The following is a 115,343-nucleotide window of genomic DNA, read 5'->3' on the forward strand; positions in this document are numbered from 1 at the left end:
CAGTAAAAATCCACACAAGTTGTTCTTCAATTCTCTTAATGATCTTCTTCCTGGTTCGTCACCAGCAAGCTAGGTCGGCTATATTACTCTTAATCTCTTAAAAGTCAACAGGTAATTTCGATATTTTTTAAAACTTATTTTCTAAACTACCTTATCATCAAATTCATCACTTAAAGCAACCAATCTAATCACAAGTAACTGTTTTTCAACAAGTTTCTATCTGCATCACCGCCGATGGATGTGCATTATAGAGGATTATTAACCCTTTGCAAGCGAAAATTAAAAACTTATGACTTAAGCGTTCACTTTTAAATCAAGCATTTGGTTAAGTTATTGGTTTATATTAATAATTATTTTAAATATTTATTTTTGACCCAAATAAGCCAGTATCATCATGGATAATTCTTGCTTAAGTTGTTGTTCTGATATGAGAAAATTATTCTGACTCACGTAACGCATCATCGTAAAAAGCGTACTATTAATAATTACAAAGGATTTATGTTTCACTTGTTCGAAGTCCCACTGATGAGGATTTCTACTAAATGTATATAGCCCCACTTCAAAAAAATGCTTCTCTAAAATCTGAGCAGCTTGCGAATGACTATAGTCATGCCAATGTTTCAGTACTTCTATAAAAAATCCGTGATCGGCTTTTAATGCATTAAATCCTAGCTCTATCGCCAAGGGAATAAGCAGATCTAAAGGAATATTTCCTTGATGCATAACTAATTCTTTGAGTTGTTCTCCTAATAGTTCGCTTTTACGGCGTAATAGTTCTTCTATGATTTGATCTTTATTCTCAAAGTATTGGTAAATCGAGCCTACACTCACTCCAGATTTCTCTGCAATTTTAGGAGTCGTTGTATGAAGCAATCCATATTGGGCAATACAGTGCTGTGTTGCCTCTAAGATATGGTCAACAATAACTTTTGAACGCTGTTGCTGTGGGACTTTTCTCATCGTTTTTTATTCGTTAAATGCGAATTGAATGCGAATAATTATTCATATTAGCCTATTTATCATTCAGATCAATAAGTAAGTAACGATATGCAAATGATTAGCCCGGCTCGACTTGCTTCTTTTAATGATATGCAAGACAGTAATTTCTTTACTCAGTTTTTAAATATCTGTTGTGAAAAACCTGTACAACCCAACTATACGGAATATGTATCTTTACAACGTGCTCTTTGTGAAGGGGACGTTGAAATGGATAAGGTGATTGATTGGGTTATGCAAAATCCCAAAGATCATCGCATGATTTTTGAAAAGATATTATTTCAAGGCCGTAATGACCTATTCGAGCCTATACCTAATGAGTTAGAAAATTTCTTTAATTACATTGAACAAAAGCCTGAGTGGTTAGATCAGCGCCAAATTGATGCAGCTATTAAATTTACTCACCGTTTAGGAATAAATAATGGTTTTATTCTTAGAGATTTATCTTTAATGGCGGGATATTTATATCCTGGATTTAATCAACCATTAATTTTAACAGGCGTACTAAAGAAACAGGCTGGTACTCGTTTAGCAGAAACTACAAAATGGTGGGTTGATATTACTGAACCTCAAGGACTTGATCGTTTAAGCTCAGGTTTTACTTCAACGATTTATGTTCGTTTTATTCATGCTCTTGTTCGCCGACAATTAAAAAAGTCTGATCGTTGGAATAGTGATGTTTGGGGAATTCCTCTTAATCAGTTTGATTTAGCCATGACTAATTTGGCTTTTAGCAGTGTAGTTTTACTTGGTATGAGAGCTTTAGGTATCTGGCCAACCAAACAAGAAGCCAAGAGTTTTTTACATTTTTGGCGTTATGTCGGATGGTTAATGGGTATTGATGAAAAATGGCTTATTCAATCTGAAACTGAAGGCTGGCGATTACTTTACTGGATGCAGTTTGCTCATCCTCACTCCGATCACAGCAGTGTTGAGTTAGGATCAAGCTTGTCAAAAGAACCTTTTGAGAGAAAATATCTGCATCTGCGCTCTTTGCAGCAGAAGCTTGCTTATCGACAACATTTAGAACTTACCCAATTTTTTATTGGTAAGAAACGGATGAAATTACTTGGATTGCCTCAACAGTCTGCTCCATGGTTTGCTTATTATCTGATTTTGCGTAATTCAGTACTTTTTAACGGCGCAAAAATTTCACCAAAAGTTGAAATTTTTTTAACCCAATCAGGTCGTAATCTACAGAAATTTGGCCTACGTCTTTATGAAAATCAAGGTAAGGTAAAAACCTTAGCGAGTATGCATCAATAGTTTTTAAAACCTAAAAATAAAAAATGGAAGCCCGTTAACCAGACTTCCATTTTCAAATATTAAGGAGCCTATTGAGCTGATGAACTGTGCATTTCAGCGTGATTCATTTGCTCATGTGACTCCATCATCTGCTTGTTCTTTTGACTTGGCATATAGTCTGGTTCATTGTTAATTGCCCAGTAGAAAATAAGCATAAATAGTAAGGCTAAGATAGAGGCTACAATAAGTAACTTCCATCCCCACCAAGATTGTTCTGGCGATAGTTTATTTGTCATTTCATTTCTCTCTTTAAATTAATTCTTTCAATTTATTTAATTCATTAAGCTGATTAAAACTTCATGCTCATACGAACCCAATAATTTCTTCCGATATTATTGAACTGCTCTTCGCTCGCAAATCCAAAGCCTGCACTACCCGCTTTATTTAAGTGTTCTGTGTAGGTCTTATCTAATACGTTATCGATGCCAACAGAGACATCAATATCTTTACGAAGGTTGTAACTTCCGTTTAGAGAAAGAGTTGAAAAACCTTTACTTGGTTTTAGATCATATCCCACAATATTACCTTGATGTAGACTCACACGGTTTTGCTCAGCAACCGCTCGCCACAGTAACCCTAAATTATATTTATCAGCCACATAGCGAATATTTAAACGACCTTCCAAAGGGGAAATTTGAGGTAGCGGTTTGTCATCTGTGGTGTTTTTACCCCATGCATACATAGCACTCAAATCTGCTTGAATATGGTCAGTAAATTGGTATCCAATACCCGCCTCTGCACCAGCAATAGTCGCGTCAACATTTTTGGCACCCGCAGTAATACCATGACTCATATCATGCCCACCCATTCCCATACTTGGGTGATGGTGGTAACTCATTAAGATGTAGTCACCTACTAAACCTGCATAAGCTGAAGCCCATGTATTTAAAGCTCCATGTTGTTGCTGGAAGCCTAGATCCAACTGCAATGTTTTCTCAGGGTTGACACCGTTAAAGGTATTGGTTGAGCCAGCATTACCGTGTTTAGGCGAGAAAAGCTCCCAATAATCAGGCATACGCTCTACATAACCTAAACCGATATAGCTTTTTAGGTCATGTTCAGGATATTGATTTTCCCAGCGAACGAATGCACTCGGTAAAGTCTTTTCAAGTTTAGTATTAAAGCCTTTTGCCTGAGAATCAGCGCGTTCATCTTCAACTGTGACTCGATCTAAACGTGCGCCTGTAACCAGCTTATTTTGATCGTTCCATTGATAACCGAGTTCACCAAAAGCACCATATGATTGAAAACGCATATCTTGACTAAACGGCATATTCATTTTTGGTGAAGACATGCTTCCACCATGTTTATTAAATTGAGAATCTACACCTGTAATCAAACTCCATTTATTCCATTCAGTGGTCATGACTAAACGTGAATTTAGTGTTCTACGCGTTACTTGCATAGCTGATTTATCTAGATACATTTCATGAGTTTCATGATCATGCTTTAGTTCTGGCTGCCGCAAGCTAAAGTTATCCATAATATGGTCGTTATAGCTATAGTTCACCTGCCCTTCAATTTTCTTGATCACATCAGTGATATTCTTCTTTTCAAAACGAAGTCCTAAACTTTCACGCGCAAACTGAGAACCATCCATTGAACGTCCAGCATAAAGCGATTCACCATCAGATTTCCCACCCGTGATTTCAACCCACGTGTTTTCATCTGGAGTAAAGCCAAGCGCTACATCAGCATTCCACTTTTTCCATGCTGACGGCACGGTATTGCCATCACCGTCTTGATAACTATTGGACTCGGAGCGGTTGGCATTTAAACGGATATATTTTTTCTCATCGCCAACTGCTGCTTCAACATTATGGTCAATACGTCCATATGAACCTAGTAAAACACTTGCTTGCCCACGATAAGGTTTTTCGGAGATAAGTTTCTCAGGCTGACGTTCAAACAGGACTGTTGCTGCCGAACCTGTATTGGCATATTGAACAGTTTGCGGACCTTTAATGACAGAAATACGGTCATAACTTTCTGGAGAGATATAAGAAGTTGGAGCATCCATACGGTTTGGACATGCACCTAGGTTTTCCGTTCCATCTGTCAAAATTTTGATGCGTGAACCAAACATGCCTCGGAATGTCACGTCACCATTTGTTCCACCACTTTGTATTGAGTTGAAACCCATAATACTTTGTAGATAGTCTGCCCCATCTGTAGCAGGTACTGGCTGAATTGGTTGTTTCGGATCTGCATGTACAATCAGACCGTTTGCATCATTGCCTTGCTGTGCTGTAACAACAATAGGTGCTAATGAATGAAGCGATTTTGAATCGGCATCATTTTTTTCTGAATCGGCAAAAGCGAAACCCGAATGAGAGACAGCAAGCATCGCAACCCATAAAGGCTGTAATAAGAATTTAGAATGTGGCATTTTTTATACGCTCTAAAACATAAATAAAGTGATATTGAAGTCAATGAAGACCCCAACAAAAAATTGCTTTTATTTATGCAAATAGAGGCGGTGCACGCCCTTGCGGGAGTAAGAAGAGTCGCTGTAGTGCAAAATAAACATGTCGAAATGCTTGCTGATAGGCGACTAAGCGAACTTGTATACGAACGAGTACCTCTTTTACGCCAAATTCGGGAGGTAAAACCAGATTGGCATAGACGGTACAATATTGGCACTGGTGGTTTGCATCATGGTGGTCATGATGTTCAGGTAATTGTGCCTGCTCGATATGACGCTCATGATGCATATGCATGGTATGTGACATGGTTTCCATCTGCGCCTTGGGTTTAAGCAAAGCGCGGGTAATAGTTTCACAGACCGGAGCAATTTGATATTGCTTCGGCAATAGCGGCTGTAGAAATACCGCAATCTGTAAAAACACTGCTGCACATGCGAGCAACAGACCACTACGAAAAACCAAAAATCACATCCACACTATAATGTTTGAAAAAACTTTTAACGTTTCACCGCAACTTTTTCACGCTCGCGTTGACGAACAATCTTTTCGACTTTTTCGCGTGCGCGCTGACGTTTAAGTGGCGACAAATAATCCACAAACAATTTGCCTTTTAAGTGATCCATTTCATGTTGGATACAAACAGCGAGAAGTCCGTCAGCTTCTATCTCAAATGCTTGACCTTCAAGGTTAATTGCCTCGATTTTCACACGTGACGGGCGATCAACTTTGTCGTATATTTGTGGCACTGATAGACAGCCTTCTTCGTACGGCTGCGTCTCTTCAGTCAGTGGAGTTATTTTGGGGTTAATGAAAACCAAAGGTTCATCTTTAGATTCAGACAAATCTATGACGATAAGCTGAATATGACGATCGACCTGAGAAGCTGCTAAACCAATACCTGGTGCCGCATACATGGTTTCAAGCATATCTGCTGCAAGTTGACGAATTTCATCAGTAACTTCTTCAACAGGCTTAGCAATGGTACGAAGACGGGGATCAGGAAAACTTAAAATAGGTAATAAGGCCATACTGACGTCCTCACTTATGCCATTGATTAAAAAACCAAATGAAGGAAATACTTCATCGAAAAATTGTGTGTTAGCCGCCTATTATAACGCATCTGCACGCATAATTTTTAGGAATTATCATAATGAAAAAGGTTTTTGACGGCATGGTTCAATTTCATGCTTTGGGGATAAAAAAGCATTTACTTGCTTTAGCACTCTGTACAGGAGTTGCATTTGGTACGGTAGCAGAGGTTCATGCTGCCAGTCCGAATCATAATCCGCCTTCTCTTAAAAGCAATGCACCCAATGTGTATGTTGTAAAACGTGGAGATACCTTATGGGATATTTCCGGTCATTTTCTAAATAAACCATGGCGTTGGCCTGAAATCTGGGCAAGCAATCAACATGTGAAAAATCCACACTGGATCTATCCTGGTGACAGATTACTACTATGCAGCTTAGATGGACGACCATTGGTAGGTAAAGATGAAGGAGATGGCTGTGTAGGTATTATTCGTCGTTACACAGGCCAAACCACAAACTTGCAACCACAAGTTCGTGTCGAAGCATTAAATAACAGTGTACCGGTTATTCCACTTGAACATATTAAACAGTGGTTAGAGCACAGTACTATTTTACCAGCCGATTCAATTGCCAACACACCTTACATTGTTGGGACAGCAGATCAACGTGTACTTGCAGGAAAAGGCCAAACTATTTATGCAAGAGGAAAAGGTCTAGTTGAAGGTCAGCGCTATGCTGTTTATCGCGAAGGCGAACCTTACTATTTCACAGACAGTAAAGGTAAAAAGCATAGCTTAGGCATAGAGCTGTCACAGGTTGCTTCTGGTGTTGCGATGTCTACTGAAAAAGACATTACCACATTAGAACTTACCGATAGCTATGATGGTGAAGTACGTCGTGGCGATCGTGTTATGCCTGAAGAACAAGCTAATTTACCAACATTATTTTACCCCGTAGATGCTAAGCAAGTGACTGATGGCGGCAAAATTATTCGCGTCATGGGATCAATTGGTAGAGCTGCAAAAAATAGTGTCGTGACTTTAGACCGCGGTACAGCACAAGGTGTTCAGGTTGGTCAAGTTTTTGATATTGATCAACAAGGCGAGACCATTCGCGATCCAAAAACAAAAGAACCAATTCAGCTCCCTGGTCAACAAATTGGTAGTTTAATGGTCTTTAGAACTTTTGATCAGCTGAGCTATGCTTATGTTCTAGAAAGCAACTTACCAATTAAAGTCGGTTCAAGCATTCAGCCACCTCGTTTTACTGATTAGTGCTGGATGTACCATTTACAATGCTTACCCAACTTTCTTCACACCATTACCACACACTTAAAGTGTGGTATTTGGTGCAACACTCATTAGTTAGCTTCAAAAAAATTATTGATTATTTTGGAGACTGTGAAAAAGCCACTCAACCTGATGGTTTAGCAAAGTGGCAATCTCTTGGCTTACATGCTAATCACTTAAAGCGTCTAAACGAGTTTCAAACGGCGCAAGGTCAAACTGAGTTTGAACGACTTATACAACAAGTTCAGCAGCATACTGATTTTATTTTAACGCCAGATGATGCTGGCTATCCAACTCAATTACTCCCTTATACAGATCATCCACCTGTTATTTTTGGAAAAGGTCAGGCACAAGCATTATTACAACCGCAAATTGCGATTGTCGGTAGCCGAAAACCTAGCCCACATGGTCGTCAGGTGGCTTATGATTTTGCCTATTATTTAAGTGAAAAAGGTTTTTATGTAAGTAGCGGCTTGGCATATGGCATTGATGAAGCAGCTCATCAAGGTGCATCTGTTCATCAACGTACGATAGCAGTGACAGGTACAGGTTTAGACAGTACCTATCCAGCTCAAAATAAAAAATTGGCAGAACATATTCTGGCTCAGAACGGCGCCATCATTAGTGAGTTTTTACCGGGAACACCACCACTACAGCAGCATTTTCCACGTAGAAACCGAATTGTTAGCGGTCTGAGTTTAGGCGTATTAGTTGTAGAAGCGACTTTAAAAAGTGGCTCCCTCATTACTGCCAATAAAGCAGCTGAGCAAGGCAAAATCGTATTTGCCATTCCCGGTCATATTTACAGTGAATTTCATCAAGGTTGCCATCAACTTATTCGTGAAGGTGCAATTTTAGTCGATCACCCTGAACAAATTATTGAAGACCTCGCCCTACCCACCCAATGGCAGAGCCAACAAAACTCAACAGAGGAGGCAATCGTTTCTTGCACCCCAGAAATTCCAGAGCATTTGATTAATCTTTATCAGTCTTTAGACTGGGTAGGCCAAAATATTGACCAGCTTGTTTTGCATCATTCACAACCTGTTTCTGAACTCACCTCATCATTGATGGAACTAGAACTACTCGGTTTATGTATGCAACAATCAGGATTGTATTTACGTTGTCGTTCTTAATATTAGAGCGCACAATAACGACTCTGTTTGATTGAAAGGAAAGTATTACCATGATTACGACCTCAGTGACCGAAGCAGCCGAATGTTTACAACAAGGTCAAGTTTTGGCATATCCAACTGAGGCAGTCTGGGGACTAGGCTGTGACCCGTTTAATGAGCAAGCTTTTCAAAAAATTCTTGAATTGAAGCAGCGTCCTATCGAAAAAGGCGTCATTTTATTAGCTGGCCACATTAGTCAAGTCGAGCATTTGCTGACTTCTTTACCGCAAACGACTCAACAAGAGATTATTGACTGCTGGTCTAATCATCAACCATCAGAAAGAGCTACGACTTGGTTATTGCCAGCTGATCAACATATACCTTCATGGATTAAGGGCGAACATCCCCTTGTAGCTGTACGAGTAACAACACATCCTTTATGTGTGGCATTGTGCAACGCTTTTCATGGTTTTATTGTGTCGACGAGTGCTAATCCTAGTGGACAAGAACCTGCTCATTCACTACAAGATGCCTGCCAATACTTTGGTTCACAATTAAACTATCTCAATGGCGACTTAGGGCAAAGTCAGCAACCAAGCCGAATCATTAATGCCTTAACTGGTGAAGTCATTCGTCCTTAATTGTAGACAAAAAAAAGCTCAGTTATATAGGGATAACTGAGCATAAAAAAGGATGGGTATATACCGCATCCAGAGGGTTTGGATATCTCTGGAACGAAAGAAAAATTGCTTAAAATAGCGTCTTTCGTAGTGGACGCTATTATGTGGTAAGAGACTATAGTAGAGAAATATATAATTTCTCTAAAAAAAGCATGAAAAGTGTAGGGAATTTAGATTTTTTCGCTTATAAGTTAAAATTATATTAATATTTTTACTCGTCTTTTTTAATATTTATATTTCAACTTGTTTTTATAATCTATTTATAAATCATATAGAAAAACTTTAACTAAGAAAAAAATGGCATATTTTCATCAGTTTTTTCTAAAATATGCCATAGTTTTTTTAATGACTTTAGTTTTGCTCTTGGATTAAGTCTGGTTTTTTAACACTGACCTTTTTTTGAGCCATAATGATACCAATTAAGATCACGATGCCACCTAAGGTATAGTAAATGGTCCACTGTTCAGATAACCAAACGCTTGCAATGACTGCCGTAAAGACAGGAACCAAGTTCATGAAGATGCTGGTTCTATTTGGGCCAAGTTGTTGTACGGCCAGCATCCAAACTAACGGCGCAATTAAAGAGGCAAATACTCCAGCATAAATTGCACTTGGCGCATTTGCCGCATTCAAGCCATCAAGACCAAACCAGAAAATTAAAGGCAAATGAAATATCACAGAAAACCCAATCTGCACATATAAGCTTGTCATGATTGGCAGTGGCAGCTGCCATTTTTTAAGGAAGACCCCATAAAATGCGTAGAAGAACACGGCAATAATCATTAATGCATCACCAAGATGTCCACCACCACTTAACAGCTTATGAATATCTCCTTGGGACATGACATATAGCAAACCGGCGAAAGATAAAATACTGCCAAAAACTGCAAATCGATTAGGCACATCTTTTAAAATCGCAAGAGAAACAAAAATAGTAAAGATCGGAATGAATGCGTTCACAATCCCCATATTAGTTGCAGTGGTATAGTGAGCTGCTGTGTAAGCAAGACCTTGATAGAGCACCATTCCAAATGCACTTAGCACAGCAAGCTTAAGCAAATATGGTTTTACTAATTGTCTCTGTCTCCAAACTGACACAATCATAAATGGAGTCAAAATGATAAAAGCAATTAGCCATCGATAAAAACTAATGCTCACCGGAGAGATATAATCCGAGACGTATCGAGTGACTACAATATTTAAAGACCAAATCAATACTGCCAAAATGGGGAAAATAAATGCCCATTTGTGATATTTCATGACCTGACTCATAGTAATACACCCTCTACAAAAGAGATTTTATTTTGGAGAATGTCTTAATAAATTGAAATATCGCATTTCCGACATTGATATTGAACTTAGGACATTACTAATTTTTTAAAATAATGCCCAAGCTTTCATGGCATGCTCTACCACTTTGTGTAGTTGCTCGGTACTCGCGCCATCTCTCGCTTGAATCGTCAGCCCTTGAATAACTGTGGCATAGAAATCTGTCATTTCTTGAAGAGGTGCATCGGCAGCTAAGTCACCCTGCTCTACCCCCTGTTCTAGACGTTTTAATAACTTTTCTTTGGTCTTTATTCTCTTATCTAATAAATTTTGCTGTACGTCTTGCGTTGCATCAGAACAATTCATAGCTGCAACTACCAACATACAACCTGCTGGCTTATTAGGTTGAACCAATCTTTTTACATTGTCATAAAGATATAATTCAAAAGCAATTTTTGCTGTTTTGGCTTCTAAAAAAATTGTTTCTATAGGGCATGCTTCATGAGCTAAGTAGTAATCAATACTCTTATAAAACAAGCCTGCCTTATCACCAAAAGTACTGTATAAGCTTGGTGCTGTAATTTCTAAAGCCTGCGTTAAGTCACTAATCGACGTTGCTTCGTAGCCATGTTCCCAAAAAAGTAACATTGACTTCTCTAACACTTGCTGCTCATCAAAGCATTTAGGACGTCCACGCTTCTTTTTCAGCGTTTCTTCATTAACAACAAGATCTGTTTCATGCCTATTTGTCATAAATATCACATCTATTTTTATAACAATCGTTATTAAATTAATTGACGTTCGATTTTTTATCAACTATTTTATTTTCATAATGATCGTTAGTTAATTAAAAATTTGTCTTTCTTCACTTTGAATTTAGCCAAGTCAGGATTTCTTATGGAACAATCTACTACTTCTAAAGCGCGACCCACGACCTCCACTCAAGGGAGCTGGTTTGCCATTTTGACCGTTGCCATTGCAGCATTTGCATTAGTAACAAGTGAATTTTTACCAGTCGGTGTTTTAAATAGCGTTGCGGCTGATTTGCATATTTCTGTAGGTACAGCTGGTCTTATTATTACTGTCCCTGGCATTATGGCAGCGATTGCAGCTCCGCTATTACCTGTTTCAGTCAAACAACTTGACCGTCGTTATGTGCTTATTTTACTCACTGCAATTATGGTCATTGCCAATACCATTACTGCTTTTGCTGAAAACTTCCATGTTTTATTACTGAGCCGCTTAATTTTAGGTATCTCAATCGGTGGTTTTTGGGCCACAGCTATTGCATTAAGCGGCAAGCTCGCACCTGCACATTTGCCTATTGCTAAAGCCACTGCCGTAGTTATGGCTGGTGTAACCTTTGCGACTGTATTAGGGGTACCAATTGGAACTTGGTTAAGTGAGTTTTATGGCTGGCGTAGTGCATTTGGTATTACCGCTGCGATCGGTCTTGTTGTACTCGTACTTCAACTGATTTTCCTACCTAAACTTATACCAGACTCAGCAATTCATATTCGTGATTTACCTGCGTTATTGCGCACACCTAAAGCACGTAGCGGAATGCTAATTGTCCTATTAATTGGTCTTGCTCACTTCTGCGCTTATAGTTATTTGGCGCCTTTCTTTAAGAATATTGCAGGATTTAACGGTACCACCATTAGTTCATTATTATTGCTTTACGGAATTGCTGGTATATTTGGAAACGCGTTTGCAGGATATAGCGGTAACTTAAATGTCCGTTACACTCTAGCCTTCGTTGGAACATGCTTTGCAATCGTGTTTTTCGGCTTCCCTATCTTTGCTATTCATGAATTTGGTGCCATCGTCCTTACTGCATTATGGGGCTTCGCATTTGGTGCTTTCCCTACCTCTGCCAATATTTGGATGTTTGTACATGCACCTCATGCCGTAGAAAAAGGCATGCCGCTTTTTGTTGGTATGTTCCAAGTCATGATTGCGACAGGCTCATTATTAGGTGGCTATGTAGTTGATCATTTCAATGAAAATACTTTAATTTATGGTGTATTAAGCTTCGTTGCTTTAGCATTAATTAGTACATTTACCTTTGCCAAAGGCTTAAATAATCCTAAAGTAACTTGTGAAAATTAAATATTACTTAGAGTAAATAGATGAAAAATGAGGACCAACAATTTTCTTTATTGAACCATATAGAAGTTCATGAGTTTCTATATGAAAAAGAAGATATTGTTCGTCCTCATGCTTCACTTTGGGGAGATTTTAATTTCAGTTTGAATGGTATTTTGGAAATGCAAGTAGAAGAACAAATCTACTTATCTCCTCCAAGCTATGGACTTTGGATTCCACCTCAAACGGTTCATCAATCTACTCATATCGATCATGAAATTCACTATATCTGTATTCGATTACACCCTAGCCTCTGTTCTATTTTAGGTAATGTCTGTAAATGCTTTAGTATTCAGCCTTTCTTTCGAATCCTCGTTTTACAAATTGTGGAACAGCAAAAACAAAATGGAAAACCTGAATATTTAGAACATCTTTTGCAAGTTCTATTTGATCAGTTACAACAAGCCACAGCATACTCTCATTACTTACCCCAAACACGTCATCCAGTTTTACTACCAATTTTGGAAAAGCTTTCAGACCCATTATTTTTTAATCACTCTTTACAGCAGTTACTTCAGAATTTTTCAGTCAGTGATCGTCATTTATTGCGTTTAAGCCAACAAGAGTTACAACTTTCATTATCAGAATGGCGTAATCGAGCCAAAATTGTTTACGCCATTCATCAAATTCGACAAGGCATGCCAATTAAACGTTTAGCATACGATTTAGGTTATCAACACAGTTCCAGTTTTATTGAATTTTTTAAGAGATATACAGGCCAGACTCCTGTTCAAATCAGAAACAATTAGATCGCAGACAGTTTTTTCTTCTCTTTTTATTTTTTGAACACGAATATTATTGCACTCCTCAAGAATAGCAGTTAAAACAAATGCGTTACTTGATATCAATTACAATCTTTAGGAAAGACTCATGACTCAATCTGTATATCACATTCCAGTAAAATCCATTTCAGGCAAAGCGGTTGACCTTGACCAATATAAAGGTAAGGTTTTATTAATCGTAAACACAGCATCTAAATGTGGTTTAACTCCACAATACGAAGGCTTAGAAAAGCTTTATCAAGCAAAGAAAGATCAAGGTCTTGAAATCTTAGGTTTTCCTGCAAACAACTTTAAAGAACAAGAACCTGGTTCAGATGAAGAAATTCAACAATTCTGTTCATTAAACTACGATGTTCATTTCCCACTTTTCTCTAAAATTTCTGTAGCAGGTGAAGATAAACACCCGCTTTATCAAGCTCTAACAACAGCTCAACCAGAACGCGTTGGTGAAGGTCCTTTCCGCGAGCGTTTGGAAGGCCTAGGTATTCCAACTAACCCAGCGCCAGAAGTTTTATGGAACTTTGAAAAATTCTTAGTGAATAAAAATGGTGAAGTTGTTGCTCGTTTTGCACCAAACTTAACAGCAGACGACGAACAAATTGTAAAAGCAGTTGAAGCAGAACTCGCTAAATAATTTTTATAGCGATTTCATAAAAAAGAGTGCTACAGCACTCTTTTTTATTGTCTGGTCAAAATGTTGTTCATTTGCAACAATACCTTATTTCTACATATTTTATGCATATAGTACGCACTTGCTTTAGTTGGTATTGTTTGTAGTTATGAAAAAAGTTTTACAAGGTGCATTTCTTCCTTTTGTGATTTTTGCTTCAGGTATGCTATTACTTGGATGTGATCAGGCACAAGATCGTGCAAAAGATCAAGACTCTGCTCAAGCTACTGAACAAACACTAGATCAAACTGATAATTCTCAAGAAGAAACTCTGCCTAAAAATAATAAAAATGAATTAAAAAATGGGAATGTTTTTTATATTGTTCGAGATGCTGCGAACTTACAACTCAAAGCCGGTGACTATATTGAAAAGCTTAAGGACACTCAACTTGATGTTGAGCAAGCCATTCAAGATAAAGATCAGCAAGAGCTAAAAACAACTGTAACGACACTAAAACAGCAGTTAAAAGGCTTAAATCAAGCACTACTTAGTTTAGATATTAAAAGTCAGGAAGTTGAAAATATTCGTCAAAACTTATTACAGGCAAATCAACAAGTTTTAAGTATGCCTTTATTAAATGGAAAATTACAACAAATCGATTTTGATCAAATTGAGAAACAGCTCAATACAATCCAAATGGATATGGTCAAACTTGCTGCACTAATTGTGGCAGGAGATGACAAATCAGATTCAAAAACTGATTCTTAATTTTCTTTTTAGCAATAAAAAAAAGCCACCGTAAGGTGGCTTTTTCAATCTCAAACCGCGTCTTATTGAGCGCGGTTTTTGATTTTACGGATTGTTTCAAGCTGACCTGCAATCTCTGAAAGAGATGCTAAAGCAGCAGCTGAGTCCAAATCACTCTTTTGGTTTGCAAGCAATTGTTCAGCATTTTTACGTGCTTCTAAAATTGCTGCTTCATCCAAATTGTCAGCACGGATAGCAGTATCTGCAAGAACCGTTACAACATGAGGTTGAACTTCTAAAACACCGCCAGATACATAGACGATTTCTTCTGTACCATTTTCCAACTGAACACGAATCGGGCCCGGTTGAAGCAAAGTAACAAGTGGAGCGTGTCCTGGCAAAATACCAAGCTCACCACCTGCACCTTTCGCGATTAACATCGATACTGCGCCAGAGTAAATAGACTCTTTAACACTTACGATATCACATTGCATAGTCGCCATGAGATGATCTCCTTAAATTAGAGTTTCTCAGCTTTAGCAATCACTTCGTCAATACCACCAACCATATAGAACGCTTGTTCTGGGATGTGATCGTATTCACCAGCTAATAGACCTTTAAAGCCACGAATCGTTTCTTTAAGTGGTACTAATTTACCAGGAGCACCAGTAAATACTTCAGCTACGTGGAATGGTTGAGAGAAGAAACGTTGGATTTTACGCGCACGGTAAACAACCAATTTATCTTCTTCTGCCAATTCATCCATACCCAAGATTGCGATGATGTCTTTAAGCTCTTTATAGCGTTGCAATACGTTTTGTACTGCGCGCGCAATTTCATAGTGCTCTTGACCAACAACTAATGGGTCTAACTGACGTGAAGTTGAGTCAAGTGGATCGATCGCTGGGTAAATACCAGAAGATGCGATATCACGGCTCAATACTACTGTTGCATCTAAGTGAGCAAATGTAGTTGCAGGCGATGGGTCTGTTAAGTCATCGGCAGGTACATATACTGCTTGGATCGATGTGATCGAACCAGACTTAGTAGATGTAATACGCTCTTGAAGAACACCCATTTCTTCTGCAAGTGTAGGTTGGTAACCTACCGCAGATGGCATACGACCTAACAATGCTGATACTTCAGTACCCGCAAGTGTATAACGGTAGATGTTGTCGACGAATAATAATACGTCACGACCTTTACCATTTTCGTCTTTTTGATCACGGAAGTATTCAGCCATAGTCAAACCAGTTAACGCTACGCGTAAACGGTTACCTGGTGGCTCGTTCATCTGACCGTAGACCATTGCTACTTTGTCAAGAACGTTAGAATCTTTCATTTCGTGATAGAAGTCGTTACCTTCACGAGTACGCTCACCAACACCAGCAAACACAGATAAACCTGAGTGTGCTTTTGCGATGTTGTTGATCAATTCCATCATGTTAACGGTTTTACCAACACCCGCACCACCGAATAAACCAACTTTACCACCTTTTGCAAACGGGCAAAGTAAGTCAATTACTTTAATACCAGTTTCTAAAAGGTCAGTAGAAGCTGCTTGTTCAGCATAAGAAGGCGCTTGACGGTGAATCGGCAAACGTTCTTCAGTCGCAACAGGACCTGCTTCATCGATAGGACGACCTAAAACGTCCATGATACGGCCAAGCGTAGCTGGACCCACTGGAACAGAGATCGGTGCGTTTGTGCTAGTTACATTAAGGCCACGTTTAAGACCTTCTGTAGAACCCATTGCGATGGTACGAACAACACCATCACCAAGTTGTTGCTGAACTTCTAAAGTAGTTTCAGTACCGTCAACTTGGAGAGCGTCATAGATCTTAGGAACGCTTGTGCGCTCAAACTCGACGTCGATAACCGCGCCGATGATCTGAATGATACGACCGCTACTCATTGCTGTCTCCTCAATTCAAACTTAATAATGTTAAACGGCAGCGGCACCGCCAACGATCTCGGAAATTTCCTGAGTAATCGCGGCTTGACGCAGCTTGTTGTAAATGAGTTGTAGGTCTTTAATCAATTGTCCTGCGTTGTCTGTCGCTGCTTTCATCGCGACCATACGAGCTGACTGCTCACATGCAACGTTCTCAATCACACCTTGATAAACCATAGACTCGATATAGCGAACCAACAAACCATTTAACAATTCTTCTGCTTCTGGTTCGTAGATATAGTCCCAACCATAAGTACGGTTGAGATCATCGCCTTCTTCTGCTGGTGCTAAAGGAACAAGTTGTTCTACTTTAGGCTGCTGAGTCATTGCATTAACGAAGCCATTTGATACGAGATAGATACGATCTAATTCGCCTTTATCAAATGCATCAAGCATAACTTGCACTGAGCCAGTTAACTGTTCCAAACTCGGCGCATCGCCAAGTTGGGTAGTTGCACCAAGCACTTTACCGCCGTAATTCTTAAAAAACGAAACCGCTTTTTGACCAATTAAAGCAAATTCAACTTCAATTGACTGCTGTTGTTGTGCTTTGACATGCTGCACAACTTTCTTGAACAAGTTAATGTTCAAGCCACCTGCCAAACCACGATCTGAAGACACTACGATATAGCCAACACGCTTAACTGGGCGGTCAACCATATAACGGTGTTTGTATTCAGGGTTTGCTTGTACCAAGTGAGCAATTACACGGCGCATATTATCGGCATACGGACGGCCCTGAGCCATGCGCTCTTGCGCACGACGCATTTTAGAAGCAGCTACCATTTGCATCGCGCGAGTAATCTTTTGCGTGCTCTTGATACTAGCTACTTTGGCGCGAATTTCTTTTAAATTTGCCATACGCTTAACCTAGTATTCGAAAGCCCTTTCGAGCTTCCGAAGGTTGATCCGTGAACCAAACTTAACTAAAACTGAACTTAGTAAGTTTGAGTCGCTTTAAAGCTTTCAATACCTGCTTTGATTGCTGCTTCGATGTCTTTGTTGTAATCACCAGTTTCATCGATTTGTTTCATCAACGGAGCATATTCAGAACGGAAGTAAGCAATTAACGCAGCATCAAAGTCTACGATTTTCTTAACTTCTACGTCAGCCATATAGCCTTCGTTAGATGCATAAACAGAAACAGCTTGGTCAGCAATTGAGTAAGGAGCATATTGTTTTTGCTTCATTAACTCAGTTACACGTTGACCATGTTCAAGTTGCTTACGAGTTGCTTCGTCAAGGTCAGAAGCGAACTGAGCAAACGCAGCCAATTCACGGTATTGTGCTAAAGCGGTACGGATACCACCAGACAATTTTTTGATGATCTTAGTTTGAGCAGAACCACCAACACGAGATACAGAGATACCCGCGTTCACAGCAGGACGGATACCTGCGTTGAATAATGATGTTTCTAAGAAGATCTGACCGTCAGTAATCGAAATTACGTTCGTTGGTACGAATGCAGATACGTCACCTGCTTGAGTTTCAATAATTGGCAATGCAGTTAAAGAACCAGTTTGACCAGTTACTGCGCCATTAGTGAATTTCTCAACGTAGTCAGCAGATACACGTGAAGCACGTTCAAGAAGACGTGAGTGAAGATAGAATACGTCACCCGGATACGCTTCACGACCTGGTGGACGACGTAAAAGCAATGAAATTTGACGGTAAGCAACAGCTTGCTTAGACAAATCATCATAAATGATAAGAGCGTCTTCACCGCGGTCACGGAAGTATTCACCCATTGTACAGCCAGAGTACGGAGCTAAATACTGCATTGCAGCAGGATCAGCAGCCGCAGCAGCGACAACAGTTGTATACGCCATAGCGCCAGTTTCTTCTAGCTTACGTACAACGTTTGCAATTGTTGATTGTTTTTGACCAATCGCAACGTATACACATTTAATGCCAGAGTTTTTCTGAGCGATGATCGCATCGATCGCCATTGCTGTTTTACCAGTTTGACGGTCACCAATAATCAACTCACGCTGACCACGACCCACAGGAATCATGGTATCAACTGATTTATAACCAGTTTGAACAGGCTCGTCTACAGATTGACGCCAAATTACGCCTGGTGCTACTTTTTCAACAGCATCAGTTAATTTTGCATCAATTGGGCCTTTACCATCAATTGGGTTACCCAAAGCATCTACTACACGGCCAAGAAGTTCAGGACCAACTGGAACTTCTAAAACACGACCTGTACAACGAGCTTTTTGACCTTCTTGAAGGCTTAGGTAGTTACCTAAAACAACGGCACCCACTGAATCCTGTTCTAGGTTCAGTGCCATACCAAATAAGCCGCCGTCGAATTCGATCATTTCACCGTACATTGCATCAGCAAGACCGTGAATACGCACGATACCGTCGGATACCATAACAATGGTACCTTCGTTTTTAGCGGTCGCGCTGGTGTCCAGATCTCCGATACGCTGTTTAATGAGCGCACTGATCTCGGATGGATTCAGTTGTTGCATTGCGCTATTCCTCAATCTTTTATTAGTTCAGTCTTCATCATTTGCATTATGCAAGAAGACGAGTACGCATTTTTTCAAGCTTGTTAAGCGCAGAATCATCTATCACTTGATCGCCTGCACGAATAACCACACCTGCAATCAAAGCAGGATTAACTTCTACAGAAACATTAACTGCTGCCTTGAAGCGTTTTTCTAACGCATGTGCAAGCAATTGTTCCTGAACAGAAGTTAACGGAAACGCCGATTCAATCACGACATCAACCGTATTGTTATTCTGTGATTTAAGCTGTTCATATTCTGCTGCAATTTCAGGTAACAACACTAATCGATCGTTATCTGCAAGAAGTGTCAAAAAGTTAGACACTGCTTGAGATTGATCTTCACCTAAAACTTTAGCAAAAAGCTTCACTTGCTCCGCAGGAGTAAGTTCAGGGCGATTTAAATAAGCGGAAAATGCTTCGTCTTGCACCGCAGCACTGAGCACTTGTAACGCATTCGACCAATTGTCTGTTGCACCTTGCTCAGAAGCATAAGCAAATGCTGCTTTGGCATACGGACGTGCCAACGTCAAGAGTTCAGCCATAATTCGCCTCGCTTAAAGTTTAGCAGCCAGCTGAGACAGCATGGCGTTATGAGCTTCTGCATCAACTTGTTGGTTCAGGATCTTTTCTGCACCAGTTACTGCCAAGGCAGCTACTTGTTGACGTAATTCTTCGCGAGCAGAATTGATCTCTTGATCAACAACTTCTTTAGCTTGTTGACGAATACGCTCACCTTCAGCCGCAGCTTGAGTACGAGCTTCTTCGATCAATTGCGCTGCACGACGGTTCGCTTGTTCGATCAATTGAGCCGCTTGTGCTTTAGCTGCATCAAGTTCTTGCTTCACTTGCGCTTGTGCATCGGCAAGGTCAGCTTTCGCTTTTTCTGCTGCATTTAAGCCATCAGCGATTTTACGCTGACGCTCACTAATCGCATTGATTAGTGGTGGCCAAACAAACTTCATGCAGAATGCGACAAAAAACGCAAACGCAATCGCTTGACCAATCAATGTGAGGTTGATATTCATTGCAATTCCTCAAATAGTGGATTTAGGAATTAAGCTGATTAACCTACAAATGGATTAGCGAAGATGAAGAACAAGCCAATACCAACACCGATCATAGGCACAGCATCAAGAAGACCCGCGATTAAGAACATACGAGTTTGAAGTTGTGGAGCTAATTCTGGTTGACGAGCTACAGCTTCTAAAAAGCGACCACCCAAAAGACCAAAACCAATCGCAGTACCCAAAGCACCGAAAGCGATCAAGATAGCAGATGCAATTGCAACTAGACCTAAAGTGAGTTCCATGAAAAATTCCTCAGAGGTTAGGTTATTACCAAATTAAATTAAAAAAATTCAGCCCAACCATCATTTGATAGTTAGGCAATACCATTAATGTTTTTCGCTTGCCATGCTCAAGTAAACGATGGTAAGCATCATAAAGATGAATGCCTGCAACGTGATTACAAGAATGTGGAAGATCGCCCAAGGCACAGATAACGCCCATTGAATCCAAAACGGCAATAATGCAATCAGGATAAAGATTAACTCACCGGCATACATGTTACCGAACAGTCGGAGAGCCAATGAAATAGGACGAGCAAGGAATGTTACCAATTCCAAAATCAAGTTCACTGGAATAAGCAACGCTTTTGCAACTGGATTACTTGGGTTAAATGGGTTAAGTGCCAACTCGCCTACGAAACCGCCAACACCCTTCTCGCGGATGCTGTAGAACAAGATAAGTACAAATACAGATAAAGACATACCAAGGGTAATGTTTGGATCTGTAGATGGAACGATCTTGAAGTAAACGTGGTGAGGGTTCATACCAAATACGTTAGCACCAATAAATGCAGCTACTTGAGGAATCCAGTCAACTGGGATCAAGTCCATTAAGTTCATGAGGAAAATCCACACGAAAATAGTGAGTGCAAGTGGAGCGATTAAACGTGATTTGCCATGAAAAGTATCACGGACACTTGAGTCAACAAACTCAATGATCATTTCAATTGCAGATTGGAATTTTGTTGGAACACCAGCTTTCGCAGTTTTCGCAACCATCCAAAATAACAAACAAAAAATCACACCAAGGCCAATTGACCAACCCATTGAATCCAAGTGAATTGCAGTGAACCCCATCGAATGAGCTTCTTCAGCAGTCTCAGCCAATTTCCATGTACCATCTGGCATTTTGCCATAGGTCATATTGGTCAAGTGATGCTTGATATACTCTGTCGAAGTGAGGGCATGTTCTTCAGCAGCCATAAATCACACCTGGTCAATGTCAATTACTAAAAAGAAGGGAAACGAACATCGGCGTACTGTCGATATCTCGCCACCCTCCAAAAAATCTTCAATTCTTCTTGTTTCTATACTCGTTTTTGTAGACGTGAAACCCAAAAAGGAGCAACCCACGACATCATTTGAACGAGGATAAAACCAAACAGCAATGCTAACGGTGATAAAGGTTTAACATTGCTCAAAATCAAAATAAATCCAACGATCATGATTGCAAATTTGCCTAACATGCCCCTATACATGTTAGACAGCACTTGTTTCGATGCTCTCGCACCTGCTGTTCTGAAGGATTGCCACGCAAAATAACTGGTAGCAAGCCAGCAGACCAATGCACCAAGTGCCGCACTTAATGCTGCTGTCATGTCTTTTATGCTCCACGCCACAAGTGCGGAAACAGGGATCATGCATGCTTGTAAGAAGACCAAAGCTTTTGCTAATCGTCGGTCAATCAAGCGACTAGTTTGGCTCATTATTTATCCACTCACAGCATAAATGCTTGACAAGTTTAGCTGATGATCGCTTTTAATCGCAGGCATTATAGAGTTACACCCCTGAACATGCAATCTTTTCCCGACTTTAGTCGGGGTTTTTCGTGACAGGTGGTGCTGACGCTACAGTCAGCCTTTGTTTACTTTTTATCTTACTTTTGCGTATTTAATACGCATTTATCGGTTTTTATAGCCAGTTTCTTCCATGCTGTTACAAAATCGTCCTCATTATTCATACTTTCATCAACGGGTTGGAAGGTAATACTGCCCAGTTTCTGATATTGACCTTTTGTTGTGAAACTTTCTGCAAGTAAACACATCTGAGGTTTTGGTCGATTATCATTAAGATACTTAATTTGAGCCGCTGTAGGCGCAACATGCGGGTCATCCGTTAAAGCACCTGCAAACTTTAAATTAAGCGAGCGTTCCAAATACTGATAAGCATCATGATAAGACCAATAAGGTTTACCATTACTTGAGCTATCGTAAGCTTGAGCTGCCTGCAACATATTCCGAGCAAATGCATTAGCATTATTCCAATATTTCGCTTTACTTTCAGGATGCTGCTGCGAACGCAAAGCCGCAATAAAAAAGCCAATCCGCACTGCATTGTTTGGTTCTAACCAGACATGTGTATCTACAGTATTTGATAAAGCAACGCCACGTGTATTACGCTGCGGCAAAACAGTAAGAATACCACTGTCTAATAAAGAAATTGCTTTCTTATTGTTACTCAGCAATTTGTTTAAAGGAGCTTCATGAGCTTTTCCTAACCAAATTACCAAAGAAGCATCATTGATTGCTTTACGATGTTCTGGGGTGAGTTGAACGTCATGCCCACTTTGCCCTTGCAGCAATAACTGAGGCTCTTCAACGCCTTTAGTAATTTCTTTTGCAATCAAATAGATTGGGTGTGTAGAGACAACCAAACCCTGACTCCAACCTAGCGTACTCATTAGAGAGAACATACTGAAAACAAAAACGCGGAACATGACAGACCATCAATTAGTAATAGCTCGAAGCATGTTATAATATAACAAAGTTACAAAAATACCTAAGATTAATCGAATGAAGCATCGCTTCATGCTAATATTCCATTAAAAATTTGAGGTTATGTCTATGAGTTCTTGCACGCATGAACATCATGATTCTTTGCATGGTGTGCATGATCACCATAATGTCGCAAGTCGTTTAGCTGAAGCAGAAACTTTATGTTCTGCGGTTGGTGCACGTCTTACGCCTTTACGTAAAGAAGTTCTTGAACTCATTTTAAATGCTTCAGGTCCAATGGGTGCGTATGACTTATTAGCACGTATTAAAAGCCAAACAGATCGTCCTGCCGCTCCTCCTACTGTTTATAGAACTTTAGACTTCTTATTAGAAAAAGGTCTAATTCATCGCTTAACATCTATTAATGCTTATATTCCATGCTGTCATCCACGCGAAGGACATCAAGCTGCATTCTTAATTTGCACCGAATGTCACACTGTTAAAGAAGCATCTTCACAAGGTCTGACTCAACAACTCGACCAACTTGCAGCTTTAGATGATTTCACAGCACAACACAGCATTATTGAAATTTCGGGGAAATGCCAGCAGTGCCGCACAGCTCGCTAAATCCTGTATTGATTCAACTTGAACAGGTTTCTGTTCACCGTGATGATCGGGATATATTAAAAAAAGTCGATTTTGATCTGCATCAAAATGAAATTGTGACCTTAATTGGTCCAAATGGTGCGGGTAAGTCGACTTTAATTAAAGTTCTACTTGGAATTTTAAAGCCAAGTAGCGGACGCGTCATAAGCAACAGAAAACTAAAAATGGCTTATGTTCCTCAAAAGTTTAACCCTTCTCATAGTCTTCCTTTACGTGTTCAAGATTTATTAGATCTTGAAAAATGTATCCCTGCCCTTCGCCAAGAAATTATTCAAGACACTGGCATTGCAAAGCTACAACAATCAAAAGTACAGCAGCTTTCTGGTGGAGAGCGCCAACGTGTGCTGCTCGCACGTGCTTTACTTAGAAAGCCAGACATTCTCGTTCTTGATGAACCGATGCAAGGTTTAGATATTCAATCTGAAGCTGAGCTTTATGAGTATGTGCGTAGTCTGCCAGAGCGTTATGGATGTGCCATTTTAATTGTTTCCCACGATTTACAGTGGGTTATGCAAGGGACGCATAGAGTTGTTTGTTTAAATAAACATATATGCTGCAGCGGTTTACCTGAAAATATTCAACAGCATCCTGAGTATCAGGCAATATTTGGTACCCAGCGAGTTTTTTATCAACACCATCATGACCACTGTGCGCATGGTGATGCAGCACACCCCTGCCCTCACAATAGTCGACCTCACATTCACCCAGAACCGGAAGCTTAAGCCATGATGGAATGGTTACAATTATTGTTACCCGCATGGATTATGGGAACCTTATTGGTCTTTTTGACCGCACCACTTGGTTGTCTCATGTTATGGAGACGTATGTCTTTTTTTGCAGACACGATGGCACACGGAACCTTACTTGGAGTAGCAATTGCTGGTGCTTTAAGCCTTCCTTTGTGGCTTGGCGTGGCAGGTACGGCTATTTTATTAGTCGCTATTTTATGGGCATTGCATGACAATCGTTTGCCAAACGATGCTCTACTTGCCTTATGCTCAGCAACATTACTATGTAGTGGTCTTCTATTTATTCAACATGTTCCAAGTTTAAGACCAGAGCTTTTAAGTTATTTATTCGGTGATTTACTCAGTATCGACTGGCACGATTTACCTGTTTTCACATTAATTATTGCCGTATCACTGGCAATTCTTTATCGCTTTTGGCAACCTCAAATTCAAATTGCCATTGATTCAGACATTGCGATTAGTGAAGGCGTAAATGCGAAATGGCAGCGTCTCATTTTTATGTTACTGCTAGCCTTATTTACAGTATTAGCTTTACGAGCAGTAGGTTCACTTTTAATGGGTGCCTTACTGGTTATTCCAGCATTGAGCGCTCGACTACTCGCTCATTCACCAAAGCAAATGGTTATTTGGGCTTTTGTTTTAGCTCAACTCGGCGTCAGTATTGGCCTATGGTCAAGCGCCGCACTAAATATCTCAACTGGCCTCAGTATTGTTTTATGTATGGCTTTGGGTTTTGCTCTTATTTTCATGGTTCAAAAAATCAAAAACCAAACTCAAGCGGCCTAAATCAGGCTGCTTGATGAACTGTACTGAGTAATAACGCCGCGCAACTAAACATGACAGCAAAACCACGATTTAAATATTTTTGTTGTTTAGGTGAGCGAAGTAATCTTAAAACCTTTGACGCCAGCCCTGTATATCCAGCCATTACAATTAAATCAATGGTAATCATAGTAGCTGCCATAATCAGATATTGTATCCATTGAGGTTTACTTAAATCTAAGAACTGAGGCAAAACCGCCAATAAAAATACAATCGCTTTTGGATTACTGATATTGACCACAAAGCCATTCAATAGCAGCGCTGAAATAGACTTATTCTTTTTTTCATGTTGAATTTCGATGTCTTTTATAGGTGCTGTCCACTGCAAATAGGCTAAATACAATAAATAAGCTACCCCAAACCATTTAACCATCTGAAAAGCCAACGGCGTCGTCGCGAATAAAACGCCTACGCCCGCCGCTACAATCATGATTTGAATTAACAAAGCAATTTGCAAACCAATCGCATTCCAGTAACCATGTCTAAAACCATAGTTTAGACCACTCGACATAGAAGCAATCGCGCCCGCTCCAGGAGAAATACTAATAACCCAACAGGCCAGCATATAAGCAAACCAAATTTGCAAAGACATAATGAAATAAACAATAAAAGTGGAATTATACCGTTTTATAAAACTATCGTGGCGATAATTCAAACAATAAAATCAATAAATAGACTACTAACAGCTCTTCGCATCAGGCACAATAATTGAAGCTCATACTAAATTATAATTGAGGAGATACCTTCCAATGACTGCTCAATCTGTCATTTTGCCATTACCATCTGATCATGCCCGTTTTATTGTTCTTCGCTTAAAAGATCTAACAATTGATGAATTAAAAGAACAACTCGAAGCTTTATTTGAAACACGTGACCGTCTCATTACTCAGCATTCAGACGCGCAAATCAAAACAGCAGTCGCTTTTGGTCCAGAACTCTGGAAACAGCTTTACAGTCAATCTCCTGCTGGCTTTAAACAACTTGAACCAGAAAATGGTGCATTCAATATGCCTGTCGTACCAGCTGATGTGCTTATTCACATTGCCAGTATGCGTTCAGATATTTGTTTTGCATTAAGCCAAGCATTTTTTGAAGGTATTAAAGATAAAGTTGAAGTTCTGGATGAACGTGTTTGCTTCCGTTATTTCGATGGTCGCGATATTACTGGCTTTATAGATGGTACCGAAAACCCTCAATTTCCAGACGACCGCGCAGAAACCGCTCTGCTTCCAGAAAGTGCTGGAGTATTTGCAGATGGTAGTTTCATATTTGCACAGCGCTATGCACATGACTTGGAAAAGTGGAAAAAACTTAAAGTCGATGCGCAAGAAAATGTCATGGGACGTACTAAACTTGAATCTATTGAATTAGATGATGACGTTAAACCAGACAATGCCCACGTTGCTCGTACTGTCGTTGAAGATGATGAAGGCGAAGAAATGGAAATTTTACGTCATAGCTTACCTTATGGCGATGGTAAAGGTGATCAAGGCTTATTCTTCATTGCTTACACTAAAGACCTGAACATTATTGATGCTATGTTGAAGCGTATGTTTGGCACAAGTGGCGATGGCATTCATGACCGCCTATTGCATTTTGTAACACCTCTAGACGGCGCATATTACTTTGCACCAAGTGAAGAGTTACTAGAAGAAGTTTTAGAGGATTAAGTTTTTTAAAAAGTAGCTATCGCCACGGTAGCTACTTTTTTATTTAAAACAAAAAAACAAGGACTTTGATATTTTACAAAGATATTATCTTTACCTTTATAAATTAATAAAAATCACTCTTAAATATAAACTTAAGGCCCATTCGCATTTCTTATTTCAACCACTTCATTACAGTCTTTAGAAGTTGAATAAACAAAAATTCGTTTATCTTTATTTTCTAGAAAAATGGCATCTTTATTTTCACCAAAGGCATTTTTAGAAATATCACATTTATAAGCTGACAGTTGAAAGTTTTTTACGACTTCACATTTAGACTCAATAATATTGTCATTAAAACCATACCATCGCGCAATATTTGGATTTGAACAAGAAATTTCCCCTACTTGATCAGCTGTTTTAACTGCTTTACCCACACTCTCTTTCTTTTCACTCACAGCAGAGCCTGATTGATTTTTATCCGCCCGCACCACATCTGACTTATGACTAGCATCATGTTGAGCTTTATCTGGACTTTTATCGCCACACGCCATTAAAGCGCCTATAAAAATTAAAATATAAATATTTTTCATGAAAAAGTACTCATAATTATGTGTTATTTAAAAACTGATCTTAATTAAAGCCATTACCTGGCAAGTATATCTAATATTAACTGAAGCAAAACTTACAAATAACTTATCATTTTAGATTAGTAATATTTTCTAAAAGTGAATCATCTATTTTATTTTTAGAAGATTTAAAAGCCTCTGTAGCCAAATTAAGTTAATAAAAAAGGGAGTACTTTACTCCCTTTTTTAGACATCTAATATTTTAGAAAGGAATTCGCTTATATTTACGGTATTCTGGTTTCCAGAATGATTGTTCAATCTTCTGTTTAAGTAAATCATCGCTAATGGTTACAGCCACACCATCTGCCATTGCAGCTTTTGCCACTTCAAATGCAATCACTTTAGACACTTGTTGAATTTCGCCCAAAGGTGGCAACAAGTCAGCTTGTGGATCTTTCAACAATGGTGAACAGTCTGCTAATGCACTACTTGATGCCATAAGCATGTTTTCTGTAACACGTTTAGCACCTGATGCAACTACACCCAAACCAATACCTGGGAAGATGTATGAGTTGTTACACTGCGAAATATTGTAAAGTTTGCCATGATGATTTACAGGTGCAAACGGACTACCCGTTGCAATTAATGCTTTACCTTCAGTCCATTCCACAATATCAGCTGGTACAGCTTCAACACGTGAAGTAGGGTTAGATAACGGCATCACAATTGGTCGTTCACAATTGGCAGCCATAGTCTTAATAATTTCTTCAGTGAATAGACCTGGTTGGCCAGAAACACCAATTAACACTGTAGGTTTAGCATTCTTAACAACATCAAGTAGTGAAATCACTTCTTCAATGTTGCCCCATTGGTCTACCACTTCAGCTTTTTGAGCTAACTTACGTTGGAAGTCTAATAGGTTTGGCTGATTTTCAGTGATCAAACCAAAGCGGTCTACCATGTACACGCGAGCACGCGCTTCAGCATCGGTTAGACCTTCAGCAACCATTTGCGCAACAATTTGCTCTGCAATACCGCATCCCGCAGAGCCTGCGCCTAAGAAAGCAATTGTTTGATCTTTTAATTGCTTGCCCGCTGCACGACTTGCAGCAATCAAACTACCTACAGATACCGCTGCTGTTCCTTGAATATCATCATTGAAACAACAAATCTTGTCGCGATATTTTTCTAATAATGGCATCGCATTTTTTTGTGCGAAATCTTCAAACTGAATGAGTGCTTTTGGCCAACGACGTTTTACGGCCTCAATCACCATATCTACAAAGTCATAGTATTCATCACCACTAATACGTGGTTGACGCCATCCCATATAAATCGGGTCATTTAATAATTGAGGGTTATTCGTCCCTACATCAATTGTGATTGGCAATGTGTAAGCAGGGCTAATACCACCACATGCTGTATAAAGTGAGAGTTTCCCAATTGGAATACCCATACCACCAATACCTTGGTCACCAAGACCCAAGATACGCTCACCATCAGTAATCACGATGACTTTGACATTGTTTTTATTAACGTTTTGCAAAATATCATCAATCACATCGCGATCTGGATATGAAATAAAAATACCACGATGACGGCGATAGATATCAGAAAAACGTTGGCACGCCTCCCCCACAGTTGGGGTGTAAATAATCGGCATCATTTCTTCAAGATGATTTTCGATTAAGTGATAAAAAAGAGTTTCGTTGGTATCTTGGATATTACGTAAATAGATGTGCTTATTTATATCATCATTAAAAGCACAATATTGCTGATAAGAGCGTTGGCTTTGCTCTTCAATAGTTTCAATAATATGTGGAAGTAACCCGTGTAAGTTAAAGTTACTTCTTTCTTCTTGAGTGAAAGCAGATCCTTTATTTAAAAGGGGTAACTCTAAAAGTGTATAGCCTGCATAAGGGATATAAAGTGGGTGTTTACTTGGGTGTCCTGATATCATTGCCTATCTCATTTTCCAGCTTAGAACTCCGAAAAGTACAGTTTCAGCACTCTCTAAAGTTCGTTGTATGCGTAAGCTTAAGACTATTTGAGACGAAATAGGTATTTTAAACTGTGATATTGAAATTAAAGACTATTTAGTAAATATATAATATAAAATAAATATTAAAAATTAATTACTTATGATTTACAAGTTTTTTAAAATCATTCTCTATTAACTCTATACTTGGCTTGTAATCTTATAATTTTGCAGCCTCTTACATTTTCACAAGAAATACCAAGTGTTTTACTAGCTTATAATTTAGAAAATATTGTCTAAAAAGCCTATATTTACGTGCTTTTAGAATTTACTTAGGCTTATTTTTCAATATTTACAAAAAAAATAGTTGTAGGGAACGAAAAGAAAGAAATTCAGTGAAAGCGTTAAATGCACTCCCCCAACTCATAGGAAATTTGCTATATTTGACGTTTTTCTGCGACATCTATTTTCGATTGATATGAATACGGCAATACAAGCAGCTCTCGACCATGCAGTGCAAACCCTTCAGCAAGAAGGCGTGCTTCCTTCGGATTGGAATAATTCAAGCAATTTAACGCGCACCAAAGACCGAAGCCATGGCGACTTTGCTTCTAATATTGCCATGATCGGCTCTAAAGCTGCTGGTATGAAACCACGTGATTTAGCTGAAAAAATTCTTGCGGCTCTACCAGAAGTTGCAGATATCAGTAAAGCTGAAATCGCAGGTCCTGGTTTTATCAATTTCTTCTTAAATGCAGACCAACGTTTTGCGATTCTTGATCAAATTCAAGCTCAAAAAGAAATCTTTGGCCGTAGCCAATCAAATGCAGCGAAAAAGATTCAAGTTGAATTCGTTTCTGCAAACCCGACATCTAGCCTACACGTAGGTCATGGCCGTGGTGCTGCTTATGGTATGACTGTTGCAAACTTGCTTGAAGCAACAGGTGCTAAAGTTGATCGCGAATACTATGTAAATGATGCTGGCCGTCAAATGGATATTTTGGCGACTTCTACCTATTTACGTTATTTAGAATTATTGGGCCAAGACCTTGTATTTCCAAAAAATGCTTATCAAGGCGACTACGTTAAAGAGATTGCCCAAAGCATTATCGACAAAGATAACAATGCATATGTTCGTGATGTAGCAGACGTCTATAAAGATGTGCCAGAAGACGTGCAATATGCAGATGAACTCGATAGCGAAGGCAATAAAGTTGTATTGTCTGGTGACAAAGAAAAACACATTGATGGTCTTATTGCCAACTCACAACAATTATTAGGTGAAGGCTACCGTGTTTTCCATCAAGCAGCTCTTCATGCGATTTTAGATGACATTAAAGATGACCTTGCCGACTTTGGCGTAACTTTCAATCAATGGTTCAGTGAAGCATCTCTTAGCGCAAAAATTGATGAAGCTTTAGAAACACTTGATCAACGTGGCTTCCTTTATGAAAAAGATGGCAACATCTGGTTTAAATCGACTGAGTTTGGCGATGAAAAAGACCGTGTTGTTAAGCGCCGTAATGGTCAAACGACTTACTTTGCCTCTGACATTGCTTACCACTTAAATAAATTACAACGTGGTTATACTGACCTTGTTGATATTTGGGGTTCTGACCACCACGGCTATATCTCTCGCGTAAAAGCTGCTATTGATGCGATGGGTTATGACTCGAAAAAATTGACTGTTCTTTTAGTTCAGTTCGTAAGTTTGTGGCGCGGTGGTGAGATGGTTCAAATGTCATCTCGTTCAGGTCAATTCGTGACTTTACGCGACTTACGTAAAGAAGTTGGGAACGATGCTGCTCGTTTTTACTATGTAATGCGTAAAAGCGAACAACACATTGACTTTGACTTAGATCTTGCTGTATCACAAAGCAAAGACAATGCGGTTTATTATATTCAATACGCTCATGCACGTATCTGCCGTATGTTAGAAAAAGCAGCAAGCACTGGCTTACAGTTTGAAGTGGATGCTGCTCGTTCGCATGCTGCACGTTTATCACTTGATGCAGAAACTGAAATTCTTGCTAAACTTGCTGCATATCCAGACGTTGTATTACGTGCTGCTAATGCGTATGAACCACACCAGGTAGGTAACTACTTAAAGGAATTAGCTGCGCTATTCCACGGTTGGTACAATGAACACAAAGTTTTAAGTGATGATGCTGAACTTACACAAGCACGCTTATTACTTTCAATCAATGTACAACAAGTATTGCGTAATGGCTTAGAATTACTTGGTGTTTCTGCACCTGAAGCCATGTAAATAAATGCTGGATATTTGGTAGAACTACATATCCAGCCATGCTGTAAAAGACATCGCTTTGTGATGATAAACCTTACAGAGCGATGTTTTAAAGTAAACTCGAAAGAAAACAATCAAAAGACAGAGGAATAATCCACGTGTTTGGCAAAACGCAACGCGGTGTATCTGAAAGACCTAATAAGCCTAAAAAGCCTTTAATCCCTAAATGGCTAGGGACACTTGTCGCTATTTTAGTCGTCTTATGCATTGCGGTAATGCTCATGCTGTGGAAACCGTGGCAACCTGTTTCTTCAAAAAATCAGATTACGTCTGATCACTATAAAGAAGAAGAGACCAATAAAGACTATCGCTTTTATGATCTATTGCCTCAGCAACAAGTAACCCCTATTCCGGAACAAGCAATCCCTGAAAGTAAAAATCAAGGTACAGCAATGATTGTAGAGGCGCCTAGTACAGCACAACCTGCTGCATCAGAGTCTGTTGCTACTACTGATAGCGATGACTCTACAGCTGCTACACCTCAACAACCAAATTACATTTTACAAGTCCGTAGCTATACAGACCCCGATCAAGCAGATGCTCGTCGTGCAGAAATTATTTTAAATGGCTTATCTGCCGATGTAGTCAAAAGTACTGAAAATGGTAAGACTTGGTATCGAGTTATTTCTGGTCCATATGATACTCAAGATGCTGCGCTTGCAGCCCAGCAAACATTACAACATAGTGGTATTGACTCTATCGTAATTAAACGCAAATAAAGCAAGAGTGATAAAAAAGGAACAAATATTTGTTCCTTTTCTTTTATATGTCAGCACAATTTCTTTCGTTTGAACCCAAACTCTTTTGTTTTGCCTTTTGAAAAGCTGGCCGTTGCTGAACACGATGTAAAAAGGCTTGAATATGCGGATATTTACCTTGTAAACGCGACTGAAGAGCTTCTAGTGGAAAGCTCATTTGAATATCAGCAAATGAAAAATCCCCTGCAAAATATTCATGTTCAGATAAGTAGTTTTCTAAAAAACTAATATGATCTTTCATACGTGGACGAACAAAACTTGCTTTAACCCCTTCTGTGATTTTTTTTGCTACAGGTTGGATTAACCATGGCACGTGTTTGTTTACACTATTCATAACTAAAGTCATGACCAATAAAGGCATAAGTGAACCTTCAGCATAGTGCATCCAGTAAATATATTGCTGTAAATCCTGAGATTGCTTAGGTTTAAATTGCTGATTTTGATCGTAACGCTGCTGTAAATACTCCAAAATGACCGCTGACTCTGCAATGACTTGTTCATCGTCTGTCAAAATTGGGGCTTTGCCGAGGGGATGAATACATTTCAGTGTTTCTGGCGCAGAATAGTTGGGAAGACGTTGATAATAATGAATATCATAATCCAAACCTAACTCTTCTAAAGCCCATAAAATCCGAAACGATCGCGAACATTCCAGGTGGTGTACACTAATCATGCTATTGCCTACTTTTATTTTTCTTTTTTACATAAAAAACAGCATGTGAACATGCTGTTTTATTCCATTTGTGGGATGGATATAAAATCATCCACCTCAACAAAATAGCATTTTTACACTGTAACAAGCACAGTATGAATGTCTAAACTACGTAACAAAGTTTTAGTAACAGGCGTTTTACCACACACTGTTAATATTTTTTGCTGTAGTTCTTCGCTTGGTAACTCTTTAAAAACAATACGACGTTCAATATGTTCTTCATGCTCACGATTGGTATGAAAATCAATTTCAACTGAGAACTCACCAAAGTCATAATCTTTATGCTTTGCATACATTCTTAAAGTAATAAGTGTACAAGCTGCCAGACTCCCGGTAAGTAAATCATAAGGGGCTGGACCTTGGTCATGCCCTTCTAACTTCTCTGGTTCGTCACAAAAATATTGATGACGACCACTGGTGATTTCGCCCTTCCACTGCTCAGCAAGAGGCTTTGCTTTACTGCTTGCGATTACTGCTGTCATTTTGATGCTCTCATTTGATCTGGAAGAACTGGCGCTTCTAAACGCGCACCCACGTAGTCTGGAATTTCACCAAAACGCACATCATGATTAATCCACTGCTCCCGCGCTTCTTTTAAATCATCCATTGTACGTGCAACAAAGTTCCACCATAGTAAAATTGGAGTTTCAAACGGTTCACCACCTACTAACAGCACACGGTTCCCTTTCTTTACTTCAATTTCAATTTCACTTAAACCCGTATCTAATACAACCATGTTGTCGGCAGTGAGTTCATGGCCATTCACATGGGCAACCCCATCTAATGCCATAAAACCATATTCAAACTCAGGATTTAGTGGAATACGTGTTTTAGTATCTTCGGTAGCAATTAAATCAACACCTACTAACGGCGTATGCACTGCAACTGGGGAAGTAGTTGCCAAGTATTCACCCACAAGGACGGTAAACTCTAAACCATCCTTTTCAACAACAGGTAGTTCTGGGTAGTGTTCAAATTTAGGATCCATATTGCGCTTATGGTCAGGCAATGCGATCCAAAGCTGGGCAGCATGCATTTGAGTTTCTGTATCAGGGGCAACTTCTGTATGAGAGATACCATGACCTGCTGTCATCAGGTTTACTTGTTTAGGACGGATCAATTGCTTTGAACCTAAACTATCAGTATGCATCATGGTGCCTTCAATCATCCACGTGAAGGTTTGCAAACCAATGTGAGGATGAGGACCAACATCTAGACCATCACCCGCTGGAAAAGTTACTGGGCCTGCATGATCTAGGAAACACCACGCACCAATCATTCGCTTTTGACGGCTAGGTAAAGCCCGCTTAATGACTGTCCCCTGTCCAATTTCAGCAGAGCGAATTGGAAATTCCTGAATAAATTGATTGGCAAATTTCTCACAATCTTTTGAATCAGAAATATCGTAATCATTATTATTGCTCATGATATTACTCTCTTTTACCTATGCTTTTGCAATGAGTTGTTATACTGATCTTAACAATACACTCATTATTCAATATAGTCTTTTAGTAATACACAGGGTGTTATGAATGAGACAATCCTTTTTTTAGTTATAAAAATAAATAAAGCTGCATTCAGCAGCTTAAGATGACTGAGTTTTAACGAGCTGTTTTAGATTTTTCATAAATTGTCCGAACTGCGGAAAGAACTCTTGAAACAATGCATGATCTCGATTTTCCAGCATGACTTCACTAAATAACTTTAGACCAACGGCAAAAGATTTTGTGGTTTGATCATCGAAAAATTCTGCATTCTTTAACTTTTCAACAATCTCAAAAATATCGTCATGATTACCAGTATAGAACTCAAGTCTTTCCGTATAAGTAGAAACTTCGCCTTTGGCATCTTTTAAATGTTGTACAGTAACGTGATATTGATGCTGTTTCATATATAAATTCTCTATCAAAAATTAATGGTTTTGGATAATTTCAATCTGCTTTAAGTCAACTTGAAATTGATTAAATACCGATTGCAAACTCGCTAGAAATTGTTCTTGTTTGGCTTCTGTCAGTTCTGCACATTGAATCTGTAGCAGTTGATTATTGGCTAAGTCTGATAAGTTAAATTTGGCTTCACCTCGTTGGAAATGAGTATTTGAAATTAGGCGTGCTCCTACCAAATCACTGACCACCCGATAAACTGTTGCCAAACTCAACTTCTGTTTTTGGGTATATAGCTTTTGATAAATCTGTTTAACCGTTAGATCTTCTGCTTGCTGTTGAATTAAAGACAAAACAGCAAGTCTTGGATGAGTGACTTTTAGGCCCGCTTCTTTGATTTTTTGCTGTAGCTCTAACATGTTGTATCTCAACTTATAGACACCCGATTGCAACCGCAGCCTGATCAATTTTTTCGGCAATTTGATAGATCTGCTCTTGCTTCAAGTCAGTAGTATTCAATTTCAAACGTAAGGCTGTTTTTAAATTTTCCATGGCACGGTGAATTTCAATTAATTGATCATTACTGTGAATTTCACGTCTCAAACGTAATTTCTCTAAAAGTCCACTTAGTTTGTCTTGCTGTTCAGCTAAATAAGCTTCCCCAAACTCCGTAATTTGATATTGCTTACGCTCTACATCCACTAAGTTAATTAAATTCATTTCTTCAAGACTGGTCAAAGTCGGATAGATTGTTCCCGCACTAGGCGTATAGCCATCACCGACCAAATCACTTATTTCTTTAATAATTTCATAACCATGCTTAGGGCTTTGCTGAATAAGATGAAGTACTAAAAGTTTCATACGTCCAGCTTCAAAAAGTCTTCCACGGCGTCCCGAACGGTGATGACCGTAATGATGATCATTATGTTCAGCATGATGATGTTCTGATTGTTGTTTCATCTTTGAAGGTTCTCCAATATGCCTAATTTATATTTATTAAGATATATCTTAACATATCTTTTATCAAGTATAAGTAATAATATACAACCTATTATATTGATATTTATTAATATTAATTTTTGGCTTTAAAAGTTAAGCAATAAAAAGAGTGCTTAAGCACCTTACTAGTTAGTTTCCTGAGAAGAAGTTTAAGCTGACGAAAGAAAAGAATATTTATGATGAATTTCTTATAAAATGTAATATGTTAATTTTTCTCTTTAATCATAAATAATATGCACTTGTGTTATTTAAGCGATTTAACATTAGCAGATGCCTCTAATTTAGTTAGACTTTATACAAATGATACGACTAGAAAGTATTTAGGTGGCCCATTGGAAGTATCTCTAGCTCAAACGCGAGCACATGCTGATATTAATACTCCAAGTAAATTACCTATTTGGGCAATTCGATCTTCTACTGACCATAATTTTTTAGGAATTATATCTCTGGATACTCATCATGACGGTTCAGATATCGAAGTATCATATGAATTGCTGCCGGAATATATGGGATATGGATATGCAACTCAAGCACTTGAATTTGTTTTAAATTATTCATTTAATGAGTTAAATCTTAAGAAAGTAATAGCTGAGACTCAAACACAGAACAAAGCATCAATCAAATTATTAGAACGTGTTGGAATGGTTTTTGAGAAATCAGTAGAACGTTTTGGTTCAAATCAAAGTATTTTTTTTATTACTAATCACCAGTATATCGATAAACATAAATAATGCTTTTATCAATAGACATAAAAAAGGCAGGATTAAATCCTGCCTTTTCATTTGCTTATTCCCACTCAATCGTTGCTGGTGGTTTAGATGACACGTCATATACAACACGTGATACATCTTTAATTTCATTCATAATACGCGTTGAGATTTTATCAACCAATTCGTATGGTAAATGTGCAAAACGAGCTGTCATAAAGTCAACCGTTTCAACCGCACGAAGTGCAATTACCCATGCATAACGACGACCATCACCTACTACACCAACTGACTTAACTGGCTGGAACACAGCAAATGCTTGAGCTGTTTTGTCGTACCAGCCGCTGTCGCGAAGCTCTTGCATGAAGATGTCATCAGCAAGACGAAGAATATCTGCATATTCTTTTTTAACCTCACCCAAAATACGAACACCTAAACCAGGGCCCGGGAATGGATGACGGTAAATCATGCTGTGTGGCAAGCCAAGTGTAGTACCTAACTTACGTACTTCGTCTTTAAACAAGTCACGTAAAGGTTCAACCAATTCAAACTCTAAATCGTCAGGTAAACCACCCACGTTGTGGTGAGATTTAATAACGTGTGCTTTACCTTGTTTGCTTGCAGCAGATTCGATTACGTCTGGGTAAATCGTGCCTTGTGCCAAGAATTTCACGCCATCAAGTTTACGTGCTTCTTCAGCAAATACTTCGATGAATTCACGGCCAATGATCTTACGCTTTTTCTCTGGATCAACTTCACCAGCCAACGCAGTTAAGAAACGTTGTTCAGCATCTGCACGAATCACACGGATACCCATGTTTTCAGCAAACATTTGCATCACTTGGTCACCTTCGTTTAAACGAAGTAAGCCATTATCAACAAATACACATGTTAACTGGTCGCCAATTGCTTTGTGTAAAAGCGCAGCAACAACAGATGAGTCAACACCACCAGAAAGACCTAAAAGAACTTTTTCATCACCGATTTGCTGACGTAATTGTTCTACACGTAAATCGATAATGTGTTCAGGTGTCCAAAGGCCACCACATCCACAAATTTTATGAACGAAGTTTGCAAGTAACTCTTCACCTTTTGCCGTGTGCGTTACTTCTGGATGGAATTGCACGCCATAGAAACGACGCGCTTCATCACTTACAGCAGCAACTGGACAGCTTGGTGTGCTTGCAGTAATCGTAAAACCTTCTGGAATCTGGCTCACTTTATCGCCGTGGCTCATCCAAACATGAAGTTGGTTTTCACGGTCTTGTAAGTTACCAATAAGTTGGTCACGTTTAACGATATCAACTTCGGCATAACCAAACTCATGTACAGTACCCGGCTCAACTTTACCGCCTAACTGTTCAGACATGGTTTGTAAACCATAGCAAATACCCAATACTGGAACGCCTAATTCAAACACCACCTGTGGTGCTCGTGGGCTGCCCTCTTCATGCACACTCTCAGGTCCACCTGACAAAATAATACCGTTTGGGTTAAAAGCACGAATGTCTTCTTCAGACATATCAAAGGCATACATTTCAGAGTAAACACCAGCTTCACGTACACGACGTGCAATGAGCTGACTATATTGAGAGCCGAAATCCAGAATCAGGATACGATCTTCAGTAATTTGAGTATTGGTAGTCATGACAAACCACTAAATGGCAAAAGAATTAAGCGCGCCATTTTAACATTTTTCACGCTTCGGCGCACCGCAAATCATCATATATCTTGTTTTTTTCATATCATAATCATTTTGATATTTAGATTGATTGATATAAATACAAATTTATTGATATTTATCAATGTACTGTATACCGCTTAAAATCTTCATACACATTGATAAATTCATCACATTCTATGCAACATCCTCATGAATTTGATGTTAAGATGACCCGATAAAACAGGCATTACCATGGAAAGGTAAATACCATTAAGCGATATTTGTCTGTCCTTAAACAGTGATCCGTTTTTTATGGCTTGTTGCCCCATATCAAAATCAATAGAAATCTAAGGAACAACAATGCTTCAAACTATGATTGCAGATTTCCAGCAACATTTTTGGTTGTATGTCTCTATTCCTTTCATGAGTGGTTTAATTGGCTATGTCACTAAAGTGATTGCCATTCAAATGATGTTCTCACCACTTGAGTTTAAAGGTATTAAACCGTTTTTTGGCTGGCAAGGTATTGTACCTCGTAAAGCTGAAAAAATGGCAACCATTGCTGTTGAACTCATGACAGCCAAGCTTATTAAGCCCGAAGAAATTTTTGCTCGTCTTGACCCAAAGCGTATTGCCAAAGAAATTGAAAAACCATTAATGGCAGCAGCAGAAGATATTACGCGTGAAGTTGCGCAAGAGTATCAACCCGGTTTATGGGAAGGTATGCCTGAGTTTGCCCGTCAAAGACTGATCCGCAGAGTGCAATCAAAAGCACCGGAAATTGTCGAGCACATCATGAGTGAAGTGCAACGTGACGTAAATCGATATTTTGATATTAAGCATTTGGTGATTAGTAATTTGCTTAAAGATAAGCGTTTACTCAACAATATTTTTAAACGTGTAGGCAAACAAGAATTTAAATTTTTCAGTAACGTTGGCTTTGTATTCGGTTTTGGTATTGGTGTGATTCAGATGCTGTGCTGGATTATCACGCAAGGTAAATATCCTTGGATGCTACCGATGTTTGGTGGATTTGTAGGATTTTTCAGTGACTGGATTGCGCTGCAAATGATGTTTAGACCGCTCTATCCTAAAAAGATATTGGGCTATACATGGCAAGGTCTGTTTATTAAACGTCAGAATGAAGTAGCAGCTGACTACGCAGCCTTGATTTCCAAACAGCTTTTAACTTCACGTCATATGATGGAAGAGCTATTTTCCGGCACTCACTCTGCACGTGTGATTGACTTGGTGAACCGCCATGTTAAACAGGAAATTGATATGCAGGCAGGTGTCATTCGTCCACTTGTTGTATATGCAATTGGTGGAGAAAAATACCAGAATATGAAAACACAAGTTGCAGAACGTATTATGCAACAACTGCCAGAGACCATGAAATATGTTGAGTCTTATGCAGAAGATGCGATGAATATTCGCAGTACTTTAATTGAACGTATGCAAAAATTAACACCATCCGAATTTGAAGGTATGTTACGTCCTGCGTTTAAAGAAGATGAGTGGGCACTCATTGCAGTAGGTGCAGTACTTGGCTTTGTTGTTGGTGAGCTACAAATCCAGTTTATGCTCTAACTTTAAAAACCCAGAGATGAAAAAACCGGATGAATTGCTCATCCGGTTTTTATTTTGTCTTGAATATTATTTTTCAATTGCATGGTCTAGGCTAATACGTCCAGCACCGTGAAGCATTAGGAAGAATAATCCCCCTGCCATTGCAAAATTTTTCATAAAGTGGATGCTATTATTATATTGCGCTGCTGCATCAGCCCCACCTTGGTGGAACAAGAACGCCGTCAAAATACTAAAGATTCCAAGACCAAAAGCTGCAAAACGTGCTTGGAAACCAAATAACAAAGCTAAACCACCACCAAACTCAACCAGAATGACTAATGGTAGAATTCCACCAGGAACCCCCATAGCTTCCATATAACCTGCTGTTGCTGCGTAACCGGTGATTTTTCCCCAGCCAGCAACAAGGAAGATATACGCAATAAGTACACGAGCAACCAGACTAATAAAACTGTCCGCACCTGTTTGCGTTACGATATTTTTGACCACCACATTTGGATTAAACATACAGCCACCTTTATTTAAATGCTTATTTGTTGATGAACTCATTCTAGGTTTGGGACATTGATAATTAAATACTCAAAATCCATATATATCGTTGCACAAATAGGATGATTAATTTGTATCTTTTTGATGTTCTATACTGACTTCCTATAGGCACACTGCTAGGATTTGAGCACGGTTTATCACTTAGCTATCTCATGGAACTTCTTGATTTTATTCTACACGTTGACCAGCATCTCGCCGAATTTATTACAAATTACGGAGTCTGGATTTATGGCATATTATTTTTAATTATTTTTGTCGAAACCGGTTTAGTGGTCATGCCATTCTTACCGGGCGATAGTTTATTATTTGCAGCAGGTGCTTTAGCGGCATCTACAGGTAAGATGGATCCATGGTTGCTAGGTACTCTGCTCTTTATTGCTGCAGTTCTAGGTGACACAGTCAACTATCATATTGGACGTTTTATCGGTCCACGTGTGTTTGAAATGAACTCTAGATTCATTAATAAGCAGCACTTAACCAAAACTCAAGAATTCTTTGCCCGCCATGGTGGTAAAACGATTATTTTTGCTCGATTCATTCCATTTGCCCGCACCTTTGCTCCTTTTGTGGCAGGTGCTGGTAGCATGAATTATAAGTTTTTCCTGACATATAACTTAATTGGAGCATTCTGTTGGGTAGCTTCTTTTGTAACCTTAGGTTATCTATTTGGAAATATGCCAATCGTTAAAGATAACTTTACCCACCTTATTTTCGGCATCATTATTATTAGTGTTCTACCAGGTATTATCGGCTTTATACGTGAGAAGTTAAAAAACCGTAAAGCCAACGTTTAAAGCTTCTTTTAGAAGAAACGGAATACCACCGGAAGCATACATAAAATGAGTAACATGGCCGATCCTTTATATAAATGATCGGCTTTTATTTTTTGCATTGAACCTGTCAATAAAGCACGACCAAAAATCATCCAGAAACTCGCCGCAGGAATAAGCGTCAATGTAAAAGCCGCAAAGACCATAAGAAAATTTTCAGGCGAATTCCATGTTTCGGCAGGAAAAATACCGGCTGCAAACAGTAAGGACTTAGGATTTTTTAAAGTGGAGAAGAATAACTGACGTGGGCGAATATTACGATGGTTCTGACTAAACTGCTGTAAATGCATAGTTTTCCATAAACGAAATGCCATCCAGAACACATATAACACACTGGTAATATGCAAAATGAGCAGTAGCGCAGGCCAAACTGGAGCTGCTAAATGAATAAAGACAGCCCAAAAGCTAATCCCATAGGCATAACCTAACCATTGCATTGGAATAAGCCAGAATGTTTTAGATAAACCTTGTGAATGAGCGGCGGTTGCAAGTAGTGCGTTTGTCGGCCCAGGAATAAGCAAAACAGCCAACATTGCTAATACAAAAAACCAGCTTTCAATCATAAAGTTTCCACATTGGTAAAGATGGGGCCACCTTAAACGAAATAGACAAAATATAGCAAGTTAAGAGCATAACTTGGCGAGAAAAAATACAAGTATCATTGTAACTATTTTCAATTAAAATGCTGATTTATATTTATTTTATTATGAAACATTTTGCTAAAATTTAATCATCACAATATGCTTTGACTAGCATATTGTGATGCAAATTTGATTATTAATTCGCCTTTTTGCGAACAGTAATTGGACAATTTTTAAACTGAGCTGCCTGAACAATTGCTTCTTGTTGGCCTAAAACACGTGAAAGTTCGGTGTTCTTGGTTGAAGAAGATTGCCCCATATTAACAGAGATGGATGGACCGAATCCCCAACCGCCTCGTCCCCAGCCACCACCAAGTCCAAGCCCAACGCCCATACCTGTACTTTTTGGAGTTTGTACGCCATTGTCGATATATTGTTGAATACGGTTATATTCACTTTGCAGTTGTTGGCAACTCAAAGATTGATACTGTGTCGGAGACACATAAGTCGGTTTTACCGTTGTAGCACAAGCGCCAAGAAGTAACGTGGCTGCCACCAAAGGCGCAATATATAAGCCTTTCATCATTTTTCTCTTATCGTTTTGGCTCAATCTCACCAAATAATGTCTCATAAGCCTGAGTCAATTTATGTTCTGGTGCCAAATGGGCCAAAGGTAAATTTTTCTGATGCGATTCTTTCATTAAAATTGAAGGCGGTAACATGCTATTGAGCACAGGTAACCCTTCATCTTTCAACTGCTGGACCACTTCCCGAGGTAATTTTGCTTGGGATTGGAACTGGTTCACCACAATTCCTTCAATTTCCAAGCGATCATTATGATCATCTTGCGTTTCGAGAACATTTTCAATCAATGTTTGTAACGCACGCTTTGAAAAGACATCACAGTCGAAAGGAATAAGGACTTTATCTGCTGCAATTAAGGCGGACAACGTGAAAAAGTTAAAAGCCGGTGGTGTATCGATATAAATACGGTCATAACGCCCAATTAAGCTTTGAATAGAATCTCGCAATTTATAAATTTTATGCTTGCTTTCAAGTGCATGCTCAAGTGCACCAAGCGTAGGGCTTGCTGGAAGTACATCTAATTTATCAAAGGATGTCGAGTGCACAAAACTGTCGAGGTCTTTGTTACGAGGGGCTTTTAAAATTGAGCCTAATGCATTACCAATTAGACCTTTTTGTTGATTATTCCCCAGCACATCTTCAAAGAAGTTTTCAATATTTGGTTCTAAAACGGCTTTATCAGCAGCATATGTTGCTTCTTCGCCTAAAAGGTATTGGCTAGAGTTGGCTTGAGGATCAAGGTCAATCACCAAGGTCCTAAAGCCATGTTTGGCACTAATCGCAGCCAAATTTACAGTAATACTTGATTTCCCTACACCGCCTTTTTGGTTAAATACCACACGAGTTAACATGTTTCCCTCTGCATATTTTTTATTGTATGCAGTTTAACCTAGAGCTTAAGCAAAAAGGCAAAGAATGTAGAACAATTAAGCAAAAACTGGTTTCACAACAACCAAAATAATAATGGCAATAAATGCGACTGCACTAATAGCTAAACCTGCGCGGCGCTGTGCCAATAAAATAGTGTCATCCTTTTTAAAAGCCTTCATTAGTGATGATAACAGCACTAAAAATAAAATAATTTTCGCGTAAAACCATGGTTGGACCTGAAAGTTCTTCATTACCAGTAAAATTGCACCCGTAATAAAAACCACAGTAAAGGATAAATGCTGCAAAGCAACTAATGCTTTACGCCCTGCTGGGTTAGGTTGTTGCCCCTGAACACCAATAAATAGTGTAGAAGCGCGTAAAACAAACACCATAAGTGCGGCAGCCACCGCAGTCATATGAATAATTTTAGTGACTAAATGTGCATCCATGAAAGTTAACCCTTAGCTTTTAGGTGCATGTGCACATTCTGGGCTCGCTGGCGCTTGACCTTGCCACTCACTTGGCAAATAAGCATGAATTGCTAAGGCATGGATTTGACCTGGATTCATTAAATCAGAAGCCAACGCATACACTTTTTGATGACGTTGAACCAAACGCAAGCCGTTAAACTCTTCACTTACCACAATCACTTTAAAATGTGATTCTTTACCTGGGAAATAACCACCGTGGCCAGCAGACTCGTTAATAACTTCCAAATAGCTAGGTGCAAGGGTTTTTAACCGTTCAATCAACTGTTGTTCAAGGCTCATAGCTTTTCCTTTTACGATTATTCATATATTTAAACCTAGTATACCCTGTCTACGTACAAACAAAAGTTGCTCTTGTATGCTTTGACTTCAAACAAAATGTCTATTTATTCGGCAACTTATCGATAAAAATAGCTCTAAATGCTCATTTCTGTTTTTATTTTATGCAATCAGCATAATTATTTGCATAAAGTTGTTGACCCTTGTTTTGCTTAATGTATTATAAGCGGCACGCGGGAATAGCTCAGTTGGTAGAGCATAACCTTGCCAAGGTTGGGGTCGCGAGTTCGAGTCTCGTTTCCCGCTCCAAATTGGTTTTTTTTGAGAAAGTTTTAGTAAAAACTGCTCATATATGCGGGAATAGCTCAGTTGGTAGAGCATAACCTTGCCAAGGTTGGGGTCGCGAGTTCGAGTCTCGTTTCCCGCTCCAAATTTAAAAGGCCCTAGTCGAAAGACTAGGGCCTTTTTCTTTCTATCGATTCTTATTTTTGTACTCTATCGATTCACAGCATAACTTACTGAGAAGAACTCAATTCAATTCCAACGAAAGACTTTCTACTTCCTATCAGATTCATATTTTTAAATCGTCAGTTATAACGATTAAATCTAGTTATATTTGCAAAGCAATGGAGTAATTTGGTGCGTAGATATACACGGCAGTAATTGGAAACATTCCATATTAAAGCGTTCTATATTGTGGCTCTGCTGTAAACATATGGAAAAGATAAAATTGCAATCATAGATATAGCTTTGAAAATGATATTGTTCTGTGTTTTGAGCATAATGAGTTGCATCAAAAAACTGTATATGTTCAGAAAAGACATGGAAATTAAGCTTCTTTAAATGGCTGCTCATTCCATGACCAGTACATTTAATATAGGATTCCTTTAAGGTCCATATTTGAAAAAACCGCTGATATACGCTGAATGGATCAGTACTTTCATTTTCCTGAATCCAGTCTATTTCACTCAGCGCTAATACACTGTCGACACGCCTCCATTCGAACTCTCGATTCACTCGTTCAACATCGACGCCTATTTCTCCTTCTTCAGTCACAGCAAGGACAATAACATCCGCTGAGTGGCTAAGATTAAAATAAATAGTCTTACCGCCTTGTACAAAAGGTTTGCCGTTCGGTTGTAATTGAATATTGACTTGATGGGGTGAAATACCCAGTTTATCTGCTAAAACAGACTTCGTTAAGACACGAGAAATCAAGAAAAGACGTGCTGCTTGAGGAAGATATTGATCATATCTCAACTTTTCTGCTGCATTGAGAAAGCTGAGATAATGACTCAATATCACATGATCTTGTGGTACCCGTGAAACTGGGCAAACAAAAACTTTTACTTGGGCTATATTAGACATCACTAAGCTGTGCTGTAGTACTGATGTATTTAGTTAGAACTGGTGTGAGATAATCATAAACTGCTTCTACATGGGTCACATGCGGATTATGACCTGCACCAGCAATGCTATGTACAGGAATATTAGGACTGATTGTAGTAACAAGTGGATCCTTCTCTCCAACAATGATTTCAACTTTAGAGCTAAGCTCGTTTAACAAAGCTGTTTGAGATGCTCGCTGCTGAGGCAAACTAATACGGTGCATATACTCACTAATATGCTTGGCTACCGACACCCGGCGTAATGAATCCATCGCATAACCAACAGATGGATTTTTTTGCCCCTCTGGATGTAAGTCTTTAGCAATCACATCTTTCGGCACAAAACGGAAAATCAGATTAGATACCGCTTGTATCTGAAACATTTTAGCAGCCTGTGCCTGAACAAAATAAGGCGATATGAGAATAAGACGTGCAACTTTATCTGGGTATTTCTTTGCAAGGTTCAATGCAAAGAGACATCCTAGCGAGTGGGCAACCACAACACTATTTGGCGCTAAAAGCTTTGCAGCAGTATCAATAAACTGATGATTGTTATCTTCAATCACCTCATAACTACCCGAACGCCCAAGTCCGGGTAAGTCCATCATAGCAACCTGATCGTATGTAATTTTATTGATAATTGGAGACCAACATGCGCTATCAAATGGAATACCGTGTAAAAATAATACAGAAGATTTTTCCGAACCAACTGACTGTTTAGTATAGATTTCTGTCCAATATCGGTTTTGATAACTAAAAGAATTAGGTGTTGAAACTTGCATACGACCAAAGCGTGTAAGCACCAGACGATCAATCCAACGAGAAAAATAAGGAGTGACATTGATCAAGTGCGCGATGCCCATCTTCGCTGCCATCGCCTCTGCCTGATCAACATGGTAGTGCTCAGTAGAAATGAAAGAGAGTTGTTCTTTAGAACCGTCAAGTAATACTTCAGGTAGTTTTTCTAATAGACCTTTAGGTAGCTGTAAATGTGGTGAGCTAACCCCTAAATGCTCGGCAGCGAGGTGAACTAGGCGATGAAATTTCGGTGTCTTAGGATCAAGCAGCATATACTCCTGAGCAATCGTCTCAGGATAAGACATCGTTCGAATCAAAAAGCTCACGATATACTGCATATTGCATAGTGGCAGAAATGTGTCACGGCCACCAGGCAGTGCCAGTAGACGTCCCTGATAGAGCTTATCAATCATGTCAGCAATACCAATATATTGCATATCACCATAATTATAAAAACCATCAATGACTGTGGCTGGATTTATTGCAGTCCATGGCACATTTAAACGCTTACAAGCCTCAATGAAAGCTTGATAACCCAAAATTTTTGAAGCTTCATAGCCACCATGTTTGCAATACAACTCATCAGCCGACTCTTGTGGCGGAGCAGCCACACGATATCCACCAATCCAGATAAATCGCTCAAGCTGCTTCAATGTTGCGGCCCATTCAATCAAGGCGAGTCCTGACTTAACATTTGTACGCTCAGCTTCAGCTTTGCTAATACCCCAATTAAATGACGCTGCAAGATGATAAATTACATGGATCTTTGCCTGAGCATCCGCTAGCAGAGAGTCCAGCTTAAAATCACGGCTCAAATCATATTCAACAAATGAAATAGATGGATCAGCAAGCCCTTCTGTTGCAATAAAACCTAGCAGCTTATCTTTCTTAGTTGCAGCATTACGTAGTGCAGCAATGACTTGGTGACCCTCACGCAAAAGATCAACCACCAGTCTGCTGCCAATAAAACCTGCTGCACCTGTTACTAATATGGTCTTCCGTGAAAAATTATCTTTTTTTGCGTTCTTTAAATTATCCATAAGTCACCTTATTAGGGCTGGGCAATCCAGCATTGTTTTGGAGCGAATTATCTTAAAAGTTATATCGGATCTGGGCATAGACCAGACTGTTATCTCTAAATTGTCCTAACACCGTATCATTTTTGCCCCAGAAGCGATCTCCACCTGCATTCAACTGCCAGTGATCATTGAGGTTGTAGTTAATACGCACTCTCAATAACTCATTAGGCTCTGGTGCAAAATAAAACCCTGTAAACTCTAGCTTTAGGTTGTCATTCATTAGGTTAAGTGCATAACGCAGCATAGCCCCATACTGATTCTGTTGATACTGGTCACTGATGGTTTGCTGATAACGATAAACTTCTCTCAATAATGGATCTGTTAAGCTGTCGGCAGACCTTACATCCTCTGTATGTTTGTACACGCCCATTAAACTCAGCGTGGAATTTTTTAATGACAATTCTGGACCCACAACCACAGTTAAATTATTTTTTTTGTGTGTAAGATCTTCATTGCCATCCGAGTCAGTCTTTGTATAAGCAGCTTCACCTCTCCATACGATATCATTATGGTTATAACTGAAATCTACTCCATAGACAGACATAGGATTATTTTTCAGTTGTAATGTTGCCCCTGTTGGAGATAACGACTGTAGTGACAAATCAGGCATGTGATCCAAACCTGAAAAATACGATGCCCCGACATCTAGACCATCTACAGAATAATCCCAACGTACTGCAAACATAGGACGACTCTTACGGTCTATGTCATACTGAACACCAGCAATCTGACGCAATGGAATCACATCTGAACGACTACGCGGATACCACAATGCGGTCCATTTATTAGTTCCAGATTCAGGAATATACGTCAATTTGAGTGCATCATTTCCAAGACGTTGATCTGTCTCATCTGGTACTAGACGCGTATAGTCACGAGGCGAGAGATTATCCGTTGGGTTAATGCCATCAGCCCTTCCCCAGATGACAATCTGACGACCAACATCAACATAAACGGTCTGATCCCAGTTATAAGAGGCATATAACTCACGTAAGTTACGGTTTACCTTACTCACTTGATCTGGGTTCACAGTATGGTCCGTTTCGTCTGCAATCACTATGTCGTAATGCAGCTTAAATGCAGGGTTAAACTTGAGCGTACCATTGGACCAGAAACTTGCCTGTCCAATGTTTTTTAACGAACTTAAATCACGATCTGATGACCACACATCGAGTCTGGCTGAGTTCTGGCTAACAAAACTAATTTCACTGTCATCTGCATAAGCATGCTGCAGTAGCATAAAGCTACTACAGCATGCAAACACCCAATAGGCACCTTGCGTCATTTTTCAAGGCTCTGCGGTGAGAAAAGCTTATCGGATAAAGTTTTTTCTGCCACAAAATCATTGACGATCACTTGCGTCATATGTTGAGTTTGCAGATTTTTCGCCATAGATTTCATAGCCTGCCATCTTGGTTTCACTTTGCCGTAAGGACGGATATCGGTGAACTCAATGTGTTTTAAAGGCTTACCTGCTGTATCCCAAATGTCGATGGTTGCTGTAACAAAGTTATCTTTGAGTATGCACATACGACGTTTGCTATAACCAAAGTCACTCTTCACAGTATTGTTAATTGGCGTTGCTTCAATCATGTAGCAATCTTTACCATTAAATTTGCCATCTGCCAGTTTCGTGTACTTCCAGTCACTGAGCTTATAGCCAAGCACATCACCATAACTAAAGTCCGTACCAATAAAAGCATCACCTTTATTCGCTGATGCAAGACGGCGTACTTTTTTCAATGCAGGCAAATAGACAAACATACTATCGCTACCTTTCGCATTTTCAATTAACAGCGTCGTGGTTCCTTGAACATCTGCTGGCGAGATGAACTCAGTCAAACGCATGTTGTTCTGAGTATTTCCAGCAAGCTTGGTCATATTTTTAGTTAAACGTACACGTTGCTCGCCATTTTTAGAGGTCAAAATAAATTTGGCGCTAGCGGTTGAAGACAAGAATTTAGAGGCATCATCACTACGATTAACAATGTCTTGAACCTCATCTGCATGAGATGTTTTAGGTAATGAAAAAGTGAGTGCTGTACCCAACAAAAGGCTTGTCACAACTGTTTGTGCAACAGGAATGCTCTTCTTATTTGAAGAAAAGATAAAACGAGGTTTCAACATCAGAATCATTGTAGGTACCATAATTAAGGTTGCAAATACACTGAACAGCATCGCAATCACAATAAACATTGCGAGCCATTGATGAACGTGGAAGCCTTGTGATAAGGACAATACGCCATACCCACCGGCAACCGCAGTCGCGACAAAAAGAGATGCCTTACCAGCAGTACTTAAAGTTTTACGAATAGCGTCTTTGATATCGCCACCTTCTTCGCGCAAGATTTCACGCAAGCGGTAGAGGAAGTAAATGGCATAATCCGCACCAATACCTACAGCCATGGCCGAGATGAGTGAGTTTGGAATATTGAGCGGAATGTCGAGCCATCCCATCACACCAAAGATGGCAAGAATTGAGAACAGAAGTGGTGTAAGAACAATCAGTCCAGCTGAAATCGAACGGAAAACCAATGCTGAAATAAAGAATACGGCAAATGAAATTTGTAAAATGTTCATGAGCTTGCCGTGAACCATTGTTTCAGTTAAGGCAATGGTCTGCGTCACATCACCACCAAAACTTACTACAGCCTTATCACCCAATTGACCCGCCATATACGTTTTTAGCGACTCAAGGATTTCTTTAATGCGATGATTACTGCCTGTTTTCAGAAGAACAGTGATCTTGGCATAACGCTGAGTGGTATCAATATATGAATCAAAATCAGTCGGCTCACCAGACATTGAATACAACAGCAGATACTGAGCAACGACATCTTTGGTTGCAGGAACCTGAAATGCCTGTGGCTGATCAGCATTCATTGCCTGATTCATTCGTTTGATATAGTCCACGATAGAGATGGTTTTACCGACCTCTGGAATTGAGTTTGCGAACTTTTCTGTATTATCAATCGCTTTTAGGATTTCAGGGTTTTCAATACCATCACGAACCTTCGTATCAACCATAATATAAAGGCTGTTTGTGCCACCAAGAGACTGATTCAAGAATCTGTCGTCTTGCTGCATTGGTAAGTCGCGAGCGAAGAAATTACGGCTATCGTTGTCTACCACAATACGGCTCGTGCCAATAGCAAGAAAGACGCCCATTGCCGCAATCGCAGCCATTAACATCATTCGTGGACGAACCGACAAAATGACATCACCAATACGGTTTGGAATCCAATCCCAGATCGGCAAGCCTTTGCGTTTGACGTTCACAACCGAAGGCGGTGGCAACATTGAGCGAAGTGCCGGAATAAAAGTCATCTCAATCACCAGCGTACTGATGATCCCGATTCCTGTAAAAATACCGAATGAACGAATCGTTGGAATATTGAAAGTCAACAATGAGAAGAAACCAGCCGCTGCAATACCACCAGCCAATACCATAACTGGACCCACACGAACCAAAGACTGCACTACAGCTTCGCTATTGGCAGCTTTAGGCTCCATCCCTTGAGCAATCAGACGATCAAAATCTTCATAGTAGCGCTTGAGCAACTGCACGGCGTGCCCTGCCGCAATAGCTAAAATCAGAATCGGCGTAGGCGAGTTAAAGATATCCATTGGCTGTTTGAACAAGCCCATCATGCCCATACCCCATGCCACAGCCAACAAAGCTGTAACGAGTGGCAGAATCAAACCTTGCTTGCTGCGGAATGCTTCAAAGTGCAATAAACCAATCACCAATACAGCAATCGGGAACAAGATGTTGATACGTTTAGAGTAATCTTCAGCTTTATCCAGATACACAGGATTACCACCGACACTGATGGTCATATCTTTAGATTGTTCGCTCTCTACGATTTTGTTGATTGGGCCCATCATTTTCTGGAAGCCCTCTGGACTTTCCTCAAGCTCAAGCAAAATCGCAGCAGTTCTTTGATCTTTCGATACCACTGAATTCATATAGGTTGGATTCAGTGCCAGTAGTTTTTTCAGGTGATCGATATCCTCCTGAGTCACTGAACTACTCGGCAATAGTTTCTTGGCATCGAACCCTTCTGCATTCGCCTCGATACCTTTTGCCTGACGTGCAGCCAGACTCATCATAGTTGAGCGAACTACACCAGGTGCATTATCCACTTCTTCGGTAATGCGTTTGACTTTCTCCAATACTTGCGGCTGATAAATATCACCCTGCTTCGGTGTAATACCGATCACAACCATATATTTGGAGCCGAATTTCTTTTCAATCAGCTTGGTCGAGGCAATATAAGGATGCCCCTTAGGCGCAAGTGCATCTGGGTCAATAATAATTTTTACGCCAGATGCCAGATACGCTAGAGCAAGTGTTAAGAGCATCACCACAGTCAACACAATACGACGATGGCTAAGAATCCAACGTGCGTATTTCTCCATTACTTGTTGAGTCTTACGAGGTGGTTTACTGCTCTCGATAGTTGGTTTATTTTCATTGCCAACCGACTCATAGGCTTCACCCTTTTGAGCCAATGCTTGAAGATTATCGACATCTTTCTTGAACTGAGCGAGTACCATCTTTTTTAGTAGCGCTGGCGGCAATACACCAAAAAAGCTACCCGGCTCTGCCTCAAACACCCATTCAATCCACGTACCTTCTGCATGTGGTTTGAAACGGTAAGTACCAGTGTAGTGAAAGGGTCCTTCCACTACTTTAAACGCATACAATTCGTTCGGTACCAGATGTGTAATTTCACCTTTAAAGGACATTTCACGACCAATAAAGCTAAAACCAATCTCGTACTTACTGCCCACACGCGGAGTACTGTCTAGCAGTTCAGAATGCTTACATGACAATTGCCAACCTGCATCATTGGCCGGGTTTGCAAGGTAGTTGAAAACCTTGTCAATCTCGGCCGGTATGAGGAAAGCATGTTCTATGGTCACCATAGTGGTTCTACCTTCTTGTATTTCTTATGCAGGAATTGGGTACATCTGATCAATGGTCTGGGCTACAGCCACGACATTCTCAGCGTACATAATTGATGAATGGTCACCAGGCAAATCCACTTGTGTAAACGTTTCTTTGACCAGTTGATCCCAACCTAGACTTTCTCCGAAGTCTTCCTGCTCATCTTTGGCCTTGACCAGTAGAATTGGAAAATCTTCAGGATCTGGGAAATAGGTCTGGAGTGCGATGCCATTCGCCAAATAGGTATCAAAGTAAAGTCGGAAATCTGATGGATCAGCATCTAACGGTAGAACATTGATGGCCTTAGCTTCTTTAAGTACATGATCAAACATTTGATCTGGACTCAATTCACGCAAGTATTGCGCTGGGATCGTTAACTTTTTGCCATAAGGTGCAGCTAAATCACGGGCGAACCAAGACAAAAGCATGGCATCGTCGGCATCTTCAGGCACATTTTCTGGAATTGGAGCACGAGTATCGATCATGACAATACCTGTGACCTGTTGCCCCATTTGACGCAACTGACGACTGATCTCATACGCAATCGCCCCACCGAAACACCAGCCACCGAGGAAATAAGGGCCTTGAGGCTGCATCTTTTGCATTTCAGCAATATAGAGCGTCGCCATTTCTTCAATCGCCACTTCCGCAGCATCGGCTTCAATCAGTCCAGGAGATTGAATAGCACGTAAGGTACGATTCGGGTTGAGGTGACGCGAAAGCTCCATATAACAGAAGGTACTGCCACCAATTGGATGGAACAGCCACAGCGGTTGTTCATAAGTTCCACGGCGTAGTTCAATTACGATAGATGGCTTAATTTCTTTATTTTCGCGAATGATCTCACTCAGACTCGCCACAGTGGAATATTGTGCCAACAAAGCAACTGACAGTTCGGTACCGAAAGCCTTTTTAAGATGGTTGACAAGCTTCACAGCTAATAAAGAATGCCCACCTAATTCAAAGAAATCATCGTGTATACCAACTCGCTTGACCGACAAGATCTGTTCAAAGGTAGTACACAATTCGATTTCGATCGGATCACGCGGTGCAACATAATCATTGCTCTGCTCAAAGATCGGCTCAGGAAATGCCTTACGATCCAACTTATTGTTGGCCGTCATTGGAAATTCATCCAATCGGATAAACGCACTTGGCACCATATAAGCTGGAAGATGGATTTGCAGGGTCTTTTTTAAACCAGCAATATCAAGCTCTTGTCCAGTTACATACGCCACCAGTTTCTGGTCGCTGTCAGCTGTGGTCTTAACCAGCACTACCGCATCTGTGATACCGTCGATCTGTTTGAGAACATTCTCGATTTCACCTAGTTCAATACGGAATCCACGGATTTTAACTTGGAAATCTAGACGTCCATGATGAGTCAAACGTCCATCTGTACGCAGGCAGACTTTATCCCCTGTTCGGTAGAGTCGACCAGCATTTGGTAGAGATGGCAATGTTCTAAATTGTGCATCTGTGAGTTCAGGTCGATGCCAGTAATCAACTGCCAGACCATCACCACCAATCCAAAGCTCACCCATAACGCCTGGTGGAACCAAACGCTGCTGCTCATCAAGGACATAAAGCTGGGTATTCGCCAGTGGTTCACCTAAATCAATATACTTTGCATCGGTGATACGAGCTGCACTAGACCACACTGTAGTTTCAGTCGGGCCATAGACATTCCATAGACAACCAACTTTATCCAGCAGTTTTTCTGCAAGAATAGTATCTAGCGCTTCACCTCCACAGAGTGCAGTCAACCCTGCATTGCCGCTCCACTCGCTATCTAAGAGCATTTTCCAAGAAGCCGGTGTAGCCTGTAACACATTGATAAATTTATAATTTATATAGTCTACGAGTTGATTACCATCTTGTGATACTTCACGTGGGCATACATGCACCACACCGCCGTACATAAGCGGAATGAGTAATTCAAGAATTGAAATATCAAATGCATACGTGGTGATTGCTAACAACTGAGTGTCAGCAGTCACTTGCAATCTATCATTCATAGATAGCAAGAAATTGATGATTGAAGGATGCCCAATACGAACACCTTTAGGCTTACCTGTCGAACCTGATGTGTACATCACATAAGCTATGTCACCAAAGGCAAGCGTCTCGCGCACTTTCTCAAGTGCCACAACACCAGCTTGATTGATATCTAAGCGAGGCACAGAACTGTTAAGAGCATCCATTAACTCGGTTTGAGTCAAGATGACTTTAGGTTCGGCATCTTCAATGATGTTTTGTAGACGTTCAGTTGGGAAGTTAGGATCAAGTGGCACATAAGCTGCCCCTGCCGCCCAGATTCCAAGGATTGCTGCTGGCAATAATGCTGTGCGGTCTAACATGAGACCTACACGATCGCCACGTGTAATACCGTGTTCACGCAAATATTCAGCAATACCAGCAATATGTTGACCTAACTCACGATAGCTAACCGCATGATCGTTTGAGGTCAAAGCATGATGATCACCACGATCATCGATCTGCTTTAAAATCATTGCGAATAGATCATGCTGAGCATAATCAGTCGCCTTTCCACGGAGGGCCTCGAACTGGATACCATCTTTATAATCAGGTGCGATATCTAACTCAACGATCTTACGTTCAGGGTGAACCACCATCTCTGATAGTACAGCTTGCAGCAGTTGCACCATATTCTCGGCAGACTGCGCAGAAAATAGATCAGTGTTGTATTTCAATACACCAACGAGTTCACCTTGATATTCACCGCCCATTTCCAGCGTAATATCCAACTGTCCTTCTTGCTGGCGAACCGGAAAACTTCCTAACGTCAAATCTTGTCCAACCAAAGTGGCCGGAGTCTGGATTGGTAGGAGTAGTTCTTTAAACTCATCCATACCACCCAGACGTTCCCAGAACATTCCTATCTGAGCCAATGGATTAATACTGCCATCACGCTTTGGTGAGACAGCTTCAACTACTCTAGAAAAAGCAACTTTTTGATGCTTAAGGCTTTGTCTTAATTGTTCCTGAACCTGCTGGGTAAATTGACGTAAATTCTGGTCTGCATCGATGTCCATGTGAATAGCAATCGTGTTGACAAACTGACCCAATGCATTACGTAAAGAACGTTCAAGTCGACCTGCTACGGGCGTAGCAATGACTAGATTATTTTCATTAGATAGTTTGTGTAGCAGAACATAAAAGCCAGAGAGCACAAGTCCGAATAATGTGATCTCATAATCTTTTGCTAAGTTTACAAGGCCAGATGACACTGACTCAGGCACACGGAAAACTAGTGAACTACCTTTATGTTGCTGTACGGCTGGACGAGGATAATCAAGCGGAATGCTATGCACATGTGGTGCATGCTTCAGTGCATTTTTCCAGAAAATTAAGCTCTCATCAGTATCATCAATCACGCTGCTCTGCTGCTTATCGGCATACTGTGCAAACTCGATTCCGTTCACTGCATCCGACTCTGCAACGAGTCCAAAACGTTTGCTAACGTCTCGCAGCAATAGACCAATTGACCAAAAATCCATGAGCGCATGATGAATCACAAATGCGATTACATAATGATTTTGACCTCGTTCATAACAATGAATACGCCATAACGGTGGCTGAGTCAGGTCAAATGGCTGCTTGGTGTCCTGTTCAACCAATTGCGTCAAATCAGAAGCTTCAATATGACGAGTATCAGAAAAGATGATATTCGGATACACGCGATCCCAGATGAGTTGTTCAATCCCCTGATCATTGGCAGGCATGCTGACACGCAACAGCGGATAATCATGCATTACCGCTTCCAGAATCTCCATCGGCTTGTTACCTAATGGTTGGTTAACCTTCACATCAAAGGCCACCACCATATTGTAGGCACTGCAAGTTGGCTCAAAACGCTGGATATACCAAATGCCAAGCTGCTCTGCAGAAATCGCATGACGCGACAGAACTTCCGGTTCTAGTCGTGCAAGGTTGTTCATGAAGCAACTCCCTGTTGCAACTCAGAAACAAGATATTCGGCCAACGCATTGATTGTTGGGTAATCCCATAAGAGGGTCGGTTCAAGCTCCAGTTTTGTCAGATCTTCTAAGTCCCCAGATACAGACAAAGCAACGATCGAATCAAGACCATAACTGGTAAATTTTTGATCCGGATCAATCGTCTCAGGCTCTACGCGCATTTCTTTGGCTACTAGCGTACGAATAATTGCGCTCCAATAAGCTTTATCTTTATTCATGGGGTAATCTCCTCTTTAACCGGTTTGGCATCACGTGGTGCCAGTGCAAAATCGATGACGGATAACATATGGTTAGTTGAAATTCGGTCTAGCAAATCTGCCAATGTACTTTCACGCAATGACGTCATAGGAGGAGCTGTCTGTCCTTCAGCGGCATTTAAGAAAATGATCAACCATGCTCCATCCTGCAAAGCTGATCTTAGAGCCTTACGGTTAAAGACCCAGAAACCCAGCACGGCAATACGAGCAAATAACTCGGCGTAGCTACGAGCAAGACTAAAGCGCAACGTTTCAAACTCTTTGCTCTGCTCAGAATTTGAGAAGTAATCCTGAATTTTTTGATCTAAAGAACGTTGTTCAACTAGAAGTTGGCCTGCTTGTTCACGTAGCGTAGTAAGTGTCTCAGCAGACAATCCTGCTGTGACATCGGCATCGTTGAGCATTTCGATGATTGTTTCGAGTGATTCCATCACCAAATCACCATCTCGGTTGAAAATCTCAAGCTCGCGGAAATCAATAGCGCCTGTCTCTACCTGCAAGTCATACAACTGGCGATAGCGTGCTTTAGCTTCAGATTGATTGAGATTGTCGGCTTTTTTGCTACGACCTTTATTGGCAGATTTGAGCTGAAAACTCAGACTGTCTAGGCAAACGGTGCTACTACCGTCAAACACACTAACAATCAGATGGTCTCTGAATGCTTTCTGATACATTCCATCCGCATACGCATTTCTTAAGAAAAAGCGTGACCCAAGCACTGAAGAAGTGATCTTGGCAAGCGATTCTACATACTCAGGTACTAGTACTTTCACGATTGGTGACCATGTACTGAACTGATTGATACATACGTGCAAACCACGCGCACCAACAAGCGATAACACCTCAGCCGCTAAAAGGTAGGCATAGGCTGTCGCTAACTGTTCACGTACCAGCGGAATACTGATTACTTTTTTGTTATATAACTCGCGTTCAATAGCAAACTCGGTCGCAATGCGTAGCATCGTATCGCCGGCACCTAGAGAGAAGCTACTGCAATATGCACGTGTTACCTGTAGCGTCTTAAGCCCAAGCTCTAGGCCTTGGCCTTCTTCACCGATCAGGGCATCTTTGTGAATTTCAGCGTTGTTAAAACCAATACCGCTGATATCTAGACCACGCATACCCACTGTTGGTAGTCGGTTCAGGCTATATGTTCCTTTTGAGGCCATATGACGCTTATCGAGCCAGAATGCGCTTAGGCTACGTGGTCCACGATCGTCTGATGTTTTAGCGATCAGACTTAAAGAGTCTCCTAAAGTGGCACGGTTAATTGACCATTTTTCGCCATTTAAAACATATTTACTCTCGGTAGATTGCGCTGTCACTTCACTCGATAGCAGGTCGGCGCCATGGGCTTTCTCGCTATAAGCCAGCGCTGGAGCAGCACCACTCAAAATTCGACTAGCGATGTTTTGGCATTGATTCGCATTACCGCCGATCCAGACAATCACAGACCAAGCATTCGTGCTATAGGTCGAGTTGATAGTTAGATCACGTCGTGCCAGCACGCGATGTAGATATAGCAATTCTTCACCAATTTCCATACGACCTCCAAGCTCTGAAGGTACATAGAAACGGTTCATACCTACCGCATTCAGAAAATCAACAGCACGCTGAGGGTACTGTTCTTTCTCATCACGTTCGATGGCAGCAGACCAAGAAAAGTCGTTGTTAGTATCATGTACGGAGCCTAAAATTTGCTCCAGACGAGCAGCAGATTGAAACTGCCGCAAATTGGACGTAAGTGACATGAATTTTCACTCAAATGATTAAAGGGTAAGGGTTTAAAACAAAGCACTTTTCAGACGATTAAAAATCAGCTTGCGCACTTCACGTTCCTTGATCATTGAGTTGAGTAGATTGGAGCTATAACGAATCAGCTGCCCCCGCTGCTCACGATCACGGATGACTTCTAAACCGTTCTTGACATAGTTTCGAGCAATCACCGTTCTACGGTTTGGATGGGTTAAACAGACCAATTGACCGCGTTCGATCTGCTCTTTAATTTTTCTTCTTCTAATTTTGCCGCTCGTGGTCTTATTTATTCGGCCTTGATGCAGTAAAAAGACACCTTCTACAGGCAAGCCAATCTCAGCTGTCACTTGTTCCTTGACCTGAGTTCTAATGGCTTCAAAATTGAGAGTCTTGTCTAGTGACTTCTTCTTGATTTCAAGTACAACCGTAACACCGTCAGAATCAGCAACATTCACTGCTGCAACACAACCTTTACGAACAGCAGGATGCGCCATTTCAACAGAGCACTCGATATCTTGTGGATAATAGTTCTTGCCACGAATGATAATCACATCCTTAAGGCGACCAGTCACATATAGGTCTCCATCTTTGACAAAGCCCATATCCCCCGTTCTTAAGTAATGCAATTGGCTAGGCTGACCCGCTTCATCGACAATAGTCGCGGCAAAAGTTTCCTGATTGACCTCTGGCTTCTGCCAGTAACCCGCAGTGACACTCTCACCTGCCAACCAGATTTCACCGACTTCATGAGCAGCTACTTCTTGATGGGTATGTGGATTGACGATACGACAATCGATGTGTGCAGAGATCTTGCCACAGCTCACCACTTGTACAGCATTCTGGTCTTGACTGATTTCTACCAAGTGGGCATTTAATTTGTCACGATCAAGTGAAATAGCATTCAGAGGGCCAGTTACACCACTGACTAAAAGCGTGACTTCTGCCAAGCCATAACATGGCAAGAAAGTATCCAGCTTCAATTTCGACTGAGTATTAAATTTCTCCATGAAGCGCTGCATAACGTGAGCTTTGATTGGCTCGGCACCGTTAAACATTACACGAACGCGACTCAGATCAAGCGCTGCAGCGTCCTCATCAGAGATACGATGCAAGCACAACTCATAAGCAAAGTTTGGCCCACCACTGATCGTGACGCCTTTTTCGCTAATGAATTGTAGCCATTTCAGCGGTTTTCGAATGAAGTCCAGCGGCGACATAACATAACAGGTCAGTCCCACATAAACGGTCTGTAAAACTGAACCAATTAATCCCATGTCGTGATAAACAGGCAGCCATGTCAGGCCAATATCATCCGGCTGCGTACAAAAGGCTTCGGCAATCATGACCTCATTTGCCATAATATTTTTATGGGTAACGATCACCCCTTTAGGCCAACCTGTTGATCCTGAAGTGTACTGAAGGAAACAAACATCATCTTCATCAATAAGCGGGAAATCCTTTTCCACTACATCACGCTGCAATTGGGCATCAACGGCATGTAATATTAAGCTTTCATTTTGAGCCTTTAATGTGATCAGACCTGATAGCTCAAGAATCTTTTTTGTTGTGAGTACTATCTTTGGCTCACAGTCATTCATAATATTCAAAATATTAGAAAAACCATTACGATTAAACGGTAAGCTGACTGGTACTGCGATGATTTTAGCTTTTAGACAAGCAAAGAACGAAACGATAAAGTCTAGACCAGGTTCAAATAGCAATACTGCACGATCGCCACTATTTACAAGGTTTAGTAATATCTGAGCTTGATATTGAACTCGCTCGTTCAGATCTGCATACGTCAAGGCTTGAATACCACCCGATTGGCGTCCCAAATACTCGAAAGCGGTCTTAGCTCCATTTAATTTCGCGTGGGATTCCAAAGTTGCAATGATATTATCCGTACACATTACAGCCATAACTTACTCCGATTAATTATAATTAACCCTTCAAAGAAACCTGTTGTTTCAGAAATTCAACTTCTAGCTGGGGGTTTTAATAAAAATGAATATACTTTTTGTTTAAAATATAAATTCACATTATATTTTATGTGCGGGTGTTTTTTATTACACCTGTAAGTGTTAACAGGTTAGGCAACTTTTATTTAAAATTAAGAGCTTAGTTATCTTTTATAATCATTTTTATTCAGTTAAAGATTACAAATTCTTGTAATTAATTAAACTTAAAAAGCTACCCTAATAGCCTCGATTTAGGAAATGTTAAGCTAATATTATTAAGTTTATCTAAACCACAAAGCACACTGAGTTCGAATTTTCATTTTTTCTTAACTTTAGGTTTTTATTTTAGATAAAATTTATGATTTTACTGGTTACATGTAATCTAACTAAAAATTATATTTAACTCCACAACTTTTATTTCCAATAAAAACCTTAATTTAATTATGCTTAAGCTATAATTAAATACTTAAAACTAAATATATACATAGGTTGTGAAATTTATCTTACTTTCTGACCATAAAAAATAAAAGTTAAATTAGAATTAAATATATTAAAAAGAACATTTTAATTTTGATAATTATTATATTTCAAACAAAAATTAAATTTAAAAAAATAATTAAATTATTTATCTTTATTAAAATAAATAATTTTTTAAATTTAATTTAAAATACACATCACAACCATTTAAATTTAATATTATTTTTATTATAAAGTTAGTTTTACAATAGTCCTAACATTACAGCACGAATTGCTGCTGAAATTTTATTATTCACATTTAGTTTTTGCATTGAATTACTCAGATGGAAATTTATGGTTCTTTCACTTACTCCAAGAATCTGTGCAATCTCAGCTGACGTTTTACCCTCAGCCGTCCAACGTAGTACCTCTTTTTCTCGGTTCGTTAAATATAGATTAAACTGAGAGAACTCAACATCATTTACAATTTTAGCAATGCTGGAATGTACAGTTTGAGTTAGCCAATACATATTTGTATATTGTGCCTTTTGTTCTTTTTCAGATAATTGATCGCTGGATCTTGCCAAAGTTAGCATTCCACGTGTCCCAATGAAATCACGACTTGACTGTGCCCAACCGACATTTAAACCATAAGAACGCGCTTCCTCCCAGAAGTCCTTCTCTGCTTGTGTATGAGTGTATTGACTTGACCAGACAAGAGGTTTCAGTGAAATCATACAGTGCTGAACAGTTGGGTCAACCTTAACATACTGCTGTTCAACATAGCGTTGCTGCCATGCTTGAGGATAATTATTCAGCATAATTGTTTTTGGTTCAGCAATAGATAATGGTGACTGCATACCATAAGCACAATAATCGAATCCAAGCTTTGATGCTGTCGATTTGACGACTTCAAATAACTGGTATTCATCTTGCACGATCAAAAATGCTGATAATAAATCCTCTTGCCAACTTTCCATTTGCTCTCATTAGACTCCGGCCAAAAATCATTTTTTGTTCAGTTTCATCTTATGAATCCAAGCAATCAAATTGAAGTATAGGCCTTATCTTTTACCCTTATTCCAATAAAGCGCTGCGAGAATCTAAAAGATTTTTAGGTACTAAAATATTTGAACACCTATTCCTCTTTTATTGATTTCTCAATTACAGATTTTGAATTCATCATTCAATTAACAACACTTTTAAGCCTAAATGGGTGCAAATTCTTCAGATAAACTAAATTTCTAAAAGCTTTTAAGGTTGTTATATTTCAGGTGCAGATTATGCTTGGAAAAATTTTTTTATAGGATGCATTTTATTCCAAAAAATAATTATTTTTAAATAAATGCTAAGACTCCACTACTTATTATCAACGAGATATTTTTATTAATTTAATTTAATAATAACTTCCAACAATACCTAAAATTATGAAATTTTACCATTTATTATATATAGAAACTAAAAGCATCTACAATAATTTAAAAAATCAAATAATTACATCATAATCTGTATTGCTTATGATTATCCTTTCAATAATGAGAATAGATAATCCATATAAAGTTCATCATCGGTCGTATGATTTCGTAAATTTCAACAAGTTATTTTCGACTAAAGAACTAAAGTTACTCTATTCTCATATAAGTAAATCTTAATATCCAAGTACCCCTCTAATAAGGTCAGCTTAACGATATAGGCCATGGAATTATCTTTAACCTGTTAAATATGACAGTATTTCATTGGCAATAATTTATGTTATTTATCAGTAGAATTCCATTTTAGGTTACTTAAACAGGTAGCATGGTCAGCATACCCACTCACTTTCCAATCTCAGCAGATGGTTTTATTCGGATGAATGAAAACCAGCTTATGAACCACCCTCTCCGACACATCTTATCCATTGTTGAATCAATACAAATCGAAGATTCACAAATTTTCTATTACGGTTTTACTGAATGGGCAACACTAAAGACCCCTGCTTTAAGTACTGGATGGGACTGGGTATTCATTGAGCAAAATGGGTCCGCTAGCTTAAAACGAATTGGCCTGCCGAGAAGCAATATCATGATCGTTGATGTATCTGGTACAGATATTGGATTTGATGTGACTGGATCATTAATCGAGAAGAAAATCGACAGCCTGTTCTGGGAACAGTTCATTTATGCCCAAATCAATACAAGATTAACAAAGTCTAAATTGAGCCCTAATTTCTCCTAGCAACCTGTAAATTTTTACAGTTACCGCCTTCTTAGCTGTTCAGTAAAGTCACATCAAAAATAAGTGGAAGCACTTGTAATGAATATTATTGCTGGATTTCAAAACAATTTTTCAGAAGGCTTATATACCAAATTTAAAAGTTACCGCTATAAGGTGTTTGTTGAACATTTGGGATGGGAGTTAAACTGTCCACATAATGAAGAATTAGATCAATTTGATAAAGTCGATACAGCTTACGTCGTCGCTCAAGACAGAGAGTCCAATATTATTGGTTGTGCCAGATTACTACCTACAACTCAACCGTATTTACTGGGTGAAATATTTCCTCAATTAATGAATGGAATGCCTATTCCCTGCTCACCAGAAATTTGGGAACTCTCAAGGTTTTCTGCCGTAGATTTCTCGAATCCACCTACCACAGCGACTCAAGCAGTATCATCACCTGTTTCGATTGCCATTCTGCAAGAAGCAATTAACTTTGCAAGAGAACAAGGTGCCAAACAACTTATTACCACCTCACCTCTTGGGGTAGAGCGGTTACTACGTGCTGCTGGGTTTCGTGCCCATCGTGCAGGCCCACCAATGACGATTGATGGATATGCTATGTTTGCATGCTTGATTGAAGTGTGATTGGTTAAATCAAAGTCTAAGAATATTGGTGATATTGCAAAGATGAAGGTCTTAAGCGGCAATCTCGTTTCACTCTCCAAATTTCAAAAGCCCTAGTCAAAAGATTAGGGCTTTTGAAATTTGAAAGACTCAAACTTAATATCAAGACTGCTCAGTAATTTTGTTTTTCAAATTTAATTCTGATTTTTTATGGTAAGCCTCATCAGTTTTAGTCTGCCAATCACGTGGCATAAATGAAGTCGATATAATCGCAACGATAGCCATAGATCCAATATAAATCATAATTAAATATGGATTACCCTGCCCGATACTTAAAAGTTTGGTCGCAATTAACGGCGCTAAACCGCCACCAAGCACCCCAGCTAACTGTACCGAAATTGAAATTCCGCTATAACGAATTTCTGCTGGAAATTGACGTGCAAAAAGCTGAGCTTGCGGCGCATACATAATTGGGAATACAACACCAATTGCTAAAACAATGGCTGTCCAGACTAATACCGGATCTTTGGTGTTGAGCATGGTAAAAAATGGATAGCTGTAAAGCGCCAGTATGCATAGACCAAACATAAACATATTGCGTTGGCCAACCTTATCAGACAAATGTCCACACAACGGCGTCATAAATAAAATAACTATTGCACCGCAAATGGTGGCAAACAAAATGTCTTGGCGTGCGATTCCAAGTTGCGCAGTGGTATAAGCCAATGTAAAAGTTGAAGCAATATAAAACCATGCGTTCTCGGCAGCACGCGCTAAAATAATGGTGATGAGTTGCTTTGGATGGTTTTTAAAAACTTGTAAGGCAGGAACTTTGACTTCTTCGGACTGCTGTTTTACTTTTTCAAAATCTGGTGACTCTGGTACTTTTACCCGAATGTACCAACCCACTGCCAGTAAAATAATGCTGGCAAGAAATGGTAAACGCCAGCCCCAGCTAAACAATGCTTGCTCAGGTAATAACGACACCAGTCCTAATGCAATTGAGGCTAGCATTAAACCCCCACCCGTACTGGCTTGTGGCAAACTTCCCCAAAAACCCTTACCGCCTTCGGGAGCATGTTCAACGGCCATAAGCACCGCACCGCCCCATTCACCACCCATGGCCATACCTTGAATGAATCGTAAGACAACCAAACCAATTGCAGCCCAGTATCCAATTGATTCGTAAGTCGGTAATAAGCCAATGAGTACCGTTGGAATTCCCATGAGCATCAGAGTCAGTAGTAACATCGATTTACGGCCAATCTTGTCACCAAAATGACCAAAGACTAAACCACCAAGTGGACGGCCAATAAAACCAACGGCATAAGTAGCGAATGCCGCAAGTACACCTGTAAGTGGGTCTAAGTTAGGAAAAAATAGCTTATTAAAAATCAGCGCTGCCGCCGCACCATAGATAAAAAAGTCATACCACTCAATGGTAGTGCCGACCATGCTAGAGATGCCTGCTAATCGATGTGCCGACTTTTTAGGATGTGAACCGTTTCCATGTATTGATTGCATCGTAATATCCTTTTTAGATTTTCTTGTTTTATCTTTTTTATGCTTATGACCAACCCTGACCATAAGCATTTTCAGGTCTCGCTTTATCTCCTTAAGCTTTTTAGAGTTGCGTAATAAGGCTTAGCTCAATTTTTCTAAAATTGGCTCAAATTTCGAATTACGTTCTTGCCACTGTGGTTGTTTGTCTTTATCGACAATGAGAGCACGGACACCTTCAATAAAGTCACCATGCTCAAACCAAATGTCCTGTAAATCACGTTCAAGCTGCATACACTGCGGTAAAGAAAGCCCACGGCCTAAATGTTGCAGTTTCAAACTGGTTTGTTTGGCTATAAATGAGCGCTGCTGCAAAATACTGAGCATCTTACTTGCCCAAGCTTTTAAACTTTCATCTTGTTCATTTTCAAGACTTTGCTCGATTTCATCTAAATGCTGATATCCGAAGTGTTTACGAATACCTTCAGCCAATTGTTTGAGTTCACTTTCGGCAGGGCGAGTAATAAATCGGGTAATGATGCGTTCAATTCCCTCTTTACTTAAACTTGGTGCCTCAACAAGAGCATCTTGCAAAGCTTGTAACTGCTCGCTTGGCACATGGTAGTCAATTAAGTCGAGATAGAGCGCATCGCTGCTGCTGATCTGCTCGCCAGTAATTGCCATATAAACGCCAATATCATCAAGGCGAGACAGGAAATGCGTTGCGCCAACGTCTGGGAAAAAGCCAATCGCTGTTTCAGGCATAGCAAATCTGGACTTTTCACTGCTCACAACAATGTGACAAGCTTGAGCCAAGCCAAATCCGCCACCTAAAACATAGCCATCAAGCAAGACGATGACTGGCTTTGCATATTCACGCAGTATATCTAGCATTTTATATTCGGCACTAAAGTAGCCTTTGTAATCAGCCGTGCCATTTTTATAACTGTCGTAGAGATAGCGAATATCGCCACCTGCACAGAAGGCTTTTGGGCTATTTGACTTAATTAATACTGCCTGAACAGCAGCATCATTTCGCCACAGTTCCAATTGGGCACCAATACTTTTAATCATGTCTAGCGACAATGCATTGAGATGAGTCACACGGTCTAAGGTAATAATGCCCAACTTACCTTGTTGCTCAATCATTAAGTGATTTTCTGTATTCATTTTATTGATCTCTTACTGATTTTTAAAATTTGGTTTTCGTTTTTCAACGAACGCCTGCATTCCTTCTTTTTGGTCAAATGTTGCAAATATTGAATGGAACATGCGTCTTTCAAAACGCAAGCCTTCAGTCAGATTCACTTCAAAAGCTCGGTTAATGGTTTCTTTGAGCATCATATTTGCTGTTAAAGATCGTGCCGCAATTTTTTCAGCTGCTTGCAAGGTTTGTTCAAGTAATTCTTCTTTGCTAAACACACGTGCGACTAAACCACTTTGCTCTGCTTCTACTGCGCCCATTTGACGAGCGGTAAGGCACATTTCCATTGCTTTGGCTTTACCAATTGCATGGGTTAGACGTTGTGTACCACCAATACCCGGAATTACACCTAAGGTGACTTCAGGTAAGCCAAACTTGGCATTGTCAGCACAATAAATAAAGTCACACATGAGCGCCAGTTCACAGCCACCACCTAACGCATAGCCGCTGACTGCTGCAATTAGAGGTTTACGGCGCTGTGCAATACGGTCTGCAAGATGGAAAAAGTCATCAAAATAAATATCTGGAAATGCTAAATCAGCCATTTCTTTAATGTCTGCACCTGCGGCAAAAGCTTTTTCAGAACCTGCCAATACGATGCAACCAATTTCACGGTCTTTTTCGAGCTGATCTAATGCCTGATTAATTTCACTAATTAATTCACTGTTTAAAGCATTGAGCGCTTGAGGGCGATTTAATGTAATCAGTCCAACCCCATTACGCTTTTCTAATAAAATACTTTGCCACTGCATTATTTATTCCTTGTTCTGATTTTATAGACTACGTGCAATCACTAAACGTTGGATATCACTTGTGCCTTCGTAAATTTGACAAATACGCGCATCACGATAAATACGTTCAATAGGGAAATCTCTGAGGTAACCATAGCCACCAAACACTTGTAGTGCGCTCGAGCACACACGCTCAGTCATTTCTGAAGCAAATAACTTGGCCATTGAAGCCTCATTGAGACACGGTTGACCTGCTTCTTTTAAACGTGCAGCGTAGTGAACCAGTTGTCTCGCTGCTTCAATTTCAGTTGCCATACTGGCAAGGCGAAATGCGATGGTTTGATGCTCAAAAATTGGTTTTCCAAAAGTAATACGCTCTTTGGCATAACGGGTCGCCTCTTCGAGCGCCGCACGTGCTAAACCGACTGCTTGTGCAGCAATACCAATACGTCCACCTTCTAAATTGGCAAGAGCGATTTTCAAGCCCTCACCTTCTTTACCCAGCATGAGGCTTTTATGGATGCGCACATCTGTCAGGGCAATCTGGCAGGTATCTGACGCATGCAGACCGAGTTTTTCTTCTACACGAATCACTTCATAACCCGGTGTTTCGCGTGGGACTAAAAAGGCACTAATACCTTTTTTGCCCGCGCTCGGATCGGTCACGGCAAACACAATAATGACACCGGCATTATTACCCGAGGTAATAAACTGCTTAGCACCATTTAAAATGTAATCGTCGCCATCTTTGACAGCTCGGGTTTTAATGGCTCCCGCATCTGAACCTGTATGTGGTTCGGTTAAGGCAAAAGCGCCGATCATTTCACCTTGTGCCAGAGGTTTTAAAAAGCGTTCTTTTTGCTCGTCGGTACCAAACTTTAAAATAGGCACACAACCAACCGAGTTATGTACGCTCATGATGGTCGAGGTTGCACCATCTGCCGCCGCAACTTCTTCGAGTGCCAGTACATAGGCTAAGTTACCGGTGTCTGAACCGCCCCATTGCTCTGAAACAAGCATACCCATAAAACCGAGTTGGCCCATTTGAGCCAGAGTCTCTTTTGGGAAAGTTCCGTCTCGGTCCCAATCGCTGGCATTAGGCTTAATTTGTTCTTGGGCGAAACTTTTCGCCATGTCACGGATAAGTAATTGTTCTTCGGTAAATTGCATTATTGTTTCCTTTACCCTGCTTTAGCTTGTTGTTTAGCAATTTCTTGATTACGCAATAAAAAGCGCTGAATTTTGCCACTTGGAGTTTTAGGTAATTCACTCACAAATTCAACTAAACGTGGGTAAGCATGAGCAGAAAGTCGTCTTTTAACAAATTGACTGAGTTCTTCAGCAAGTGTTTCTGATGGTTGAGTAGTCGCGGATAAAATCACGAAAGCCTTAACCACTTCGGTACGGTCTGGGTCAGGCACACCAATCACTGCTGCTTCAATCACAGCATCATGTTCAAGCAAAGCACTTTCTACATCGAATGGACCAATGCGATAACCCGATGTGGTGATTACATCATCGCTGCGTCCTACAAAGCTCATACTGCCATCGGCATGTAACTCGGCAGTGTCGCCCGTTAAGTAGTAATGACCAACAAAAGGCGATTTACGGCTTTCTTTATAGCCACCAAACCACATCATTGGAGACTGGCTAATATCGACTGCCAAAATTCCTGGTGTGTCTGGCGGAAGCTCTTCACCTAGTTCATTAACAATCGCAACACGATAGCCCGGACTTGGAAAACCTGCTGAACCAGCATGAATTTCATGTTTTAAACCATGATGATTACACACCACCATGCCCACTTCAGTTTGCCCGTAGTGGTCATAAATTGGAGCGTCAAGCACTTGTTTAAACCAGCGAATGACTTCTGGATTCAGCGGTTCACCTGCACTGCTCACCACACGGAACTGTCCTTTTAACGGCGCCATTTGCGCTGGATCTGCTGCCATCATCATACGGTAAGCCGTAGGTGCACCTGCCAAGTTGTTAACTTTATAATCTTTCACAATTTGGCATAGGCTATCTGTGCTGAACCCACCTTCATAGAACAAAGTAGCATGGCCCAAGAATAACGGCCCAGTAATCGCATAGTACAAACCATACGCCCAACCCGGATCGGCAATATTCCAAAACGAGTCTTCTTCTGTTAAACCAATGGCATCTTGCATATATCGCCCAAAGGCAATCAGTGCTTTTAAAGGCACTTCCAATGGTTTTGCAGGCCCTGTAGTGCCTGAAGTAAACATGAGCAAGAAAGGATCTTGGATGCTACGCATGACCAGATCACATTGATCAGACTGCTGTTTCACTTCATTCCAAAAGTTAAAATCACCTGCTTTAAGCGGAGTACCTTGTGCATCGGCGACAGTCACAATTGCAGGACAATTTTCAATTTCATCAAGCTTGCTACGGTTGCCCATATCGGTCACCACCAGCTTACTTTGTGCAAGCTGAATACGGTGCTCAATCGCTTTTGGGCCAAATGCAGTAAATAACGGTTGATAGACTGCACCAATTCGCCAAGCTGCTAAAATAGTCACAATCAGTTCAGGTGTTCTTGGTAATAAACCTGAAATACGGTCACCAGTTTTCACACCTTGTGCTTTTAAAAAGTTAGCAAACTGACTTGACCATTCTTTTAGCTCACGGAAGGTATATTGCTCTTTACGGCCATCCTTTCCTTGCCAGTACAGCGCGATTTTGTCGCCATCTGCATGTCGATCACAGCATTCATAACAAGCATTCAGTGCATCGAGTGAACCTGACAACATCTGTTTAGCAGTGCTTTCCAAATCGAAAGCCTGTACAGCATTTTGATAATCCATCATATCTTTTCCCTCAGTCCGGATTTGTTGTTATTCACGACAGGGTTTGATTTATTGGTTTAAAGCCATCCTTTGGCTTTACCGTTATACCTCTTGTGGCAGGTATTGCTGGATAATGCTCGAAAAATCGAGATTGGCATTACCACGCATACACATTTGCTGATAAAGCTGCTGTACCATGCCACCTAATACAATGGGCTGTTTGACTTGGCCCGCAGCCTCTACAGCAAGTCCTAAATCTTTTAGCATCAGCTGAGTCGCAAAGCCGTCTTGGTAACCTCGAGATGCTGGCGCATTTTCATTAATATGCGGCCATGGGTTACATACATCCGAACTCCAGCAACGACCACTTGAGGTGTTAATGACGCCTGCCAATGCTTGTGGGTCAATGCCGAGTTTCACACCCAATGCCATGCCTTCGGCCACCGCAGCCATTGAAATACCTAAAATCAGGTTATTGCAAATTTTGGCAATTTGGCCTGCACCGACATCACCACAATGAACAATATTTTTGCCCATGTGGCTGAGTACAGGTTTTACGTCGTTAAAGGTTTGATCATCGGCACCTACCATAAAGGTTAAGGTTCCCGCTTGAGCACCAATGGTTCCACCTGAAACTGGCGCATCACAGATTTTAATATTTTTGCTATGTGCAACAGCTGAAATATCTTTGATGGTTTGCGGGTCAATGGTACTGCTATCAATGCATAAGCTATCTGCTTTTAGCACCTCCAATACACCATTTTCACCCAAGTAAACGTCTTTGACATGCTTTGCTGCAGGCAACATGGTAATGACCACATCAGCTTGTTTTGCTGCTGCCTGTGGGCTGTCGCAGACTATGCCACCTGCCTCGGCGAAGTGCTGAATAGCAACTTCACTGAGGTCATAACCATAAACTTTGATTCCGGCTTTAAGTAGGTTATGGGCCATTTTGCCGCCCATATTTCCTAGACCGATAAAGGCGATATTCATCCGTGATCCCCTTAACGTAAACTAATGGTTGTGTTTACACCGCCAACTTCATGGCTATCTTCAAACCAACGGCTAGTAATGGTTTTGGTCTGGGTATAGAACTGGACAGCCTGTTTGCCGTATGGTCCCAAATCACCCAGTTTTGAGCCTCTTGAACCTGTAAAACTAAAGAACGGCACAGGTACAGGAATTGGAATGTTGATACCGACTTGACCAATATCAATTAAGTTTTGGAAAGTACGTGCAATGGCACCACTTTGGGTAAATAGACCTACACCGTTTCCAAATGGATTAGCATTGATAAGAGCAATCGCTTCATCGAGTGTATCTACACAAATAATCGAAAGTACAGGACCAAAGATTTCTTCTTTATAAATACGCATGTCGGTCTTTACGCCACTAAAAATCGTCGCACCAACAAAATTACCCGATTCATAGCCTTGAACTTGAACATTACGACCATCAAGCAGAAGTTCTGCCCCTTGCTCAACACCGCTATTAATTAAATCAAGCACACGCGCTTTAGCACGTTTTGAAATGACTGGGCCAATGTCAGTATTTGGCTCATGGCCTGCGTTTACTTTTAAGGTTTTCGCTTTTTCTACTAACTCTTGAATCCATTGTTTGCTGTCGCCAACCATGACTGCGACAGACAATGCCATACAGCGTTGCCCAGCAGCACCAAATGCTGCACCGACTAAGGCATTTAAGGTTTGTTCTTTATTGGCATCTGGCATGACAACCACATGGTTTTTTGCGCCCATCATCGACTGCACGCGTTTGCCATGTTGCCCTGCAAGGTTATAAACATGTGTGCCAACCGCAGTTGAACCCACAAATGAAATCGCTTTAATGTCTTTATGGGTACACAAGCGGTCAACCACTTCTTTGCCGCCATGCACAACGTTCAGCACACCTGCTGGAATACCTGCTTGAATCGCAAGTTCAACCAGCATCATGGTTGATAACGGATCTTGTTCTGATGGTTTTAAAACAAAGGTGTTGCCGCACACAATTGCCATTGGGAACATCCAAAGTGGAATCATGGCAGGGAAATTAAACGGCGTAATACCAGCACAGACACCCAAAGGTTGCTGCAAAGTATATGTGTCTACGCCACGTGCTACACCTTCGACATATTCTCCCATTTGCAAAGTGCCGATCGAACAGGCATGTTCCACTACTTCTAGACCACGTTGAATATCGCCTTCAGCATCTGCTAAGGTTTTACCCTGTTCTGCCGTTAGTACTTGTGCAATTTCCTTCATGTTGGCACGAATTAAGTCTTGTAACTTAAGCATAATGCGCATACGTGCCTGAATTGGCGTTTGACGCCAAGAAGCAAAAGCATCTTGTGCAGCTTGAATGGCAGCATCGACTTCTTGAACCGTTGCAAATGGTACGCGACCAATCACTTCCTGAGTCGCAGGGTTAACAATGTCTTGCCATTCCTGTGTTTTAGATTCGATAAACTGTCCGTTAATGAGTAACTTAGCGGTTTCCAATTCGATTTTTTGGATTGTGTTCATAACCTCTCCGTAGGCCATATTTTTATTGTGTTCAGTTATTAGAAAATACTGATCTATGTATTTTCTTTATTCAGGTTTCATTTGAGACTAACAAAGAAAGCTTTGACCACCAACGCAAATTCATGCACGATTGTTGTGCAAATATGCACAGGGACAATAACAAAAATGAAAGTGGATTGGGATCATCTACAGTTTTTTCTGGTTTTGGCTCGCACTAAAACCTTAACCAATGCTGCACGTATTATTGGTGTCGAGCATAGTACGGTGGCTAGACGAATTCAGGCTCTAGAACTTGCTTTGGGTACAACGTTGTTTAAACGTGAAGCAACAGGCTATGAGCTGACACTCGAAGGCATGGCACTTGTTCCTCGAGTTGAGCAAATGGAACAAGCCTTCTTACAAATTGAAAAACCACATCAACCATTGCAAGGTCGTGTGCGAATTGGCACACCTGAAGGTTTTGGAACTGCGTTTTTAGCTCGTTTACTGGCTGAGTTCTCCATTCAATACCCACTGCTGACCATCGATCTGATTCCAGTGCCAAAAATGATTAAGCTCTCACACCGTGAAGCGGACATTGTCGTGTCGATTGAGCGCCCAACCTCGGGGCCTTATATCATTACTCGCTTGTCAGACTACTGCTTAAAAATTTATGGCAGCCAAAACTATCTAGCGCAAAACCCACCTATTCGCGGTTTAGAAGATTTAACTCAGCATCGCTTTGTAAATTATATTGATGATCTGGTGTATAGCCCTGAGCTGTACTGTTTAGAACGGTTACCTTTGAAACTCAATGCTAACTTCCGTAGCAGCAGCATTTTGGCCCAGCAAATTGCGGTCAGTGCGGGTGCAGGGCTTGCGATTTTGCCCAAGTTTCTAGCAGACGATAAACCTGAACTCGAAGAAGTATTAGAGCAGCAAGTTCGTTTTACTCATACCTTCTGGATGCTGACCTTTGTTGATTTACAGCACGAACCGCGCATTAAACTCGTCTGGGATTATTTACGTAAACAAGCCGATAAATATCAACACTTACTGGTTGATTAGACATCTCAATAAAAAAGCCAATCAATCATGATTGGCTTTTTGGGTAAATCGAGAAAGGATAATTAAAAGACTTCTCGGCCTAGTTTTTTCATACGCGGTTTATAGAATGCATAGTAGGTTACGCTTAAAACTACTAACCATACTGGGCTAACGTAGAGTGCTTTCAATGTATCTGGCTCTAGTGCCAAAATCACTAAAGTAAACAAGAAGAATGCAATGACAACATACGCCATCAACACCCCACCCGGCATTTTAAAGGTTGATGCTGCGTGAAGCTCAGGACTCAACTTACGGTAACGTAAATAGCATGCCATGATCAGAAGCCATACACTAATAAAGAGAATCACACAGAGTGAACTTGCCAAAGTAAATGCTTCCATGGTGTTTGGAACAAAGTACTGAAGCACTGCTCCACCCATAATGAAAATACATGAGAAAATCAAACCATTTGAAGGTACAGCACGTTTTGATAAACGTCCCAATGCACTTGGCGCCTGACCATCTTTCGATAAACCGAACAGCATACGACTGGTTGAAAACACACCACTGTTCATTGAAGACATCACTGAAGACAGCACCACCAAGTTCATGATGATGGCTGAAACAGGAATACCCGCATTTAAGAACAACTCAACAAACGGGCTTTTATCTGCACGGATGTGATCCCAAGGTGTTACTGACATCACCACAAAGAGTGCCAACACATAGAATAGAATAATACGTACAGGAATCGCGTTAATTGCCTTCGGTAGATTTTTCTCTGGATCTTTGGTTTCAGCAGCTGTTGTACCAATCAGCTCAACACCAATAAAGGCAAACACAGCAATCTGGAAACCTGCCAAAAATCCGCTTACGCCTTTTGGAAATATGCCGCCATGCGACCACACATTACTTACACTCACAACCTCACCATGCGGAGCTTGAAAATGAGTAAGGAGCATGTAGCCACCGACTCCAATCAGGCCAATAATGGCCAAAATCTTAATGAGTGCGAACCAAAATTCAACTTCACCAAACAACTTCACCGTAAGAAGGTTAAGCCCTAAAATGAATAGTACACAGCCTGTACTAATCATGGCTTGTTGCATGGGTGAGAAACTGGCGCCTTCAGGCAGCCAGAAACTTAAATAGTTAATGACCGCAGACAAGTCAGCAATACCGACCAGTACCCAGCCTAACCAATAAGTCCAGCCTATATAATAGCCAGCCCATGGCCCAATCAAATCATATGCCATATCGACAAATGATTTGTAATGTAAATTGGCAAGCAGTAGTTCACCTAATGCACGCATCAGAAAAAAGAACATGCCACCAATTATCATGTAGATCACGAGGATTGAAGGACCTGCGAGGGAGATGGTTTTGCCCGAGCCCATGAATAGGCCGGTTCCAATTGCACCGCCAATTGCAATCATTTGTAAGTGGCGATTATTTAATTTCCGTTGTAAATGATCAGGGGAGCTTGCCTCATCGGGATGATGAACCATTGTCATATTAGAAGTCCTTTTTATATTTTGCTTAACTTAAAATCAGCAACCTATAGGGAGAAAAACGAACCGTATATCGTGGGTTGCTGAGTCTATACCTCAGGACAAGATGTTCAAGTATATTTTTTCCTTAATTGATAAATCGTTTGTCCTGTTTTTTTAAGTCACATTATTTATGTACTGCCTTCACGGCAATTTTAATTAACATATCTGGATTCTCCAGATTAGCCGGAGTGTAGCATGCGGTAATACAAGATGTCGCTTTTCTACCCCCCTCTAAACTGTGCTATTGATTCAAAAATAAACAACATTATTCCGATAAAAAAACTGATGAAAATAAAAAAAGCCAATCATGATTGATTGGCTTTTTAATAAAACTTAATGATCGTTAACGAGTTCACGTCCTAGCTTTTTCATACGTGGTTTGTACAACATATGATAGGTAACACCTAAAATGATCAACCATACTGGACTGACATACAAAGCTTTTAAAGTATCTGGCTCTAGCGCCAAGATAACCAAAGTAAAAAGCATAAATGCCAAAACCACATAACTCATCCAAACGCCACCCGGCATTTTGAAAGTCGATTTTTCATGTAATTCAGGACGTAATTTACGATAGCGTAAATAGCACACCATAATGAGACTCCACACACTAATGAATAGAATCACACACAGTGAACTTGCTAAAGTAAATGCTTCCATCGTGTTTGGAACAAAGTACTGAAGCACTGCCCCACCCATAATGAAAATACATGAGAAAATCAAACCATTTGAAGGTACTGCACGTTTTGATAAACGCCCAAATGCACCCGGTGCCTGACCGTCTTTTGATAGACCAAAAAGCATACGGCTGGTTGAAAACACACCGCTGTTCATTGAAGACATCACTGAAGACAGTACCACCAAGTTCATGATAATCGCAGAAACTGGAATACCCGCATTTAAGAATAACTCAACAAACGGGCTTTTATCTGCACGAATGTGATCCCACGGAGTTACTGACATCACAATAAATAGCGCCAACACATAGAACAGAATAATACGTACCGGAATCGCATTAATTGCTTTAGGCAAGTTTTTCTGTGGATCTTTCGTTTCGGCAGCCGTTGTACCTACCAGTTCTACCCCGACAAAAGCAAATACAGCAATCTGGAATCCTGCCAAGAAGCCTTCCGTGCCTTTCGGGAATAAACCGCCATGTGACCAGACATTACTAATGCTTGCAACAGCACCTTGAGGAGCTTGGAAATGGCTGAAAATCATGTAGCCACCCACTCCGATCAGGCCAATAATCGCCAAGATCTTAATCAGTGCAAACCAAAATTCAATTTCACCAAATAGACGTACTGTTAGGAGGTTAAGGCCCATCACAAACAATACACAGCCTGCACTAATCATGGCTTGTTGTGTTGGAGAGAAGCTTGCTCCATCGGGCAGCCAGAAGCTCAAATAGTTAATGACTGCTGAAAGATCAGCAATACCGACCAGCACCCAGCCCAACCAATAAGTCCAACCCAAATAGTAACCCGCCCAAGGACCAATTAAGTCATGAGCCATATCAACAAAAGATTTGTAATGCAGATTTGCAAGGAGTAACTCACCCATTGCACGCATTAAGAAAAAGAACATGCCTCCAATAATCATATAGATCAAAAGGATTGAAGGACCTGCGAGGGAGATTGTTTTACCCGAACCCATAAATAGGCCGGTTCCAATTGCACCGCCAATAGCAATCAGTTGTAAATGACGGTTAGACAGTTTTCGTTGCAGATGATCAGGAGAATTTTCTGCATCTGAATGACGAGCCGTTGTCATATTAAAATTCCTTTTTGAATTCCTTTGTTAAGATCAGCAACCTATGGCGAAAATCGAACCGTATGCCATAGGTCACTGAATCTGTTCACCAAAAAATGACTGGATAAACCGTATCTATCTTCCTTCTGTTAGATACATCATCATTTTTGGAGTAAAAACGAATTACTTTTGTGCTGCCGTCACGGCAATTTCAATTAACCAATTTGGATTGACCAAATCGGCCTGAATTGTGGCACGCGATGGAGCAACACCCCCTTTTAACCAGTCAACCCAAATTGCATTTACGGTTGAAAAGTCAGAAAGATTTTTTAAATAGAGCTGCGCAGAGAGCAAGCGAGATTTATCGGTATCAGCAAGTGCCAAAAGTTCATCAATCGTTGCAAGAATTTCACGAGTTTGGCCTGCCACGTCTTGCTCGGTATTTTTAGGTACCTGACCTGACAAATAAACCACTTTGTTAAAAACAGTCACGGCGCTCATGACTTCGTTAGTGTTAATCTTTTGTATATCTGAATTAGACATTCGGATTTCCTTATACCTGATTAATAAATTGAACACGGGCAGTGACGGCACACATCAGTTCATAGCCCACCGTACCGGATGAAACTGCGACATCATCAATAGGTAAAACGACGCCTGTACTTGATTGGCCCCAAAGTACAACTTCACTGCCGACTTTGGCCCTCTCAATGCCCGTTAAATCGACTGCCAACATGTCCATGCTGACACGGCCAATTGTACGAGTGCGGACAGAGTCCACTAAAACAGGCGTACCTGTTGGTGAAATACGCTGATAACCATCGGCATAGCCGCAAGCGACAATCCCAATCGTCATGGGTTGCTCTGCCACAAAGTTTGAGCCATAACCGACACTTTCATTCGGTTCTAAATGCTGAACAGAAATAATTTCACTGCGTAAGCTCATAGTGGGTTGTAAGCCCCAGTCCGCAATACTATGCGTCGGGTAGTCTGGCGAGCTGCCATAGAGCATGATGCCGCTACGGGCATAATCTGATTTGAGCTGGTCTTGATAACGCAGAATTGCCGCACTATTACTTACTGATCTTTCACCCGGTAAATCTTTTACAATTTCTTCAAAAGCATTGATTTGATAATCAATGCCTTGCTGCCCAAAACGATCAGCATCTGCATCTGAAAAATGCGTCATGTGCGTAATCTTGGACACATTTGCCAAGTTATTTAAACGTTCCCAAGCCTGAACATAGTTTTGTGGTTTAAAACCAAGACGGTTCATACCACTGTTCATTTTCAAGAAAACATCAAATTGGGCCGAATAAGGATGCTTTTCTACCCACTCAATTTGCGCTTCACTATGAATGGTGAAACTGAGTTGGTACTGCACACAATCAAATAGGTCTTGAGGAGAAAAAACTCCTTCGAGCAACAAAATTGGACCTGTCCAACCTAGAGCACGAATTCGTTTTGCTTCATCAAGATCAAGTAAGGCAAAGCCATCTGCTGCTTTAAATGCTTCATAAACACGTTCAATTCCATGTCCATAAGCATTGGCTTTTACAACGGCAAAGACCTTACTGTTTGGCATAGCCTTGCGTACCACCGCCAAGTTATTTTGTAAGGCTTGACGGTGGATGACTGCGGTAATAGGACGAGGCATGATTTACTTTCCTAACGTCCGTTAAGCCGCATGTGCGTGTGAATAACGCTGAATTGAAAGGCCATCGGTACTGATATCAGTCTTATGATTCAATACGATGTCACTGATTAATTTTCCTGAACCACATGCCATGGTCCAGCCTAAAGTACCGTGACCTGTATTCAAGAACAGATTTTTAAAGCGAGTCGCGCCAATAATTGGGGTACTGTCTGGAGTCATTGGACGTAGACCCGTCCAGAAAGACGCCTGTGCCATATCACCACCCGGGAACAAGTCCTGAGTCACCATTTGCAAGGTTGCACGGCGGTCTTCGTTTAGACCTAAGTTAAAGCCACTTAACTCTGCCATACCACCTACGCGAATACGTTGGTCAAAACGAGTAATCGCAATTTTGTAGGTTTCATCAAGCACTGTAGATTGCGGAGCAAAAGCTGGGTCAACAATAGGAATCGTCAACGAGTAACCTTTGACAGGATATACAGGCAACTGTAGATCAAGTGGTTTCAAGAAATCACGTGAATAACTACCAAACGCTAGTACATAACGATCTGCGGTTAAGACCTTACCATTGACCTGAACGCCCTTAATTTGATCGCCTTCAACAATCAACTTTTCTACGTTTTGGTTAAACTGGAAGTTAACACCCAACTCTTTAGCAATTTGAGCTAAAGCATTGGTAAATAAATAACAGTCACCTGTTTCGTCATTTGGTAAATGTAAACCACCAACAAGTTTATCTTGTACATTTGCCAACGCTGGTTCTACACGACCAAGTTCGTTACCATTTAATAATTCGTAGCTTACGCCGCACTCTTGTAGCACACTAATATCGCGTTGAACCGCTTCCATTTGTGCTTCTTTACGGAATAACTGCAAAGTACCCTTCGCACGGTTTTCGTAGTGAATACCTGTGTCTTTTCTAAGTTCACGTAAGCAGTCACGGCTGTATTCAGCCACGCGCATCATACGTTCTTTGTTTACAGCATAGCTTTGTGGATTACAGTTTTTTAGCATTTGCGCCATCCACTGTAATTGCCACATGCTGCCATCTAAATTAATCGCAAGCGGTGCATGGTGTTGGAACATCCATTTCACAGCTTTAAAAGGAATTCCTGGTGCCGCCCAAGGAGTCGAATACCCAGGCGAAATTTGACCTGCATTACCAAAACTTGTTTCTTCAGCAGGACCTGCCTGACGGTCAAGGACAGTGACCTCAGCTCCTTGTTGAGCTAGATAATAGGCACTTGCCACTCCGATAACGCCGCTACCTAAAACAATTACGCGCATTTCCATTCCCTCACGCACACCAGTTTATTTCACTAGTATATTTCTGCTTCAATAGTTTATTTCACTGTTTTTTAGGCTATAATCTAGGTAAATTTATGTTTTTCTCACGAGAATTTTAAAAAAAAGAGGAAATATCTATGCGCCCCCTAGATCGTATAGATCGCATGATTCTGGACATTTTGCAGCGTGAAGGACGAATTGCGATTAGTGAATTGGCATCGAGAGTCAACCTATCGACCACCCCCTGTTCAGAGCGTGTAAAACGCCTTGAGCGCGATGGCATTATCATGGGTTATTACGCCCGTCTAAACCCCGCCTATGTGGACCGTAATCTGCTCGTTTTTTTAGAAATTAAGTTATCTGCCAAATCAGGCGATGTATTTGATCAGGTTGCCAGAGACTTAGTCGAGATTCCGGAAGTGCTCGAATGTCACCTCATTTCAGGTGAGTTTGACTACCTTGTAAAAGCGCGCTTAAAGGAAATGAGCGCATACCGCCGCTTGTTAGGTGATCTGTTAAAGAAACTTCCTGCTTCGGCATCGTCACACAGTTATGTGGTTATGGAAGAAGTCAAAGAAACTCTATATCTAGATGTGAGTAAGTAAAGCGAGCATTCTTGAACTCGCTTTACTCAGGTTTAGAACATTAGAAATATTTTAAAATCGAAATGTGTTTGTTTTGATGTTTGAACTTCGAGAACCATTTAACCGCTGGATAAAGTGCAAAAGACAGCACAATTGTGATTAACCACAGCATCCACACATGGCTGACCGATAAGTAATTTCCGTGGTTGGCTCCCCACATATTTAGTGCAAACACATACATCAGTTTCAGCATATATAAATGCAGTAAGTAAAAGAACATAGGCACCGAGCCAAACACGACCAAGGGTTTTAAAAATGAGTATTGCTGCATACGTTCAAAAGCAACGAGCATAATCAAGCCAATTCCAACATTTAGCAAAATAAACAATAAAGACGGTGGATATTTGGTGAGATTAAGAAAGCTCATAAGGCTCAGTTCTAATGACTCAAAATGCTGCCACGGTTGGTCACCATAGACGTTGATAAAACGCAATAAAACAAATAGCCCAATACTTGCTAAACCAAAGCTGAGTAAAGTACGGCCTCTTTGCTTTGCTGTATATTTTGAACTAAAGAACTGACCTAAAACGTAGCCTAATAAAATTACCCCTATCCAAGGTAAAACAGGGTAACTTGTACGAAGCTTAATACCCGCAAACTCAAGCCAACCACGTTCATGTAGGACAAACCATATATTCTGTAGGATGCCTTGTGGGAAGTGCACAGAATCTAATAAGTTGTGTCCAAAAATAATGACTAACGCTACACCAGCAAGTACTGGCAAAGGCAAACTTACACAGCAAGCCAGCACCACCATGCTAATGCCGATCGCCCAAATTACCTGTAAGTAAATGACTTGGGGTGGAAAGGTTGCTGTCCATGCAAAATTCACAAGGGTAAGCTCTAACACAATTAAAAATAAGCCGCGTTTTAATAGAAAGGCACGCGTTTGTTGTAAGTCCTGTTTTTTGGACTGAAATAAAAATGCAGAAATACCAGTTAAAAGTACAAAAACCGGAGCACAAATATGTGCCAATAATCGACTGCCAAATAATGCTGGTTCTGTTACTGTTACGTCCATTGGATCGGTAACTTGTTTATGTAAATAGAAAGTTTCTCTTACATGGTCGAGCAACATAATCAGGATGACCAAACCACGCAATGCATCAATCGACTGTAAACGTTCAATATTTTTTTCTATAGGCATAGCGGTAATAAACAAAATAATGTAACGTTATACTATTACATTATAGTTCTTTTGTCTTTCATGGCTGATTATTTATGCAACACAAATTAGGATTGTTGTCTTCGTTAGGGTTATCTTTTATATCAACATTCTCTTGGGGAGACGAAACCTCAACAGTACTTGAGACCATACGCGTTCAGGCTGAAAGTACCCAAGAAGGTGTGAGCCAAAATAGCTCGGCGACTAAGTTTTCTCACGATGTTTTCGATGTCCCTTTTAACCGTGCTTATGTTTCAAAACAAATGATGGAACAACAAGACGTTCAACGAATTGATGACGCATTAAGCTTAGTGAGTGGGGTTTTTCATCAAAACAGTTTTGGTGGCGGCTTTTGGGATAACTACTCTTTCCGTGGTTTTAGTACCGATCCCAATTTAGGTGCTTCTATGATCCGTAACGGCTTGAGTGTCAACCGAGGGATTAGTGCGCCAAAAGATGTCGTAAATATTGAATCTTTAGAGTTTTTAAAAGGGCCAATGGCTGCTCTATATGGTCGCGGCGAAACTGGTGGTTTGCTTAACCTCAATAGTAAAAAACCGCAGTGGGAAAGCGAAAGTGAAGTTAACCTACGTGCCAATACCCAAGAACAATATCGAATTAGTCTAGAACACACGGCGCCAATTAACGATGAACTGGCCTATCGTGTAGCAGTGGCTCACGAAGATAACCAAAGCTTCCGTGATCATGTCAGTAGTGAACGCTGGTTCTTTTCACCACAGCTCACATGGAAAATTTCAGACCAAACACAACTCGACTTTGATAGTGAATTTACAGAGCATAAAGGAACCTTTGACCGTGGTGTCAGCACCGTCAATCACCAGTTTGTGATGGACCCGAAAACCTTTACAGGTGAACCTGACGACGGCGATTTGAAAATAAAAGATTACTTTTACCAATTACGTCTGAGTCACGAATTTAACCCAGACTGGAAGCTAAATAGTGCTGTCAGTTATAAAGATGCCAAAATGGTCGGCTTTGCAACCGAACCTCGTCGTATGCAAGCCGATGGCCGTACTTTAGAGCGTCAACGTCGCTATCGTGATTATACAAGTCAAGATGTTCTGGCTCAGACAGAGTTACTTGGCAAGGTTGATACCTCTTGGGCTCGCCATGAAATTTTGCTTTCAACCGAGCTTGGTCAACTCGACTATAAGCAAAACCAGCTTCGTCGCAATCACAGCACAAGCTCAACAAACACAATTGATATTTACCAACCTGAATATGGCAAATATTTACCGAATCTAGCTCCGTTTACCGACACCAAAGAACAGCAGCGTTACTTTGCGCTTAATGTACAAGACCAGATCTTTTTTAATGATCAGTGGAGTGTGCTATTTGGCAATCGTTTTGATCAGGTCGAACAAGACTTTAAAAATCACCTGACGCAGACTGAAAGCAACCAGACACTTCATCAAAATAGTCCGCGTTTCGGAGTAAATTTTAAAGCTTCTGATCAGTGGGCGTTTTATAGCAACTATGGCCGCTCATTTGCCATGAATAGTGGTATGAACCGAAACGGTCAGACTTTTGCCCCTGAAAAAGGCGAAAGCTACGAGGTTGGCACCAAATATAAAGTGAATGACCAAAGTGTGCTGAGTCTCGCTTTGTTTAAAATGAAAAAAAGAAATGTACTGACAACCGACCCAATTGACAGTAACTTTCAAACCGCAGCAGGCGAAGTGAGCAGTAAAGGAATTGAGTTTGACTTAAATAGTCAAATCACTGACCGTTGGTTCGTCAATACCAACTATAGTTATACCGATGCTCAAATTGAAAAAGACCAAGACTTGCCAAAAGGCGCTCGTCTGAGCAATGTGCCAAAACACCAAGGTGCTGTAAGTACCAATTATGAGTTTCTACAAGAAGGCTCAACAAAAGCAGGTGTAGGTGCCAACCTTACCTATGTCGGTGAACGCAGCGGACATAACCTTGATAATGGCTTTAATTTACCAAGCTATACCCTCGTGAACTTAAATGCTTACTATGCCCCATCGGACCGCTTACGTTATCAGCTGAATATAAACAATCTGTTTGATAAAACTTACTATGTTTCAAGCTATAGCGATTTGTGGGTTCAACCGGGTGAGCCACTAAACGCCTCAATCTCGGCACAGTGGAAATTTTAATTCATCTATAAAATAAAAAAGCCCGAATTATTTCGGGCTTTTTTATTAGAACATGCCATTTTCATTCACAAGCTGTTCGGGCTGCATTTGCCCGATATCCCAAAGCTCAGCAATTTTTCCATTTTCAAAACGGCAAATATGAACCACAGCCACAATGGTAGGTTTGTCATTCATTTGCATTTCAAGTTTCGAATGCACAGCGACTAAAGTCCCATCTTCAATGACATGCTGAACATCAAAGACTTTGTTGGGATTTTCAGCCGCGCTTTCACGCATACCTTCCTTCAACGAAGTTGCATCACCCGCATAATAAGGGTTGTGATGCTTGAAGTTAGGCGCAGTGTAATTGCTGTAGGCTTCATCAACTTCGCCTGCTGCGGCAAGTTCTAAAAACCGTACCGCAATTTGTTTTTGAGATAAGTTCATGAGTATCTCCTACTCTTTTTAGACCTTATTGTAAGAGGTCGTCTTCTTCACTTTCTTCCTCAAAGACATAGGCCATACAGCCCCATCCGTCATATTCGCCCTGAAATTTTTCAGCGATGCTAGCAAACCATTGCTCTAAGTCAACAATGTCTGAATACTCAGGTTCCATGTTGACGAAGATGGTAATTACCCACTCATTCGGCTCAACAGAGTCATCTTGGAAAAGTGAAACTTTTTGTTCTTGGTAAAGTAAGTAAAGTGCACATTGCTCAGCATTTTTTTGATCTTGAAATGCAATTGAAAATTCAATTTCATGCAGCTCGGTTAAATCATCCCCATCTTCAGCCATTTGCCAAAGTACATTGCCGTTATCGTCATCTGGAAATTGTTCGTAGTCACGAGTCATAAAGTGATCCTTGTTGTTGTCGCAGTATTAATATTATTCGGACTTAGAATACCCGACTTTTATTGCAGTTTGGGTATATATTCCGTTCCCAATTGCATCAAATTGAATTTTTAATTGTATGTAAATTTTAAAAAGGCACTTGGGATTGAATGACTACATCTGTGCCTTTCAATGGATGCTGAAAAGCCAGATAGGCAGCATGTAAAGCCATACGGCTTAAATGAAAACGTTTAGGTTCAGGGTGATACAACTTGTCACCCATAATCGGGTGTCCAATGTGCATCATGTGCACACGGAGCTGGTGCGAACGGCCTGTTACTGGTTCAAGTAATACTCGCGTTTGATCTGTTTTTTCGTCATAAACGAGCGGTTGAAACAAGGTTTTAGCATGTTTGCCTAGTTCAAAATGTACAATTTGTCTTGGGCGATTTTCCCAGTCAGTAATGAGCGGAACTTCAACACTGCCCTCTTCTGTGACTTGGCCTTGCACCAACGCAATATAATGTTTTTTGACTGTTCTGGCCTGAAACATTTTACTTACCGCGACTTCTGCATCACGGTGCTTGGCAAACATAAGTAAGCCCGACGTCGCCATATCTAAACGATGCGTCACTTTAGCCAAAGGGAACTTTTCTAGCACCCTTAAATAAGCACTGTCATGATGCTCAGGTAAGCGACCCATCACAGACAACAATCCCGCAGGTTTATCAACCACAATTAAATCGTCATCTTCAAATAAAATTGAAAGCGGATCTTGTGGCGGAGCGTAAACAAAGTTGTCGTTTAAAGGCATGGTCGTAGAAACAGCAATGGAGCATGGCGGCAAATCATAAAGAAATTTGAGACCTACCGCAAAACAATCTATAAACTCTCATCATGTTCCACGTGAAACTCGAAAAATCTTTATCGCTTTTTATTCATTTCAGCTAAAAGATCGAGCTGAATTTCTTGAATATGCGCAAGCCTTTCCCACTGATGCGATAAAAGATGGTCCATTTTTTCATGCAAATGACGAATCTCAAGCTCAGCTTTTAAATTAATTTGATAGTCGTGTTGAGAGCGCAAACGGTCTTTGGCTTCTTGACGGTTTTGACTCATCATAATAATAGGCGCCTGAATTGCAGCTAAGCATGACAACACTAAATTCAGCAAAATAAAGGGATAAGGGTCCACAGGATGCACTACCATCACGACTGTATTTACAATAATCCAAGCAATTAGGAAAATAGCAAAACAAATAAGGAAAGCCCAGCTACCACCAAATGTTGCAATTTTATCTGCCAATCTTTCTCCAAATGTCCACTTTTGATCAAAATCAGATTCGGTATTTCGGCTAATTAGCTCATGGCGTTGCATACTTCCAATCACTTCATTTTCTAAATTAGAGAGTTCGCCCTTTTCGGAACGTAAAAGTGATTGCACATATTTAATTCGATAATCTGCCAGATCTGCTCGGCAAATAAAACTTGAGAAAGACCAGTCCGGATGATCTTGAATAATTTCCTCACTAATCACATTCCGAATGACTTCACCCGAAACCAGATCTTTTAACGGGAAATTCTTTCCGCATACGGCGCATTGGCGACACTGGTTTTTATTCTCCATGTTATTCAGCTCGCAATTATAATGATAAGAATATTATATAAACGATTTCCGATAGGGATATCGTAAATAAAAATAGTGGTCTAACCCAATATCTGTAAAGTTGCTGGCACTATTTTTCGATGCGCTGGAATCACAGGCAACATATAAAGCCGACCAAGCCAATTTTTAATATGTACTACTGTGGTTATGGTCAGCACTTGGGTCTTTTCATTCTTATAAACAGATAAAGTCACATTTAAATGCTTATCATCGTCTCCAATCACTAACTCATTTTCGGTACGTTGTCGCAAGGTAAAAATTCCAATTCGATCGCCTGCGACATACTCATTTTCTTTTTTATTCGAATCAATTTGCTTAAAACTTCCTAAGTCTTTAAGCCCAATCTTTGAAGTAATTTTATTACGCATATTCATACTCCACTCTATCCACGCTGGAGTGTGTTGAAATAGCTTAATAAGCTGCTGAAATACATTTAGGTCGGGCTGTCCCAGCACAATACTCCACGAGTCGTGGAAGTAGGCATTGTTCAATTGAGATGAGATTTTACTGTCGGTAGGTAGCGCAGAAAGATAAGGCTTATTCATTAAATTATATTCTTGTAAAGTATCGTTTTTATTATAGAGAATTTTTTAGGGTGTCAAGGGAAAACATCTATGGTTTACTTCAACAATTATAACTTTGTAAGTCAGAACCTTTTGCCTATAAACTTTTGATCTATAGCGTCCTAAGCCGAATCGAGACCTTTTGGGTGAGTACACACTAACGTTATACGTTTTGGTGCATGCTACTCTTTTCGATCCCTATCACACCCTTGAGATATAGTTTAGCCAGCACCCTGCGGGATTGTTTTTCTAAGAAAAGCTAATTTTTAATATTTTTGGGAATTTTTACGTCATTAGACAAATTTAAAAGAATTTATTCCCATTTACTCATAACTAGTTATATTTAAATTCCACTTTATTTGTATTTTTCGGTTTATTTTACCAAATCATTAACTGTTTTTAGCAATTAGGCACCAGACTATAAAAGAATCTAATGCCAGTGAAGTATGATTTGTCTATGTAGAATCTCTTGCGCTTAGAACACAAGAGAATTCTACTTTTCATTCCAGCTATTTACACTTATTCGTTATATTAAACTTTGGAGATTCGTTGAAACTCACTAAGGTAAAGCCTCTATCGATGAAGTTTTCTGTATCTTCATTAGGAGTATGAAAACTCCACTCTGAAATACCATTACTTTTTAAAATAACCTCAAAGTTAAAATTAACTCCCATATTCTTATCTTGGAAATACACTTCATATTCATTAGGTTTAATTTTCAATATTTTAGTTACTTTATAAAATGGATGATCAGGAGTATCAAATGAGAATTTAATTGACTGATTCTTTTGATCAAAACTTACAGAATTGATGTTAGTTGAATTTTTTTCCCAATTCGCCTCCACAGCACACTCATAGATCCATTTCTCTGGTTTATCTTTATAAATATAATAATTATTCCTTGCCTGAAACTTTGAAAAAAACTCATTCACAGTATTAGCAAAAGAAAGGCTAGGAAAAACCAATAAAAAATATAAGAAAATAATCCTCATTTACAAACACCTACACTCACAATATTCTTAACCCTACTTTTAGCTCTAGTGAAAAAAGATAAATTTTTCATCCTTTTATTCTCTAAATAAGTATCCCATTTATAGATACCCATATTATTAATAATTTTCATTTTTTATCTTAAGAATTAAATAATCAATGCATCAGACTATAAAGAGTAAATTACCCTTCATTTTTTAGTCATGAAGGGCAAAAGTCTTTTATGAAGAAATAAAACCATGCTTACGAGCATTGTAAACAGTAAATAACCCGATCACGGCAAAAGCCAGCATAAACCATGGAAAAGAAGCTGCCCCAAAACTTTCAAGCAGTCCTCCGCCAATCATTCCACCAAATGCAATAGCAAGGTTAAATACAGTGACCAACATAGACTGAGCTACATCTGCTTCGTGACCCGCAGTATTTGCCAAGGCTGTTTGTAATAGTGTTGGAGCTCCACCAAAAGTAACTCCCCATAACACAACATCCACCAGTACAACAAAACTTGAAGAACTATAAACACCCAAGAGCACTGTTGCGATAGCAAAAATAAATAAGCTTAAAAGCGTTATTTTTCTTAATGAACGGTCGATAAACATGCCTGTAATGAGAATGCCGACAATTGAAGAAATGCCGAATATAAACAGGATAGTCTCAACTTTGTATGTTTGTCCTGTCGAAGCCAGAAATGGTGAAATATACGTATAGAGAATGCTATGCGCCAATATCCAAAGGAAGACGACTGCTAAAACAGCTCTAATGCCCGGTATTACAAGAACTTTTAAAATGGGTAATCTTTTTTGCGCTGACTGCCCTGCAAAATCAGGAATACTAAAACGAATCCAGACAAATAAAATCAATGCCAATAAAGACATGATCCAAAACACGCCACGCCACTCAAACAATGTTCCCAACCATGCACCCAAAGGCACCCCTATTGATAAAGCTATCGGTTGCCCAACCCCAGCAATTGCTAAAGCTCGTCCTTGATACGATGCTGAGACCATGCGTCTTACATAACCCGCTAAAAGCCCCCAAATAACGCCCGCTGCCATCCCTGCAATAAAACGAGCAATCAAAGTCAGAGTATAGTCATTTGATAAGGCAGTAATCGCGTTAAATACAAGTAACCCTACAATAGCACTGAGTAATAAGGGTCTCCGATTCCAACTACGGGTAAGGCTAATCAGCGGTATTGCCGCTAAAACAGAACCTAAGGCATACACTGCTATAAGCTGCCCTGCGTAAGCTTCTGAAATATGTAAGCCTTGACTGATTTGAGGCAAAAGCCCTGCTGGCATGGTTTCTGTCATAATGGTCAGAAAGCCTGCAACTGTAAAAGCCAACAGTTTCAAAATTGGTAATTGAGTAGAGAATTCATCAGTTAACTGATGAGATGTTTCATTACTCTTCGTATTCATAAAGATTTACTCTCAAATTCTTTTAAAGCGTACTTACTCTGTTCTGCATCGCTATATGTTTGTTTTATCAGGTTAGGTTGAGAAGACATTTGTTCTCCATGTGAACTAAAATCATTATTTTGGAATGATCATTCCAGTTTAAGTTAAATAAAAACCTTAACTATTCAGCTCAATCATAGTTAAGGTTTAAATGAGTTTTATAAAACGTTTAAAGCAACCTCGACTACATCCATTAAACATTGCTTTCTTTGTTCAAGTGGGCTGCCTTTCCCTAAAACACGCAGACCTTGCATAGTATTTAGAAAGAAACTTGCTAACGCACGCGGGTTTTGAGTAGAAGCAATTTCACCAGATTGTTGAGCTTTAATTAATAAACTCTCTAAAGCATGTTGAAGTTTCTGTAGGTTACTTGCAACGAATTGAGAGACATTCTCATCATGTCCAGCCAGTTCCAAACAAGCATTTGCAACGAGGCAGCCTTTATGTTCTGAATCATTCAGCTCATCTTCAACCACATTTATCAGTAATTGCCGAATCAGTGCTTTTGGTGAACCTGAACCAGACAACAGCTTCACATTGTTAAGTGTAGTTAAAATCTCATAGCGCTGTAACGCTTTTTGATAAAGACCCTGTTTGTTTTGAAAGGTACTGTAAAGACTACTTCTAGATAGCCCCGTACCATCAACCAAGTCTTGAACTGAAGTTGCAGCATAACCACGACGCCAAAAAACCTGCATTGCAGCATCAGCAATTTCATCAGTTTCAAATTCTTTGGTTCGCATAAATACACTTAACAGGAACGATCGTTCCAATTAATTTAAGATAGACTAATAAAGAAGTCAAACTAAAAAATTATTTGATAGGTAAACATTTCTGCAATTTGAAAATGACGACTCTATATTTTTTATAAAATTAAAAATATTTAATAAAAGCTACGCCATCTGGACTATTCAAACCAAACTGATTGATGAGTGCTTTTCATATTTTTGTCTTGTTCTTTCTGCATTATTTTTAGATTTAATTTTTTCGCTTGAATACATTATAAAAACATATTATAAACTATTTCTAACCAAATAATTGGTTTTTTGGAACTTTATAATGAACAACAATATTATAATTTTTGGTTATGGAACAGGTATTTCCAAAGCCGTAGCACATAAGTTTGGTAAAGAAGGCTATAAAATCGGTTTAGTGGCGCGTAATGCTGAAAAACTTGAAAAAGCCATTTTAGAACTTAAAACACAAGGTATTGAAGCTTACGCTTTTACATGTGATTTAGCGGTTCTTGAAGATATACCAAACCTAATTAAACGCATTAAAGATCAATTAGGAGAGATTAAAAATATTCATTGGAACGCTTTCCATGATATTGAAGGCAATATCTTAAAAACCCCTCCACTAGAGTTTACTAAAAGCTTTCATATTCGTGTTTCGAGCTATATTGCGACGGTACAAGCTTGCTTACGTGACTTAGAAAAGAACCACGGTAGCATTTTATCGACAAACGGAATTTTTGCTTTCGATGCAGTGGGCATCGACTTGGTTGCCAAAGAGTACTCATCGTTAGCAACTACTGCTGCCGCTCAATATAAAGCCACCAATTTGCTTGCCCATAGTCTTGCTGACTCAAATGTTTATGTGAGCCAAGTGATTGTAAATGGCTTTGTAGATGGAACTCCTGAAGCGAAGGATAAAACCTACGCGGTACACCATGAAACAGTTGCGGATCAGTTCTGGTACTTACACCAGCATAAACAAGAAACTGTGTCTCTGTGTGGTGAAGCCATTCAAGCTGCTTAAACTATTTCGTATGAAAGAAGAAGCGTAAGAAATTATGCTTCTCTTGCCTTTTAAATTTATGCTTATATACCGCAAAATTATTTAACTATTTTTCTTCCCATACAATTGGAAATTTTTCTGATTTAGAGACATTACCAATCATTGCAGAGAAAATGGCTTGGCATTCTAAATTAATTTTTTTAATTGAACTGATATCTATAGGTTCGCAGCTTTTATCATCATTATTTGAGCAGAACTCTACAGATACCTCAATTTGATTATTCTCAAATCTATCGATATCCACATCTAATATTTGCTGAGGATCAATCATATTTTCACAAATGAACTTTTTTGATGATGATTTTTTTATTTTATTTAAAACTTCCTTATCTTCAATTTTCATAGCAAAATTTAATTTTTCATTACTTTTCACAATATGATCTATTGTGAAATTTTTTCACTACATCCACTTAAAAAAATTAGCCCCAATAGGTAAAGAAATTTTTTCATTAAAAACTCTATTGGAAATTGGATTTTCTTATAGCTTCTTTTGATATCAGAATATTATCTACCATAACTTTACTGCTTTGTAATAAGCCACCAAAAACTACTCTACAAGACTATTGCTAGTTAACAATTTTTCCAATTGATTCTTATCAATACATACATTCATGGATTCATCTTCGCAGACTTTGAAGTACCCAGATGAAGTATATTTTCCTGTACATCCATAAAGGCTGAGCACAATTAACAAATATTTATACATCCATTTTATTCAAAATTAGCATTCGTCAACTTTGCTTTATTTGATTGATAAGCATCATTTGAGTAATTTTTTCTTAATTCAATTCTGCATTCAGTATCAATTTTTGCTTTTTTAATATCGACTGAACAATCATCATTTTTACATATTTCGACATGTGCCATATATTTATATAATTGATTATTAATTTCTTCTGAATCTAAGTCTACTCCACCTCTTACCATAAACTGATTTTCCAAACAATTTAGCTTAGAAATAGGAAATGCATTTTTTTCAGAAATTTCTTTTAAAGAAGAAGAGCTTGTAACAAAACCTTGGTATGTTTTTTCTCCACTATACATAGATTGGAAATATTTAAATTTTCCAAAATTAATATTGGTAGATTGAGAATCTATGTTTTTAGAAGTACAACCAAATAATAAAAATATCCATATACATGATAAAAATTTCATTTTACTTGAACCTTTTTTAATTCGGCTTGCAATATTTGTTCTGGTGATTTAGAAAAGAACCACGGTAGCATTTTATCGACAAATGGAATTTTTGCTTTCGATGCAGTGGGTATTGACTTGGTTGCCAAAGAGTACTCATCGTTAGCAACTACCGCTGCCGTTCAATACAAGGCCACCAACTTGCTTGCCCATAGTCTTGCTGACTCAAATGTTTATGTGAGCCAAGTGATGGTAAACGGTTTCGTAGATGGAACCCCTGAAGCGAAGGATAAAACCTACGCGGTACACCCTGAAACAGTTGCAGATCAGTTCTGGTACTTACACCAGCATAAACAAGAAACTGTGTCTCTGTGTGGTGAAGCCATTCAAGCTGCTTAAAATATGTCTTATGAGAGAAGAAGCGTAATTAATTAGGCTTCTTCTCGTTTTTAAATTGATGTGTGTATGCATCAGAATTCTTTAATTATTTCTCATAGTCTGAAGGATCAATTTTGTATTTTTTAAATAAAATTGAACGCACAGAATCATTGATACCTTCATCATGTTTAATAATTAAATAAATATCTTTTTTAGTCAGAGGAACTTCTTTTAGTAAATCTGGCAAGTCTACTGACCTTATAGCACTGACTTCACTAGGTTGTTTCAAAATATCTGGATCTTGTTTTTCAAATTTAAAATCTACACCTTGTAAGTTAAAATAGACCATAACTCTTCGATTTAAAGAATCACTATCATCGTATAGAACTGTGCCTGCTGGAAGGATTGTATATGATGAATAGTTATCGAAATTTGATGCTATTCGTAAGGGTTTCTCTAAAACATGAATTTCGGGTGCTTTTATACGACTCCAGAAGTAATAATTTAATAAAGACTGTATGATGAAAAGTAAAATTAGTAAGGTAATTAATAAATTCTTTTTCATATCCCCTTCTTATTAAAAATATCTTTTATTCTTTAACTACAAATTCATAGGTCTTATCTAAATTCCCATCACCACTAGCATAAAAACCTGCATATATATGAATCGTAAAAGTTCCCTTATATTTTGGAACTCCAGAAATTTTTAAATTGTTATAAGCATCTGCTTCATTTTGATCTATTGGCTCAATAGAAATATTCATATCACTTGGGAAATTAGTTTTAACTTCAAAAGAATATGGTATCACTCTACCACCGGATATGTTCAATTGCTGATTATATGCCTTTCCCACATAGGCTACTGGAAGTCTTTCAGGCTCAATTGTATATTCGTGACCACACCCTGTCATAACTAACAATAGCAAACCCAAAGTTACTAATTTAAGTTTCAGATTTTTAAACAAGTTATTTTTCTTCCCATAGAATTGGAAATTTTTCTGATTTAGAGACATTACCAATCATTGCAGAGAAAATGGCTTGGCATTCTAAATTAATTTTTTTAACTGAACTGATATCTATAGGTTCACAGCTTCTATTATCATTATTTGCACAAAACTCTACAGATACATCAATTTTTTTATTTTCAATCTTGTCTATATAAGCATCTAGCATTTGGTTGTTGTTAGCAGCATTTTTACAAAAAATTTTTTTTGATGACGACTCTCTTATTTTATCTAAAACCTTATTATCTTTAAAACTAATAGAAAAATTTAACTTTTCATTACTTTTCACAATATGATCTATTGTAAATTCTGGAATTTTTTCACTACATCCACTTAAAAAAATTAGCCCTAATAGGTAAAGAAATTTTTTCATTAAAAACTCTATTGGAAATTGGATTTTCTTATAGCTTCTTTTGATATTAAAATATTATCTGCTACAACTTTACTACTTTGTAATAAGCCCCCAAAAACTACTCTACAAGAAATATTGGTAGTTAACAATTTTTCCAATTGATTCTTATCAATACATACATTCATGGATTCATCTTCGCAGACTTTGAAGTACCCAGATGAAGTATATTTTCCATTTTTTAACTTCTCTCCCTCGACTGAGATAGCTCCTGTCACAAAGTAATTTTTAATATTATCGCACTTAAAATGTGAATATTTATAATTATTCTCTTGATAAATCTTATTTAAATCATCATTTGTTTCTAAATTAAATTTAAAAATATCACCACTCATACCATCCAGACGTGAGTAAGTTAAACTCTTAATCTCTGCATTATTGTTAGATGCTTTCTCATTATTTATAAAAGGATTACATGCTGACAATGTTATAGAAAGCAATGTTAATAAAAAATATTTCATTTTATTCTACTCAACTCTTTTGACAAAATATCCTGCACACTTAAATTATTAACAATTTTCTCTTGCATCATTAATCTGAAATCTGCATGGCTATACCTTGTTACATAGTAATAGGAACTATTACTAGAGGGATAACTACTCCATTGCCCACCTAAATCTGCAATCAAATCATTGTTCCACTCATAACTTTTAGGGTCACAACTTATACTAATCCAAAGATTAAATACTGGCTTTGGTCTACTATAATAGATACTAGTTCTAGACCCCAAACCAATTTTAGATAATATTTCTCCCACTGGATCGATAGTTATCAGCACGTTAACCTTACAAATATTATTCTTATGCAATATTTCAGCTAATCCAGCTGCATTCCAACCACCTAAACTATGACCAACAATATTTACTTGTGTTTGAGGATAGGTTTTTAAAAATGTTTTTATATCATTGAAAGCATTTAATTTTTTATCCTTATTTGTATTTACTGTTAATTCTCTTGTATCAGATACATATGCCTCTTCATATCCATAATATTTAACAAATGCATTTTTACTATTGCCTTTTATAATTGCAAAATAATTATTAACGTAGTTTCCAACAAAGTATGTTGGGCCAATAGGTCTAAAATCACCCCATCCTACGGGGACATCTCCGGGTGTAAATACATACTTGTCAGCCGCTCCTCCAATGAAAATTGTTAAACTATGAGTATAAGTTGTTATCTTAACTGGAATTACTGGCGGTACATTACTTACTTTTCCATGTGCTTTTTTTAACAATTCAGTTGCTTGTTTTTTTATATCTTTATCGGCCTCAATTACATTACCCATTTCAATTCACCACATGTATTTTATATTGCTTATTCGGCTCTTCAGTTTCCAACTTAATCAAGCCTGTTCTATCTAACTTACCGCGCTCAATTTCTTTATCATTTTCATCAAAAATAATATATTCCGTGCCTGGTTTCAGTTTATTTCCTTGTTTATCCATTACATCAAACCATACACCATATTTTTGTTTTCCTTGTTCAGGTAAATACGGTAATGAACTATTTACACTCCCGCCCCCCATAAACAAATGCTGCCCAGCCTTCACCTCAAACTTACCGCCTGTGGTCATAAAAATACCCGAACCAGTAATTCTGACTTGAGAGCCACCTGCGGTGAGCACAATTTCCTTGGATGCAGTCGCTTCGATTTTGTCTTCAGTCGAAATAACCTGAACAGCTTTACGGGCAATTAAATCTGCTCCATCGCCTTGCGCCTGTATTTCAACTTTACCTTTGCCTGCATAGAGTCTCGCTCCTTCTTGCGCGGCAAAAAGGCTGATTTTGTTTTGGGCATGTGCAATCAGGTTCTTTTGGGTCGATAGGTTGATGCTATCGCCCGCAGTTTGGTTGAGCTGCCTATCTGCACTTAAGTGAATGTCTTCATTACTCGCGACCGCAATACTATTTGGGCTTGCCAGTAGCATGATTGCCTCTTTGAAAGTTTTGGCTTTTGCGTTGTCTTGCTGCTCAAGTTTTTCAATAAACGATTTTAGGTTTTCTAAATGTTCTAAGGGGTCAGTTTGCTGATTTTTAGCCACTTCGCTGAGTGCCTTGGCATTGCTAAGCCCACCTTCGATTTGTTGTTTGGCCTCAGCCGCGTCTAGGTGTACACCTTGGGCTTGGTCTTGTTTATGGGTACTAATAAGTAAGCCACTGCCTGCTCTTACCGCGCCCCATTGGTCAGTTCTGAGTTCAAAGCCTTCACCACGACCGTCGCTTTCCGCCTTGTCTTTTGGATGGCTTAAGTTACCGAGGTTTAATTGACTAGCTGCATGGCTGCTTTGTAACTGAGCACTGATTTGACCTGTGGTGTCATCAAAACGGAGCTGGTTAAAGCCTTTACCATCGACTTCTTCAGAGCGAATACCACTGAGTTTTTTGGTGTCAGGGAGTTGGCCTTTCTGGTCGAACTGGGTTGGGTGACGTTCAGCTTCGTGAATACGTCCCACCACAAACGGGCGGTCAATGTTGCCGTCAAAGAAGTCGATCACCACAATCTCACCAACACGTGGCAAGAAGCGTGCTCCATAGCCTGCACCCGCCCATGGGGTCAGCACATCCACCCAAGCCGAATCGGTGTCATTGTCGTTACTACCGGCTCCACCATCATGGCTATGGTCATCAGCTCGGGTAAACAGGAAGCGGACTTTAATACGTCCCCACTGGTCAACATGAATGCTTTCGCCTTCTAGTCCCACCACTTTAGCTCGCTGTGGGTAAGCTGCTGGTCGGTGTTCTAGCGGGTTATATTCAGGCACAGCTTTTATGTTGCGTCGAACGACATTGAGTTCAGCAAAGTGGCGCTGCTCAGGATTTTGCGTGTCGAGTTCAGTTGCCTTGAGTTTGTTTTGTGGTAATAGGCGTTCGATTTGATGTTGTAATTCTTTAGGTAAATTATTCTGGTTGTAGTAGTGCTTGCTTAAGATCAAAAATTCTTTATCGGCACTGTCATGCTGGTCGAGTTCCGGATGGTCATTGAGTTCAAACCAGTAACCCACCTGTGCATCGCGGACATTACCTGAAACGGTAAATTGTTTAGAACTCAGGTGATGGTAAGCATTGATGTTCTGATTGAACTGTTCAATCTGGCTATTGCCTGAAGCGGTGGCTTGATCTTCGCCTTTTAAGTCCTGCATCCACGCGGGGCTAACGTGCCATGCATCTTCAAGGTTTAGGCTCGCATTGTCATAGTGTTCACTGTGCTTTTGGGTGCCTTGTACGCTGCCACTACCTTCTTCTTGTTGTAAGGCATCAGCTTGCCAGCGTTGAATATGTACCGACGTCGGCTGTAAGCTTCGCTCAGCTTTGACTTGAGTAATGGTATCGAACTGTTCTGTCGCGCTGCTGCGTTGGTAGCGGAGACTACGACGTTCGAGAGCTTGATAATTTTGATTTTCATCAATTAAACGTAGCACTTGTGGCTGAATGGAAGCATTCGGGTCAGCAACTAAAAGCTGTGATTCATCGACCAGCCAGTTGATGCCTTCGCTACGCCAAAGTCGAGTTAAAAAGTCATAATCGCTTTCGTTAGACTGCATCACAAATGGACGCACATCGTAGTCTTTGGTTAAGCCAGATGTATCAAGGGTTAAGCTTGAAGCAAATAACGGACTTTTGCCTTGCCATTCTTTAAACAAAATTTCGCTAATATCCCGCACGCTTTTGTTCATAAACACGCGGCTATTGCGGCGTTTATGCCAGAGTGCAGTTGGGTCTTTTAAGGTGAGATTATAAATGGTGAGTGAGCCATCACTTTGGCCTTGGCTCGCTTCGGTAATAATGCCTGTAGTTCTAAAAAATTGGCCCATGTCAGTGACCTGATCAATGGCAACCTGACAGCCAATGAATTGTTTTAATGCAATATGCGCGTTGGTCGACAGGCACAGTAACTCAGCTACGCTGCCCTGATTAAGCGTATGTTCGCCTTCAATACGTTGTAAGAAGACTTGCTGATTTAAAGACTGATTTGAGAACTGGATATGAACAGCACGATTTTGTGAAACAAGGCCTAAACGTTCCAATATACTCGACACACTCATCTGCATTTTTATTATCAATCAAACTTATATTTAAGCCCTATTTTAATTAAAAAAAGACTAATCTGTCTATATATACTCATTTTCAAAATGTAACTAGACTCAATATGCTATTTTTACATTACCTAATTATTAAATGAGTATTTAAACAGTAAATCCAAACTATTTTAATTGCTATAAAACACCGAAATATAATTTGAATTTATTATTAAAAATCAACAAAATAAAACCAGTTTTCAAATTAATGAAATTCATAAATATATTTAAATAGAGAAAGTATTCTGAAAGACCTACAACTGCAAAGAAATAGTGTCAAAAAACTGCCAATACAGGTGATTCAGATACTAAAGAAATGCTTAAAAATTTAGAATGAAGTACTAAAACTTAATGTTTATCCTTCTCTAATAACTCACCAATTTTTTCACCGTATAACCATTTATTTAAAATTCCTTCGGAACTTTCTAGGCCTACAATATCGAGAAAACTTTCAAATGTTGTTGCCACTTGTTCTCGATCTTCTGTATCAAGCGTATCAGGATCGATTTGACTGATTCCATGAGCAAGGACATGTAAAAGTTCTGCTTTGGTTGGCTCATTTTTTTGTTGATAGAGAGTAATAAAAGCTTGGGCAGTATCAGCCACTTTACGATTTAAACTTATAGCTAATGCAGGCTCTTGAACACCCGTATATAGCTGTCCATCTCCAGCAAAATGATCTTGTGTTTTAAACTGTTCTAATTGTTGAATCACAATAGAATTAGAATTTTTAATACTCATTTCGGTTTTATTCTCACTTTTTTGAGCACAAGAAACTTGTGAACTTAAGATGACCATGACTAATACTAAAATTTTTTTCATCTTTCTATTAATTTTTAATTTAAAGACAGTAAATATAAACTAATTTAACCATAAATTTCGATTACTTATAAACTGTATGGGCCACCTTTTATTCTTTTTCTAAAGCCCATATATTTCGTATTTAAATTACCCTTCCCACTTTCTAAAAACCAGACAAGTATTTACGCCACCAAAACCGAAGCTATTACTCATGACTGTTTTGAGTTCAGTTTCTCGGCTCGTTTGAACAATATCGAACTTTTTCGCTTCTTCGCGCAGTTCGGTAATATTAATACTCGGCGCGATAAAGTTATTTTGCAGCATTAAAATAGAATAAATGGCTTCGTGTACGCCTGCTGCCCCCAAACTATGCCCCGTCATGGACTTGGTCGAACTGAGTGGCGGTACTTTTTCGCCACCAAAAGCTCGCTCTATGGCCAATAGTTCGGGAATGTCGCCTGCCGGCGTTGAAGTGCCATGCGTGTTGATATAGTCAATGGTGTCAGAGCCGTTTTGCTTGGCTTCTGCGAGTGCCAGTTTAATGCAACGAGTCGCGCCTTCACCACTTGGGGCCACCATATCGACACCGTCACTATTGGCAGCGTAGCCAACCACTTCGGCCAAGATTTTTGCTCCGCGCTTTTGGGCATGGCTTAAAGACTCCAAAACCACCATGCCACCGCCGCCAGCGATCACAAAGCCGTCGTTATCTACTGAATATGGGCGTGAAGCTGTTTCTGGTGCATCGTTATATTTAGAGCATAAGGCGCCCATTGCATCAAATATTGCCGTTTGCGACCAATGGTCTTCTTCGCCACCACCTGCCAGCATCAAGTCCTGTTTGCCAGCGGCAATAAGGTGATATGCATAGCCAATTGCGTCGGCTGAAGTCGCACAGGCACTCGCGACGGATTGAGATACGCCTTTGAGGTTGAAAGCACGTGATAAGTTAGCGCTAATGGTATTTGTTAAGTAACGTGGCGCTAAATCGGGCGATACTTCGCTTGCGCCTTTTTCTTTTAAGCTATGCAGCATGTCGATGATGGAAGCTGTCGAACTGCCACCTGTTCCTCCAATCACGCCATATTTTGAGTTGTTGGCAATGTCATTTACCTCAAGCTTGGCGTTTTGTAGTGCATCGAGTGCCGAATTGTAGGCATACATCGCGCAAACGCCCATGTGTTTTTTTAATTCTGGATCAATATTTTCAAAATTCATTTCGGCAGTGGCGCTCACATGACTTCGAAAGTTCAGTTTTGCATAGACATCGTTATAGCGAATGCCTGAGCGGCCTGCTTTTAAGGACTCGGTTACTGTCTCTAATGTATTTCCAATACAAGAATTAATTCCCATACCTGTGATGACAACTCGTTCCATTCTTATCTCTATAAAAACGACAAAAATAGATCTTAACAACCAAGTTCTTTTTTGGAACTGGCAAAATATTTCTATATTTATTATTTTTTCTCATCGAATATAAATAAAAAGTTAATAATAATATTTTTATTTTAAAATAATATTTAGTTTTATTATTAAATCAAAAATATTTTAAATATTAAATTGACGTATTTAAAATCACCGATTATTATCTCGTTGCTGGCCTACATTGCCAGTCGGTTTTGACAGACCGTTGATCCACGGCGGGTTATAGTACAATCTATAAGTCGTTAGACCCTTGCGTCCCCTTTTCTTTGCGGTAGGACGGATGGGGGACGCCCCGTGCGTGCTGGTTCCATGGATCCCAGTCTGTCAACCCCTTTCCGTTCTACCACCCAAATTAATTCGCGGTAATCTGGTGGTAGGACTCCATTTTTTAAGGAGTTGACCATGACGTTTTTTAATCTTATTTTCTCTGTTTTTTAACTATTTTATTGATTTAAAATTTGGTTTTTTACGCCTTCTTTTTTTAAATTTATAAACTAATTTTATTTTAAAATTTTAATTATTTTATTTTCCTGTACTTTTAGGAGGATTAATTGTTATTTAAAAAATTATTTTAAACCTCAAAGTCATTATATTTTTATTTTAGTTATACACATAAATAATCATGAGAATAATATGAAAATTTATAAACCCTTTTTGGCTTTAAGTTTCATAGTCGGTAGCTACGGCATTTCGGTTTACGACCAAGAGACTCATCAGGAGTTTGAAAAAATTTGCCTGTCAGGTGGGCATAGCGAGTCGAGCTGTGACTGTATTTACCAGCGACTTGAGCAAGTCTACACCCCCAAGCTGATGCAAGGTCTAGAACATGTCAGTTTGCAAAGTCCTGTTCTCCCACGGGACTTTGCCCCTACTTTTTTCAGCGTGATGCAACGTTGTGACAAAAGTAGTCTGGGCTAAGCGTTGGCTTAGCTCTTTATCTCTGTGTCGCAATGGTGTTTTACTTTAAATCAGCGCAAAAAATTAAAGTCTGTTGTGGCACAGAGGCCTAAGTTGTTTGATTTGCCGAATTAGCATTTTGAAAAATCGCATCAACTTTATAACTAATCAAGTTATGCTGTGCTTACATTCAACTTTTGAACATTTATTAGAATGAACTACACATGGGATGAATTTGAGCAAAGACTTATCACCTATAGAGATGTAAGGATTGATCTGGCAAGAGTTTTAGATGCGTATGAGCTTCAAATAAAAGAACTTCTTCAACAAATTCAATTGTTAGCTTATGAAGATTCTTTGCCTATATTTAATCAGTTATATGAAATACAAGATCATTTAGCTACTGCCAAGTTTCGCTATGACCTCGACCTAAATGAATCTTTAGATATATTCGTTTATCATTTCGATAGAGATGACAAAGCGCTGATAAGCCAATATTGGTACAAAAAATTCAAGCAAAACAAAGATATTCTTTGGCCTTTACCTCAAGACGAATAGTAGCTTGTACGTTTTATCCTACAAACTTTTAAGGTTTTTGCGGATTGGCGACACCCCTCTTTTTTCCTATTATGAACTCATACAGGAACAGGATGTTCCGGAACATAAAACAACAATAATAGGTTCATGCATCAGGAACGTGAGATACGACAGGAGTCATATCTAGTACCCAAATACGAAAAAGCCCAACAGGATGTTGGGCTTTTTTTATATCTGAATATTTATGAGTTTTTCTTTAAGTCTTCAATATAAGTGGTTGTGCTGCCATCCCAGTAACAATGTATACAACGTCCCTCTTTAAAAACATGCTCACAATTCGCATATCCATAAATTATAGAAGCACATTCAGGACACAACGAGGCCATGCTAGATTTAGTTTTTAAATACTGGCTTCCGCATTCATCACATTTTTCACAACCACTCAGCATGAATATATCTCGATTTAAAACAATAGCATGAGAACATAATGATAAATTAAAAAGCAATCTTGTACGTTTTATCCTACAAACTTTTAAGGATTTTGCGGATTGGCGACTCCCTGCTTTTTTCCTAATATGAAGTCATACAGGAACAGGATGTTCCGGAACGTAAAACTACAATAATAGGTTCATGCATCAGGACGTGAGATACGACAGGAGTCATATCTAGTACCCAAATACGAAAAAGCCCAACAGGATGTTGGGCTTTTTTTATATCTGAATATTTAGGATTTAAAAATTTCTGGCAGACTATCTATAAGAATATTAGTAATGTTGTTTGGATAAACAATTTCGTCAGTTTGTCTTAGTTCATCAAGCGTCCACCACTGACTTTTATTAATCACAAGCTTTTCTTGTTCAGTCCAGTTCGATGTGTTCACTTCTTCATTTTTAATAAAAACAATAAAGAGTCTTTCATCAGCAGTCACAACTTCCGCACTTGGTAGCATCATTTCAAAATTGCGTGTTGCAACATGAGTGCCTACATTTTGCCTAACTACACCTAACTCTTCATAAAGTTCGCGGCAAGCTGCTTGCTCGAAGGTTTCCCCTTCTTCCAGTCCTCCGCCTACGGTTGCCCAATGGGATTGTCCAGCTAAGGCATCATTTGTATGAGTGAATTGAAATAATAGGATTTGATGATTTTCATTAATAACCAATAGTCTTGAAGATTTTCTAATACGCATTCGATTTTTTCTTAAAGCAACAAGATGGCTATTATTCATATTCACTTTAAAAAGTTAAATCATTTCGCTATGTACGTTTTTTCCTACAAACTTTTAGGGATTTTGCGGATTGGCGACACCCCTCTTTTTTCCTAATATGAAGTCATACAGGAACAGGATGTTCCGGAACATAAAACAACAATAATACGTTCAAGCACCAGGAGCGTGAGATACGACAGGAGTCATATCTAATCACCAAATACAAGAAAGCCCGACAGGATGTCGGGCTTTTTTTATGCTTATTTAAAATGATATTTACACTTACCTATAGTGGGGTATGCGCCTGTTCTTGCTTTTTATGGCGAATCCAACGCACCACCCAAATAACCGCAATCAGCACCACTATTGCCACAAGCGCAGGCACTAACATAGCTGAAACTGAAAGTAAGATTGCTCCAATCCACTCACCTGTCGCAACAACAAAATTACCCAAGCCACCTGTGGTTGCAGTTGAAACACCACGTGCAGCAACAGTACTCATTTGCACCACGCCAGCCGTACCGCCACCGACAATAATTGCTGCTGCCCAACTGGCAAACTGAGACATCTCTCCACTACTTACAGCCATCGTGGTGAGCGTACCCGCGATCATCGCCGCAGGGGTTGCGACTGTGTCTAAGGCATTATCGACCCACGGAATATAGTAGGCTGCAATTTCACATACCGTTGCCACGCTTAAAGCCAAACACACCGATGGCAAAGCTAACCACTCAAAGCCTTTCGATGGCTCAAACCATCCCATCATGGTGGCAATGCTCATGACCAATAGCGGTACAAACACGCGAAAACCGCAGGCAGCGCTTAAACCCACACCAATACATAAACCCAATATTGTTTCCATAACGGTTTCCTTTTCATGCCCATCACGGGTCTTGTTATGTAAGTCTTATTTTTAAACTAACAAAAAGCCCCATCGGGTGACAGGGCTTTTTGTTAAATGCGAACGCAAATATTATTTCATTCTTAACGTTTAAATTGCGTGCAGTAGCATTTCGTGCAAGGTGGTAAAGGGTCTGTGTTAATTTCTAAAAACACTCTATGTCCGCACTGAGCACAGAAATAGAAGCCTGTTCCGGGTTTTTCGCCAGCTGTTACCATGATTACATTCCTATAATCGTATATATATTAAACAGGAATATAACCCAGTTAGAGTGAATGTCAATTGTCCATTTCGCCCGATGATGATGGCATAAATGCAAAAAATGTTATTTGTACGATTTATCTTACACAGATTTAGGGATTTAGCGGATTGGCTACCCCCTGCTTTTTTTCTAATATGAACTCATACAGGAACAGGATGTTCCGGAACACAAAACAACAATAATAGGTTCAAGCATCAGGATCGTGAGATACGACAGGAGTCATATCTAGCAACCAAATACGAAAAAGCCCGACAGGATGTCGGGCTTTTTTTATATAAAAACTATAAAATCACCTTCTCAGAAGATTACTTTTTACACAGAATTTATTATAAGTACTCCGTATTATTTTCTACGCTAAATATATAGGTCCCATTTTATATTTTTGATTGAAATTTATCTAATAAAATCAATATTTATAAAATAGTATAACTAAATTCTGTTCCTTTAATTTCTTTACTTAAAAGATGGTTTTGGTTGAACTCATATCCATTTTTATTTTGATTGATATACTCAATACAGGTACTTTCTTGAACCTTTGGATGAACTCCTACACACCAAAAAGAGCGTATAGACTTATACTCACTTGGCTTTAAAGAATGAAATTTATTTAGATCTTTAATCATCGCTGTAATACAACTTTTTGCTGAATTACATTGTTTCAATTCAATAGCTATCATTTTTTCAGTCGATTTATTTCGCTCCCTTAAACAGAAATCAACAATTCCTTTATCTTTTAATTTATCAACTCTTTTATCCAAAGAATAAGGCAACTCACGCGACCATTGCATCACGTCAGCATGCTCACTCAGAAAGAATGCTAATTCTACTTGCAGCCAAATTTCCCAGCCCGTTATTTGATTATTTTTAATTAAATTTAACCGATCTCGAATATACTTTTTTTTAAAAAACGTATCAAAAATACTGTATATAAACTCTAAATCACTCGCTAAAACGCTATTATTCATTTATCTCAATACCTAAAAAACCCCATCACTAAGATAGGGTCTTTTAGAATAATTTTCAATCAGTTATAGACTAAATATCAAGCCACTTGGCCTTCTAAAAAGTCTTGCGCAAAACGTTGTAATACACCGCCCGCTTCATATACAGAAACTTCTTCTTCTGTATCTAAACGGCAAGTCACAGGCACTTCAAGAATCTCTTCTTTACCATCCGCAGTGGCACGTTCAATCACTAAAGTTAAAGTCGAACGCGGCGCGATATTACCAATCACGCTATAAAGCTCAGTACCATCTAGCTTTAACGTCTTGCGGTTTACACCCGGTTTAAACTCAAGTGGTAACACGCCCATACCCACCAAGTTAGTACGGTGAATACGCTCAAAACCTTCTGCTACAATCGCTTCAACACCTGCAAGGCGTACACCTTTCGCAGCCCAGTCACGGCTCGAACCCTGACCGTAGTCAGCACCCGCGATAATGATTAACGGTTGCTTACGGTTCATGTAGGTTTCAATTGCTTCCCACATACGCATCACTTCGCCTTCTGGCTCTACACGCGCTTTTGAACCTTGCTTAATGGTACCGTCTGAACGAACCACCATTTCGTTATAGAGTTTCGGGTTGGCAAATGTTGCACGTTGTGCAGTCAAGTGGTCACCACGGTGCGTTGCGTATGAGTTGAAGTCTTCTTCTGGTACGCCCATTTTGTGAAGATATTCACCCGCAGCCGAGTCCATCAAAATCGCGTTTGAAGGCGACAAGTGGTCGGTGGTGATGTTGTCACCCAAAATTGCAAGCGGACGCATGTTCGCTAAAGTACGTGGTGCAGCCAATGCCCCTTCCCAATAGGGTGGACGGCGGATGTAAGTACTTTGCGGACGCCAGTCATAAAGTGGGCTTTTCGCTTGCTCAACTTCACCCAAGTCAAACATTGGAATGTAGACTTTACGGAACTGTTCAGGCTTCACGGCTTCTTTAACTAAGGCATCAATTTCAGCATCAGATGGCCAGATGTCTTTGAGGTAAATCGGGTTACCTTCTTTGTCATGACCTAACGCATCTTTTTCGATGTCAAAACGAATCGTACCCGCAATTGCATATGCCACAACAAGCGGTGGAGATGCCAAGAACGCTTGTTTTGCATATGGATGGATACGACCATCGAAGTTACGATTACCAGAAAGTACTGCGGTTGCGTACAAGTCACGGTCAATAATTTCTTGTTGAATGACTGGATCTAACGCACCAGACATACCGTTACACGTTGTACAAGCGTAAGCCACAATACCAAAACCAAGTTGTTCTAAATCTTTTAGAACACCCGCTTCTTCAAGATAAAGTGCAGCCGCTTTTGAACCCGGTGCAAATGATGATTTCACCCAAGGTTTACGAACCAAACCAAGTTCATTCGCTTTACGTGCCAACAAACCTGCCGCCACGGTGTTACGCGGGTTAGAAGTGTTAGTACATGAAGTAATTGCAGCAATAATGATTGCACCATCTGGCATTAAACCGTCAGAACGGTTTTCAACAACACCTGCAATGCCTTTTTCTTTAAGGTCCGCAGTTGAAACACGTGCATGCGGGTTTGATGGACCAGCAATGTTACGTGTGACTTTTGATAGGTCAAAACGTAGTACACGTGGGTACTCTGCTTTGGTCATGTCAGATGCCCAAAGGCCGATTTCTTTTGCGTACTGTTCAACCAATGCCACTTGAGCATCTTCACGGCCTGTGAGGCGTAAGTAGTCGATTGTGTTTTGGTCGATGTAGAACATCGCAGCCGTAGCGCCATATTCTGGTGTCATGTTCGAAATAGTGGCACGGTCACCCACAGACATGCTGTCAGCACCTTCACCAAAGAACTCAAGGTAAGCACCCACCACACGCTCTTTACGCAAGAATTCAGTTAGAGCAAGCACGATATCTGTTGCAGTAATGCCTGCCTGACGCTGACCTACAAACTCAACACCAATAATGTCTGGCAGACGCATCCAAGATGCACGGCCTAACATTACGTTTTCAGCTTCTAAGCCACCAACACCTACAGAAATTACGCCCAAAGCGTCTGTATGTGGTGTGTGTGAGTCTGTACCGACACATGTGTCTGGGAATGCTACGCCATCACGCGCCTGAATGACCGGAGACATTTTCTCTAGGTTAATCTGGTGCATAATGCCGTTCCCCGCAGGGATCACATCGACATTTTTAAATGCTGTTTTAGTCCACTCAATAAAGTGGAAACGGTCTTCGTTACGACGGTCTTCAACAGCACGGTTTTTTGCAAAAGCGTCTGGGTCAGCACCGCCATATTCCACCGCTAAAGAGTGGTCGACAATGAGTTGTGTTGGTACAACTGGGTTGACTTTAGATGGGTCGCCGCCTTTGTCAGCAATCGCATCACGTAAACCTGCAAGGTCAACCAATGCAGTTTGACCCAAAATGTCATGACACACCACGCGCGCAGGGTACCAAGGAAAGTCCAAGTCCTGACGGCGCTCAATTAACTGCGTTAAATAAGCAGTTAAGTTCTCGGTATCGGCACGGCGTACCAATTGCTCTGCGAGTACTTTTGAAGTGTAAGGCAGTTTTTCGTATGCGCCTGGCTGAATATCTTCAACGGCTTGACGCACGTCGTAATATTCAAGCTGGGTACCTGCCAGCGGTTTACGGTATTTTGTGTTCATTAACCACGCTCCGCCAATGGTTTGAATTTGAGGTTTTCAGGGCCTGTGTAGTTCGCACTTGGACGAATGATTTTGCCGTCTTGGCGTTGTTCAATCACGTGCGCTGACCAACCTGCTGTACGTGCGATCACGAACAATGGTGTGAACATAGCAGTTGGAACACCCATTAAGTGATAGCTTACTGCACTGAACCAGTCGAGGTTCGGGAACATGTTTTTCACTTCTTTCATCACTGCTTCTAAACGCTCAGCAATGAGGTACATCTTGGTGTTCTCTTGTGCTTGTGCTAAGTCGTGCGCCACTTTCTTAATTACTTCGTTACGTGGGTCAGAAACTGTATATACTGGGTGACCAAAACCAATCACGACTTCTTTATTTTCAACACGCTTACGGATGTCCGCTTCTGCTTCATCTGCGTTGTCGTAACGTTGTTGAATTACGAATGCAACTTCGTTTGCACCACCGTGCTTAGGCCCGCGAAGTGCACCAATACCGCCCGTAATTGCCGAGTACATGTCTGAACCTGTACCTGCAACCACACGTGAAGTAAATGTAGATGCGTTGAACTCGTGCTCAGCATACAAGATAAGAGATGTATGCATTGCTTGAATCCATTCTTCAGATGGTTTTTCGCCATGAAGTAAATGTAAGAAATGCGCTGCAATAGAGTCGTCATCTGTTTCAACTTCAATACGACGACCGTTATTGCTGAAGTGGTACCAATAAAGCAGCATTGAGCCTAGGCTTGCCATTAATTTATCAGCAATGTCTTTTGCGCCAGCTTCGTTATGGTCTTCGTGTTCTGGAGTTAAACAACCTAGCACTGAAACACCCGTACGCATGACATCCATTGGGTGTGCAGACGGTGGTAATTGCTCAAGTGCAGTTTTAAGTGCTGCTGGTAAGCCACGAAGTGCTTTTAATTTTGCTTTATAGGCTTTGAGTTCAGCTTTGTTTGGTAATTTGCCATGTACGAGCAAGTGAGCAACTTCTTCAAACTGGCTACCCGCTGCAAGGTCAAGAATGTCATAGCCACGATAGTGCAAGTCGTTACCGCTACGTCCTACGGTACAAAGTGCTGTGTTGCCTGCAACTTGTCCACTAAGTGCAACTGATTTTTTTGGTTTGAAGCCTGTTGTTGTTTCATTTGAGCTCATAAGATTTTCCTTTCCTATCTATTTAAATTATTTGGGAAACACGGCATATGTACCGTGTTTTACTTCTTATTTCTTTTTAGCAAATGCGTTGTCCAAGTAGTCTTCAAACGCATAGTAGTTAATGCGTTCATATAACTCTTTACGCGTTTGCATAATATCAACCACGTTCTTTTGCGTGCCTTCTTTACGTAAGGTTTCATAGACAGTTTCGGCTGCCTTGTTCATGGCACGGAAAGCAGAAAGCGGATAAAGCGCAAGGCTTACATCGGCAGATGCCAATTCTTCAGTAGTAAATAGTGGCGTAGAACCAAACTCTGTGATGTTTGCCAAAATCGGTGCGCCAGTCTTCTGAGCAAATTGCTTGTACATATCAAGCTCGGTAATTGCTTCAGGGAACAACATGTCTGCACCCGCTTCAATGTAGGCACCCGCACGGTCAATTGCAGCTTGTAAGCCATCTACGGCCAATGCATCGGTACGTGCCATAATTACGAAGCTGTCATCACCACGTGCATCAACCGCAGCTTTAATACGGTCAACCATTTCTTCTTGAGTCACAATGGCTTTGTTCGGACGGTGACCACAACGTTTTGCGCCCACTTGGTCTTCAATGTGCATTGCCGCAGCACCAAACTTGATCAGTGCTTTTGTCGTACGGGCAATGTTAAATGCAGAAGCACCAAAACCAGTGTCGGCATCGACCAATAATGGAAGATCACATACATCGGTAATACGGCGTACGTCTGTCAACACATCATCAAGGTTACTAATTCCCAAATCAGGTAAACCTAAAGAACCAGCGGCTACACCACCACCTGATAAGTAAATCGCTTTATAACCTGCACGTTTTGCCAAAAGTGCATGATTGGCGTTAATGGTTCCAACCACTTGTAATGGCTTTTCTTGGGCTACTGCATCGCGAAATAGCTGACCTGCGGATTGTTTAGCCATTGTTATGTTCTCCTTGTGCTTGTAGCAGTGTTTGCTCAATAATTTTGTAAGAAGCATTGATATGTCGATGCATGAGCAGCTCGGCAAGTTCACCATCGCCTTCTGCAATTGCATCTAAAATACGGATGTGTTCGTCCCAAGCTTTGCTCGGACGATCAGGGGTGTTTGAAAACTGAATTCGGTACATGCGAATGAGGTGATAAAGCTCATCACATAGCATTTTTTCTAGGGTTTTATTGCCACTACTTTTGATAATGCAGTAGTGAAAATCGTCCTGCCCTTCTTGCAAGTAATATCCCTTACCTGCTTTAAAGTTTTCATCTTCGGCATGCATACGCAAAACATCACGCAACGCCAAGATTTGCTTTTTATCAATATGCTGTGCAGCAAGTTTGCAAGCCAAACCTTCTAATGACGCACGAATCTGATAAAGCTCTTTAAACTGTTGCAGTGAAAGCGAAACCACGCGCGCGCCCACGTGTGCAGTACGCTCAACCAAACGTTGCCCTTCAAGGCGATGAATTGCTTCACGCAAAGGCCCACGGCTAATGCCATAAGTCCGCGCCAGTTCAGGCTCAGAAATTTTGCTACCTGCCGGAATTTGACCCAAAACAATCGCCGTCTGTATTTGTTTAAATACATTCTCGGTCAGTGTTCTTCCCTGACTTTGTAATGGCTCTGGTGCGAAGGTCAAATCTTGCATATTGTCGACAATTTTTAATCAATTATGAGTTTTATAGCGGTATGAATGAAAAAAATCAAGGTGATTGTTGACACTTTACAGAACGCATCAGGTCAATTTTTATCGTTAGACCTGTTCTCTCACCTTATATTTATAGTATTACACCACTTTCTATTTAATATTTATAAAACAATAATTTAGATTCAATTTATCTATAGTTTTATGACTCTTTCTTAGTTACTTTTTAGTCATTAAACTTTTGTTTCAAACTTTAGTCTACAACCAATGTATTACAGCAAGATTGTAGACAATCTGCTTGAATAAAATCATGAGTTATAAATTAGTTTCTATTTACCGTAATTTCTTTTAAAACTTTTTATTATTTTCAGCCAGAAAATATCGATATTAGTGAAATTATCAGGTGCTTCACGGTAGCTTTATTGATACATTATTGAACATCGACATAGTTGTGGCGTATTTTTCGAGACAGAAAAAACCCAGCACTATGCATATTGTTGAATGAAAGGACTTTTTTGATGTTTCAACATATCCCCCCATACGCAGGCGATCCAATTCTCTCTTTAATGGAACAGTTCAATGCTGATACTCGTTCTGAAAAAGTAAACTTGAGTATTGGTCTTTACTATAACGAAGACAGTATTGTTCCTCAGTTAGAGACCATTATCGAGGCGCAAAAGCGTATTGAGCCTAAGAACGGTAAAACCAAACTTTATTTGCCAATGGAAGGCTTCAAACCTTACCGCGAAGCAATTCAAGCACTTTTATTTGGTGCAAACAGCCCAGCAGTTAAAGCTGGCCGTGCTGTAACCATCCAAACACTTGGTGGTTCAGGTGCATTAAAAGTTGGTGCAGATTTCTTAAAAACTTATTTCCCAAATTCTGACGTTTGGGTAAGCCAACCAACTTGGGATAACCACGTTGCGATTTTCAATGGCGCTGGCATCAAAACTCATTTCTACCCATATTTCGATAACGAAACGCGTGGTGTAGATTTTGACGGTATGCTTTCTACACTTAAAACTTTGCCTGAGCAAAGCATTGTGTTATTGCACCCATGCTGCCACAACCCAACGGGTGCTGACTTAAACCCAGCGCAGTGGGATCAAGTGATTGCAGTATTAAAAGACCGTAACCTTATTCCATTCCTAGACATCGCTTACCAAGGTTTTGGTGACGGTATGGAAGAAGATGCGTATGCAATCCGTGCTTTAGACCAAGCGGGTCTAAACTTCATTGTGAGCAACTCGTTCTCTAAAATCTTCTCTTTATATGGCGAGCGTGTTGGCGGCTTAACTTTCGTATGTGACGATGCAGAAGCTGCTCAGTGCACATTCGGTCAGTTAAAAGCGACTGTACGTCGTATTTACTCTAGCCCTCCTACAACAGGTGCTTGGTTAGTTGATGAAGTGTTAAATGACGCTGAACTTAACCAACAATGGCAAGGTGAAGTGAAAGAGATGCGTGAGCGTATTATTAAAATGCGTAGCATCTTGAAAGATGAACTCACTAAAGCATTACCAGACCGTGACTTTAGCTACCTTGTAAACCAAAAAGGTATGTTTAGTTACACAGGTTTAACTGCTGAGCAAGTAGATATCTTGCGTGAAGAATATGCAATCTACTTAGTACGTAGTGGTCGTATTTGTGTAGCAGGCTTAAACATGAACAATGTTTACACTGTTGCAAAAGCGATGGCTGAAGTACTTGCTAAATCTGTAGAAGCTGCATAAGACATCTACTAAAAAAGGCGCTTCGGCGCCTTTTTTTATGTCTCTATATTACGATTTAGCTTTGCCCCAATATTTCAGTTTTGAGGTATGCCCAATCCCAACATTAAAGCTATTGGTTGGGTCGAGTTTTTGATAGAAATTGGCCAATGCAGGTTTGGCAATGTAAAGATGCCCGACATTATGCTCTGCTGGATATTCAGCACGGCGCGCATCGAGTAACTTCCACATTTGATGTTCCATTTCTAATGGGTCATGGCCCTTTTTAAGAATATAGTCCTGATGGAACACATGACAAAAGAAATGCCCATAATAGAGTTTATGGATGATTTTATTTTCCATCTCGGCTGGGAGTTGCTCTACCCATTCGCGGTCATTACGACGTAACGCAATATCAAGCGCGACAATATCTTCAACTTCACTACGGTGTGTATCACGATAACGAATTGCCGCCCCTGCAATCGCAAAACGATGTAAGAATGCCTTTCGTCCTTCCTCTTCACTACATACGAAATAGCTACCTGACTGGTGCACAGCAAAATATTCTTTTAAAAATTGCTCTGTCTGTGCTTTTGAATTATTTTCGACACGTAAAACTAAATGGTGCTCATAACGGTCTCGATATTCAGTCATACGCTTCGGTAAATGACTCGGTAAAAAGAAGGTAATCGCCTGTAAAATATGATCCGTTAAGCCCTTAATTTTAAATCGTTCTAAGAACCCATCGACTTTATCTTTCATCGCGAAGGCTTTTGGAACATTGGCTGTACCAAACTTTTCAATAAATAAGAACGTGTCTTTTCCGTACTTCTCACCAATTAAATAAGCATCTCGGTGGATATATTCACCTGCAATCGGCAAGCTTGGTAGTGAGGTTAATAAGTAACGGCGAATGGCTGTTAAATCATCGGCATCATTCGTACCTATATAAAAGACATTGCTCTCTACTTTTTCATAAGTATCAAGACGAACTGCAAATACGCAGACTTTACCTGCCGAACCCGATGCTTCAAACAATCGTGACGGATCTGCATTAAAACGCGCAGGCGTATCTTCATCGACTTGGGTTACATCGTGTGCATAGCGATGGTCCGATGCCTGTTTTTCGCTGTCATCTAAAATATCTACGGCTTGGTATTGCTGCTTCTCTAAACGAGTCAAAATTTCTTCAGGAGTTGAGCCTAAATTCACCCCTAAATGATTCACCAGTTCTAATTGACCAGCAGCATTCACCTGAGCATATAACGCCAGTTCAGTATATGCAGGACCACGGCGCACCAAAGCCCCCCCGGAGTTATTACACACACCGCCAAGTACCGATGCTCCAATACACGATGAACCAATTACTGAATGCGGTTCACGGTCATAGCCTTTTAAAATTTGTTCTAAATTATCTAAAGTCGCGCCCGGTAAACAAATCACTTGCTTACCGTCATGAATAACTTGAATGCCCTTTAAACGGCGCGTACTCATCACCAAAACAGGACGGTCATAGTCATCGCCATACGGCGTTGAACCACCAGTAAGTCCTGTATTGGCCGCCTGCATAATCACAATACAGTCTGCCTCAATAGCAGCTTGAAGCACCTGCCATTGCTCTAGCAATGTGCCCGGCACCACCACAGCAAGCACTTTCCCCTCACCAAAACGACGACCTTGACGATACTGACGCGTGCTTTGGTCATCGGTCAAAACATGCGAACGCCCTACAATATTTTGTAAGCGTTCAATCACTGCTTGAGGAGAAAATGTTTGCATGATGGTTTCCTTTTAGTCATCCATATAAGATCTAGCTGTAATCCATGCTAAAACTAGATCAGCGCGACAGAGTCTTACAGGGAAAAGTTCGATGTAAGCAGCCCATTCTGTTACTTTGGTTTTGCCCAAAGTAACCAAAGGCACTATCACTTACAGAACCTGTTCGCTGTATTCATTTTTCAATTTATATTGCAAAAACAAATCCTTGCTCATACCACGCAGGCTGTAAGTGACGCTTAGCACTAGCAGCTAATCTCTAGGTGTTAGATTTAATTCAAATTGGCTACGCGTTGGCGGCATGGATGCCGCCGTTTCGATGCAGTAGCAAGGACGTACCGTCATCGAAACAAAGGTTTTTGGTTACTTTTTTAAAAAAGTAACGTCAATTAGCTATTTATATTGAACTTTTCCCGATAAGACTCCGTCGTGCCAATATCATCAAAGTTAATACGAAAATATTAGAGCTTCATCGCCTGTACTAAACAATCCGCATTAATATCCGAAATCGATTTAGCACCCGTGAGCGTCATCGCAACACGCATTTCCTTATCAATCAAATCAAGTAAGTTCGACACACCTTGCCCACCTGCTGCTGCTAAGGCATAAACAAACGCACGGCCAAGTAAAACCGTATCGGCACCAAGAGCTAACATACGCACCACATCTAAACCATTACGAATACCAGAGTCAGCCAAAATTGCTAAATCACCTTTCACCGCATCAGCAATTGCAGGCAATGCACGAGTAGACGACATCACGCCATCTAACTGACGACCGCCATGATTCGACACCACAATCCCGTCAGCACCAAAACGCACAGCATCTTTGGCATCTTCAGGATCTAAAATACCCTTAATCACCATTGGGCCATCCCAAAACTCACGAATCCACTCAAGGTCTTTCCATGAAATCGAAGGGTCAAAGTTCGAGCCTAACCAGCCAATATAATCTTCAAGCCCAGTTGGTTTACCTAAATATTTAGAGATATTACCCAAGTCATGCGGACGCCCCATTAAACCGACATTCCACGACCAATGTGGATGGAACATAGACTGCATATAACGGCGCATCGCAGCATTTGGTCCACTCATACCCGAATGGGCATCACGGTAACGTGCACCTGGCACAGGCATATCTACAGTAAACACAAGTGTTGAACAGCCTGCTGCTTTTGCACGTTCCAAAGCATTACGCATAAAACCACGGTCACGTAATACATAAAGCTGGAACCACATCGGGCGGTTAATTGCAGGTGCAACTTCTTCAATCGGACAGACAGAAACCGTTGAAAGCGTAAATGGAATACCTTTTTTGTCGGCTGCCATCGCGGCTTGCACCTCACCACGGCGTGCATACATCCCCGTTAAACCAACTGGTGCCAATGCAACCGGCATCGACAATGTTTCATTAAACAGTTTTGTCTCTAAACTTAACGCTGACATGTCATTCAGCACACGTTGACGCAATGCAATTTCTGACAAATCTTGTACGTTACGCTTTAAGGTATATTCCGAATACGCTCCACCATCAATGTAGTGAAATAAAAATGGAGGTAAGCGACGTTGTGCCGCAGCACGATAATCATTGCCAGAAGAAATAATCATTTTGAATCAACTCTATTTAAACGGTTTGCACGTTTCTGGCGAGCTTCGTCTTCATCCAGAGAACGCACATGATTAATCACAAATTCAATATGACCGCAGACAGCTTGGCGTGCGGCCTCGG

The 115,343-nt window shown here is 40.0% G+C and carries 109 protein-coding genes, 2 tRNA genes and 3 pseudogenes (1 of these 114 running past the window's edge); 29 read left to right on the top strand and 85 right to left on the bottom strand.

Annotated features, from left to right (window positions below):
- Positions 1-392 precede the first annotated feature (392 nt).
- Positions 393-960, bottom strand: a pseudogene (locus ACLCEG_RS16995) (TetR/AcrR family transcriptional regulator).
- 87 nt (positions 961-1,047) lie between these two features.
- Here ACLCEG_RS16995 and ACLCEG_RS17000 point away from each other — a divergent pair.
- On the top strand, positions 1,048-2,262 hold the full coding sequence (locus ACLCEG_RS17000) for an oxygenase MpaB family protein (protein ID WP_410568450.1): 1,215 nt from the start codon (positions 1,048-1,050) through the stop codon (positions 2,260-2,262).
- Positions 2,263-2,330: 68 nt separating this feature from the next.
- Here the strand turns inward: ACLCEG_RS17000 and ACLCEG_RS17005 are convergent, their stop codons facing one another.
- From ACLCEG_RS17005 to def, 4 genes are all read right to left on the bottom strand, one after another.
- Entirely contained in the window at positions 2,331-2,537 is a 207-nt protein-coding gene (locus ACLCEG_RS17005) for a hypothetical protein (RefSeq protein ID WP_039252952.1), read from the bottom strand.
- A 53-nt stretch (positions 2,538-2,590) separates the two neighbouring features.
- Complete coding sequence (locus ACLCEG_RS17010) at positions 2,591-4,690, bottom strand: TonB-dependent copper receptor (protein WP_410568452.1); 2,100 nt, start codon at positions 4,688-4,690, stop codon at positions 2,591-2,593.
- 73 nt (positions 4,691-4,763) lie between these two features.
- Positions 4,764-5,189 (bottom strand): DUF2946 family protein, encoded by a 426-nt coding sequence (locus ACLCEG_RS17015; protein WP_004705923.1) that lies wholly within the window; start codon positions 5,187-5,189, stop codon positions 4,764-4,766.
- Positions 5,190-5,224: 35 nt separating this feature from the next.
- On the bottom strand, positions 5,225-5,755 hold the full coding sequence (def, locus tag ACLCEG_RS17020; protein WP_004705924.1) for a peptide deformylase: 531 nt from the start codon (positions 5,753-5,755) through the stop codon (positions 5,225-5,227).
- A gap of 122 nt (positions 5,756-5,877) precedes the next feature.
- Here def and ACLCEG_RS17025 point away from each other — a divergent pair, with 122 nt between their 5' ends.
- Genes ACLCEG_RS17025 through ACLCEG_RS17035 form a run of 3 tightly spaced genes read left to right on the top strand, consistent with a single transcriptional unit; the run spans position 5,878 to position 8,803 of the window.
- On the top strand, positions 5,878-7,032 hold the full coding sequence (locus ACLCEG_RS17025) for a LysM peptidoglycan-binding domain-containing protein (RefSeq protein ID WP_077166210.1): 1,155 nt from the start codon (positions 5,878-5,880) through the stop codon (positions 7,030-7,032).
- A gap of 20 nt (positions 7,033-7,052) precedes the next feature.
- Entirely contained in the window at positions 7,053-8,183 is a 1,131-nt protein-coding gene (gene dprA / locus ACLCEG_RS17030) for a DNA-processing protein DprA (RefSeq protein WP_077164353.1), read from the top strand.
- A gap of 50 nt (positions 8,184-8,233) precedes the next feature.
- Positions 8,234-8,803 (top strand): L-threonylcarbamoyladenylate synthase, encoded by a 570-nt coding sequence (locus ACLCEG_RS17035; protein ID WP_019458003.1) that lies wholly within the window; start codon positions 8,234-8,236, stop codon positions 8,801-8,803.
- A gap of 390 nt (positions 8,804-9,193) precedes the next feature.
- On the opposite strand, the gene ACLCEG_RS17040 is transcribed toward ACLCEG_RS17035, so the two are convergent.
- On the bottom strand, positions 9,194-10,114 hold the full coding sequence (locus ACLCEG_RS17040; RefSeq protein ID WP_410568455.1) for a DMT family transporter: 921 nt from the start codon (positions 10,112-10,114) through the stop codon (positions 9,194-9,196).
- 105 nt (positions 10,115-10,219) lie between these two features.
- Positions 10,220-10,873: a TetR/AcrR family transcriptional regulator gene (locus ACLCEG_RS17045; protein ID WP_077164355.1), complete on the bottom strand. Its 654-nt coding sequence runs from the start codon at positions 10,871-10,873 to the stop codon at positions 10,220-10,222.
- A gap of 135 nt (positions 10,874-11,008) precedes the next feature.
- On the opposite strand from ACLCEG_RS17045, the gene ACLCEG_RS17050 reads away from it, so the two are divergent.
- The 4 genes from ACLCEG_RS17050 (at position 11,009) to ACLCEG_RS17065 (ending at position 14,420) form a co-directional block, all read left to right on the top strand.
- The gene (locus ACLCEG_RS17050) at positions 11,009-12,223 is read left to right on the top strand and encodes an MFS transporter (RefSeq protein WP_410568457.1); all 1,215 of its coding nucleotides are present in this window, start codon (positions 11,009-11,011) and stop codon (positions 12,221-12,223) included.
- A gap of 20 nt (positions 12,224-12,243) precedes the next feature.
- Positions 12,244-13,008 carry an AraC family transcriptional regulator gene (locus ACLCEG_RS17055; protein ID WP_410568459.1) on the top strand — a complete coding sequence of 255 codons (765 nt, stop codon included), beginning with the start codon at positions 12,244-12,246 and terminating at the stop codon, positions 13,006-13,008.
- A gap of 121 nt (positions 13,009-13,129) precedes the next feature.
- On the top strand, positions 13,130-13,675 hold the full coding sequence (locus ACLCEG_RS17060; protein ID WP_410568461.1) for a glutathione peroxidase: 546 nt from the start codon (positions 13,130-13,132) through the stop codon (positions 13,673-13,675).
- Between the two features lie 145 nt (positions 13,676-13,820).
- Entirely contained in the window at positions 13,821-14,420 is a 600-nt protein-coding gene (locus ACLCEG_RS17065) for a hypothetical protein (RefSeq protein ID WP_019457997.1), read from the top strand.
- Between the two features lie 62 nt (positions 14,421-14,482).
- On the opposite strand, the gene ACLCEG_RS17070 is transcribed toward ACLCEG_RS17065, so the two are convergent.
- The 10 genes from ACLCEG_RS17070 to ACLCEG_RS17115 all read right to left on the bottom strand — a co-directional run bounded on the left by ACLCEG_RS17070 (position 14,483) and on the right by ACLCEG_RS17115 (position 22,659).
- Complete coding sequence (locus tag ACLCEG_RS17070; RefSeq protein WP_004705935.1) at positions 14,483-14,902, bottom strand: F0F1 ATP synthase subunit epsilon; 420 nt, start codon at positions 14,900-14,902, stop codon at positions 14,483-14,485.
- 17 nt (positions 14,903-14,919) lie between these two features.
- Positions 14,920-16,314, bottom strand: coding sequence for a F0F1 ATP synthase subunit beta (gene atpD, locus ACLCEG_RS17075; RefSeq protein ID WP_004705936.1), 1,395 nt, complete (start codon positions 16,312-16,314; stop codon positions 14,920-14,922).
- A gap of 30 nt (positions 16,315-16,344) precedes the next feature.
- On the bottom strand, positions 16,345-17,214 hold the full coding sequence (gene atpG, locus ACLCEG_RS17080) for a F0F1 ATP synthase subunit gamma (protein WP_002114131.1): 870 nt from the start codon (positions 17,212-17,214) through the stop codon (positions 16,345-16,347).
- 77 nt (positions 17,215-17,291) lie between these two features.
- On the bottom strand, positions 17,292-18,836 hold the full coding sequence (gene atpA, locus ACLCEG_RS17085) for a F0F1 ATP synthase subunit alpha (RefSeq protein WP_004705937.1): 1,545 nt from the start codon (positions 18,834-18,836) through the stop codon (positions 17,292-17,294).
- A gap of 46 nt (positions 18,837-18,882) precedes the next feature.
- Positions 18,883-19,419 carry a F0F1 ATP synthase subunit delta gene (locus tag ACLCEG_RS17090; protein WP_004705938.1) on the bottom strand — a complete coding sequence of 179 codons (537 nt, stop codon included), beginning with the start codon at positions 19,417-19,419 and terminating at the stop codon, positions 18,883-18,885.
- Positions 19,420-19,431: 12 nt separating this feature from the next.
- Entirely contained in the window at positions 19,432-19,902 is a 471-nt protein-coding gene (locus ACLCEG_RS17095; RefSeq protein WP_002054137.1) for a F0F1 ATP synthase subunit B, read from the bottom strand.
- Between the two features lie 38 nt (positions 19,903-19,940).
- Positions 19,941-20,186, bottom strand: a complete 246-nt coding sequence (gene atpE, locus ACLCEG_RS17100; RefSeq protein WP_000424060.1) for a F0F1 ATP synthase subunit C — start codon at positions 20,184-20,186, stop codon at positions 19,941-19,943.
- Between the two features lie 84 nt (positions 20,187-20,270).
- A complete protein-coding gene (gene atpB / locus ACLCEG_RS17105) occupies positions 20,271-21,146 on the bottom strand; it encodes a F0F1 ATP synthase subunit A (RefSeq protein WP_004705939.1) in 876 nt (291 codons plus the stop codon).
- Between the two features lie 104 nt (positions 21,147-21,250).
- Complete coding sequence (locus ACLCEG_RS17110; RefSeq protein ID WP_004705940.1) at positions 21,251-21,649, bottom strand: ATP synthase subunit I; 399 nt, start codon at positions 21,647-21,649, stop codon at positions 21,251-21,253.
- A gap of 170 nt (positions 21,650-21,819) precedes the next feature.
- The gene (locus ACLCEG_RS17115) at positions 21,820-22,659 is read right to left on the bottom strand and encodes a metal ABC transporter solute-binding protein, Zn/Mn family (protein WP_410568463.1); all 840 of its coding nucleotides are present in this window, start codon (positions 22,657-22,659) and stop codon (positions 21,820-21,822) included.
- Between the two features lie 127 nt (positions 22,660-22,786).
- Between ACLCEG_RS17115 and ACLCEG_RS17120 the strand changes: the two genes are divergently transcribed.
- From ACLCEG_RS17120 to znuB, 3 genes are read left to right on the top strand one after another with little or no spacing between them, the layout of a single operon-like run.
- Positions 22,787-23,284, top strand: coding sequence for a transcriptional repressor (locus ACLCEG_RS17120; protein WP_002054239.1), 498 nt, complete (start codon positions 22,787-22,789; stop codon positions 23,282-23,284).
- Positions 23,257-24,045, top strand: a complete 789-nt coding sequence (gene znuC / locus ACLCEG_RS17125) for a zinc ABC transporter ATP-binding protein ZnuC (protein ID WP_410568465.1) — start codon at positions 23,257-23,259, stop codon at positions 24,043-24,045. Before ACLCEG_RS17120 ends, znuC begins: the two co-directional genes overlap by 28 nt.
- A gap of 3 nt (positions 24,046-24,048) precedes the next feature.
- Positions 24,049-24,858 carry a zinc ABC transporter permease subunit ZnuB gene (gene znuB / locus ACLCEG_RS17130; protein WP_410568467.1) on the top strand — a complete coding sequence of 270 codons (810 nt, stop codon included), beginning with the start codon at positions 24,049-24,051 and terminating at the stop codon, positions 24,856-24,858.
- A 1-nt stretch (position 24,859) separates the two neighbouring features.
- On the opposite strand, the gene ACLCEG_RS17135 is transcribed toward znuB, so the two are convergent.
- Positions 24,860-25,486 (bottom strand): LysE family transporter, encoded by a 627-nt coding sequence (locus ACLCEG_RS17135; RefSeq protein WP_004705944.1) that lies wholly within the window; start codon positions 25,484-25,486, stop codon positions 24,860-24,862.
- Between the two features lie 157 nt (positions 25,487-25,643).
- On the opposite strand from ACLCEG_RS17135, the gene ACLCEG_RS17140 reads away from it, so the two are divergent.
- Positions 25,644-26,564: a Dyp-type peroxidase gene (locus tag ACLCEG_RS17140; protein ID WP_191103148.1), complete on the top strand. Its 921-nt coding sequence runs from the start codon at positions 25,644-25,646 to the stop codon at positions 26,562-26,564.
- Positions 26,565-26,695: 131 nt separating this feature from the next.
- On the opposite strand, the gene ACLCEG_RS17145 is transcribed toward ACLCEG_RS17140, so the two are convergent.
- Together ACLCEG_RS17145 and ACLCEG_RS17150 are read right to left on the bottom strand one after the other, a co-directional pair.
- Complete coding sequence (locus tag ACLCEG_RS17145; protein ID WP_191103149.1) at positions 26,696-27,133, bottom strand: hypothetical protein; 438 nt, start codon at positions 27,131-27,133, stop codon at positions 26,696-26,698.
- 238 nt (positions 27,134-27,371) lie between these two features.
- Complete coding sequence (locus ACLCEG_RS17150) at positions 27,372-29,069, bottom strand: NAD-dependent malic enzyme (protein WP_410568469.1); 1,698 nt, start codon at positions 29,067-29,069, stop codon at positions 27,372-27,374.
- Between the two features lie 496 nt (positions 29,070-29,565).
- Between ACLCEG_RS17150 and argS the strand changes: the two genes are divergently transcribed.
- Together argS and ACLCEG_RS17160 are read left to right on the top strand one after the other, a co-directional pair.
- Positions 29,566-31,356 carry an arginine--tRNA ligase gene (gene argS, locus ACLCEG_RS17155; RefSeq protein WP_004705948.1) on the top strand — a complete coding sequence of 597 codons (1,791 nt, stop codon included), beginning with the start codon at positions 29,566-29,568 and terminating at the stop codon, positions 31,354-31,356.
- 137 nt (positions 31,357-31,493) lie between these two features.
- Positions 31,494-32,114, top strand: a complete 621-nt coding sequence (locus ACLCEG_RS17160) for an SPOR domain-containing protein (RefSeq protein ID WP_410568471.1) — start codon at positions 31,494-31,496, stop codon at positions 32,112-32,114.
- Between the two features lie 43 nt (positions 32,115-32,157).
- Here ACLCEG_RS17160 and ACLCEG_RS17165 read toward each other — a convergent pair whose 3' ends face one another.
- From ACLCEG_RS17165 to ACLCEG_RS17190, 6 genes are all read right to left on the bottom strand, one after another.
- On the bottom strand, positions 32,158-32,826 hold the full coding sequence (locus ACLCEG_RS17165; RefSeq protein ID WP_410568473.1) for a glutathione S-transferase: 669 nt from the start codon (positions 32,824-32,826) through the stop codon (positions 32,158-32,160).
- Positions 32,827-32,939: 113 nt separating this feature from the next.
- Entirely contained in the window at positions 32,940-33,347 is a 408-nt protein-coding gene (locus tag ACLCEG_RS17170) for an OsmC family protein (protein WP_191103151.1), read from the bottom strand.
- Positions 33,344-34,291 (bottom strand): pirin family protein, encoded by a 948-nt coding sequence (locus ACLCEG_RS17175; RefSeq protein ID WP_004705952.1) that lies wholly within the window; start codon positions 34,289-34,291, stop codon positions 33,344-33,346. Before ACLCEG_RS17175 ends, ACLCEG_RS17170 begins: the two co-directional genes overlap by 4 nt.
- A 159-nt stretch (positions 34,292-34,450) precedes the next feature.
- Positions 34,451-34,756 carry a DUF3861 domain-containing protein gene (locus ACLCEG_RS17180; protein WP_004705953.1) on the bottom strand — a complete coding sequence of 102 codons (306 nt, stop codon included), beginning with the start codon at positions 34,754-34,756 and terminating at the stop codon, positions 34,451-34,453.
- 21 nt (positions 34,757-34,777) lie between these two features.
- Positions 34,778-35,167 carry a Fur family transcriptional regulator gene (locus ACLCEG_RS17185; protein ID WP_191000854.1) on the bottom strand — a complete coding sequence of 130 codons (390 nt, stop codon included), beginning with the start codon at positions 35,165-35,167 and terminating at the stop codon, positions 34,778-34,780.
- Positions 35,168-35,180: 13 nt separating this feature from the next.
- The gene (locus tag ACLCEG_RS17190; protein WP_410568475.1) at positions 35,181-35,708 is read right to left on the bottom strand and encodes a PadR family transcriptional regulator; all 528 of its coding nucleotides are present in this window, start codon (positions 35,706-35,708) and stop codon (positions 35,181-35,183) included.
- A gap of 272 nt (positions 35,709-35,980) precedes the next feature.
- On the opposite strand from ACLCEG_RS17190, the gene ACLCEG_RS17195 reads away from it, so the two are divergent.
- Positions 35,981-36,478, top strand: coding sequence for a GNAT family N-acetyltransferase (locus ACLCEG_RS17195; protein WP_025465607.1), 498 nt, complete (start codon positions 35,981-35,983; stop codon positions 36,476-36,478).
- A 55-nt stretch (positions 36,479-36,533) separates the two neighbouring features.
- Here ACLCEG_RS17195 and guaA read toward each other — a convergent pair whose 3' ends face one another.
- Positions 36,534-38,102 (bottom strand): glutamine-hydrolyzing GMP synthase, encoded by a 1,569-nt coding sequence (gene guaA, locus ACLCEG_RS17200; protein WP_004705956.1) that lies wholly within the window; start codon positions 38,100-38,102, stop codon positions 36,534-36,536.
- Positions 38,103-38,489: 387 nt separating this feature from the next.
- On the opposite strand from guaA, the gene ACLCEG_RS17205 reads away from it, so the two are divergent.
- A complete protein-coding gene (locus ACLCEG_RS17205; RefSeq protein ID WP_171057791.1) occupies positions 38,490-39,707 on the top strand; it encodes a DUF445 domain-containing protein in 1,218 nt (405 codons plus the stop codon).
- Positions 39,708-39,773: 66 nt separating this feature from the next.
- On the opposite strand, the gene ACLCEG_RS17210 is transcribed toward ACLCEG_RS17205, so the two are convergent.
- Positions 39,774-40,211, bottom strand: coding sequence for a DoxX family protein (locus ACLCEG_RS17210; RefSeq protein ID WP_004705959.1), 438 nt, complete (start codon positions 40,209-40,211; stop codon positions 39,774-39,776).
- Positions 40,212-40,405: 194 nt separating this feature from the next.
- Between ACLCEG_RS17210 and ACLCEG_RS17215 the strand changes: the two genes are divergently transcribed.
- On the top strand, positions 40,406-41,047 hold the full coding sequence (locus tag ACLCEG_RS17215) for a DedA family protein (RefSeq protein WP_025465185.1): 642 nt from the start codon (positions 40,406-40,408) through the stop codon (positions 41,045-41,047).
- Between the two features lie 8 nt (positions 41,048-41,055).
- On the opposite strand, the gene ACLCEG_RS17220 is transcribed toward ACLCEG_RS17215, so the two are convergent.
- The 5 genes from ACLCEG_RS17220 to ACLCEG_RS17240 form a co-directional block, all read right to left on the bottom strand.
- Complete coding sequence (locus tag ACLCEG_RS17220) at positions 41,056-41,646, bottom strand: LysE family translocator (protein WP_410568477.1); 591 nt, start codon at positions 41,644-41,646, stop codon at positions 41,056-41,058.
- A 214-nt stretch (positions 41,647-41,860) separates the two neighbouring features.
- Complete coding sequence (locus ACLCEG_RS17225; RefSeq protein WP_410568479.1) at positions 41,861-42,247, bottom strand: hypothetical protein; 387 nt, start codon at positions 42,245-42,247, stop codon at positions 41,861-41,863.
- A gap of 10 nt (positions 42,248-42,257) precedes the next feature.
- Positions 42,258-43,100: a ParA family protein gene (locus ACLCEG_RS17230; protein ID WP_019457983.1), complete on the bottom strand. Its 843-nt coding sequence runs from the start codon at positions 43,098-43,100 to the stop codon at positions 42,258-42,260.
- 75 nt (positions 43,101-43,175) lie between these two features.
- Complete coding sequence (locus ACLCEG_RS17235) at positions 43,176-43,568, bottom strand: SirB2 family protein (protein WP_410568481.1); 393 nt, start codon at positions 43,566-43,568, stop codon at positions 43,176-43,178.
- Between the two features lie 12 nt (positions 43,569-43,580).
- Positions 43,581-43,889 carry a BolA family protein gene (locus tag ACLCEG_RS17240; RefSeq protein WP_410568483.1) on the bottom strand — a complete coding sequence of 103 codons (309 nt, stop codon included), beginning with the start codon at positions 43,887-43,889 and terminating at the stop codon, positions 43,581-43,583.
- 230 nt (positions 43,890-44,119) lie between these two features.
- Between ACLCEG_RS17240 and ACLCEG_RS17245 the strand changes: the two genes are divergently transcribed.
- Both ACLCEG_RS17245 and ACLCEG_RS17250 read left to right on the top strand, forming a co-directional pair.
- Positions 44,120-44,195, top strand: a tRNA-Gly gene (locus tag ACLCEG_RS17245).
- 45 nt (positions 44,196-44,240) lie between these two features.
- Positions 44,241-44,316: transfer RNA gene (locus ACLCEG_RS17250), tRNA-Gly, on the top strand.
- A gap of 176 nt (positions 44,317-44,492) precedes the next feature.
- Here ACLCEG_RS17250 and ACLCEG_RS17255 read toward each other — a convergent pair.
- The 9 genes from ACLCEG_RS17255 to abaR form a co-directional block, all read right to left on the bottom strand.
- Positions 44,493-45,254, bottom strand: coding sequence for a 4'-phosphopantetheinyl transferase family protein (locus ACLCEG_RS17255; protein WP_410568485.1), 762 nt, complete (start codon positions 45,252-45,254; stop codon positions 44,493-44,495).
- A complete protein-coding gene (locus ACLCEG_RS17260; protein WP_410568487.1) occupies positions 45,247-47,112 on the bottom strand; it encodes an alpha/beta fold hydrolase in 1,866 nt (621 codons plus the stop codon). Before ACLCEG_RS17260 ends, ACLCEG_RS17255 begins: the two co-directional genes overlap by 8 nt.
- Positions 47,113-47,164: 52 nt before the next feature.
- The gene (locus ACLCEG_RS17265) at positions 47,165-48,436 is read right to left on the bottom strand and encodes a porin (protein ID WP_410568489.1); all 1,272 of its coding nucleotides are present in this window, start codon (positions 48,434-48,436) and stop codon (positions 47,165-47,167) included.
- Entirely contained in the window at positions 48,433-52,083 is a 3,651-nt protein-coding gene (locus ACLCEG_RS17270; RefSeq protein WP_410568491.1) for an outer membrane lipoprotein-sorting protein, read from the bottom strand. The genes ACLCEG_RS17265 and ACLCEG_RS17270 overlap by 4 nt, the downstream gene beginning before the upstream one ends.
- 24 nt (positions 52,084-52,107) lie before the next feature.
- The gene (locus ACLCEG_RS17275) at positions 52,108-56,067 is read right to left on the bottom strand and encodes a non-ribosomal peptide synthetase (RefSeq protein WP_410568493.1); all 3,960 of its coding nucleotides are present in this window, start codon (positions 56,065-56,067) and stop codon (positions 52,108-52,110) included.
- Positions 56,064-56,324 carry an acyl carrier protein gene (locus ACLCEG_RS17280; RefSeq protein WP_001030690.1) on the bottom strand — a complete coding sequence of 87 codons (261 nt, stop codon included), beginning with the start codon at positions 56,322-56,324 and terminating at the stop codon, positions 56,064-56,066. The genes ACLCEG_RS17275 and ACLCEG_RS17280 overlap by 4 nt, the downstream gene beginning before the upstream one ends.
- Entirely contained in the window at positions 56,321-58,096 is a 1,776-nt protein-coding gene (locus tag ACLCEG_RS17285; RefSeq protein ID WP_410568614.1) for an acyl-CoA dehydrogenase, read from the bottom strand. The genes ACLCEG_RS17280 and ACLCEG_RS17285 overlap by 4 nt, the downstream gene beginning before the upstream one ends.
- A gap of 51 nt (positions 58,097-58,147) precedes the next feature.
- A complete protein-coding gene (locus ACLCEG_RS17290; protein ID WP_039252862.1) occupies positions 58,148-60,037 on the bottom strand; it encodes a fatty acyl-AMP ligase in 1,890 nt (629 codons plus the stop codon).
- A 758-nt stretch (positions 60,038-60,795) separates the two neighbouring features.
- Positions 60,796-61,512, bottom strand: coding sequence for a LuxR family transcriptional regulator AbaR (abaR, locus tag ACLCEG_RS17295; RefSeq protein ID WP_191012439.1), 717 nt, complete (start codon positions 61,510-61,512; stop codon positions 60,796-60,798).
- An 817-nt stretch (positions 61,513-62,329) separates the two neighbouring features.
- Between abaR and ACLCEG_RS17300 the strand changes: the two genes are divergently transcribed.
- Positions 62,330-62,746 carry a DUF4902 domain-containing protein gene (locus tag ACLCEG_RS17300; RefSeq protein ID WP_004705983.1) on the top strand — a complete coding sequence of 139 codons (417 nt, stop codon included), beginning with the start codon at positions 62,330-62,332 and terminating at the stop codon, positions 62,744-62,746.
- Between the two features lie 63 nt (positions 62,747-62,809).
- On the top strand, positions 62,810-63,376 hold the full coding sequence (abaI, locus tag ACLCEG_RS17305) for an acyl-homoserine-lactone synthase AbaI (protein ID WP_081401429.1): 567 nt from the start codon (positions 62,810-62,812) through the stop codon (positions 63,374-63,376).
- Between the two features lie 141 nt (positions 63,377-63,517).
- Here the strand turns inward: abaI and ACLCEG_RS17310 are convergent, their stop codons facing one another.
- The 7 genes from ACLCEG_RS17310 to ACLCEG_RS17340 all read right to left on the bottom strand — a co-directional run bounded on the left by ACLCEG_RS17310 (position 63,518) and on the right by ACLCEG_RS17340 (position 72,122).
- Complete coding sequence (locus ACLCEG_RS17310) at positions 63,518-64,879, bottom strand: MFS transporter (protein ID WP_191012437.1); 1,362 nt, start codon at positions 64,877-64,879, stop codon at positions 63,518-63,520.
- Positions 64,880-64,999: 120 nt separating this feature from the next.
- Positions 65,000-66,025, bottom strand: coding sequence for an enoyl-CoA hydratase/isomerase family protein (locus tag ACLCEG_RS17315; RefSeq protein WP_191012436.1), 1,026 nt, complete (start codon positions 66,023-66,025; stop codon positions 65,000-65,002).
- A gap of 12 nt (positions 66,026-66,037) precedes the next feature.
- The gene (locus ACLCEG_RS17320) at positions 66,038-66,811 is read right to left on the bottom strand and encodes an enoyl-CoA hydratase (protein WP_069141650.1); all 774 of its coding nucleotides are present in this window, start codon (positions 66,809-66,811) and stop codon (positions 66,038-66,040) included.
- A gap of 21 nt (positions 66,812-66,832) precedes the next feature.
- Positions 66,833-67,960: an acyl-CoA dehydrogenase family protein gene (locus ACLCEG_RS17325; protein ID WP_002118030.1), complete on the bottom strand. Its 1,128-nt coding sequence runs from the start codon at positions 67,958-67,960 to the stop codon at positions 66,833-66,835.
- 11 nt (positions 67,961-67,971) lie between these two features.
- Entirely contained in the window at positions 67,972-69,621 is a 1,650-nt protein-coding gene (locus ACLCEG_RS17330; RefSeq protein WP_198071786.1) for an AMP-binding protein, read from the bottom strand.
- A gap of 81 nt (positions 69,622-69,702) precedes the next feature.
- Complete coding sequence (mmsB, locus tag ACLCEG_RS17335) at positions 69,703-70,593, bottom strand: 3-hydroxyisobutyrate dehydrogenase (protein ID WP_406521367.1); 891 nt, start codon at positions 70,591-70,593, stop codon at positions 69,703-69,705.
- Positions 70,594-70,604: 11 nt separating this feature from the next.
- A complete protein-coding gene (locus ACLCEG_RS17340; RefSeq protein WP_348901652.1) occupies positions 70,605-72,122 on the bottom strand; it encodes a CoA-acylating methylmalonate-semialdehyde dehydrogenase in 1,518 nt (505 codons plus the stop codon).
- 165 nt (positions 72,123-72,287) lie between these two features.
- Here ACLCEG_RS17340 and ACLCEG_RS17345 point away from each other — a divergent pair, with 165 nt between their 5' ends.
- The gene (locus ACLCEG_RS17345; protein ID WP_032010330.1) at positions 72,288-73,169 is read left to right on the top strand and encodes a LysR family transcriptional regulator; all 882 of its coding nucleotides are present in this window, start codon (positions 72,288-72,290) and stop codon (positions 73,167-73,169) included.
- Positions 73,170-73,231: 62 nt separating this feature from the next.
- On the opposite strand, the gene ACLCEG_RS17350 is transcribed toward ACLCEG_RS17345, so the two are convergent.
- The 5 genes from ACLCEG_RS17350 to ACLCEG_RS17370 form a co-directional block, all read right to left on the bottom strand.
- Entirely contained in the window at positions 73,232-74,656 is a 1,425-nt protein-coding gene (locus tag ACLCEG_RS17350) for an amino acid permease (RefSeq protein WP_081409944.1), read from the bottom strand.
- 378 nt (positions 74,657-75,034) lie between these two features.
- On the bottom strand, positions 75,035-76,474 hold the full coding sequence (locus ACLCEG_RS17355; protein ID WP_107972787.1) for an amino acid permease: 1,440 nt from the start codon (positions 76,472-76,474) through the stop codon (positions 75,035-75,037).
- Positions 76,475-76,636: 162 nt separating this feature from the next.
- Positions 76,637-76,996 carry a RidA family protein gene (locus ACLCEG_RS17360; protein ID WP_410568497.1) on the bottom strand — a complete coding sequence of 120 codons (360 nt, stop codon included), beginning with the start codon at positions 76,994-76,996 and terminating at the stop codon, positions 76,637-76,639.
- Positions 76,997-77,006: 10 nt separating this feature from the next.
- The gene (gene alr, locus ACLCEG_RS17365; RefSeq protein ID WP_410568499.1) at positions 77,007-78,110 is read right to left on the bottom strand and encodes an alanine racemase; all 1,104 of its coding nucleotides are present in this window, start codon (positions 78,108-78,110) and stop codon (positions 77,007-77,009) included.
- 21 nt (positions 78,111-78,131) lie between these two features.
- A complete protein-coding gene (locus ACLCEG_RS17370; RefSeq protein WP_410568501.1) occupies positions 78,132-79,397 on the bottom strand; it encodes a D-amino acid dehydrogenase in 1,266 nt (421 codons plus the stop codon).
- Between the two features lie 137 nt (positions 79,398-79,534).
- Between ACLCEG_RS17370 and ACLCEG_RS17375 the strand changes: the two genes are divergently transcribed.
- Positions 79,535-80,002 carry an Lrp/AsnC ligand binding domain-containing protein gene (locus ACLCEG_RS17375; RefSeq protein ID WP_001247568.1) on the top strand — a complete coding sequence of 156 codons (468 nt, stop codon included), beginning with the start codon at positions 79,535-79,537 and terminating at the stop codon, positions 80,000-80,002.
- Between the two features lie 40 nt (positions 80,003-80,042).
- Here ACLCEG_RS17375 and ACLCEG_RS17380 read toward each other — a convergent pair whose 3' ends face one another.
- Positions 80,043-81,188: a DUF1624 domain-containing protein gene (locus tag ACLCEG_RS17380; RefSeq protein WP_410568503.1), complete on the bottom strand. Its 1,146-nt coding sequence runs from the start codon at positions 81,186-81,188 to the stop codon at positions 80,043-80,045.
- Between the two features lie 74 nt (positions 81,189-81,262).
- On the opposite strand from ACLCEG_RS17380, the gene ACLCEG_RS17385 reads away from it, so the two are divergent.
- Entirely contained in the window at positions 81,263-83,353 is a 2,091-nt protein-coding gene (locus ACLCEG_RS17385) for a TonB-dependent receptor (protein WP_410568505.1), read from the top strand.
- Positions 83,354-83,398: 45 nt separating this feature from the next.
- On the opposite strand, the gene ACLCEG_RS17390 is transcribed toward ACLCEG_RS17385, so the two are convergent.
- The 8 genes from ACLCEG_RS17390 to ACLCEG_RS17425 all read right to left on the bottom strand — a co-directional run bounded on the left by ACLCEG_RS17390 (position 83,399) and on the right by ACLCEG_RS17425 (position 89,585).
- Positions 83,399-83,779: a nuclear transport factor 2 family protein gene (locus tag ACLCEG_RS17390; protein ID WP_406521379.1), complete on the bottom strand. Its 381-nt coding sequence runs from the start codon at positions 83,777-83,779 to the stop codon at positions 83,399-83,401.
- Between the two features lie 25 nt (positions 83,780-83,804).
- Entirely contained in the window at positions 83,805-84,185 is a 381-nt protein-coding gene (locus ACLCEG_RS17395) for a ribonuclease E inhibitor RraB (protein ID WP_004706008.1), read from the bottom strand.
- Between the two features lie 127 nt (positions 84,186-84,312).
- A complete protein-coding gene (locus tag ACLCEG_RS17400; protein ID WP_410568507.1) occupies positions 84,313-84,978 on the bottom strand; it encodes an RluA family pseudouridine synthase in 666 nt (221 codons plus the stop codon).
- Between the two features lie 110 nt (positions 84,979-85,088).
- Positions 85,089-85,790 (bottom strand): DUF1003 domain-containing protein, encoded by a 702-nt coding sequence (locus ACLCEG_RS17405; protein ID WP_410568509.1) that lies wholly within the window; start codon positions 85,788-85,790, stop codon positions 85,089-85,091.
- 80 nt (positions 85,791-85,870) lie between these two features.
- The gene (locus tag ACLCEG_RS17410; RefSeq protein WP_410568511.1) at positions 85,871-86,374 is read right to left on the bottom strand and encodes a DUF2867 domain-containing protein; all 504 of its coding nucleotides are present in this window, start codon (positions 86,372-86,374) and stop codon (positions 85,871-85,873) included.
- Positions 86,375-86,901: 527 nt separating this feature from the next.
- Positions 86,902-87,384: a hypothetical protein gene (locus ACLCEG_RS17415; protein WP_410568513.1), complete on the bottom strand. Its 483-nt coding sequence runs from the start codon at positions 87,382-87,384 to the stop codon at positions 86,902-86,904.
- A 219-nt stretch (positions 87,385-87,603) separates the two neighbouring features.
- Positions 87,604-88,803: an MFS transporter gene (locus tag ACLCEG_RS17420; protein WP_410568515.1), complete on the bottom strand. Its 1,200-nt coding sequence runs from the start codon at positions 88,801-88,803 to the stop codon at positions 87,604-87,606.
- A gap of 197 nt (positions 88,804-89,000) precedes the next feature.
- Positions 89,001-89,585 (bottom strand): TetR/AcrR family transcriptional regulator, encoded by a 585-nt coding sequence (locus ACLCEG_RS17425; protein ID WP_410568517.1) that lies wholly within the window; start codon positions 89,583-89,585, stop codon positions 89,001-89,003.
- Positions 89,586-89,901: 316 nt separating this feature from the next.
- Here ACLCEG_RS17425 and ACLCEG_RS17430 point away from each other — a divergent pair, with 316 nt between their 5' ends.
- Positions 89,902-90,603, top strand: coding sequence for an SDR family NAD(P)-dependent oxidoreductase (locus tag ACLCEG_RS17430; RefSeq protein WP_410568519.1), 702 nt, complete (start codon positions 89,902-89,904; stop codon positions 90,601-90,603).
- An 85-nt stretch (positions 90,604-90,688) separates the two neighbouring features.
- Here the strand turns inward: ACLCEG_RS17430 and ACLCEG_RS17435 are convergent, their stop codons facing one another.
- The 3 genes and pseudogenes from ACLCEG_RS17435 to ACLCEG_RS17445 all read right to left on the bottom strand — a co-directional run bounded on the left by ACLCEG_RS17435 (position 90,689) and on the right by ACLCEG_RS17445 (position 91,797).
- Positions 90,689-91,015, bottom strand: coding sequence for a hypothetical protein (locus ACLCEG_RS17435; RefSeq protein ID WP_410568521.1), 327 nt, complete (start codon positions 91,013-91,015; stop codon positions 90,689-90,691).
- Positions 91,016-91,100: 85 nt separating this feature from the next.
- A pseudogene (locus tag ACLCEG_RS17440) lies at positions 91,101-91,303 on the bottom strand (hypothetical protein); the annotation flags it as partial.
- 50 nt (positions 91,304-91,353) lie between these two features.
- Positions 91,354-91,797 carry a hypothetical protein gene (locus ACLCEG_RS17445; RefSeq protein ID WP_410568523.1) on the bottom strand — a complete coding sequence of 148 codons (444 nt, stop codon included), beginning with the start codon at positions 91,795-91,797 and terminating at the stop codon, positions 91,354-91,356.
- 36 nt (positions 91,798-91,833) lie between these two features.
- Between ACLCEG_RS17445 and ACLCEG_RS17450 the strand changes: the two are divergent.
- Positions 91,834-92,175 (top strand): annotated as a pseudogene (locus ACLCEG_RS17450) (short-chain dehydrogenase); the annotation flags it as partial.
- 85 nt (positions 92,176-92,260) lie between these two features.
- Here ACLCEG_RS17450 and ACLCEG_RS17455 read toward each other — a convergent pair.
- The 8 genes from ACLCEG_RS17455 to ACLCEG_RS17490 form a co-directional block, all read right to left on the bottom strand.
- On the bottom strand, positions 92,261-92,719 hold the full coding sequence (locus tag ACLCEG_RS17455; protein ID WP_348901643.1) for a hypothetical protein: 459 nt from the start codon (positions 92,717-92,719) through the stop codon (positions 92,261-92,263).
- Between the two features lie 25 nt (positions 92,720-92,744).
- The gene (locus tag ACLCEG_RS17460; protein ID WP_410568525.1) at positions 92,745-93,167 is read right to left on the bottom strand and encodes a hypothetical protein; all 423 of its coding nucleotides are present in this window, start codon (positions 93,165-93,167) and stop codon (positions 92,745-92,747) included.
- The gene (locus ACLCEG_RS17465; protein WP_410568527.1) at positions 93,121-93,531 is read right to left on the bottom strand and encodes a hypothetical protein; all 411 of its coding nucleotides are present in this window, start codon (positions 93,529-93,531) and stop codon (positions 93,121-93,123) included. Before ACLCEG_RS17465 ends, ACLCEG_RS17460 begins: the two co-directional genes overlap by 47 nt.
- An 8-nt stretch (positions 93,532-93,539) precedes the next feature.
- Positions 93,540-94,028 (bottom strand): hypothetical protein, encoded by a 489-nt coding sequence (locus tag ACLCEG_RS17470; RefSeq protein ID WP_410568529.1) that lies wholly within the window; start codon positions 94,026-94,028, stop codon positions 93,540-93,542.
- Positions 94,025-94,855 carry a triacylglycerol lipase gene (locus ACLCEG_RS17475; protein ID WP_410568531.1) on the bottom strand — a complete coding sequence of 277 codons (831 nt, stop codon included), beginning with the start codon at positions 94,853-94,855 and terminating at the stop codon, positions 94,025-94,027. Before ACLCEG_RS17475 ends, ACLCEG_RS17470 begins: the two co-directional genes overlap by 4 nt.
- A gap of 1 nt (position 94,856) precedes the next feature.
- Positions 94,857-97,619 (bottom strand): type VI secretion system Vgr family protein, encoded by a 2,763-nt coding sequence (locus ACLCEG_RS17480; protein ID WP_410568533.1) that lies wholly within the window; start codon positions 97,617-97,619, stop codon positions 94,857-94,859.
- Positions 97,620-97,994: 375 nt separating this feature from the next.
- A complete protein-coding gene (locus ACLCEG_RS17485) occupies positions 97,995-98,468 on the bottom strand; it encodes a DUF4844 domain-containing protein (protein ID WP_410568535.1) in 474 nt (157 codons plus the stop codon).
- A 126-nt stretch (positions 98,469-98,594) separates the two neighbouring features.
- Positions 98,595-99,824 carry a beta-ketoacyl synthase N-terminal-like domain-containing protein gene (locus tag ACLCEG_RS17490; protein ID WP_410568537.1) on the bottom strand — a complete coding sequence of 410 codons (1,230 nt, stop codon included), beginning with the start codon at positions 99,822-99,824 and terminating at the stop codon, positions 98,595-98,597.
- Between the two features lie 681 nt (positions 99,825-100,505).
- On the opposite strand from ACLCEG_RS17490, the gene ACLCEG_RS17495 reads away from it, so the two are divergent.
- A complete protein-coding gene (locus tag ACLCEG_RS17495) occupies positions 100,506-100,790 on the top strand; it encodes a hypothetical protein (RefSeq protein ID WP_191012417.1) in 285 nt (94 codons plus the stop codon).
- 192 nt (positions 100,791-100,982) lie between these two features.
- The gene (locus tag ACLCEG_RS17500) at positions 100,983-101,327 is read left to right on the top strand and encodes a hypothetical protein (RefSeq protein ID WP_410568539.1); all 345 of its coding nucleotides are present in this window, start codon (positions 100,983-100,985) and stop codon (positions 101,325-101,327) included.
- Between the two features lie 703 nt (positions 101,328-102,030).
- Here ACLCEG_RS17500 and ACLCEG_RS17505 read toward each other — a convergent pair.
- The 8 genes from ACLCEG_RS17505 to ACLCEG_RS17540 form a co-directional block, all read right to left on the bottom strand.
- Positions 102,031-102,531: an NUDIX hydrolase gene (locus ACLCEG_RS17505; RefSeq protein ID WP_410568541.1), complete on the bottom strand. Its 501-nt coding sequence runs from the start codon at positions 102,529-102,531 to the stop codon at positions 102,031-102,033.
- A 265-nt stretch (positions 102,532-102,796) separates the two neighbouring features.
- A complete protein-coding gene (locus tag ACLCEG_RS17510; protein ID WP_039255113.1) occupies positions 102,797-103,372 on the bottom strand; it encodes a DUF4126 domain-containing protein in 576 nt (191 codons plus the stop codon).
- 122 nt (positions 103,373-103,494) lie between these two features.
- Positions 103,495-103,629 carry a zinc ribbon-containing protein gene (locus tag ACLCEG_RS17515; RefSeq protein WP_001983336.1) on the bottom strand — a complete coding sequence of 45 codons (135 nt, stop codon included), beginning with the start codon at positions 103,627-103,629 and terminating at the stop codon, positions 103,495-103,497.
- 457 nt (positions 103,630-104,086) lie between these two features.
- Positions 104,087-104,638: a hypothetical protein gene (locus ACLCEG_RS17520; protein WP_032041213.1), complete on the bottom strand. Its 552-nt coding sequence runs from the start codon at positions 104,636-104,638 to the stop codon at positions 104,087-104,089.
- 77 nt (positions 104,639-104,715) lie between these two features.
- Positions 104,716-107,322 (bottom strand): Fe/S-dependent 2-methylisocitrate dehydratase AcnD, encoded by a 2,607-nt coding sequence (acnD, locus tag ACLCEG_RS17525; RefSeq protein ID WP_410568543.1) that lies wholly within the window; start codon positions 107,320-107,322, stop codon positions 104,716-104,718.
- On the bottom strand, positions 107,322-108,479 hold the full coding sequence (gene prpC, locus ACLCEG_RS17530; protein WP_002050577.1) for a 2-methylcitrate synthase: 1,158 nt from the start codon (positions 108,477-108,479) through the stop codon (positions 107,322-107,324). Before prpC ends, acnD begins: the two co-directional genes overlap by 1 nt.
- Before the next feature lie 66 nt (positions 108,480-108,545).
- Positions 108,546-109,430: a methylisocitrate lyase gene (gene prpB, locus ACLCEG_RS17535; protein ID WP_004706036.1), complete on the bottom strand. Its 885-nt coding sequence runs from the start codon at positions 109,428-109,430 to the stop codon at positions 108,546-108,548.
- Positions 109,423-110,133, bottom strand: coding sequence for a GntR family transcriptional regulator (locus ACLCEG_RS17540; protein ID WP_001153627.1), 711 nt, complete (start codon positions 110,131-110,133; stop codon positions 109,423-109,425). The genes prpB and ACLCEG_RS17540 overlap by 8 nt, the downstream gene beginning before the upstream one ends.
- A gap of 515 nt (positions 110,134-110,648) precedes the next feature.
- On the opposite strand from ACLCEG_RS17540, the gene ACLCEG_RS17545 reads away from it, so the two are divergent.
- On the top strand, positions 110,649-111,863 hold the full coding sequence (locus ACLCEG_RS17545) for an aromatic amino acid transaminase (protein ID WP_004706039.1): 1,215 nt from the start codon (positions 110,649-110,651) through the stop codon (positions 111,861-111,863).
- Between the two features lie 48 nt (positions 111,864-111,911).
- Here the strand turns inward: ACLCEG_RS17545 and dld are convergent, their stop codons facing one another.
- The 3 genes from dld to lldR form a co-directional block, all read right to left on the bottom strand.
- Positions 111,912-113,618, bottom strand: a complete 1,707-nt coding sequence (gene dld / locus ACLCEG_RS17550; protein ID WP_410568545.1) for a D-lactate dehydrogenase — start codon at positions 113,616-113,618, stop codon at positions 111,912-111,914.
- A gap of 458 nt (positions 113,619-114,076) precedes the next feature.
- A complete protein-coding gene (lldD, locus tag ACLCEG_RS17555; protein WP_410568547.1) occupies positions 114,077-115,222 on the bottom strand; it encodes an FMN-dependent L-lactate dehydrogenase LldD in 1,146 nt (381 codons plus the stop codon).
- Positions 115,219-115,343 carry the end of a transcriptional regulator LldR gene (gene lldR, locus ACLCEG_RS17560; RefSeq protein WP_004706044.1) on the bottom strand. 628 nt of this gene lie beyond the right edge of the window, so the window shows 125 of its 753 coding nt (coding positions 629-753); the start codon falls outside the window, past its right edge; its stop codon occupies positions 115,219-115,221. Before lldR ends, lldD begins: the two co-directional genes overlap by 4 nt.

Origin of the sequence: Acinetobacter sp. H1(2024) (genome assembly GCF_046557555.1) — a bacterium.
Lineage (GTDB): Bacteria > Pseudomonadota > Gammaproteobacteria > Pseudomonadales > Moraxellaceae > Acinetobacter > Acinetobacter seifertii.

What these genes read in the sequence shown, in the direction of transcription:
- ACLCEG_RS17225 (WP_410568479.1), bottom strand. Translation starts at nt 42,247, where the DNA reads ATGAAAGGCTTATATATTGCGCCTTTGGTGGCAGCCACGTTACTTCTT.
- guaA (WP_004705956.1), bottom strand. Translation starts at nt 38,102, where the DNA reads ATGACTACCAATACTCAAATTACTGAAGATCGTATCCTGATTCTGGAT.
- dld (WP_410568545.1), bottom strand. Translation starts at nt 113,618, where the DNA reads ATGCAAACATTTTCTCCTCAAGCAGTGATTGAACGCTTACAAAATATT.
- ACLCEG_RS17455 (WP_348901643.1), bottom strand. Translation starts at nt 92,719, where the DNA reads ATGAAAAAGAATTTATTAATTACCTTACTAATTTTACTTTTCATCATA.
- ACLCEG_RS17185 (WP_191000854.1), bottom strand. Translation starts at nt 35,167, where the DNA reads ATGTTAGAGCTACAGCAAAAAATCAAAGAAGCGGGCCTAAAAGTCACT.
- ACLCEG_RS17235 (WP_410568481.1), bottom strand. Translation starts at nt 43,568, where the DNA reads ATGGATGCACATTTAGTCACTAAAATTATTCATATGACTGCGGTGGCT.
- ACLCEG_RS17035 (WP_019458003.1), top strand. Translation starts at nt 8,234, where the DNA reads ATGATTACGACCTCAGTGACCGAAGCAGCCGAATGTTTACAACAAGGT.
- ACLCEG_RS17090 (WP_004705938.1), bottom strand. Translation starts at nt 19,419, where the DNA reads ATGGCTGAACTCTTGACGTTGGCACGTCCGTATGCCAAAGCAGCATTT.
- ACLCEG_RS17390 (WP_406521379.1), bottom strand. Translation starts at nt 83,779, where the DNA reads ATGAACTTATCTCAAAAACAAATTGCGGTACGGTTTTTAGAACTTGCC.
- abaR (WP_191012439.1), bottom strand. Translation starts at nt 61,512, where the DNA reads ATGGAAAGTTGGCAAGAGGATTTATTATCAGCATTTTTGATCGTGCAA.
- ACLCEG_RS17005 (WP_039252952.1), bottom strand. Translation starts at nt 2,537, where the DNA reads ATGACAAATAAACTATCGCCAGAACAATCTTGGTGGGGATGGAAGTTA.
- ACLCEG_RS17290 (WP_039252862.1), bottom strand. Translation starts at nt 60,037, where the DNA reads ATGGCTGTAATGTGTACGGATAATATCATTGCAACTTTGGAATCCCAC.
- ACLCEG_RS17150 (WP_410568469.1), bottom strand. Translation starts at nt 29,069, where the DNA reads ATGATATCAGGACACCCAAGTAAACACCCACTTTATATCCCTTATGCA.
- ACLCEG_RS17115 (WP_410568463.1), bottom strand. Translation starts at nt 22,659, where the DNA reads ATGTTCCGCGTTTTTGTTTTCAGTATGTTCTCTCTAATGAGTACGCTA.
- atpB (WP_004705939.1), bottom strand. Translation starts at nt 21,146, where the DNA reads ATGGCTGCTGAAGAACATGCCCTCACTTCGACAGAGTATATCAAGCAT.
- ACLCEG_RS17445 (WP_410568523.1), bottom strand. Translation starts at nt 91,797, where the DNA reads ATGAAATTTTTATCATGTATATGGATATTTTTATTATTTGGTTGTACT.
- ACLCEG_RS17470 (WP_410568529.1), bottom strand. Translation starts at nt 94,028, where the DNA reads ATGAAATATTTTTTATTAACATTGCTTTCTATAACATTGTCAGCATGT.
- ACLCEG_RS17055 (WP_410568459.1), top strand. Translation starts at nt 12,244, where the DNA reads ATGAAAAATGAGGACCAACAATTTTCTTTATTGAACCATATAGAAGTT.
- ACLCEG_RS17315 (WP_191012436.1), bottom strand. Translation starts at nt 66,025, where the DNA reads ATGAATACAGAAAATCACTTAATGATTGAGCAACAAGGTAAGTTGGGC.
- ACLCEG_RS17135 (WP_004705944.1), bottom strand. Translation starts at nt 25,486, where the DNA reads ATGTCTTTGCAAATTTGGTTTGCTTATATGCTGGCCTGTTGGGTTATT.
- znuC (WP_410568465.1), top strand. Translation starts at nt 23,257, where the DNA reads ATGCCAGCAGTGCCGCACAGCTCGCTAAATCCTGTATTGATTCAACTT.
- ACLCEG_RS17230 (WP_019457983.1), bottom strand. Translation starts at nt 43,100, where the DNA reads ATGTTAACTCGTGTGGTATTTAACCAAAAAGGCGGTGTAGGGAAATCA.
- ACLCEG_RS17380 (WP_410568503.1), bottom strand. Translation starts at nt 81,188, where the DNA reads ATGCCTATAGAAAAAAATATTGAACGTTTACAGTCGATTGATGCATTG.
- ACLCEG_RS17330 (WP_198071786.1), bottom strand. Translation starts at nt 69,621, where the DNA reads ATGATGGATTATCAAAATGCTGTACAGGCTTTCGATTTGGAAAGCACT.
- dprA (WP_077164353.1), top strand. Translation starts at nt 7,053, where the DNA reads ATGCTTACCCAACTTTCTTCACACCATTACCACACACTTAAAGTGTGG.
- ACLCEG_RS17360 (WP_410568497.1), bottom strand. Translation starts at nt 76,996, where the DNA reads ATGTCTAATTCAGATATACAAAAGATTAACACTAACGAAGTCATGAGC.
- ACLCEG_RS17415 (WP_410568513.1), bottom strand. Translation starts at nt 87,384, where the DNA reads ATGAGGATTATTTTCTTATATTTTTTATTGGTTTTTCCTAGCCTTTCT.
- argS (WP_004705948.1), top strand. Translation starts at nt 29,566, where the DNA reads ATGAATACGGCAATACAAGCAGCTCTCGACCATGCAGTGCAAACCCTT.
- ACLCEG_RS17345 (WP_032010330.1), top strand. Translation starts at nt 72,288, where the DNA reads ATGAAAGTGGATTGGGATCATCTACAGTTTTTTCTGGTTTTGGCTCGC.
- ACLCEG_RS17545 (WP_004706039.1), top strand. Translation starts at nt 110,649, where the DNA reads ATGTTTCAACATATCCCCCCATACGCAGGCGATCCAATTCTCTCTTTA.
- ACLCEG_RS17300 (WP_004705983.1), top strand. Translation starts at nt 62,330, where the DNA reads ATGGTCAGCATACCCACTCACTTTCCAATCTCAGCAGATGGTTTTATT.
- ACLCEG_RS17220 (WP_410568477.1), bottom strand. Translation starts at nt 41,646, where the DNA reads ATGATTGAAAGCTGGTTTTTTGTATTAGCAATGTTGGCTGTTTTGCTT.
- ACLCEG_RS17110 (WP_004705940.1), bottom strand. Translation starts at nt 21,649, where the DNA reads ATGAGCCAAACTAGTCGCTTGATTGACCGACGATTAGCAAAAGCTTTG.
- alr (WP_410568499.1), bottom strand. Translation starts at nt 78,110, where the DNA reads ATGCCTCGTCCTATTACCGCAGTCATCCACCGTCAAGCCTTACAAAAT.
- ACLCEG_RS17400 (WP_410568507.1), bottom strand. Translation starts at nt 84,978, where the DNA reads ATGCCTTTAAACGACAACTTTGTTTACGCTCCGCCACAAGATCCGCTT.
- ACLCEG_RS17265 (WP_410568489.1), bottom strand. Translation starts at nt 48,436, where the DNA reads ATGACGCAAGGTGCCTATTGGGTGTTTGCATGCTGTAGTAGCTTTATG.
- ACLCEG_RS17175 (WP_004705952.1), bottom strand. Translation starts at nt 34,291, where the DNA reads ATGAGCAATAATAATGATTACGATATTTCTGATTCAAAAGATTGTGAG.
- ACLCEG_RS17000 (WP_410568450.1), top strand. Translation starts at nt 1,048, where the DNA reads ATGCAAATGATTAGCCCGGCTCGACTTGCTTCTTTTAATGATATGCAA.
- ACLCEG_RS17215 (WP_025465185.1), top strand. Translation starts at nt 40,406, where the DNA reads ATGGAACTTCTTGATTTTATTCTACACGTTGACCAGCATCTCGCCGAA.
- ACLCEG_RS17050 (WP_410568457.1), top strand. Translation starts at nt 11,009, where the DNA reads ATGGAACAATCTACTACTTCTAAAGCGCGACCCACGACCTCCACTCAA.
- znuB (WP_410568467.1), top strand. Translation starts at nt 24,049, where the DNA reads ATGATGGAATGGTTACAATTATTGTTACCCGCATGGATTATGGGAACC.
- ACLCEG_RS17395 (WP_004706008.1), bottom strand. Translation starts at nt 84,185, where the DNA reads ATGACTCGTGACTACGAACAATTTCCAGATGACGATAACGGCAATGTA.
- ACLCEG_RS17460 (WP_410568525.1), bottom strand. Translation starts at nt 93,167, where the DNA reads ATGTCTCTAAATCAGAAAAATTTCCAATTCTATGGGAAGAAAAATAAC.
- ACLCEG_RS17270 (WP_410568491.1), bottom strand. Translation starts at nt 52,083, where the DNA reads ATGGTGACCATAGAACATGCTTTCCTCATACCGGCCGAGATTGACAAG.
- ACLCEG_RS17040 (WP_410568455.1), bottom strand. Translation starts at nt 10,114, where the DNA reads ATGAGTCAGGTCATGAAATATCACAAATGGGCATTTATTTTCCCCATT.
- ACLCEG_RS17205 (WP_171057791.1), top strand. Translation starts at nt 38,490, where the DNA reads ATGATTGCAGATTTCCAGCAACATTTTTGGTTGTATGTCTCTATTCCT.
- ACLCEG_RS17405 (WP_410568509.1), bottom strand. Translation starts at nt 85,790, where the DNA reads ATGGAGAATAAAAACCAGTGTCGCCAATGCGCCGTATGCGGAAAGAAT.
- atpD (WP_004705936.1), bottom strand. Translation starts at nt 16,314, where the DNA reads ATGAGTAGCGGTCGTATCATTCAGATCATCGGCGCGGTTATCGACGTC.
- ACLCEG_RS17485 (WP_410568535.1), bottom strand. Translation starts at nt 98,468, where the DNA reads ATGAAAAAAATTTTAGTATTAGTCATGGTCATCTTAAGTTCACAAGTT.
- ACLCEG_RS17430 (WP_410568519.1), top strand. Translation starts at nt 89,902, where the DNA reads ATGAACAACAATATTATAATTTTTGGTTATGGAACAGGTATTTCCAAA.
- atpE (WP_000424060.1), bottom strand. Translation starts at nt 20,186, where the DNA reads ATGGAACTCACTTTAGGTCTAGTTGCAATTGCATCTGCTATCTTGATC.
- ACLCEG_RS17165 (WP_410568473.1), bottom strand. Translation starts at nt 32,826, where the DNA reads ATGATTAGTGTACACCACCTGGAATGTTCGCGATCGTTTCGGATTTTA.
- ACLCEG_RS17410 (WP_410568511.1), bottom strand. Translation starts at nt 86,374, where the DNA reads ATGAATAAGCCTTATCTTTCTGCGCTACCTACCGACAGTAAAATCTCA.
- ACLCEG_RS17210 (WP_004705959.1), bottom strand. Translation starts at nt 40,211, where the DNA reads ATGTTTAATCCAAATGTGGTGGTCAAAAATATCGTAACGCAAACAGGT.
- ACLCEG_RS17375 (WP_001247568.1), top strand. Translation starts at nt 79,535, where the DNA reads ATGCGCCCCCTAGATCGTATAGATCGCATGATTCTGGACATTTTGCAG.
- ACLCEG_RS17520 (WP_032041213.1), bottom strand. Translation starts at nt 104,638, where the DNA reads ATGAATAATAGCGTTTTAGCGAGTGATTTAGAGTTTATATACAGTATT.
- ACLCEG_RS17355 (WP_107972787.1), bottom strand. Translation starts at nt 76,474, where the DNA reads ATGACAACGGCTCGTCATTCAGATGCAGAAAATTCTCCTGATCATCTG.
- ACLCEG_RS17275 (WP_410568493.1), bottom strand. Translation starts at nt 56,067, where the DNA reads ATGAACAACCTTGCACGACTAGAACCGGAAGTTCTGTCGCGTCATGCG.
- ACLCEG_RS17065 (WP_019457997.1), top strand. Translation starts at nt 13,821, where the DNA reads ATGAAAAAAGTTTTACAAGGTGCATTTCTTCCTTTTGTGATTTTTGCT.
- ACLCEG_RS17010 (WP_410568452.1), bottom strand. Translation starts at nt 4,690, where the DNA reads ATGCCACATTCTAAATTCTTATTACAGCCTTTATGGGTTGCGATGCTT.
- mmsB (WP_406521367.1), bottom strand. Translation starts at nt 70,593, where the DNA reads ATGAATATCGCCTTTATCGGTCTAGGAAATATGGGCGGCAAAATGGCC.
- ACLCEG_RS17510 (WP_039255113.1), bottom strand. Translation starts at nt 103,372, where the DNA reads ATGGAAACAATATTGGGTTTATGTATTGGTGTGGGTTTAAGCGCTGCC.
- prpB (WP_004706036.1), bottom strand. Translation starts at nt 109,430, where the DNA reads ATGGCTAAACAATCCGCAGGTCAGCTATTTCGCGATGCAGTAGCCCAA.
- ACLCEG_RS17320 (WP_069141650.1), bottom strand. Translation starts at nt 66,811, where the DNA reads ATGCAGTGGCAAAGTATTTTATTAGAAAAGCGTAATGGGGTTGGACTG.
- ACLCEG_RS17515 (WP_001983336.1), bottom strand. Translation starts at nt 103,629, where the DNA reads ATGGTAACAGCTGGCGAAAAACCCGGAACAGGCTTCTATTTCTGTGCT.
- ACLCEG_RS17385 (WP_410568505.1), top strand. Translation starts at nt 81,263, where the DNA reads ATGCAACACAAATTAGGATTGTTGTCTTCGTTAGGGTTATCTTTTATA.
- ACLCEG_RS17420 (WP_410568515.1), bottom strand. Translation starts at nt 88,803, where the DNA reads ATGAATACGAAGAGTAATGAAACATCTCATCAGTTAACTGATGAATTC.
- ACLCEG_RS17195 (WP_025465607.1), top strand. Translation starts at nt 35,981, where the DNA reads ATGCACTTGTGTTATTTAAGCGATTTAACATTAGCAGATGCCTCTAAT.
- ACLCEG_RS17340 (WP_348901652.1), bottom strand. Translation starts at nt 72,122, where the DNA reads ATGAACACAATCCAAAAAATCGAATTGGAAACCGCTAAGTTACTCATT.
- ACLCEG_RS17170 (WP_191103151.1), bottom strand. Translation starts at nt 33,347, where the DNA reads ATGACAGCAGTAATCGCAAGCAGTAAAGCAAAGCCTCTTGCTGAGCAG.
- ACLCEG_RS17465 (WP_410568527.1), bottom strand. Translation starts at nt 93,531, where the DNA reads ATGAAAAAATTTCTTTACCTATTAGGGCTAATTTTTTTAAGTGGATGT.
- acnD (WP_410568543.1), bottom strand. Translation starts at nt 107,322, where the DNA reads ATGAACACAAAATACCGTAAACCGCTGGCAGGTACCCAGCTTGAATAT.
- ACLCEG_RS17495 (WP_191012417.1), top strand. Translation starts at nt 100,506, where the DNA reads ATGAAAATTTATAAACCCTTTTTGGCTTTAAGTTTCATAGTCGGTAGC.
- ACLCEG_RS17280 (WP_001030690.1), bottom strand. Translation starts at nt 56,324, where the DNA reads ATGAATAAAGATAAAGCTTATTGGAGCGCAATTATTCGTACGCTAGTA.
- ACLCEG_RS17120 (WP_002054239.1), top strand. Translation starts at nt 22,787, where the DNA reads ATGAGTTCTTGCACGCATGAACATCATGATTCTTTGCATGGTGTGCAT.
- ACLCEG_RS17350 (WP_081409944.1), bottom strand. Translation starts at nt 74,656, where the DNA reads ATGGTTCATCATCCCGATGAGGCAAGCTCCCCTGATCATTTACAACGG.
- ACLCEG_RS17180 (WP_004705953.1), bottom strand. Translation starts at nt 34,756, where the DNA reads ATGAAACAGCATCAATATCACGTTACTGTACAACATTTAAAAGATGCC.
- atpA (WP_004705937.1), bottom strand. Translation starts at nt 18,836, where the DNA reads ATGCAACAACTGAATCCATCCGAGATCAGTGCGCTCATTAAACAGCGT.
- ACLCEG_RS17095 (WP_002054137.1), bottom strand. Translation starts at nt 19,902, where the DNA reads ATGAATATCAACCTCACATTGATTGGTCAAGCGATTGCGTTTGCGTTT.
- ACLCEG_RS17190 (WP_410568475.1), bottom strand. Translation starts at nt 35,708, where the DNA reads ATGAAACAACAATCAGAACATCATCATGCTGAACATAATGATCATCAT.
- ACLCEG_RS17425 (WP_410568517.1), bottom strand. Translation starts at nt 89,585, where the DNA reads ATGCGAACCAAAGAATTTGAAACTGATGAAATTGCTGATGCTGCAATG.
- ACLCEG_RS17260 (WP_410568487.1), bottom strand. Translation starts at nt 47,112, where the DNA reads ATGGATAATTTAAAGAACGCAAAAAAAGATAATTTTTCACGGAAGACC.
- ACLCEG_RS17070 (WP_004705935.1), bottom strand. Translation starts at nt 14,902, where the DNA reads ATGGCGACTATGCAATGTGATATCGTAAGTGTTAAAGAGTCTATTTAC.
- ACLCEG_RS17145 (WP_191103149.1), bottom strand. Translation starts at nt 27,133, where the DNA reads ATGAAAAATATTTATATTTTAATTTTTATAGGCGCTTTAATGGCGTGT.
- ACLCEG_RS17060 (WP_410568461.1), top strand. Translation starts at nt 13,130, where the DNA reads ATGACTCAATCTGTATATCACATTCCAGTAAAATCCATTTCAGGCAAA.
- lldD (WP_410568547.1), bottom strand. Translation starts at nt 115,222, where the DNA reads ATGATTATTTCTTCTGGCAATGATTATCGTGCTGCGGCACAACGTCGC.
- ACLCEG_RS17370 (WP_410568501.1), bottom strand. Translation starts at nt 79,397, where the DNA reads ATGCGCGTAATTGTTTTAGGTAGCGGCGTTATCGGAGTGGCAAGTGCC.
- ACLCEG_RS17325 (WP_002118030.1), bottom strand. Translation starts at nt 67,960, where the DNA reads ATGCAATTTACCGAAGAACAATTACTTATCCGTGACATGGCGAAAAGT.
- atpG (WP_002114131.1), bottom strand. Translation starts at nt 17,214, where the DNA reads ATGGCAAATTTAAAAGAAATTCGCGCCAAAGTAGCTAGTATCAAGAGC.
- ACLCEG_RS17025 (WP_077166210.1), top strand. Translation starts at nt 5,878, where the DNA reads ATGAAAAAGGTTTTTGACGGCATGGTTCAATTTCATGCTTTGGGGATA.
- ACLCEG_RS17540 (WP_001153627.1), bottom strand. Translation starts at nt 110,133, where the DNA reads ATGCAAGATTTGACCTTCGCACCAGAGCCATTACAAAGTCAGGGAAGA.
- ACLCEG_RS17500 (WP_410568539.1), top strand. Translation starts at nt 100,983, where the DNA reads ATGAACTACACATGGGATGAATTTGAGCAAAGACTTATCACCTATAGA.
- ACLCEG_RS17140 (WP_191103148.1), top strand. Translation starts at nt 25,644, where the DNA reads ATGACTGCTCAATCTGTCATTTTGCCATTACCATCTGATCATGCCCGT.
- ACLCEG_RS17505 (WP_410568541.1), bottom strand. Translation starts at nt 102,531, where the DNA reads ATGAATAATAGCCATCTTGTTGCTTTAAGAAAAAATCGAATGCGTATT.
- def (WP_004705924.1), bottom strand. Translation starts at nt 5,755, where the DNA reads ATGGCCTTATTACCTATTTTAAGTTTTCCTGATCCCCGTCTTCGTACC.
- prpC (WP_002050577.1), bottom strand. Translation starts at nt 108,479, where the DNA reads ATGAGCTCAAATGAAACAACAACAGGCTTCAAACCAAAAAAATCAGTT.
- ACLCEG_RS17480 (WP_410568533.1), bottom strand. Translation starts at nt 97,619, where the DNA reads ATGCAGATGAGTGTGTCGAGTATATTGGAACGTTTAGGCCTTGTTTCA.
- ACLCEG_RS17490 (WP_410568537.1), bottom strand. Translation starts at nt 99,824, where the DNA reads ATGGAACGAGTTGTCATCACAGGTATGGGAATTAATTCTTGTATTGGA.
- ACLCEG_RS17240 (WP_410568483.1), bottom strand. Translation starts at nt 43,889, where the DNA reads ATGAGCCTTGAACAACAGTTGATTGAACGGTTAAAAACCCTTGCACCT.
- ACLCEG_RS17255 (WP_410568485.1), bottom strand. Translation starts at nt 45,254, where the DNA reads ATGTCTAATATAGCCCAAGTAAAAGTTTTTGTTTGCCCAGTTTCACGG.
- ACLCEG_RS17475 (WP_410568531.1), bottom strand. Translation starts at nt 94,855, where the DNA reads ATGGGTAATGTAATTGAGGCCGATAAAGATATAAAAAAACAAGCAACT.
- ACLCEG_RS17310 (WP_191012437.1), bottom strand. Translation starts at nt 64,879, where the DNA reads ATGCAATCAATACATGGAAACGGTTCACATCCTAAAAAGTCGGCACAT.